Genomic DNA, 84118 nt, shown 5'->3' with positions numbered 1-84118 from the left:
GCGCTGCCCGGCACAGGTGTCTGTCTCACGCGCTGTCGACCTGATGGCGTCAACGAATCGGCCGACCGCGCGTCCGCCCCCGACTCAGCGGCTCAGGGCGGTCTCCCGCTCCATGTGCGACAGCTTCTCGGGATTGCGCACCGCGTAGAGGCCGGTGATGAGGCCGTCGTCGATGCGCACGGCCAGGACGGTGTCGAGCTCTCCGTTGAGCCGGACGATCAGCGCCGGGTAGCCATTGACCTGCGCCGGCCGCAGCGACGAGATGTCGACGATCCTGCCCCAGCCGCCAGCCAGCAGGCGGGCGACCTTGTCGGCGCCGACGATGGGCCGCGGGACGGCCTGCTTGACTCCGCCACCGTCGCCGAGCAGGACGACATCCGGGGCGAGGATGTCGAGCAGGCTCTGCAGATCGCCGGTCTCGACCGCCCGCTGGAACGCGTCGAGCGCGTACCGCGTCTCGGCCGCCGACACGACGTGGCGCGGTCGGCGCGCCGCGACGTGCGCCCGGGCCCGGTGGGCGATCTGACGGACCGCGGCGGGGCTCTTGTCGACGGCTTCGGCGATCTCGTCGTACCCGATGTCGAACACCTCGCGCAGCACGAACACCGCCCGTTCGGTCGGCCCGAGCGTCTCCAGCACCAACAGCATCGCCATCGAGACGCTGTCGGCCAGCGCGACGTCCTCGGCCACGTCGGGCGCGGTGAGCAGCGGCTCGGGCAGCCAGGGGCCGACGTAGGACTCTTTGCGGCGGCCGAGCGTACGCAGCCGGGTGAGCGCCTGGCGGGTGGTGATCCGGACCAGGTAGGCACGCTGATCCCGCACCGTGCCGAGGTCGACGCCCGCCCACCGCAGCCAGGTTTCCTGGAGTACGTCCTCCGCGTCGGCGGCGGAGCCGAGCATCTCGTACGCGACGGTGAAGAGCAGGTTGCGGTGGGCGAGGAACGCCTCGGTGGCCAGGTCCGGGCGGTCGTCCGGTGCGGCCTGTGGCGTGCCCACCATGGGTGACTCCTGTTCGCTCTCGACTGCGTCACCCACCAGATGCCAGACCAGGCCGCCCTGTGACACGTGCGGCCTGTGGCGGTCGTCACCCGGCCGCGCCGTCACAGACCCAGGCAGGCCGGCATCTCATGGTCGTCCGATCGAACAACGCGAGTGGAGGACGGAACCATGGACGCCCGATTCAACATGTTCGACAACGAGACTGCCATGAAGTTCGCCAAGCGGTTCGCGAACGCCGGCCAGGTGATCCAGCGATCGTCGCTGCCGACGTCCACGCAGGAGCTGGTGTCGCTGCGGGCCAGCCAGATCAACGGCTGCGGCTGGTGCATCGACATGCACACCAAGGAGGCCGTGGCGGCCGGTGAGAGCGCGGTACGGCTCAACCTGGTGGCCGCCTGGCGTGAGTCGACCGTCTTCACCGAGGCCGAGCAGGCCGCGCTGGCGCTCGCCGAGGAGGGCACCCGGCTCGCCGACGCCCATCAGGGCGTGTCCGACGAGACCTGGGCCCAGGTGCGCAAGCACTACGACGACGACCAGATCGCCGCGCTGGTCGCGCTGGTCGCCCTGATCAACGCAGCCAACCGGCTCGCCGTGATCGTGCACCAAAAGGGCGGTTCCTACCAGCCGGGCATGTTCGCCGCCGCGTTCGACTGAGTCGGAACCAGCCCCGGCCCCCGATCCAGGGGTGGACGGGCCGCTGAGCGCGGCCCGTCCACCCGGCAATGCTCAGTTACCCGGCGCCGCCGGCCCGGAACGCCACCCAGGCGTCGCTCATCCGGTCGGCCTGTCCTGCGGTGAACATGTTCATGCAGGAGTCCTGCGTGTAGTCCATGAAGTTGTGGATCGGGTCGAGCCCGGGTGCGGTGCAGGTGTCCGCGCCCAGCGGGCAGTCGAACTGGGGCATTGCCTCGCGGGGAGTGTCCGCGACGAAGTCGCCGGAGGCGGAGCATCCGTGCGCGAAGGTGTGCTCCAGCATCAGCCAGTGCCCGACCTCGTGCGTCAGCGTGTCGCCGAGGGCGTACTTGCCGGCCGTGCCACCGGGCATCGACTCGTCGAGCATCACGACGCCGTCGATGTAGTCACGGCCGTTGTTGTAACCCTTCGGGAAGTACGCCCAGCCGAGGAGCCCGCCGCCGATGTTGGCCGCGTACACGTTCAGGGTGCGGGAGTCACCGGTGTACAGCGCCTTCTTCATGTCCCGCTCGTTCTTGCCCGGCTCGACGGTGTACCAGGCGCTGTTCACCGTCCACGTGGTGTCGACGAGCGAGAACCGGAACGGCGTGTTGGAGGCGTTCGCCGCCGTGCGGCCCGCGAACGAGTCGTTCAGCACCGTCATCTGCGCCGCGATGAGGCTCTTCCACCTGGCCGTCTCGGCTGCGCTGAGGGCGTGGTCGGAGACCATGTGGAAGACGGTCGGCACGGTGACGCTGCCGTCGGCGAGGCGCGGGGCGTCCTTGATCACGCCGTAGGCGTTCGCCTCGTTCTTGGAATACAGCTCCGGCTCCTGCGCGGTGGCGCCCTCGGCGACGCGGGCCGCGCTGTGCTCGTCGGCACCCGGCTCACAGGCCGCGACACCCGGGGAGACGGTCGCGGGCGCTGCCGTGCCCACCGCACCGTAGGCGCCCCCGGACGCCAGGAACGTCGCAGCGGTGGCGGTGAGAACCGCCAGTCGGAAAGTCGATCTCCTGTGCATCGTTGCACCTTTCAGGGAGGCGGTGCGGGTCGACGCATGGTTGTCATGACCGGGTCGATGACGTCGTCGTTTGGGTATGAGACCACGTCGATGACATCGACAAAAGACCCTCTGAGCAGGGCTGATGTCGATGTAACAGAAGGAGGACGCCGAGCGCTGTTTGGTTTCGCGGGCCGAAATGACGGGACTTCAGAGGACCCGGGTGACCTGCTCGGCGGCGATCAGTGCCTCGCGCCCCGCCGGGTCGAGGTTGGCGCTGATCACCACGGACGCGCCAGCGGAGAGCGGAGCCAGCAACCACTTCAACGGCTGCTCGTGCTCGGCGGCGTCCACCAGCAGCCGGTCCCCGGCACGCAGGTCCAACATCGTTGCGATTTCCTGGGCGAGCGCGCCCCACTGGCCGTAGGTGGTGCCGTCCGCGCTCGCCGGGTCCGACGGGTGGATTGCGGTGTGGTCGGGCGTGACGTCCGGGTGCCGGAGCACCTCGGCGGACCAGTCGAGCCAGCCCAACGGCACGTCGGCCAGCGACCCGGGCCCGGTGCCGACGAGGTAGCGGTGCGGTGCGTCGGGCACGTCCTCCAGCCAGTCGTCCTGCCGCTCGGGGGTCACGAAGACGGCGTCGAAAGGCCGGTCACCGCCCGGTTCGAGCACCGGCAGGCCCGCGGTGGCGCGAGGCCGGAACGACACCGCCAGGCCGGAGGCCCAGGCCCCCAGCAACACCGCGGCGGTACGCCAGTGCGGCGGCAGGAGCACCGCGACGCGGCTGCCGGGGCCGAGCCCGCAGCCGTCCCGCAGCAGACCCGCGCTGCGTGCCGCCCAGGATCCGACCTGGTGGGCGGTCAGGTCGACGCGCTCGCCGGTCGCCTCGTCGCGGTAGCTGAGCAGCGGGCGCTCGACGTCGGCGGGCCGGGCCGCCAGGTCGGCCGTGACGGTTCGCTGCATCTCCACGCTCCCAGGTGACGACGTCGGAACCACCCTACTCAACGACTTTGGTCGTGCTCGTCGTCGGCCGATGGCCGTAGCGGCCGTCCGGGTGGCCGGCGCACGGTGCGGATGACCCCGAAGGAGCATCCATGTCGACCGAGCCCCGCCGACCCCTCACCGACCCCGTGCGTCGCCGGCTCGTACCCGTGGTCGCGTTGCTCCTGCTCGCGCCCTGGGCCGCGGAGTGCTCGTGGGGTGGGTTCACCCTCGACGACTTCCTCCCGGTGCTGATCTTCCTCGGACCGATGTACGGAGGGGCGGCGATCCTGATCCGGGAGACCGCCCGGCACCTCGGCGCGGGTTGGCCGACGATCGTGCTGCTCGCCGCCGCGTTCGGCGTGCTCCAGGCCGGCCTGGTCGACCAGTCGCTGTTCAATCCCGGCTACCTCGACGACACGGAGTACGCCGACACCCGCGCCGCCGCCGAGGCGACGCTGGTGCCGGGGCTCGGGTTCAGCCTCCGGCAGGCCTTCGACTACGTGGGCAACCACATCGTGCTGACCATCTGCGCCCCCATCGTGCTCGTCGAGTCGTTCCTCGGGTCGGACCGCCGGCTGCGGCCGTGGCTGGGCCGGACCGGGCTTGCCGTGGTCGCCGTGCTCTACCTGCTGGGCAGTCTGCTCATCTTCTCGGACAGCGGCCGGAAGGGGTTCCTGGCCAGCCCGCTCCAGTTGACCTTCGCCGCCGCGCTGGTCCTCGCACTCGTCGCGGTGGCCCTGCTGCCCCGCTGGCGTCGCCCCCGTCCGCGACGCGCCCGCCGGGCACCGCATCCGCTCTGGGTGGGCCTGGTGGTCGTCCTCGTCCACCTCGGCACCGATCTGACACCCGGCTGGCCGGGGGTGGGCATCGCGCTGGCGCTCGCCGCCACCGTCGGGGGCCTGGTGGCGTACTGGTCGTCCCGCGCCGACTGGGGGCAGCGGCACGTGCTCGTCGCCGGCTCGGCGAGCCTGGTCACCGCCGCCGCGTTCGCGTACCTGGTGCCGCCGTACTCCCCGGCGTCCCCGGCGGCGGCCCTGGCCGGCGACGTCGCGGTCACCGTGGTCACCGTGGCCCTGACAGGTGGTGCCTGGTGGCGACTGCGCCGCACGTCGTCCGCTGTTCACGTCGCCCCGAGCTGATGCTGCCCAGCGGATGACCGGCGAATCAGCCCGGCAGCTCCGGGCCGCCTTCGAGCAGTGGGGCCAGGAGGTCGCCGTACTCCTCGACCCGATCCAGGGCCTCGGCGGCGGTGAACTGGCGGACGGCCGGCTTCCGGCCGCGAGCGCCGGCCTCGACCTCGTCCCAGGTCAGCGGGGTGGAGGCGGACGGCACTCGCTGCGCCCGCAGCGAGTACGGCGCCACGGTGGTCTTCGCCGCGTTGTTCTGGCTCCAGTCGATGAAGACCTTCCCGGGGCGCAGGTTCTTCGCCATCTTCGACACGATCAGCTTCGGGTGCGCCTTCTCCAGCTCCTGGGCGATGCGCTTGGCGTAGTCGGAGACGACATCAGCGGACTGGGTGCCCGCGATCGGGCAGCAGAGCTGCATGCCCTTCTTGCCGGAGGTCTTCGGGTAGCTGTCGATGCCGTCGTCGGCGAGCCGGTCGCGCATCAGCACCGCCACCGGGCAGCACTCGGCGAGCCCCGCCGGCGGCCCCGGGTCCAGGTCGACGACCATCATGTCCGGGTGCGTGCCGACCCTCCACTGCGGCGTGTGCAGCTCCAGCGCGGCCAGGTTGGCCAGCCAGACCAGGGTGGGCAGGTCGTCGGCGACGACGTAGTCGATGGTCTCCCGGCCCTTCGTCGACCCGGGTGCCGGCAGCGTCTCCACCCGCACCCAGTCCGGCGTCGCCGCCGGCTTGTTCTTCTCGAAGAAGGACTTGTCGTCCACGCCGTTGGGAAACCGGATCCTGGTCAGCGCCCGGTCCCGCAGGTGCGGCAGCAGCACCGGGGAGACGCGGGTGTAGTAGTCGATCACTTCGCCCTTGGTGAAGCCGGCCGCCGGATAGAGCACCTTGTCCAGGTTGGACAGCTCCAGCGCGCGACCCTCGACGTCCACCCGCAGCCGGTCAGCCGGCATCGTCGACCTCCTCCGGCGGCTTGTCCGGGCGCAACCGCAGCACCCGGGGGAAGCGCAGCCGGCCGTCCGGGGTGCGCTGGCCGTACTTCACCTCCACCACCACCCGGGGAGTTACCCAGATGGCGCCCCGGGCATCCTCGCGCGGCACACCCGGCGCGAACGGTGACACGCCGGAGCGTAGCGGCTCCAGCTCGGCGAGGAGTTGCCGTTCGATGGCGGCACCGATGCCGCCGCCGACCCGACCCCGGTAGATGAGCCGGCCGTCCGGGCCGGGCACGCCGACCAGCAGGCCGCCGATCCGGCGGGCACCCGGCCGCCAGCCGCCGATGACGAAGTCGCCGGTGACCTCCAGCTTGACCTTCAACCAGTCCGGCGAGCGCACGCCGGGGCGGTAGACCGCGCCGATCCGCTTGGCCATCACCCCCTCCAGACCGTGCTCACCGGCCGCCTCGTAGGTGGCCGGGCCGTCGGCGAACATCGGGGGCACCGCCCACCGGGCACCGCCGAGGGCGAGCCCGTCCAGGGCCTCCCGGCGGCGCTCGTACGGCCAGCCGGTCAGGTCGTCACCGTTCAGGCGGAGCAGGTCGAAGATCATGTACGTCACCGGTATGACCGCCGCCAGCCGTGCCGCCTTGGCCCGGTCCCGCACGTGCATGCGTTCGGCCAGTGCGGTGAACGAGGGCTGCCCGCCCTCGCCGAGCAGCACCACCTCGCCGTCGAGCAGTGCGTCGTCGACCTGCTCGTGCAGGGTGGCCAGTTCGGGGTACGCGGTGGTGATCTCCACGCCGGAACGGGCATACAGGTGCTGAACACCGCCGGAGATGTCGGCCAGGGCGCGTACGCCGTCCCACTTGAACTCGTACGCCCAGCCGTCACCCGCCGGGAGCGGCCCGGTCATCGCGAGCATCGGCTTGAGCGGCGCGCCGGGCACGACCCGACTGTAGTAGCAGCGCGAACACCTCGCGTCCGGTTCCTCGGGATGCGAGCATGGTCGATACCGGCGAAGGGAGCGCAGGATGCGGGCAATCTGGAAGGGAGCCGTGTCGTTCGGGCTCGTCTCGATCGGGGTGAAGCTCTACTCCGCGACCGAGGAGAAGGACATCCGGTTCCACCAGGTGCACCGCGAGGACGGTGGCCGGATCCGCTACAAGCGCACCTGCTCGGTCTGCGGCGAGGAGGTCACCTACGACGACATCGCCAAGGGCTACGACATCGGCGGTGGCGAGATGGTCATCCTCACCGACGAGGACTTCGCCGACCTGCCGCTGACCAGCTCCCGCGCGATCGACGTGCTGGAGTTCGTCCCGGCCGAGCAGGTCGACCCGATCCTCTACAACAAGGCCTACTTCCTGGAGCCCGACGGCGCGGCGACCAAGCCGTACGTGCTGCTGCGCGACGCGCTGATCGAATCGGAGCGGGTGGCCATCGTCAAGGTGGCGCTGCGCCAGCGGGAGCAGCTCGCCACGCTGCGGGTCCGCGAGGGCGTGCTGCTGCTCAACACCATGCTCTGGCCGGACGAGATCCGGACGGCGGACTTCGGCTTCCTCGACGAGGACCTGAAGGTGCGCCCGCCGGAGCTGGCGATGGCCAGCTCCCTGATCGACTCGATGACCGGCGAGTTCGAGCCGGACGTCTTCACCGACGACTACCGGGCGGCGTTGCAGGAGGTCATCGACGCCAAGGTGGAGGGTCGCGAGGTCGTCCAGCCGGAGGAGGTCGAGGAGGCCCCGGCCGCGGCGGTGGACCTGATGGCCGCTCTGAAGGCGTCGGTGGAGCGCGCGAAGGCGGCCCGCGGCGAACCGGCTCGCGGCGGCGGTGGAGGCGGCGAACCGACGCCCATCTCGTCGGCCCGCTCGGCGAAGAAGGCAGCCGAGAAGAAGGCGGCCAAGGCACCGGCCAAGAAGACGGCCGCGAAGAAGACCGCCGAGAAGAAGGCGGCCGAACCGGCGAAGAAGACCGCCGCGAAGAAGACTCCGGCCAAGAAGGCCGAACCGGCGAAGAAGACGGCGGCCAGGAAGGCCGCACCCCGCAAGACCGCCTGACCGTACGGCAGCGCCGACGGCGTCCGCCGGACCGGGTACGCTCCGCCGGCCGTTGGCCACCGGAGGAGCCCGCCATGCCGTACACCCCTGACCTGGACCGGTTGTTGACGCCGGGAGCCCGCTTCACCGACGAGCACGGGGCGTACCTGATGGAGGCCCACCCGGTGGGCGACATCGTGCTGCCGACCGGCCGGGTCGTGGGGTGTGACCCGCTGGTCTGCCCGGAGGCCGAGCCGTACACGGTCGGCGTGCCGCCGGGGCGGCATCCCGCCCGGGCGTGGGTGGCGGTGGTGCTCCGGGAGGACGCCGAGGTGGACAGGCGGGTGGCCGCACTGGAGCTGGTCATCGAGGAGGAGCCGACGGTCCGCTGGGAGCTGGCCGTCGCCGGCGACCAGGACGTCGCGACCCTCGGCGCGGACGACTACTTCGGGTACGGGGTGGACGCGGGCGCCGGCACCCTCGCCGACCCGACGGCCCTCACCGCGCTGGAAGGCTGGGACGAGGACCGGGTGGAGGAAACGTTCATCCCGGCCGAACCGCCCGCCTCGCCGGTCCCGGGGTTGATCACCGCGGTCCTGGACGAGGCCACCGGCGCCAACGTCGTCACCGTCGCCACGGGCTGGGGTGACGGTTGTTACGGCACCTGGATCGGGCGGGCCGCCGACGGTCGGGTGACCTCGTTCGTGACGGACTTCATGGTGGTCCCGGATTAGTCGCCCCGAAGGGTCCGGAACGACGCCGGAGGGCGATTCGACCGGTCCGGGGCGGGCACAGCGGGCCGCCGGGCGGGTACCGTGTGCGTCGGCTTTCCCCCCGGCACCGCGTGCCGGCCACACCTTCGCAGCAGGGAGTCGACGACGTGAGCGAGCGCACGCAGCAGAACCGGTCGGAGGGCCAGGGCCCGGCAACCAAGGCGGGTCGCCGCCTGGCCGCCCAGCTGGCGGCGCAGAAGGCGGCCGAGGCGAAGCGGCGTCGCCAGGCGTGGGCCGGCGGGCTCGCCGGTGTCGCCGTGGTGGCGCTGCTGATCACCGTCTTCGTGATCGTCGGGAACAACGACGACAAGCCCACCAACCAGGCCGGCGCGACCCCGTCCGCGTCCGCCCCGGCCCCGGACGCGGCCGGCGCGCCCCCCGCCCCGCAGCTGCCGGAGGGTGCCGACCCGGCGCTGGGCAGCAAGCCGACCGTGACGGCCGGCAAGGGTGAGCTGAAGAAGCTCACGGTCACCCCACTGATCAAGGGCACCGGCCCGGCGGTCGCGAAGGGTCAGACCATCACCACCAACTACGTGGGCGTGTTCTTCAAGGACGGCAAGGAGTTCGACTCGTCCTGGACGGGCGGCCAGCCGGCTTCCTTCCCGATCGGCGTGGGTCAGGTCATCCCGGGCTGGGACCAGGGTCTGGTCGGGGTGACCGTGGGCAGCCGCGTGCAGCTCGACATCCCGGGCGAGCTGGCGTACGGCAACGACGAGGCCGCAGCCGGCGGGCGGCCGACCGGTCCGCTGCGCTTCGTGGTGGACGTGCTCGCCGCCCAGTGACCCGTCCGGATCGCCCCGGTTGTCGCCCGGCCGCGATGCAGTTGTTCACATGGGGCTTCCGGCCCGTCACCCACCGGCAGTAGGTTCGGCGTCACCCCGGGCGGTTCGCCGCCCGGGGTGACCATCCGGACGGGGACGCGGAGGTGCACGTGACGGCGCTGGACGAGCCTGGGCGTACGGCCCGGTTGATGTGGACGCACTTCGAGCCGGTGCACGCGGTCACCTACTTCCACCCCCGGGCCCGCGCCGCGTACGAGGCCGTGGGGCTGCGCGGCTACTGGCGGGGCTACTTCGCCGGCCGTGCCGCACCGCTGGGCGCCACCGAGGCGCCCCCGGTGATCGCCGCCTTCTTCAACTTCGCACCGCCGATGGTGAGCCGGGCGCTGCCGGCGGTGTGGCGGCTGGCCACGCCGCAGGAGGCGCTGCGCGCCCGCCTGACCGGTGCCGTGCAGGCCCTGGCGGAGCTGACCTACGAGCTGCCCGAGACGCGCCTCGCGGAGGCCGCCGACCTGCTGGAGCGGGCCGCCTCGGCGGTGCAGGCCGCCGGCCGCGTGCTCGGCGCGGTCAACGCGGCGCTGCCGGTCGGGGAGTACCCGCTGGCCCGGCTCTGGCAGGCCGCGACCACGCTGCGCGAGCACCGGGGCGACGGGCACGTGGCGGCGCTGGTGGCCGCCGGCCTGGACCCGGTCGAGACGCTGGCCTGGCGCGTCGCCGTCGACATGTCGCCGCAGAACCTGCTCGGCCGGGGCTGGTCCGAGGAGCAGTGGCGGGCCGCTCGTGAGCGGCTGGCACAGCGGGGCTGGCTGACCCCCGACGGCGCGGCCACCGACCACGGCCGGGCCGGGTTCCAGGCCGTCGAGGACGCCACCGACCGGGCCGCCGCGCACCCGTGGGAGGCGCTCGGCCGGGACGGCACGGACCGGCTGCGGGAGCTGCTGGAGCCGATCGCCCGGTCCTGCCACACGGTGATCCCGGAGGGCAGCCCGATCGGGCTGCCCGCGCTGCCCGGCTGACCGGAGGGCCACCCGTCGGGCAGGATGGGCCCGTGGTGGATGCGGTGGTCTTCGACCTGGACGGCGTGATCGTGGATTCCGAACCGGTGTGGGAGGAGGTCCGCCGGGCGTACGTGGCGGCGCACGGCGGAACCTGGCAGCCGGACACCCAGCGCCGGCTGATGGGCATGAGCACCGGCGAGTGGGCCCACTACCTCAGTGGCGAGTTGGGCGTGGACCGTACCGCCCGGCAGGTCGCCGACGAGGTGGTCGAGGAGATGACCCGGCGCTACCGGGAACACGTACCGCTGATCGACCACGCCGACCGGGTGGTACGCCGGCTCGCCGGTCGGTGGCCGCTGGGTTTGGCCAGCTCGTCGCCGACCCGGCTGATCGCGGCGGCGCTCGCGGCCACCGGGCTGACCGACGCGTTCGCCACGACCCTGTCGACCGAGGAGACCGAGCGGGGCAAGCCCGCACCGGACGTGTACCTGGCCGTCGCGCGCCACCTGGGCCTCGACCCGGCCCGCTGCGCGGCGGTGGAGGACTCGTCCAACGGCGTGCGGTCGGCGGCCGCAGCGGGGATGCGGGTGGTGGCGGTGCCGCACGGCGCGTACCCGCTGGACCCGGACGCAGCCGGCCTGGCTGCGGTGACGCTGGGCCGGATCGGTGAGCTGACCCCGGAGACGATCGACGCGCTCGCCGGCTGACCCGCCGGGTGCGCGGCGTCACGTCCGTCCGGTCCCTGCCGCCCTGTCCACGGTTATACGGTTTTCGGAGGGCCGGAGGGATCGGCATGACGGGGACTGAGCGGGGTACCGCAGCCGGCGGTGCTCGATCCGGGTGCCGGGCGCCGGACGGGTGAGGAGACCACGGATGAAAGCCATCGTGTACGAGCGCACCGGCGACCCTTCGGTGCTGGAGCTGGTCGACCGGGCGGTGCCGGAGCCGGGCGCGGGCGAGGTCCTGGTCCGGGTGGCGGTGTCGGGGGTGAACCCGACGGACTGGAAGTTTCGCCGATCCTCGCCGCCGCCGGCGGGATGGCAGATCCCCGGGCAGGACGGCGCGGGCGTGGTGGAGGCCGTCGGCGCGGGGGTGGACCCGGATCGGATCGGCGAGCGGGTCTGGATCTGGGAGGCCGCCTGGCAGCGGCCGTGGGGCACCTCGGCGGAGTACACGCTGGTGCCGGTCCGGCAGGCGGTCCGCCTCGGTGACGCCTCGTTCGACCTGGGGGCCAGCCTGGGCATCCCGTTCCTCACCGCGCACCGGTGTCTGACGGCCGGCGAGTTCATGCCGGACTCGCTGCGCCCCGGCGCGCTCGCCGATCACACCGTGCTGGTGCAGGGCGGGGCGGGCGCGGTCGGCAACGCCGCGATCCAGCTCGCCCGGTGGGCCGACGCCACGGTGATCGCCACGGTGAGCAGTGCGGAGAAGGCGCAGCTCGCGGCGGCGGCCGGCGCGTCCTTCGTGATCAACTATCGCGATCAGGACGTGGTCGAGGAGGTCCACAAGATCGCTCCCGACGGTGTGCACACCATCGTCGAGGTCTCCCCGTCCCGGAACGCCGCGACGGACGTGCAGGTGATCCGGAACGCTGGCGCGGTCTGCGTCTACGCCGACGGCGACGGGCCGGAGGTGAGCCTCCCGACCCGACCGTTGATGATGCGCAACGCCCGGTGGCAGTTCGTGCTGGTCTACACGGAGCCGAAGGCGGCCAAGGCACACGCGGTGCGGGACGTTGCCGCGGCGGCCGACCAGGGCGGCATCCGGGTCGGGGCGGACGCCGGCCTACCGCTGCACTACCACCCGCTGGCCGAGACGGCTGCGGCACACCAGGCGGTGGAGAACGCGGCGGTGGGCAAGGTGTTGATCACCACGAGCGACGCCTGATCGGGTCGCCGACCCACGCGATTTCCCCATCATCAGGACAGAGGCGAACAACTTTCGCAACAATGACGGTGCGGGTCGCCCCGCATGTAAAGGGCGGCCCCGGCGCGGTGCGAACGCCGGGGCCGCCCCCCTGGGGAGGAATGTTCAGGAGACTCCTCTGCCCAACAGGCGACGGTGCCCGGAAAAACGTTACGGGGCTGTCAGCTCCCGGACAGTCAGCTCGCCCCCGGCGTACCGCGAACGGACGACCTTCTTGTCGAACTTGCCCACGCTGGTCTTCGGCACCGCGTCGATGAACGCCCACCGCTCGGGCAACTGCCAGCGGGCCACCGAGCCGGCCAGGAAGTCGCGCAGCTCCTCCGCCGTCACTGAGGCACCCTCCCGGACGACCACGGTGGCCAGCGGCCGCTCGTCCCACCGCTCGTCCGGCACACCCACCACGCACGCCTCCAGCACCGCCGGGTGGGCCATCAGCGCGTTCTCCAGCTCCACCGACGAGATCCACTCACCGCCGGACTTGATGACGTCCTTGGCCCGGTCCGTCAGGGTCAGGTACCCGTCCGCCGACAGGGTGCCCACGTCGCCCGTCCGCAGCCAGCCGTCGCGGAACTTCTCCTCGTCGGGGGCGTCGTCGCCCACGTACCGGGCGGTCACCCACGGCCCACGGACCTCCAGCTCACCCACGGCCGTGCCGTCGGCGGGCATCGGCTCGCCCAGCGGGCCGACGATCCTCGCCTGCACCCCCGCCGGCACCCGGCCCTGCGTGTAGCGGTAGCGCCACGCCTCCTCACCGGTCACGCCGGCCGGCGGGCGGGAGACCGAACCCAGCGGGGACATCTCCGTCATGCCCCAGGCGTGGATGACGTCGATCCCGTGCCGCTCGTCGAACGCGTGCATCAGCGCCGGCGGGCAGGCCGAGCCGCCGACGATCACCTCCTTGAGCGAGGAGGTGTCCACGTCGTGGCTGTCCAGGTAGGCCAGCAGGTCCGTCCAGATGGTCGGCACCGCGCCGGCCAGGGTGGGCCGCTCGGCGGCGATCATCTCGGCGATCGGCGCGGCCTGGAGGAACCGGTCCGGCATGATCAGCGACGCGCCGGAGAGGAACGCGGCATACGGCAGACCCCACGACATCGCGTGGAACATCGGCACGATGGCCAGCTCCCGGTCGGTCGGCGCGAGCCCGAAACCCTCCGGCGTGCAGACCTGCAACGAGTGCAGGTAGATCGACCGGTGCGAGTAGGCGACACCCTTCGGGTTGCCGGTCGTGCCGGAGGTGTAGCAGAGCGCCGCCGCGTCCCGCTCGTCCACCTCGGGCCACTCGAACACCTCGGGCCGGTCGGCGAGCAGCGCGTCCCAGTGGTGCACGGCGATCCGGTCGCCGGCCGCCTCCACCAACGGTGCCGGGTCGCCGCCACCGACGACCACCACGTGCCGCACCGTGGTCAGCTCGCCGATCACCCGGGCCAGCAGCGGGATGAGCGTGCTGTCGACCAGCACCACCCGGTCCTCGGCGTGGTTGGCGATGTAGGTGACCTGGTCGGGAAAGAGCCGGATGTTGAGGGTGTGCAGCACCGCGCCCATGCTCGGCACCGCGAAGTAGGCCACCAGGTGCTCGTTGTTGTTCCACATGAAGGTGGCGACCCGTTCGTCGCCGGTCACCCCGCACTCGTCGCGCAGCGCGTGTGCCAGCCGGGCGGCCGACCGCCCCACCTCGGCGTACGTCATCCGGCGGGGTTCCGCGCCGGTCCAGGTCACCACCTCGGCCGTGCCGTGCACGGTGGCGCCGTGGTCGAGGATCCGGGAGATCTGCAGGGGGGCGTCCATCATCGTGCTACGCATGGGTAACAAGCTAGTGTCGGCGGTCACACGTTGGGAACCCCCGTAAATTGTCGCAGGTGAGCATCTCCTGGGCCGACTCGTACGTGGGACAGCTGCGCGCGCTCGCCGGGGACCGGACGCTGATGTTCGTCGGCGCCCGCGCCGTGGTCCGCGACAACGCCGGACGCATCCTGCTGATCCAACGCTCGGACAACGGCCAGTGGGCCATGCCGGCCGGGGCGATGGAGCTGGGTGAGTCGATCGCGGACTGCGCGGTGCGGGAGGTCCGTGAGGAGACCGGGCTGCGGGCGCTCCGGGTCTCCGCGTTCGCCCTCTACACCGGCCCGGACCGGACCAGCACCAACATGTACGGGCACACGTACCAGGTCTTCACCACGGCGTTCCGGGTGGACGAGTGGGACGGGCAGCTCTCCCGGGTCACCGACGAGACCACCGACGCCGGCTTCTTCCCCCCGGACCGGTTGCCGGCCCCGCTCTCCGTCTCGGTCACCGAGACCCTGGCCGACCTGGACGTCTTCGAGCAGACGAACCGGCTGATCCTCAAGTAGGGCGGCCCCGGGGTCACCGACCCCGGGGCCGTGCCTCACTGCGGGTGGCGGATCCCGGCGAAGAACCCCTCCTGGATCCAGTTCGGGTACGCGACCGGCAGCTTGGTGGCCTCGTCCAGCTCGGTGAGGTCCTGCTCGGTCAGCGTGAGGTCCGAGGCGGCGATGTTGTCCACCAACTGCTCGTGCTTGCGCGCACCGACGATCACGCTGGTCACGGCCGGTCGGGACAGCAGCCAGGCGACCGCCACCCGGGCCGGGCTCACCTCGTGCCGCTCGGCGACACCCTTGAGCACGTCGACCACGGCGAAGGCGTGCTCCGGGTCGAACGGGGTGAAGCTGGCGTAACCGGGCTGGGCGCTGCGCGCGCCACTGTCGGCGACGGCACCGTCCCGGCTGACCTTGCCGGAGAGGAAACCACCGGCGAGCGGGCTCCACACGGTCAGCCCGACGCCCTCGTCGAGCGCCATCGGCACCACGTCGCGCTCCACGTCGCGGCCCAGCAGGGAGTAGTACTCCTGCACCGAGACGAAGCCGGCGAGCTTCTCCCGGGCGGAGATGCCCAGCGCCTTGGACATCTGCCAGGCGGCGAAGTTGGCGGCGCCGATGTAGCGGACCTTGCCCTGCCGGACCGCGTCGTCCAGGGCCCGCAGCATCTCCTCCATCGGGGTGACCTGGTCGAAGTTGTGGATCTGGTACAGGTCGATGTGATCGGTGCCCAGCCGGCGCAGGCTGTCCTCCAGGTTCTGCATGATGTGCAGCCGGGAGGTGCCCACGTCGTTCGGGCCGGGGCCGGTCCGCGAGTGCACCTTGGTGGCGAGCACGACGTCGCGGCGCCGCTTGCCGAGCGCCTGGCCGAGCAACTCCTCGCTCTCGCCGTCGCTGTAGCCGTCGGCGGTGTCGATGAAGTTGACCCCCGCGTCCAGCGCGGTGTCCACCATCCGCTGCACGTCGGGCAGCGCCAGCCCGCCGAGGGTCCCCCAGAGCGGGTGCCCGCTGCCACCGAAGGTCATCGCGCCGAGCGAGATCTCCGAGACGTACACCCCGGTGGTGCCCAACAGTCGGTACTTCACGTGTTGCTCTCCTCATGGTGCGGGGGTCGGAGGCCGAGGTCAGGGCTCCGTGGTCACAATGTCGGACACTGTGTCCGGCAATGAGCGTACGTCGCCCGCCCCACCCCCGGCCACCTAGGATTCCGGCTATGCCCTCGATCACCCGCCGCCGCCCCCGCAACCCCGACGGCCGAGCCGCCGTCGAAGCGCGGGTGCTCGCGGCCACCGAGCGGCTGCTGAAGGAGGGGATCCGCTTCACCGACCTCGGCGTGCAGCGCATCGCCGCCGAGGCCGGCGTGGCGCGGTCGACCTTCTACACCCACTTTCGGGACAAGAGCGAGCTGCTCATGCGCCTCGCGGGCACCATGCGGGAGACGTCCTTCGACCGGATCCGCGACTGGGATCCGGGCGCGCCCGGCGACCAACTCGAGGTGCTCAGTGAGGTCTTCGTCGACGTGATCCGCATCTACCGCACATACGCCCCGGTGCTTGCGGCGGTCACCGAGGTCGCCGCGTACGACGAGACGGTCCGGGACTACTGGGCCGCCGGGCTGCAACAGTTCGTGGCGCGCACCGTGGAGGCGCTCCGCGCCGAGCAGGAGGCCGGGCGCACCCCCGCGAGCATCGACGTGGAGACAGCCAGTCGGCTGATCGTGATCGGTGGCGACCGCTTCCTCGCCGATCACGTCAGCGCCACCTCGGCCGACCCCGACACCGACGCGGCGGCCGCCCGAGAGTTGGCCGCGACCTGGTGGTACGGCGTCTACCGCCGCCCCGCCTGACCCCGCGATGATCGCCGGCCTTCAGCCGGCGTTCGGGCCGAACTGTTCGGTGAAGCGGCCGGTGAACAGGTCGGTGCCCTTGTACTCGGAGACCGTCGCGGCAGGGACGACGGCCGGGCCGTCGGGCGTGGGCATCTGGCCGACACCGTGACGCGACCCGAGTGGGACCAGGATCATGGGGTGGGGCATGGGCTGGTAGGTGGCCGTGAGCTGCTCGCCTCGCAGTTGGGCGGTGATGTTCCGCACCACGACCTCGGCGTGCTGCAACGCGTACGCCGCCATCTTGTCCTCGGCGACATCGGTGAGGTCGCCGACCGCGTAGACGTGGCCGAGGATGTGGTCGGGCCCGCGGACGTTGAGAGTCTCGGTGACGGATACCTGCCCGTCCGGAGTGAGCGTGGTCAGCCGGCCGTCGGCGAGGTAGTCGCTGTTGATGCGCACGCCAAAGGCGCGAAACCAGATGTCGGCAGTGATCTCGTCGCCATCGGTGGTGGTGGCCGTGAAGGTCGCGGCCCGATTGGACTCGGTCGCCAACGGCGCGACCAGCCCGGTACCCAGCCGCAACTGGATGCCAAGCTCGTCGAGCTGCCGGTGGAGGTCGTCGCGCATCTCCGACCTGAAGCCGGGCAGCAGTTGATCGGCCGGATCGACGATGGTCACGTGCTTGTCCGGCCACACGTCCTTGATCTCACCGGCCAACTCCAACCCGACCGGCCCGGCGCCGAGGATCAGTACCCGCTCGGCGCTGGCCAGCTCCTTGTTGGTCTGGCGCAGGTCGTCGAGCGCCTCGTCGATGGAGTCGGCGTCGAGCCTGGCCGGGTAGGCGTAACTGGAGCCGGTGGCCAGGACCAAATAGTCTGCCGCGACACGCTCACCTGAGGCCAGGGTGACGCCGCCAGGATCCACCGAGACCACTCGACCGCGGATGACCGTGCCCCGCGTGAGCAACGTGTCGAAGGGAAAGAACATGTTGCCGGCCCAGTCGGGCCGGGTGAGCGCTCGCAGCGATCCCGCAACGTTGACGAACGCGTCCCGAGGATCGATGAGGACGACATCGACCTGCGACTCCAGCGCCTTGGCAACCGCCGTGCCCCCATAACCGCCGCCGACGACCACAACCGTACGACTCATGATTCAGCTCCTGACAACCAGGGATCTACGCTCGACCGCTGTCGAGCGCCTTCCCCAACGGTCGTCAGCTGGCCGGAAGCCAGGGAGGCCGGACTGAGGCTGGTAGTGGCAGGGACACCATCCGAACGGCCTCCGTTGTTACGTTCGGATGGTGAGCGACAACGAGCTCGGGTTGTTCCTGCGCGTCCGCCGTGAAGCGGTGACTCCCGCCGAGGTGGGTCTCCCCACCGGGCCGCGCCGCCGCGCCGCCGGGCTGCGCCGCTCGGAGGTGGCGGCCCTCGCCGACGTGAGCGTGGAGTACGTCACGAGACTCGAACAGGGCCGCGACCGCCGACCGTCCCCGCAGGTGCTCGCCGCGCTCGCCAACGCACTTCGGTTGACCCGCAACGAACGCGTCCACCTGCACCGCCTCACCAAGGCGGCCGATGCCGGCTTCAACTGCCGGGGCCACAGCACGCCGGCGCGCACCGTACGTCCGACCGTTCAGGCCCTTCTCGACCGTCTCGAACCCACGCCGGCGGTGCTGCTCAACCAGCTCAGCGACATCCTCGCCCACACCGCCGGTTACGAACGGCTGGCTGGACCGACCGGGTTGCTGGACGCGACAGAGCCCAACCTCGCCCGGTTCGTCCTCACCGACAGCCGCGCACGCAGCACCTACCCCGACTGGGACCACATCGCCGACGAGCAGGTCGCCGCCCTCAAGCAGGGCCCGTTCCGGGCGTATCCGCCCACGGCCGCCCTGGCGGACGAGCTGACCGTCACCGCCGGGGACGCCTTCACTCATCGCGTCGACACCGTTCCCGGCCTGCCGAAGGCCAGCGGCGTCTTCCGTCTGGCCCATCCCGAGGTGGGGATGCTCCGGCTCGCGTACGAGACCCTCGAACTCCCCGCGGACGACGACCAGCGCCTGATCGTCCACCTTCCTGCCGACGCGGCGACCTCCGACGCGCTCGACCGCCTCAACAGCCGACCCGCGCAGCCGCTACGCCTCGTGGCCGGATGACACCGACCGTCCCGGAGGGGTCCGGGGCGGTCGGTGTCGACGCCGTCAGATCATCGTCTGGGACTTGGCCTCCATGTCGGCGGCCGCCTCATCCTTGGATTCGCGGGTCAGCGGCTTGCCGCCGGGTGCCGGAGCCTCACCGCCGAGCGGGTCGGCACCGCCCTTGGCGCCCTCCGGCCCGGCGCCCCGGAGCTGTTCGTTCGGCAGCGCCACGGTCACCAGCACGGCCAGGATCGCGATCAGTCCGGCGGTCAGGAAGACCATGTCCAGCGCGTCGACGAACGCGTTCTGGATCGCCGCCCGCACCGGCCCGGGCAGGGCCATGATGGTCGCCGGATCGTTGATCGAGATGTTCGTGCCGCCGCTCGCCGCCACCTCTGCCTGCTGCTGCGGTGGAAGCTGGGCGATCGCGCCGGGCAGCCGGTCGGCCAGCCCTCCGGCGAGCCGGGAGGACAGCACCGCGCCGAGGATCGCCACCCCGAACGAACCGCCCAGCGACCGGAAGAAGGTCGCCGACGAGGTGCCCGCGCCCAGGTCGCGCACGGAGACCGCGTTCTGCACCGCGAGGACCAGCGACTGCATGCACAGACCCAGGCCGACGCCGATCACCACCATGAAGCCGAAGGCGATCCAGAGCGAGGTGCCCACCGACAGCTGGGTGAACAGGAACATGCCGACCAGCAGGGTCACCGACCCGGCCACCGGGAACCACTTGTAGCGGCCGATCCGGCTCATCGCCCGCCCCGTGAGGATCGAGGTGACGATGATGCCCGTCATCATCGGCAGCATCAGCAGACCGCTGCGGGTCGGCGAGGCGCCCTTGACGATCTGCAGGTACAGCGGGATGAAGATGATCGACCCGAACATCACCAGACCGAGCACGAAGCCGGCCGAGTTGGCGAGCGCGAAGGTGGCGCTGCGGAACAGCCGCAGCGGCAGGATGGGCTCGGCGACGCGGGCCTCCTGGAGCACGAAGAGGACGGCGAGCACCGCGCCCGCCACGAAGAGACCGATGATCACTCCGGAGCCCCAGGCGTACTCGTTGCCGCCCCAGCTCAGCGCCAGCAGCAGGGAGCTCACCCCGGCGACGAGCAGGCCGGCGCCGAGCCAGTCGATCGCGTGGTTCCGGCGCTCGAACGGGATCAGCCGCATCACGTGGTAGCAGACCACGATGGCGAGGATCGCCAGCGGCACGTTGATGTAGAAGATCCACCGCCAGTCGGTCTCCGCGAAGTAACCACCGACCAGCGGGCCGGCCACCGACGAGATCCCGAAGACGGCTCCGAAGAGCCCCTGGTAGCGGCCCCGCTCCCGCGGTGAGACGACGTCCGAGATGATCGTGAACGCCAGCGTCAACAGACCACCCGCGCCGACGCCCTGGATGCCCCGGGTGACGATCAGCTGGGTCATGTTCTGCGAGAGCCCGGCGAGCAACGACCCGACCAGGAACGTGCCGATCGAGAAGAGGAAGACCGGACGGCGCCCGTACAGGTCGGCCATCTTGCCGTACAGCGGCGTCGACGCGGTCGAGGCCAGCAGGTACGCGGTGACGACCCACGAGTAGTGGTTGATCCCGCCCAGCTCACCGACGATGGTCGGCAGGGCCGTACCGACGATGGTCTGGTCGAGGGCGGCCAGCAGCATGCCGGTCATCAGACCGATCATGAGCAGCCGGATCTGCTGACGGTTCAGCACCGGCGCGGCGGAGGCTTCGGTCATCTCGCCTTCTTTCCCGGCCGACACGGAACATGCGCCGGGTCGGGAAAAACCTCCCACCGCACCCGGCGTTGATCATGAGGTCCAGCGACCCACGACCAAGGCGCCGGGTGTGGAACGGGGATCAGCCGGCGAAGGTCTCGGTGATCCGCTGGCAGAAGGCGGGAAGGTCGTCGGGCTTGCGACTGCTGGTCAGGTTGCCGTCGGTGACGCACTCCTCGTCGACCCAGGTCGCACCGGCGTTGGTCAGGTCGGTGCGCAGGCTCGGCCAGGACGTGATCCGCCGGCCGCGCACCACGTCCGCCTCGATCAGCGTCCACGGACCGTGGCAGATCACCCCGACCGGCTTGCCCGCATCGAAGAACGCCCGCACGAACCCGACCGCATCGTCATCCGTACGCAGGAAATCCGGGTTCGCCACCCCGCCCGGCAACACCAGCGCGTCGTAGCCGCCGGCGTCCGCCTTGTCCGCGGTGACGTCCACGTCGTACGTCCTGGACTGGTCCAGGTGGTTGAAGGACTGGATGGAGCCGGGCTTGAGCGACACCAGCTCGACCGTCGCGCCGGCGTTCTCCACCGCCTCGCGGGGCTGGACGTACTCGACCTCCTCGACGCCGTCTGCGGCCAGGAAGGCGATCCGCTTGCCCTGCAGTGTCGTCGTTGCCATCTCGATGCATCTCCTCTCCGGGTACCCCAATTTCCTTCCCGGGCCCGAACACCCGAAACGCCCCCAGGCGGGCACCGTGGGCGGTTCGGGCACCGCTGCGAGCGGGCGAGCCCGAGAAGCCCGGCGGCCCGCCCTGGGGTCGATCACCGCCAAGGTTTGACCCCGGAGGCACTGGGGACCCCGGGAGGCATGGCAGGAGCAGCAGCGGAACAGCGCCGGCTCGCCACCGTCGTGGAGAGCTGGCTCGGGCGCCCGGTCCTGATCATCGGCGACGCCATGTTGGACGAGTGGCGGTTCGCCGACTCCGACCGGCTGTGCCGTGAGGCACCCGCCCCCGTCCTCACCCTGCGGCGGCGGATCTCCGCCGCCGGTGGGGCCGCCAACACCGCCGTCAACGTCGCCGCCCTCGGCGGTCGGGCCGTGCTGGTGGCGCCGGTGGGCGCGGACGTCGCCGGCGACGAGCTACACGACTGCCTGGACCGCGCCGGAGTGTGGGACCGCACGGTCAACCAGCCCGGCCGGCCCACCCCGGTCAAGCGGCGGATGCTGGCCGGCAACCAGATCCTGCTCCGGGAGGACTCCGGTGACCCGGACGACGCACTCGACCCGGACGGGGTGACCCGGCTGCTCACCGCCCTGGACTGCGCCACCGAGGAGCTGCGCGCCGCCGCCGGCGGGGAGGCGCCGACCCTGGTGGTCTGCGACTACGGCCTGGGCGCGCTGCCCGCGCCGGTCCGCGCGTGGCTGGTCGAGCAGCGGGAGCGGTACGCCACGGTCGCGCTCGACGCCCACGACCTGGCCGACTGGCGGGGCCTCGCGCCGACCGTGGTCACCCCCAGCTTCGCGGAGGCGACCCGACTGCTGGCCCGGGCCGGCGGTGCGACCCGCCCACCCGCCGGCGTCGAACTGCATCTGGAACACCCCGACAGCGACCCGGCTGACGGACCGTCCGAACTGACCGTCGGCACCGCCCCGGGCGGTTCCCACGTGGACGACGTCCCGGCCGCGACCGCCCCGGACCCGACGCGGGCCGACCGCCCCGGGCCCGTCGGGGAACCCACCCGCGGCGAAGGCCGGGTCGCCCTCACCGGCGACGGGCTCAGCGTCACGGGCACCGGCGTGACCGTGAACTCCGAGGCCGGCGAGGGCGTCGACCGCGCTGGGCTGGCCGAGTCACGACTGGCCGAGCTGCGCGCACACACCGGCGCCGACGTGGTCGCCGTGACCCTGGACACCGAGGGCGCCGTGGTCGGCGGCGCCGACGGGGAGCCCCGACGTAGCCACAGCACACCGGTCCCGGCGAGCCACGCCGTGGGCGCCGGCGACGCGTACCTGGCGGCGATGACGCTGGCCCTGGCCGCCGACGCGCCGCTGCCGACCGCCGCCCAGCTCGCCCAACTGGCGGCCACCATCACCGTTTCCGACACCGGCACCTGCGTGTGCCGGCGCGAGGACCTGCTCGCCGTGCTCGACCAGCCGTCGGCGAGCAGCGGGCATCCGGCACTTGTCGGCACCGACGAACTCGACGCGATCGTCGCCGAGCACCGCGACGCCGGGCGGTCGGTGGTGTTCACCAACGGCTGCTTCGACGTGCTGCACCGTGGGCACGTGCGCTACCTGGAGCAGGCCCGCGCCCTGGGCGACCTGCTCATCGTGGCGGTCAACTCCGACGGCAGCGTACGCCGGCTGAAGGGGCCGGACCGCCCGGTGAACCCGGTGGAGGACCGGGGCGCCCTGCTCGCGGCGCTGTCCTGTGTGGACCACGTCGTCGTCTTCGAGGAGGACTCGCCCGCCGCGCTGATCGAGGCCGTCCGGCCAGACGTCTACGTCAAGGGCGGCGACTACCCGCCGGAGCTGGTGCCGGAGGCGCCACTGGTGCGCCGGCTGGGCGGCCAGGTGCGCACCCTCGGGTACGTGCCGGACCGGTCCACCTCGGCCATCATCGAGCGGATCCGGTCGCACAGCCAGGACCGCGAACCCGATGCGGCGCCGCACGGCCAGGACCGGCAGCCGGACCCGTCGCTGCGCACCCGCACCCGAGCGTCGTGAACCGACCCCTCGACCTCGGCACCGCGGTGGCGTTCCGCGACGACCGGCAGGTCGACGTGCTGATCCCGACCCGCAACCGGCCCGCCGAGCTGGCCGTCACCCTGGCCGGGCTCGCCGCGCAGGAGGGGGTGCCCGGTTTCGGGGTGGTGGTGAGCGACCAGTCCGACGGCGATCCGGCGTACGCCCATCCTGCGGCGGCCACCATGGTCCGGGCGTTGCGCCACCGGGGTCACCCGGTGCTGCTGACCCGCCGGCTGCCCCGGCGCGGGCTGGCCGAGCACCGGGCGTACCTGCTCGCCGCCTCGGCGGCCCGGTACGTGCTCACCCTCGACGACGACGTCTGGCTGGAGCCGGGGGCGCTACACCGGCTGGTCACGGCGCTCGGGGAGCTGGGCTGTGGTTTCGTCGGCAACGCCGTGCACGGTCTCTCGTACACCGACGACGTGCGACCGGAGACGCACGGGCACTACGAGGAGTGGATCGGCACACCGACACCGGAGCGGATCCAGCCGGACACCCCGCAGTGGCACCGGGCCCAGATCCACTCGGCGGCCAACCTGCTGCACGTCACCGAGCAGTTGGCGCTGCCGCCCGGCGCGTGGAGGGCGTACAAGATCTCCTGGATCGGCGGATGCGTGCTCTACGACCGGGCCAAGCTCGTCGACTCCGGCGGCTTCGACTTCTGGCGCCGGTTGCCGGAGAAGCACCAGGGCGAGGACGTCGCCGCCCAACTCGCGGTGCTGGCCCGGTACGGCGGCGCCGGCATCCTGCCCAGCGGCGCCTACCACCTGGAATCCCCCACCACCGTCACCGAACGGGACGTCGAGGCGTGGGAGGTCGTGCTCGCCGACGAGGACAGCCCGCAGCCGGCCTGAACCACCGGCGGGTCGGTGCGGGTCAGGGCGCTCCGGGCTCCGGGTTGAGCAACTCCCTGGCGGCCTCCAGCACCTCGGCCACCGGCACGTCCGTCACGAAGGAATCCCGGTGCGGGCACTCGCCGTCACCCGGCCGGTGCGGGTAGATGCCGGGCGTGCAGTCCACCCCGCAGACCGGGCAGTGCACCATCCACGAGCTGATCGGCCGGTGCCGGCCGCGCAGCGGATTGCCCGTGTTGATGAGGTTGCCGACCCAGTAGACGCCGACCGTCGAGACGCCCACCGCGGCGGCCAGGTGCAGGGGGCCGGTGTCGTTGGAGACGACCAGCGCGCAGTCGGCGTAGCAGCCGGCCAAGCCGCCGAGGCTGAGCGTGCCCACCTGAGGCAGGACCGGCACCCCCGCCGCCGCGACCACCCGGTCCACCACCTCCCGCTCGGCGGGAGTACCGGTCACCAGCACCTCGTACCCGTCCCGGTGCAGCTCACGGGCCACCTCGGCGAAGCGCTCGGCGGGCCAGCGGCGGCGCGTGTCGGTGGCGCCAGGATGCAGCGCCACCCGAGGCCGGCCCGCCGGGCCGAGCACCTGCGCCGCTTCGGCCCGGTCGGCGTCGGTGACCGTCAGCGCCGGCACGATGGTGGTCGCGGGCGCGCCCACCAGGGCCACCACCTCCAGGAAGCGGATCACCTCGTGCTGGTAGTAGACGTAGCGGATCCACCGGTCCAGCGGCGGCGCGTCCTCGCTTCGCAGCCCCACCGTGACCCGGGCGCCGAGGCGGCTGATCAGCGGGTTGGAGTTGGCGCCGCCGCCGTGGATCTGCACCGCCAGGTCGAATCCCTCGCCGGCTGCCGCAGCCAGGAAGTCGTCCATCGACGACTCCGGCTCACCCGGTTCCGGCTCGCGGATGCCCGGTCCCGGCGGCACCACCAGGACCCGGTCCACCGGGCCGGGCCGGTCGCGCCAGAGCTTCGCGTGCCACGGCGCTCCGAGCAGCACGATCTCCGCCCCGGGGTACGCGGCGCGCAGCGCCTCCAGCGCCGGTAGGGCGAAGATGAAGTCCCCCAGCGCGTTGGCGCGCAGCACGGCGATCCGTCGCACGTCGGGTACGCGCCCGGCCGTGGGGCCGAGCAGGGGCGAGGTGACCACGCGGTTCCGCTACGGTCGGTCGATCTCACCGGCGGTGTCCGGGCGGTGCAGCTCCCGGTCCGCCGCGGGATCGGCCGGCATCGGCGTACCACCGGAGACGCCGGTGGAGCGCGGCCCGGTGCGGCCGACGGTGATGGTGCGTGGCGTGGGTCGCGCCGCCCGGGGCAGCCGGACCCGGAGCAGGCCGTGGTCCATCACCGCGTCGATACCCTCGGGGTCGACGCGGGAGGGCAGGTCGACGCGGTACTCGAAGCCGCGGGTCTCGAAGCCGCCCGGGATGCCCTGGTCGGCGTTGACCTCCGCCTCGGATCGGGCCCGTACGCACAACTCCCGGTCGTCCAGCTCGACCGCCACCTCTTCCGGCGCCACCCCGGGCAGCCGGACGACGACCTCCCAGCCGTCCGAGGTCTCGGTCAACTCGACGTCGGACGTGCCGGCCCGGCCGCCGACCAGCCGGCTCAGCTCGGCGCGCAGCGACTGCAACTCGCCCATCGGGTCCCAGCCCTGCTGCCGGCCGCGCCAACCCCGGCCGAAACCGCCGGGCTGCTGCTGCTCGCTCATCGCGCCTCTCCGATCCGGTGGGTGGCCGCGGGCGGCCGCAGTGAGCTGGGCGCGTCCAGACCGGCCTCGCGGTCGACGCCCACGCCGAGCCGATCGACCAGCTCGCCGCCGAGCCAGGCGCTGATGCCGAGGATGGCCACCGCGACCACCTCGATGGCGATCAGCGCGCCACCGGCGGCCCGGGAGTCCGCGTTGAGCCGGACCGCCCAGACGGCGGCGAAGAGCAGGATCACGGCGACGTTGGCGCCGGCGTGCAGCAGACCCACCCGCTTGGCGCGGGTGCCGGTCGGGATCGCCAGCAGGTCGAACGAGCCGGCCACCGCGGCGAGCAGACCGCCGATCAGGCCGACGGTGATGTTCCAGTACGCGACCTCGCCGAGGAAGTCGGGCCCGCCGACGGTATCGATCACGTCGAACAGCGCCGCGGTGACCAGCAGCGCGACCGGGAACATGACCAGCATCGGATGGACTGGGTGACCCAGTACCTTGAGTCGGCTCTCCATTACCCGGCCTCCACTGGTCGGCGTTTCGCGTGACGGGGTCCTGCGGCGGCGCGCGGTGAGGCCGTACCCCCGACAACCAGGCGCAAACCTCGCGCTGGTCCCAGGGGCCTAGGCTGGCGGGCGAGGCCGTCGGACGGTGGCACCTGCCACCCCGGTTCAACGGCCGCGGGAGGGAACACGTGACGGTGGAGATCACCTCGCACGAGGAACTGCGCGATCTGCTCGGCGTGCCCAGCGCGCGGGCCGTCGACAAGGAACGCGTCCGCCTGCACGAACGGGACCGCGAGTGGCTCGCCGCCGCGCCGTTCTGCCTGGTGGCGACGGCCGGCGCCGACGGCACCTGCGACGTCTCACCCAAGGGCGACCCGGCCGGGTTCACCCTGGTGCTGGACGACACGACCATCGCGCTGCCCGAGCGGCCGGGCAACAGGCGGGCCGACGGCTACCGCAACATCCTGGACAACCCGCACGTCGGGCTGCTCTTCATGATCCCGGGGCGGACCGACACGCTGCGGATCAACGGCCGGGCCCGACTGGTACGCGACGCACCCTGGTTCGACGACATGGTGGTCAAGGGGCACCGGCCCGTGCTCGCGGTGGTGGTGGAGATCGAGCAGATCTTCTACCACTGCGCCAAGGCGTTCCTGCGGTCCGCGCTGTGGCAACCGGAGACCTGGCAGCCGGAGGTGCTGCCGTCCCGCGCCCGCCTGGTCAAGGAGGTCGAGGCGCCGACGGAGAACCTGGAGGACCTGGAACGGCACTACGGCCCGGAGTACGCCAAGAACATCTACGTCTGACCCCGCCGGCTCGCGGTCAGCTCGACCAGCCGGCGGGGTTGCCGAACGACTCCCGGGAGATGCCGGAGCCGGTGTCCGGCCAGGCACCGAACCGGTCGTTGTGCAGGTGGGCGAAGAAGTAGCAGAACTGCTCACAGTCGGCGTCGAGCAGGGCGAGGGCCGGGTTGGCTCGGACCGCCTCGTAGTACTCCCGGCCGAGCGCGACGATGAAGCCCCGGCAGTAGAGGAAGCCGTCGTCCGAGCCGTCGGTCACCTCGTGGATGTCCTCCCGGTCGATGTCGTGCAGTTTGCGCTCCACCACCCGGTCCAGGTCGGTCAACTCCTGCGCGGACAGCTCGGCGCTGAGCTGCCCCAGGCGCTCCAGGAACGGGTCCAACCAGGCGTCGATCGCGCGAATCTCGCCGTCGTCATCCTCGCCCGCGTCGGGGTCACGCTCCAGGAGGGCCCGGCGCAGCGCCAGGGCCTCCGCGCCGAGCCCGGCCCACGCCGACTCGACGAGCTCCCACAGCCGGGCCTCCTCGGCGGGGGTCGGCAGCGTACCGGTGGCATCCATGATCACGGTCACGACCGGACCGTAACCGCCCCCACCGACGGTTTCAGGACGCCGGTTCGACGCTCACCATCCACAGGTGACCGTCCGGGTCCGCGAAGGTGCCGGCGTACCCCCAGGGTTGCGCCTCCGGCTCGGTGACCACCTCGGCACCGGCGGCACGCGCCCGCTCGACGATCGCGTCCGCGTCGGCGGGTGCGGTGACGCCGAGGCTGAGCAGGCACTCACTCTGGCCCCGCGCGGCGACCTCGTGCCCGCCGACCACCCAGCCGAAACCGCCGGCCGGAATGAGCATCAGCCGCAGCCCGTCGTTGACCACGAACTGCAACGGCTCCGGGATGCCGTCGTCGGCCAACTCCCCCACCGCCTCCAGACCGAGCGCATCACGGTAGAAGCGATGCGAGGTGGCACGGTCGGCGATGGGAAGACTGACGATCACGGGCGCGAAGGTCATGGCGGGACGCCTCCAGAGTGTCGGATGGGCAGGTTCACCAGGATGGACCGCCCGGACCGCGGAATCCATCGGACCCGCGTGCGGATCGCGCCGCACCGCTGACTCGATGACGGTCAGCCGGTTGCTGGATACCACCCCTCGCGTACGGCTGCTTGACTCGGCGCACAGGGTCACACCCCCTGACGGAGCGAGCCGAAGGGACGCGATGTCACCACAACCGGATCCAGACGCTCGGGAGAAGCGGCGGCTTTGGTTACTGGCGGCTCGGCTCAGGCACTGGTGGGGTCTGCAGGTCACGGGCATGCGTGGACGGCTGACGTACTACGGTGCGCTGGCCGGATTACTGCTGGGCGTCGTGGGGACGGTTGCCGGCGCGGCCAGTTGGAGTTGGGCATATCTGGCCGGGTTGCTCGGCTTCGCGCTCTCCCTTGCGCTGTTTCTTCCCGAATGGGTGAAGCTGCGGCGTCCAGAAATCGCACTCGTCCCGGGAAACCCTCCGCCACGCAACCCGGGCGGGATAACGGACGGGACCGTCGTTCGGCTGCCGGGCGCCAACGAGATCGCCGTCGCCTGGGATGATCTGGATGTCGCGCTGATGCGCTCGGCCGCCACCTACGGATTCACGCCCGTCAGGCGGCGGCTTCCCCGACGGGTGGGGCGGTTCGCGTACGCCATCCTCATTGCCATCTCAAGTTCGAAGCACATATACAACGGCAAGCTCGTCCGACAGGACGAGGACCTGACCCTCGACATAGTGGTCAACGGCGGAAGCCTCAGCCTCAGCCTGACCGACTACTTCAGCACGGTGTGCTCGAACTACCTGACCGGGCGGCGAGTCATCGACCGGAGGACCGGAGCGACCCTCGTCGAAGGAACCGACCTGTTCATTCGGGACGGTGACCTCCTGCCGCTGGACGAGAACAACCAAGCCAACGTCATCGGGGTGTCGACCCTCGCCCTGACCACCGACGGCAAGCTGGTGCTGACGACGCAGGGCTCGCAGACCCCCTCGTCCGCCGGCCTCTCCGCACCCGGAGGCTCGGGATCGGTGGACCTGAACGACATCCGGGGACCCGGATCCAAGGGCCAGTCATTGGTCCATTTCATCGCCTGTGCGATGCAGCGGGAGCTCGTCGAAGAGGCGAGTGTCTCGTACCGCGAGATCGAATGGACCGAGGTGCTCGGTTACTTCCGTTGGCTGAACATGGGCGGAAAGCCGGAGTACGTCGGCGTCACGAAACTCACGCTCAGTTCGGACGAGCTGATCGGGCGTGACGTCCGCGTTGTCGAGACGCCCTTCGTTCAAAGGATCGTGTTCGACTGCACACTCGACCTGGCACACCTACGGAGCGACCCGGAGAGCCTTCACGCTCTGGGGCGCGCGTTCCGTCAGAACGTGTCGATGCCACTGTTCATGAGCTTGAGAGCACTCGGTATGGCACTTCGCCGTGACGACGCCCTGATGCAGAAGCTGACCGCACCGACCGAGTCACGCGAACACCTTTGACGGGGGGTCAGGGCGTGGGATGCGGAACGCCCTCTTCGGACCCCGGACGCGTCTCCGCCCAGGTACCGGGCGGGTGCGGCGGAAGGCGCAGGTCCGCGAGCACTCCGAAGTGGTCACTCGCCCACACACCGCCGACCGGATCGGCGAACACCCGCCGGCAGTCCACGACGTCGAGGGTCGGCCCGTGCGGACCGCACCGGACCAGGGCGTAGTCGATCCGCCGCCCCCGATCCAACGGCATGAGCCCTGCCCGGATCAGCGGATTGCCCGGCGAGAAGGTGTGGCCCGGCGCCGCACCACGAACCGCCGTCCAGCAGTCCTGATAGCAGACGCTGACGCCCGCGAGCGACTGCCGACCGGTCCAGAACCGGACGCTCGCGGCGTCGGGCGCCGCGTCGAAGTCACCCAGCATCACCACGTGCGGCTCGGTGTCCGGACCATCCGGGTCGAGCGCACCGGTCCGCCGCTCGGCGACGATCTCCTCGATGTACCGGGCCGTCCGCACCGCCTGCAGTTCCCGCTCGTACTCGGCGTCGTACTGCCAGGTCGGCTTGTGGTGCGCGACGAGTACCGGTCCGAGCGGCGGCGGCACCGCGACCTCCACCACGACGGCGGCACTCCACGGCAGCGCCGCGGTGCGTGGGGTGACATGCAGGTCGACGACCCCGACGGTACGCATCGGCCACCGGCTGCCGAGGACGGCTCCGACCCCGTCCTCCGACCGCCCGGGATGCGGTACGAGGTGATAGTCCGGCCCCAGCAGGCCACCGGCCTCGTCCATGTCCCCGCCGCCGGCCACCTCCTGTAGGGCCACCACGTCCGGCCGCAGCTCGCGCAGCCCGTCGACGAGCACCGCCCGACGGCGCGGCCAGTCGGCGAAGAACGGCGCAAGGGCGTTCAGGGTGAGCACCCGCAGGGTCGCCGACTTCTCGGACATCCCGTCATCCTGTGCCCGATGCCCCGCCTCGGCAACCGGAGGCGGAAAGCCACGACCTGGCACAGGGTCTCCCACGATGCGCGCATGCGGCGAAGACGATATCGCGGGGACACCGCGGTGCCTGAAGGGTCATGCACCGTGCAGTCGGCGTTCGGGTGAATGCCTAATACGTCGGAGCTGCTCCGTCGGCAGGCTAGGCCGGGAAGACGGCGCCGTGGGCACCAAGGTACGGGGCAGGTTTCATCTGGCCGCCCAGTGCGGCAGCTGCGGCACGAGCAGCAGCCAGCTCGACGTCGCCGTCGCAGGTGTCGGCCCGGGAATGGGGACTGGCACGCGCGGCGGTGGACCTCGGGAAAAGCAGAAGCCCAGGTCTCTGACCTGGGCTTCTGTACCGAGCCGCCTGACGGAATCGAACCGTCGACCTACGCATTACGAGATCAAGTTGCCTACCTCGACCTACCTGCCCTTACCCCGCCCAGCCTGCGGAAATTCCTCTCGGCATCTCTCAGTATCGGTGGGTGCGGGCCGGCCTCTTGAGGACTAAATGAGGACTGATGCAGTGCGGTGCTGCCGTCTGACCCGTAGATTTTCAAGATCCCCTCCGGCGCCGTTCGGCAACGTTCGCATCGGCCTGGTCGCCGCGCTATGGAGGTCCTGGATCGGGGCGTGGTTGTCTGTCTACAGAGCCACGGCTTGTGGATTGCTCGGGAAGCACCAACTTGAGTCGAGGCTCTTTTACCGGGTTCCCATCCTCTGCTTCCTCTTCCCACCACCCGATTTCCGTTACCTGAACAATCTCTCCGAAGCCGAACTTATCTGCATCACCGACGGCGAAGCCCTTCGGCCACCCATGGCTGCCAGATGCATTCACATACACTCTGGAACCGCGAAACTCCCACACAAATGCGTGAGCCACCTTGAAGGACACCGCCCCCTTAAAGGTCACCTCAACGAAATGGCCTAGGTAAAGTTTCGCCTTGCTAAAGTCGGCCGATCCGGCGAATTCCGCTTCAGCACAAAGAAAGCCACCCACAAAGGTGGCACCAGAGAAGCGAGCGTTATCACCGAAGGATGTTTTGCTGAACTGCCCGTACCCGCTACAGAGGAAGTCATCGAAGTAGGACCTTCCGCGAATAATAGTGCGGTCGAGATTGATGGACTCCACGGCGCACTTCCGAAAATTAACATGCGTCAAGACTGCTCCGCTGAGATCCACCTGAATCTCAGGCCAGAATTTGTCTGAACCAACAGGGCAGTGCAAGCGGCCATCTTGGACGATGATTTTGGAATAGGTGAGGTGCTTTGTCAGAATCTTTTGCGCCGCTAGCCTCACCTGAAGTTCATGATGGCGCTCTTCATCCTCCACATCGCGCCGCCCGCCCACATACCCAATGTCGTCACTTTCGGGAAGCTCGTAGGGCATCCGAAGATAGGCGCATACCAGGTCAACAATCGTCTGCCTATGTTCATCATTGTCCTGCCCAACCCGCTCCAAGGCGTACAGAGCAGCCAAGCGCACCGCCGCCTTATCAGATCCCAACTGCTCAGCAGCCTTCGCATAAAGGTCGGTCACCCGTCGCTCAGTCGCGTCATGCTTCGAATCTTCGGCCGTTCGGTTCTTATATTCTTGGTCGGCATGATCGACGCGCTCTTTGACATACTGCCGACGGAGCGCCAAGAAGAGGGCAATCAGACCGCCTGCGCCAGCGCCCACGGCGAGAATGTTGCGGATAACATCAACGCGCAATTGCGCTTCACGCACTGCCAGGTCCGGCGATTTAGGCACACTCGCCGGAACCTTCGCGGCGTCCCACATGAACCAGGCGGCTACGCCTGTCACGAGTAGCGCGATAACTGCCAGAACTACAAGCGCGGCTAGGTGGATCGGCCGGTACGTCCTGGGTTTCGGCAACTTTGGCGGCTTATTATTACGCCAAGCCTGTAGCGCATCCCATCGCCGGACCAAAGCCGCGCGAAGGTGTTGGCGATTCAGCCGTAGCCGTTTGAGCATCCCCACATCATGTCGCAACGTGGCAAGTTGAGCAGATCTCCTCGTCGGGCAGTTGTAGACCTTCCAGCCTCCCTGGACGGGGACAAGGTGGAGCGCCCTACTGGACGAACGACCTTGTTCCCGTCCAGGGAGGCTGGTAGCCCTTGTGGTGCCCGGCGAGGTGATCTGCGGCGGCATCTCTGAGGAGGGCCGGGGTTCGGGGCGGAGCCCCGAGGTCTTTAAGAGCTTGGCCATCCAACGTGGCCGGCCGGGCCGGCGCGGCCCGCTTGCGGGCCGCCTTGATCTGCTGCGGCGGCGGGTGACCGTGGAGGTGGCCTTCGCGGAGGTCGGCGGCGAGCTGGTGGAGGGCACGCCAAAGAACCACCAGCGCCGGTCGGTGCCGGTTCCGCGGTTCCTCGTCGGCGAGCTGGCCGCCCACGTCGCCGGAAAGCGGCGAGAGGATCTGCTGTTCACCGCCCCGAACGGCGGGCCGCTACGCAACACCAACTTCCGTTCGCGGGTCTTCGCGCCGGCTGCTGCGTCGGTCGGGTTGGCGGGCCTGACTCCGCATGACCTGCGGCACACGGCGGCGAGTCTGGCCGTGGCTGCGGGCGCCAACGTGAAGGCGGTGCAGCGGATGCTCGGGCACGCCTCGGCGTCGATGACGCTGGACGTGTATGCCGGCCTGTTCGGTGACGACCTGGACGCGGTCGCCAACCGCTTGGACGAGGCGGTCAGTGCACGGGACAAGGACTATCTAAGGACCGGGACCACAGACGGCGGCGTGATCGACCTCGGGAAACGGCGAAGCCCAGGTCTCTGACCTGGGCTTCTGTACCGAGCCGCCTGACGGAATCGAACCGTCGACCTACGCATTACGAGTGCGTCGCTCTAGCCGACTGAGCTAAGGCGGCAACGATCGTCAAGTGTACGGCACCCCCTGGTCACCGACCGACCGGGATACCCCCTGCCGGCGCGCTGCCGCCAACCGGACATCGGCCGCCATCTAGCCGTTTACCGGACAGCGGATCATCGAGGTCGGGACTACGCTGCGGCGGGTGAGCGACGATCACGCCCCCCTCGACGACCCCAACCAGGACCCGCCGGCCGGGGAGCGGGCAGCCCACCGCCCCCGCACCACGGACCCGCTGGAGCTGGGTTTCACCCCGCGCAAGCCGGTGCCGTGGCTGGCCCCGTTCCTGCTGATCAGCACCGGTATCCGCACGCTGCTGGCGGTGCTCTTCGGGGCGTACCTGGACAAGCGGGAGCTGCAGAACGCGTTCGGCGACGACGCCTTCCGCCAGGTCGGGCCGGACGGCGGGCTCTGGCTCGACTACGTGGCGGACCTGGGTGACGGCTTCAACGCCACCTACTCGGTGGCGTACCTGCTGGCGCAGCCGGAGCTGACCGTGGACGGGCACCGGCTGCCCCGGGCCCAGACCCTGGTGATGGGCGGCGACCAGGTCTACCCGTCGGCGGCCTACGCGTCGTACGAGGACCGGTGCAAGGGGCCGTACCAGGCCGCGCTGCCGGCCACCCCGCCGGAGAGACCCACCCTCTACGCGGTGCCCGGCAACCACGACTGGTACGACGGCCTGACGGCTTTCCTGCGGCTGTTCGTCCGCTCTCGGGACCGGCACTTCGGCGGCTGGGGCACCGGGCAGTCACGGTCGTACTTCGCCGTGGAACTGCCGGCGGGCTGGTGGCTGCTCGGCGTGGACGACCAGTCCGGCTCGTACCTGGACGATCCGCAGCTGGCCTACTTCGACGAGGTGGCCCGGCAGCTCGGCCCCGAGTCGAAGGTGATCATCGCGGCGCCGGCGCCGACCTGGGTCAAGGCCGCCGACCACCCGACGGCGTACGACTCGATCGACTACTTCATCCGGACGATCATCGACCCGACCGGGGCGCAGGTCCGGCTGCTGCTCTCCGGCGATCTGCACCACTACGCGCGCTACGCCGGGCCGGACCGGCAGTTGATCACGTGTGGCGGCGGTGGGGCGTACCTCTACCCCACCCACAAGCTGCCGGAGCGACTCGAGGTGCCGCCCCGGGACACCCTGGCCCGCCGGGCCAGCCACACCCAGCCGTACGACCTGGTGGCCCGCTATCCGGACGCGGCCCGCTCCCGCCGCTACGGCTGGGGCATCTTCGCCCGGCTGCCGTTCCGCAATCCCGGTTTCACCACGCTGCTCGGCACCCTGCACACGCTGCTGATGCTGGCCATGGCGGGTGCGACGGCGAACTGGGCGGACACCAGCGACCAACGACTGTTCAGCGTTCCGCTGGTGATGATGCTGCTCGTGACGGTGCTGGCGGCGGCCCTGTTCGCCAAGCCGCCCAACGCGAGCGGCAAGCGGCACGCGCGGCACTGGATCCTTGGTGTCAGCCACGGCCTGGCGCACATCGGGCTGGCCGCCGCCGGCACGTGGGCGTGGCTGGCGCTGCCGTTCTACGACTGGCCGTGGCCGCTGCCGGTGGTCGCCGCAGCGGTGCTCTACGGCCCGGTGATCGGCCTGGTCTCCAGCCAACTGGTGGCGGCGTACCTGCTGGTGGCGGGGTCGTTCGGGGTGAACGTCAACGAGCTCTTCGCCGGTCAGGGCATCGAGGACTCCAAGTCGTTCCTCCGGCTGCGCATCGACCCGGACGGCACGCTGACCATCTACCCGATCGGGGTGGACCGGGTCGCCCGCGACTGGCAGCCCAACCCCGACCAGACCCCCACAGCCAGCTGGCTCACCCCGAAGACCACCCTGACGGCCCGCCTGGCCGAACCCCCCATCACCCTCCCCTGACCAACCCACCACCCACCCGGCCCCGCGCCCGCGCCCCCACCGTTGACCATGAAGTTGTTGCGGCGACACGCCGGGACAGCGGGCGGTAACTTCATGATCACCGGGGCGGGGGGTCAGGGGGTCACGGGGTCAGGGGGTGTAGTGCTGGTCGTGGGCCTGGCGGGGGGCGCAGACGGAGGCGCGTGAGCAGGAGCAGCGGGAGCCGTCGGCGTCGAGCCGGACGGTCACCGCGTCACGGGGGACGCTGTGGCCGACCACCCGGCCGTCGCCCTCCGCAGTGGAGACCCGGCTGCCGACGGCCGGGGCCGTCTCCTGGAACCGTTGATAGAGAGGGTGCTCGTACTTCAGACAGCACATCAGCCGGCCGCAGGCGCCGGAGATGCGCAGCGGGTTGAGCGGCAGGTCCTGGTCCTTGGCCATCCGGATGGTCACCGGCTCGAAGTCGGTGAGGAACGTGGCGCAGCACAGGTCCCTGCCGCACGAGCCGATGCCGCCCTGCACCCGCGCCGAGTCCCGTGCGGAGAGCTGCCGCAGCTCGACCCGGCAGTGCAGGGTGGCGCCCAGGTCGCGGACCAGGGAACGGAAGTCCACCCGGTGCGGGGCGGTGAAGTAGACGGTGCTGCGCTCACCCCCGCCGTCGGCGGAGCCGAGCACGTGGTCGACAGCCACGACCTTCATCGGCAGGCCGTGCGCGCGGATCAGCCGCTTCGCGGCCACCTTGGCCTCAGCTTTGCGCCGGCGCAACGCCTCGTCCCGGCGCAGGTCGTCGTCGCCGGCCAGTGCCACCAGCCGGGGGAAGCCGTCGGTCTCCTCGGTCACCCACTGGGCGGCCCAGACGCACTCCGCCACCTCGGGCCCATCGTCGGTGGGCACCAGCACCTTGTCGCCAACCTGCGGGCGCAACTCACCGGGGTCGAGGTAGTAGAGGCGCCCGTACCGGTTGAAGCTGACCGCGCAGAGCATGCCCATGCCCCCACCCTACGACGGCTCACCGCGGCGGGCGCGGCGGCCGTCGCCAGACGACTACACCCCGCTTCCATCCATGACCGTCGACTTGACCGATTGCCCGGCCAACCCGTCGTGCCGTTGCGCCTCGCCCGGACGGTTGAATCCGGGTCGCGACAGGGGACAAACGCGGCCGGGCGGCGTTGAGTGGAGGCAGACCTGCGGGGGGTGCAGGGGGAAGACCACGGCGTCGCCGCCGGTGCCGGCTCCGGCCGGGTGCCCGCGAGCGACGCCGTGGCCTGTCCGGGGCTCGGTGGCCGGGCTACCAGCCGACGCGGGTCGGCTGGTCGTAGCGGGGCCGACCGTCGGCCGACGGCCGCCAGGCGGACTCGGCCAGGCTCGGCGCCCACTGGCGCAGCAGCGTCTCCGCACCGTCGTAGGCCACGCAGAGCACCGCCAGCACCCGAGCGGCGATCTCGGCCGCGTCGGCAACCCCCGGCCCGACCGGCCCGGGTCGGTGCGGAGCGCCGGCCACGGTGGCGGCGACCACGCTGACCGCCTCGGCCGAGCGCAGCACGTCGGCCAGCGTCCGGGCCAGGGCGAGGCGGCTGCCCTCGACCCAGTCGGCGAGCGCGTCCGCGTATCCGGCGGTGGATTCCAGTCGCCCGACCAGGCTCTCCGGCCCCTCGTCGAGGTGGCGCAACAGCGCCGCACGCTCCTGCCCGTACGCCGAGGCGGCCGAGCCGGACCAGAGGACCGGGTCGGTGAGCGTGGCGGAGACGTCGTCGTACCCGCGGATCAGTCGGCGCACCGCGTGCCCGGCGCCGGCGAGCGGTGCCGGGTGGAGGTCGAGGAAGCCACGGACAGCGTCGCCCGGGAGGACCTGCATGCGGCGCAGCAGCGGCCAGACCCGGTGGCCCTCGGGGACACCGGCGGCGAGCAGGGTGTCCACCCGGCGCAGCAGGTCGAGGCCGGGCTCGGCGAGCCGGTCCAGCGGATCCATCACGGCTCTCCGGTGATCCGGCGGCGGGCGGCCCGGTCGACCTCGCCGTAACGGTCGGCGGCCTCACGCACCGCCGAGGCGGCGGCTGCCAGCCGGCCGGCGGCGGCCCGCGCCTCGCGGGCCCGGTCGTCGGTGGCGGCGGCCCACTGCCGGTGCAGCGCGCGGCCGATCTCGCCGGGCCGACCGGGGGCGTCGGCGCCGAACGCCGCCTGGGCCGGATCGCTGGCGGCGACCGTGCGGGACAGGGAGGTGAGCGTCGCGCTCGCCTCGTCCAGCCGGGCGGCGAGCGCGCGCAGTGTCTCCATCTCAGGCCCCCGCGAGCGGTCGGTAGGCGGCGAACGTCTCGTTGTGCAGCTTCTCCCGGGCCCACTCGGCGGCATCGGCGGCCGCGGTGACCGCGGCCTGCACGGAGCCGGCCACGTCGCGTGGGCTGCGGCTGTGCAGCGGCCCGAGGAACCGGACGTCGGTGATCCGCCCACCTGCGGTGACCACCACCTCGACCAGCCCGTCCGGCGACCGCACGGTGACCTCGACGGTCGACACCGCCTGGTCGAACTCGGCCTGGAGTGACTCGATCCGGCGGTAGCGCCGCACCGCCTCCTCGATCCAGGCTTCGTCGATCTCCCCCCGTGGCATCGGCCGACTCCTCCCCCGGGTGATCCCTCACTCAGTGTGCTGTCACCGTCACCACGGCACACCGGACCGTACCGCACAGCAATCGCGCGTGTCGATGCCTGTGGATGACCGGTCCCCGGGGGTGGGACCACGGGTCGAAGGCTGCGGGTCAGCCCTTCCAGAGGGCGAGCATCATCGCCTCGACCGCGATCCGCGGCTTGACGTTCGCCTCGATCGCGGCCCGGCAGGCGAGCACGGCTTCCAGCCGGCGCAGCGACCCCTCCGCGTCCCACTTCTGCGCCCCGGCACCGGCCAGCGCCGCGGTGTCGGTGTGCACCGGGGCGACCGGGGCCCGCAGCGCCATGGTGAGCGCGTCCCGGTAGAAGCCGGCGAGGTCGACCAGCGCGCGGTCCAGCGCGTCCCGCTGGGCCCGGGTGGCCCGCGACTTCTGCCGCTTCTCCAGCTCCTTGAGCTGCCCGGCGGCGCCACGGATCGCGCCGGCCGCGCCCCGGCCGGTGCCGCCCGCACCGAGCGCGGTCTCCAGCGCCGCCCGCTCGGCCGTGTCGGCCTCGGCGACCGACGCCTCGGCCTCCGCCTCGGCCGCCTCGATCAGCGCGGACGCCGCGTCGAACGCCGCGCCGACGCCGGTCAGCCGGCGCGGCACGGCGAGCACCGCCTCGCGTCGCGTGCGGGCCTCCGGGTCGCGGGCGAGCCGGCGGGCCCGACCCACGTGCCCCTGCGCGGCCGCCGCCGCCCACTGGGCGACGTCGGGCGCGACACCGTCCCGACGGACCAGCACCTCGGCCACCGCCGTGGCCGGCGGCTGCCGCAGTGGTACGACCCGGCAGCGCGACCGGATGGTCACCGAGACGTCGTCGGGGTGGGTGGACGGGGCGCAGAGCAGGAAGACGGTACGCGGAGGAGGCTCCTCGATCGCCTTGAGCAGCGCGTTGCCGGCCGCCTCGGTCAGCCGGTCGGCGTCCTCGATGACCACCACCTGCCAGCGGCCGCCCGACGGGGTGCTGGCCGCGCGGAGCACCAGCGCGCGCATCTCGCCGACGCCGATGGAGAGCCCTTCGGGCACGACCATCCGGACGTCGGCGTGGGTGCCGCCCATCGTGGTGTGGCAGCCGGGGCACTCGCCGCAGCCGGTGCCGTGCACGCACTGCAGGGCCGCGGCGAAGGCCCGCGCGGCGACCGAGCGACCGGAACCGGGTGGCCCGGTGAAGATCCAGGCGTGGGTCATCCCGGCGGACGGATCGACCCCGTCGGGTGCGGCACCGCCGGCCGGGCCGGCGGCGATCAGCGCGGGTGCCCGATCGGCCGCGCCGGCGCGCAGCACGGCCGCCGCGGCGGCGGCTGCCCGACGCAGCTCGTCCACCGCCTCGTCCTGGCCGACCAGGTCGGCGAAGACGTCCGGCATCAGGTCCGATGCTCCATCGTCACCAGCTCCGCGTCGGATAACTCGGGCTGGACCGAGGTGTCCGGGCCCTGGGCCGGACGGGGGTGCACGATGCCACCCGGCTTGCCGAGCATCTCCTCGACCCGACGGACCACCTGACCGGTGATCTCCTCGACCGGTCGGGACGCGTCGAGCACCAGGTAGCGCTTCGGGTCGGCGGCGGCGAGGTCGAGGAAGGCGTACCGGACGCGCTCGTGGAAGGCGACCGACTCGGCCTCCAGCCGGTCGGCACCCTCGCTGCGCGACGCGACCCGGGACAGGCCGGTCTGCGGCTCGACGTCCAGCAGCACCACCAGGTCGGGCTTGAGCCCGCCGGTGGCCCAGGAGGAGAGCCAGGAGACCTCGTCGACCGGGAGTGTCCGCCCCGCGCCCTGGTACGCCAGCGACGAGTCGACGTACCGGTCGCTGATCACCACTCCGCCACGGGTCAGCGCGGGCCGGACCACGGCGGCCACGTGGTGCGCCCGGTCGGCGGCGTACAGCAGCGCCTCGGCACGGGGGGAGGGCGCCTCGTCGCCGGAGGTGTCCAGCACCAGCGACCGGATCCGCTGGCCGACGGCGGTGGCCCCCGGCTCGCGGGTGACCACGACGTCGCGCCCCTGACCGCGCAGCCTCTCGGCGAGCGCGGTGAGCTGGGTGGACTTGCCGGCGCCCTCGCCGCCCTCGAAGACCACGAAGAGCCCGTTGGAGACGAACGGTTCGGCCGGCATCAGCGGACGACCCCGGATGGAGCCCCAGAGGTCGGCGAGGACCGGGACGCCCTTCTTGTCGTCCATCTGGCCGAAGGCGCTGATCCCGGCGAAGATGCCGGCGGCTCCGGCGGCCAACAGCAGCAACCGGGTCGACGAGATGGACAGACCCAGGTCGGCGATCTCCAGCTTGCGGGAGCCTCCGACGCCGGCGAGCAGGCTGCTCAGCGCGATGGCGAGGATCAGCACCAGCCGGGTGCCGATCTGCACCACGGCGAAGACCCGGCCGCGCACCTCGTCCCTGATCTCGCCGCCGAGCAGGGTGGTGCCGGCCAGGAAGGCCATCCCGGCGCCGGCGCCGACCAGCACCGCGCCGACGATCGCCATGGACAGGTGGATGGCGAAGGCGAGGGTCATCACGGCGGCGCTGGCCAGCACGATGCTCATGCCGAACCAGCGGCGCCGGGACATGTCCTTGACGATCATCGGACCGAGGCCGATGCCGAGCGCCAAGCCAACGAAGATCGCGCCGAAGAGCAGCGAGAACGCCGCGTCACCGGCGCCCAGCGAGCTGGCGAAGAACTTCGCCGTGCCGATCACGATGCCGCCGCCGGCGAACGCACCCAGGATGCCGAGCACCAGCCCGCGCACCAGCGGGGTCTGGCCGATGAACTGCCAGCCCTCCTTGAACTGGCGCAGCATGCTCTGCTCGTGCCGGTCGCCCTCGGCGGTCTGCCCCTGGCTGATCTCCTTGATGCCGAACGCGACGACCAGGGCGGTGGCCAGCCGGGAGAAGGAGTTGAACCAGAGCGCCAGCTGGGCCGGTTCGGCCCAGTTCGGGAAGTTGCCGCCGGTCACGCCCCGGACGCTGCGGTCCAGGACGGCGCTGACCAGCGCGGCGAGCACCGGGGTCAGGCCGTAGGTGGTGATCAGCGTGAGCTGGTTGGCCGCCTCCAGCCGGGCGCGCGGGATCAGGTTGGGGACGGCCGCTTCCTTGGCCGGAATCCAGATCAGCGTGATCGACTCGATCAGGAACGTGGCGAGGGTCGCCCACCCGACCACGACCGCACCGCTGGCGCCGGCCAGCGCCACCATCGGGATCGAGGCGAACAGGACGAACCGGAGCAGATCGCAGATGACCATCGTCCAGCGGCGGTCGAACCGGTCGGCGAGCACGCCGGCGACCGGGCCGAGCACCAGGGCGGGGAGCAGCCGGATGGCGATGACGCCACCGAAGGCCGCGCCCTTGGCGGTGTTGCCCTGCACCTGTGAGGCCGCGAAGACCGAGGTCGCCAGCAGGCCGAGCCAGTCGCCGAAGGAAGCGGCGCCGAGCACGATCCAGAGCCGCCGGAACGGCCGGATCCGCAGGACCGAGCGGATCGCGGCGTAGCCGGACGGATCGACCTGGGCACCGCTGGGCTGGGTGGCGGCGTTGCCGGGCTGATCGCCCGAGCGCGACACGCCGCGCGACTCGCCGCTGTTCTGGCTTTCGATGGCCGTACCTCCACGTGCCGGCCCATCGCTGGGCACCCCCGGTGGAACACTCTAGACCCGGTGGGGGGCCGCCCCACCGGCGACATTCTCCTGCTCGCTGAGCCTAGGCCGCCGGAGGCACCGGCCGCAGCCCGGAGGTACGCGAGGGTATTTCGCATTCATCGTCGGACAGTTAGCGTGCACACGTGGCTATCGAAAGCGACAAACTTCGCGAGCGCCTGGATCGGGCGACCGCCCACCTCGACCCGCCGTACGCGGTGGTTGATCTCACCGCCTTCGACGCCAACGCGGCCGCCCTGGCCGACCGCGCCGCCGGCAAACCGGTCCGGCTGGCCAGCAAGTCGGTCCGCAGCCGGGAGCTGATCAGCCGGGCGCTCGCCCGACCCGGGTGGCACGGCGTGATGGCGTTCACCCTGCCCGAGGCGATCTGGCTGGTCCGCGCCGGCGTGAGCGACGACGTGCTGGTCGCGTACCCGAGCGCGGACCGGGCCGCCGTCGCCGAACTGGCCGCCGACCCCACACTGGCCGCCGCGATCACCCTCATGATCGACGGCACCGGGCAGCTCGACCTGATCGACGCCGTACGGCCCGCCGGGCAGCGCGCCGAGCTGCGCGTCTGCCTGGACCTGGACGCCTCCTGGCGGCCACTGCGTGGGCGGGTGCACGTCGGCGTCCGCCGCTCGCCGGTGCACAGCGCGCGGGCGGCCGGCGCTCTCGCCGCCACCGTCGCCGGTCGGGCCGGCTTCCGGCTGGTCGGCCTCATGTCGTACGAGGCGCAGATCGCCGGCCTGGGCGACGCGCCTCCGGGGCAGACGTTGCTGGCCGGCGCGATCCGGCTGGCCCAGCGCGGGTCGTACCGTGAGCTGCTGGCCCGCCGGGGCGCGGCGGTCGCCGCGGTCCGCGAGCACGCCGACCTGGAGTTCGTCAACGGCGGCGGTACCGGCAGCGTGGCCGCGACCAGCGCCGATCCCGCGGTCACCGAGGTCACCGCGGGATCGGGCCTGTACGGGCCGACGCTGTTCGACGCCTACCGCGCCTGGCGCCCCACCCCGGCGGCGTTCTTCGCCTGCACGGTGGTCCGCCGGCCGACCCCGGAGCTGGCAACCGTGCTCGGCGGGGGCTGGATCGCCTCCGGCCCGGCGGCCGACAGCCGACTCCCCCGCCCCTGGCTGCCGGCCGGCCTGAAGCTGGTCGGCACCGAGGGGGCCGGCGAGGTGCAGACCCCGCTCTCCGGCGCGGCGGCGGCCACCCTGCGCATCGGCGACCGGGTGTGGTTCCGGCACGCGAAGGCCGGTGAGCTGTGCGAGCGGGTCAACGAGCTGCACCTGGTCGAGGGGGACGCGGTCGTGGCGACCACGCCCACCTACCGCGGGGAGGGCCGGGCCTTCCTCTGACGCCACCCCGCCGCGCCGTGCCGACCCCCGGCCGGGCCCGGCGCGGGCGGGTCAGGCCGGCTGCGTCGCCGGCTGCTCGGCGGTGTACCGGTCGCTCTCCGGGCCGTCGACCTGGCGGTGCAGGTACTCCCGGATCAGTGCCTTCGCCTCGAGCAGCACCCGCTCGTCGCCGTCGGACCTCCGGCGGAACGCGAGCTTGATCAGCGCGTCGGCCGCCTCCACGGCGATCTCCAGGACGAAGCGCAGCTTCGGCACGTCGGTCAGCCCGAAACGCTCGGTGAGCACCCGGGCCAACTGGTCGGCGATCACGCCGTTGTTGTCGCGCTGCTCGTCCAACAGGTGCAGGTCGACCACGTCGCCGAAGTGCAAGGTACGGAAACCGGGGACGGTGCGGTGCATCGTGATGTACTCATCGATACCCGCGTCGACGCCGTCCCACCAGTGGGTCATCTCGTCGGAGGCGAACCGCTCGTCGAGCCGCTGGAGGTAGGACTCCATTGTGCGCAGAGTCAACGCCTGCACGATCGCCCGCTTGTCCGGGAAGAACTGGTAGACCGACCCGATCGCCACCTCGGCACGCTCGGCGAGCAGGGTTGTGGTCAGCCCCTCGTACCCCACCTCGTCGACGAGTTCGGCGCAGGCGTCCAACATGCGCTGTACCCGCGCGACACTTCGACCCTGCACCGGTACGCGGCGCAGCGGCCCGGTCGTGGCGGCTGGTGTGGACACTCGGTGCCACCCCCCTTCGACGGATGAACATATCTGCACGTCACGAGTCCGTGACTACCGGTACAACGAGCGGGCCGGGATTGCGGTATTTACCAGGTACAACGTTCCTGATATGAAGTCAGTTCATATTCATCTCTGAGGAGCGCGCATGGTCGGCACCGCACCGGTCACCGCCCGCTGGTCCAACTGGGCCGGCAACCAGCGTGGCAGCGCCACCACCATCCTGCGCCCCGGCTCGCCAGCCGACGTCGCCGAGGCCGTCAACGCCGCCACGACCGAGGGCGGTCGGATCCGGGTGACCGGCAGCGGCCACTCCTTCACCGCCGTCGCGCTCGCCGACGACCGGCGGATGGACCTGTCGGAGTTGACCACCACCGTCAGCGTCGACGTCGAGAACCGGCTCGTCACCGTACCGGCGGGAATGACCCTACGGGCGCTCAACGGCCTGCTCGCCCGGCACCGCCTCGCCCTGCCCAACCTCGGCGACATCGACGCCCAGACGGTGGCCGGGGCGATCTCCACGGGCACCCACGGCACCGGCGTCGCCTACGGCTGCCTGTCCACCTTCGTCGAAGCGATCACCCTGGTCACCGGCACCGGAGAGGTGCTGCGCTGCTCCGCCGACGAGCACCCCGACGTCTTCGCCGCCGCCCGGGTGTCGCTCGGCGCGCTCGGCGTGCTGGTCGAGGTGACCCTGCGCTGCGTCGACGCCTTCGTGCTGCACGCCCACGAACGCCCGGCCGCGCTGGCCGACGTGCTCGCCGACCTGCCCACCCTGATCGGCGGCCACGACCACGCCGAGTTCTACTGGTTCCCCTACACGGCGCGCGTGCAGGTCAAGACCAACGACCGGGTACCCGCCAACGACCGGCCACTGCCCCGGTGGCGCGGCTGGCTCGACGACGACTTCCTCGCCAACACCGTCTTCGCGAGCGCCTGCCGGCTCGGTCGGGCCGTACCGACACTGGCCCCGGGAATCAGCGCGATCTCCGCCCGCGCGCTCACCGAACGCCGCTACACCGGGCGCTCCGACCGGGTGTTCTGCACCCCACGCCGGGTCCGCTTCGTCGAAATGGAGTACGGCCTGCCCCGCGAGGCGCTACCCGAGGCACTGGCCGCGCTCCAACGGATCGTCGGCGGGCTGCCGTTCAAGGTGCTCTTCCCGGTCGAGGTGCGGTTCACCGCCGCCGACGACATCTGGCTGTCCCACGGCTACGGCCGGGACTCCGCGTACATCGCGGTGCACCAGTACGTCGGCATGCCGTACGAGCCGTACTTCCGGGCCTTCGAAGAGGTCGCCGCCGGGCTGGGTGGCCGCCCGCACTGGGGCAAGCTGCACTACCGCGACGCCGCCTCGCTGGCCGCGGCGTACCCGCGCTTCGCCAACTTCCAGGCCGTCCGCGACCGCCTGGACCCGAACCGTGTCTTCACCAGCCCTCACCTGACCCACGTCCTCGGCGCCTGACGGCACCCATCGGTGCTAGAGCGCGAGGTCGTCCAGGTTGACTGCGTCGGCCAAGGCCTCGGCGCCCTTGTCGTTCAGGTGCATACCGTCGCCGCTGTCCAGCGCGGGGTGGATGTAGTCGGGGGCCTGAGGATCGGCGACAGTTCGGGCCACATCGACGACAGAGTCGAAGGCGTCGGTCGTGCGGATCCAGTCGTTCACCTCACGTCGGATGGCGAGGCCCTCCGGCGTGCTGATCCCGGGGCCGGCGCCCGCGAAGGGACCAATGGTGGCGGCGAGGATCTTCAGCCCGGCGCGGTGGGCGCGGCCAGCCAGAGCGCTGAAGCCTTCGATGAGGGCGCCGGCGGTGGTGGGCGGTTCGCCGAGCATGCCGGGAAGACCGAGGTCGTTGATGCCGAAGTGGACCAGAACGTGGGTCAGGGCGGGTATCGAGAGAACATCGCGGTCGAATCGCGCCAGTGCGTGTTCGCCGACCCCGTCACGCAGGAGGCGGTTTCCAGCGATGCCCTGGTTGACGACCCATCCTCGCTTCAGGCGCCGGTTGAGAAAGTCGACGGAGCGATGGTTCGCGCTGGTCGTGGTGCCGACTCCTTCGAACCAGGAGTCGCCGAAGGCCGCTGCGATCACGGTGTCCTGCGGGGCGGGCACGTCGACACCCGAGATGTAGTACCTGGCTTCGACCTGCTCCGTCCACGGGAGTACGGGAGACATGACGTGATTGCCGCCGGCGATCCGGGCGACTTCCGCTGGCCGGTGGGAATGGGTGGCCAGACCGGTCCTCTCCGGGAGGTAGAGGCTCACGACCAGGTCCGTTCCGGCGGCGACCGGGACGTCGACCGGGTCGGTGAGGCACTCTTCGCCCGCAGGGATGACGCAGTGCTCGGCGCCATCGAAGAAGAGGACGGCCTGCCGGTGACCGACGGCGACCGTCGCGGCCTGGACGGCCAACGGGGTGCGGCCGTAGCGGTTCGTCAGGCGCAGGCGGAAGGCTTCCCCACCGCCGGCCATGTGCAGCACCTGACGAACGGTCTGGTCGACGAAGCCACGGGGTTCGCTGAACTGGAACTGCTCGTACGGGCTGATCACTGCGGTACGGAAACCGGCTGTCCAGATCATGTTCCAGGCCCCTCAGATGTCCAGGACGATCCGGCCGCTGGCTGAGCCCTGCTCGACCAGTTCGTGTGCCCGTGCGATCTCCGCCAACGGCAACCGGGCGGCGATTGGGTAGCGCAGGTCACCGCCGACCAGCGCGGCTGTCAGTTCGGTCGCGGCGGTCTCGTTCGCCTGCTCCGGGAAGTCGTCGTTGCTGAGGAACCGGACGGTGATGTTCTTGAAACCGAGCGGCCAGTACGGGATGCGTGGCTCAGCCGCACCGGTCGCGTAGGTGGCGATCACACCACCGGTGCGGAGGATTTCCAGATTGGTCGCCACGTTGACGTCGAAGGCCAGCTCGGCCACCCGGTCGATCGGTTCCCCACCGGTGTATTCGAGGATCCGGGCGGCCACATCGCCACCGGCGGTGTCTACCGCGTGGTGCGCGCCCGCGGCCAGCGCGTCTGCGATCTGGTCTGCCTTGCGTACCGTCGCGATCACGATGGCGTCGCCCCGGCGGGCCACCGCCAACGCGGCCCGGCCGACCGCACCGAGGGCTCCGGTGACGACAACCCGCTGGCCGGTCACCGGTCCGTCGGCGAAGATCGCCCGGTGGGCGGTGATGCCCGGGATGCCGAGTCCGGCCGCCTGCTCGTACGGCACGCCGGCGGGCAGCGTCACGGCGTGCCGGGCGGGCACCACGGTGTATTCGGCGGCCGTGCCGAACGGGCGGTACGACTGGGCGAGGTAGACCCAGACCCTTTCGCCGATCCGGGACGGATCGACGCCCAGCCCGACCGCGTCGATCACCCCGGCACCGTCACCGTGCGGGACGACCCGGGGAAACATCATGGTGGAGCCCCACCAGCCCTGCCGTTTACCCAGGTCGCCGACGTGAATCCCGGAGACCGACACCCGGACCCGGACCTCGCCCTCACCCGGCCACGGATCGGGCAACTCACCGACCTGGAGCACCTCGCGCGCCGGGCCCTGCCGGTCGTACCACGCCGCGCGCATCAGGCACCTACCGGTTCGGTCGTGGTGCCCTCCTCGACGCTGACCACCTCATCGATCAGGGAGAAGAACGCCTGGATCCCGGGCCGGTCCGCGCCCCGTCGCCGGGATTCGGCGAAGTCCTCGGACGAGCCCCAGAAGACGATGTCCAGCCATTCGTCGGCCGTCAGCCGGACCAGACGCGCGCCGAGGAAGCCGGCGCGATCGGTCTGGAAGTCGCGCAGCATCTCCGGCCGCGCGGCCAGCAGGGCGTCGGCGCGTGCCGGGAGCACGCGGAAACGAGTGATTTCGACGGTGGTCATCGTTCCTCAATCCGTTCGGGTAATAGGCCCTGAGCCCTTGACGCCCAGCATCAGCCTGAGCTGGGTCAGCAGGACCTCGCGGAACTCCGCGGGCGACGGCGTGGGATGGCGCTGGACGCGAGAGACGATCAGACCGGCCAGCGCCGAAAGCAGGAGATCCGTCACGGCTTCGGCGTCGTGGACCAGCTTGAACTCGCCCCGCTCAGCGCCTTCCCGTACGGCGGCCAGAAAAGGCGCCCGGTAACGCATCTGCACCTCCGCGCTGTAGTCGCGGAGTTCGTCGTCGCGCATGGCGGATCGCCAGAATTCGACGAGGACCTGCCGCGTGCTCTCCGAGTTGTGCAGACTCCGGTCCACCAGCGCGACCAGCCGTCGCCACGGATCGGCTTCGGCGGCGGACGCCGCTTGCAGGGCATCCACCTCCTGGTCGGTGAAGACCTGCATGGCCTCGATGATCATGTCCTCGCGGGAGCCAAAGTAGGTCTGCAGGGTGCTGATCGCGACACCGCCGGCCGCAGACACGTCCGTGAACCGTGTGTTCTCGTATCCGCGGGCAGCGAGCACACCTGCCACCGCTTCGAGAACCGCCGTCCGTTTCGCCCCACCCGCACGCCTTTTCCGAATCACCATGGCGTCATACGCGGGGGCCGGACGTTGTCGTTCCAGCGGTACATGTCTCGCGAGTCCCACACGTGGTTCGCCGGCATGACCATACGGTACGACCGTACCGATCCGGCCGAAAGATTTTCACCTGCACTGTGATGGGAGACACCAGACACGAAAACGGCCCCCGCAGGGGGCCGTTTTCCAAGATCTCGTAGCGCAGGGGTTACTCGGTGCTGGTGGCGGCCTTGCGGGGGGCCGCCTTCTTGGCCGGGGTCTTCTTGGCCGCGGTGGTGGCCTTGGCGGTGGTGGTCTTCTTCGCGGCGGTGGACTTGCTGGCAGCGGCCGTCTTCTTGGTGGCCGCTGCCTTCTTCGCCGGAGCCTTCTTCGCCGCCGCCTTCTTCTTCGGCGCCGGACCCTTGGCCCGCTTCTCGGCCAGCATCTCCGAGGCTTCCTCGATGCTCAGCGCCTCCGGGGTCTGCCCGCGCCGCAGAGACGCGTTGAACTCCCCGTCGGTGACGTACGGGCCGAACCGGCCGTCCTTGATCACCAGCGGCTTCTCGGTCGCCGGGTCGACGCCCATCTCCCGCAGCGGGGGCGCCGCCGCCCGCCGTCCGCGGGTCTTCGGGGCGGCCAGCAGAGCCAGCGCCTCGTCGAGGCCGACGGTGAACATCTGCTCCTCGGACTCCAGCGAACGGAACTCCTCGCCGCGCTTGACGTACGGACCGTAGCGGCCGTTGTTGGCGAACACCTCGACGCCGTCAGGCGCGACGCCGACCAGCCGGGGCAGGCTGAGCAGCCGGAGCGCCTCCTCGAGGGTCAGCGAGTCCGGTGTCTGCGAGCGCAGCAGGGAGGACTTCCGCTCGCCGCTGGACACGTACGGGCCGAACCGGCCGGACTTGAGCACGATCGGCTCGCCGGTGGCGGGGTCGTCGCCGAGCTTGCGCTCGCCGCTGCCGCCGAGGAACAGCTCGTGCACCTTCTCCGGGGTCAGCTCGTCCGGGGCCAGGCCCTCGGGGATCGGCGCGCGGTCGCCCTGGGCACCGCCCTCCTCGCCCTCGCCCGAGGGAGCCGGCGTGGGCTGCTCGCCACCGGGCAGCTCGCGCTGGAGGTACGGCCCGTACCGGCCGACCCGGACGACGACCTCGCGGCCGTCCTCGTCGGTGAAGAGCGGGATGGAGTTGACGCTGCGCGCGTCGATCTCGCTGAGGTTCTCGGTGACCAGCTTCTTGAGCCCACCGGAGCGGGCGATGTCCTGGTCGCCGGCGCCGTTGGCGCTGCCGAAGTAGAACGCCGTGAGGAAGTCGACCGCGGCGTGGTCCCCGCCGGCGATCTCGTCCAGCTCGTTCTCCATGGTGGCGGTGAAGTCGTAGTCGATCAGGCGTGGGTAGTGCCGCTCCATCAGCCCGATCACCGCGAAGGCCAGGAAGGTGGGGATCATCGCCTGGCCGCGCTTGGTGACGTACCCCCGGTCCTGGATCGTCTGCATGATCGACGCGTAGGTGGACGGTCGGCCGATGCCCAGCTCCTCCAGGGCCTTGACCAGCGACGCTTCGGTGTATCGCGACGGCGGCTGGGTGTGGTGACCCTGGGCGGCCAGCTCGTCGGCGGTCAGCGGCTGGTCCTTGACCAGGGTGGGCAGCCGGCGCTCGGCGTCCTCGGCCTCGGCGTTCTCGTCGTCGCTGGACTCGACGTAGGCGCGCAGGAAGCCCGGGTCGGTGATGGTCTTGCCGGTGGCGCCGAAGTCGGCTTCCTCCTGGGAGGTGGAGACCGCGCGGATGCGCACCGAGACGCTGGAGCCGACCGCGTCGGTCATCTGCGAGGCGATGGTCCGGCGCCAGATCAGCTCGTAGAGCTTGAACTCCTCGGCGGACAGCTCCTTGGCGACCTCGCCGGGGGTACGGAAGTTGTCGCCCGCCGGACGGATCGCCTCGTGCGCCTCCTGCGCGTTCTTCACCTTGCCGGTGTAGCGGCGCGGCTCCGGCGGCACGCTGCGCTCGCCGTACAGCTCGACGATCTGCCGGCGGGCCGCCGAGATGGCGGTCTCCGACAGGTTGACCGAGTCGGTACGCATGTAGGTGATGTAGCCGTTCTCGTACAGCCGCTGCGCGGTGCGCATCGTCTGCTGCGACGACAGGCGCAGCTTGCGGGCCGCCTCCTGCTGGAGCGTCGAGGTGATGAACGGCGCGTACGGGCGGCGACGGTAGGGCTTCTCCTCGACGCGGGTGACGGTGAACGGCCGCCCGTCGAGGCGGGCCGCCAGGCCACGGGCGCCACTCTCGTCGAGGTGCACGACGCCGGCCCCGGGCCTCACCTTGCCGGTGGTCGGCTCGAAGTCCTTGCCGGTGGCGATGCGGTCGCCGTTCAGCGCGATGAGGGTGGCGTTGAACGCGCGCGGCCCCTCGCCGGCGTTCGCCACGGCGAGGGTGGCAAGGATGTCCCAGTACTCGGCGGTGCGGAAGGCCATCCGCTGCCGCTCCCGCTCGACCACGATCCGGGTCGCCACGGACTGCACCCGGCCCGCCGAGAGCCTCGGCATGACCTTCTTCCACAGCACCGGAGAGACCTCGTAGCCGTAGAGCCGGTCGAGGATCCGTCGGGCCTCCTGGGCGTCGACGAGGTCGCGGTCGATCTCCCGGGGGTTGGCCACCGCCGCCTGGATCGCCGGCTTGGTGATCTCGTGGAACACCATCCGCTTGACCGGCACCTTGGGCTTGAGGGTCTCCACCAGGTGCCAGGCGATCGCCTCGCCCTCGCGGTCCTCATCCGTCGCCAGGAAGATCTCGTCGACCTCCTTGGCCAGCTTCACCAGCTTGCTGATCTGCTGCTTCCGGTCGGCGGAGACGACGTAGAGCGCGTGGAAGCCGTTGTCCACGTCCACCCCGAGCCGGGCCCAGGGCTCCTTCTTGTACTTGGCCGGCACGTCGGCGGCGTTGCGCGGCAGGTCGCGGACGTGACCGAAGCTGGCCTCCACGACGTACCCCGGGCCGAGGTAGCCCGAGATCGTCTTGGCCTTCGCCGGTGACTCGACGATGACCAGACGGGTGGTTCCAGCTTCGCTCGGCACGTCTCTCCCCGACCTCACTCCTGCTCGTGGCCTTCCGGCGCCCGGACAGCGACCGCTTTCGACCCCGCCGTCGCACCGGCGGTCCGGATGTCCAACGTAACGCGCCGCCCGCGTTTCGGGTTTCGCGGGCCGCAAACCGCTCCGGCGAGGCGGTCAACTCCCGCCCCGCCGCGCTCGGCACTGCCGGACGGCGCCACCGTACACCGTGTGTAGGGCTCGAAGCGGGTCACTGTGACGATGGCGGACTCTCGGCCGAGGTCCGACCCGCCCGTTTTCCGCCGGTATCGCCTCGCCGGCTGTCCGGCACCGGACACGCGGCGCCCGCTCCGGCTCGCGCCGCATTCTGGGCGGAATGACCGGTTCACGCCTCGGTCAGGGTCGGGTCGGCCAGGCGTCGGCCGGCGCCGCTCGCGGCGGCTCCCCGACCAGCTCGGCGAGCCGACCCAACCGGCGCCGGCCGCTGATCAGGTAGCCCGGGCCGCCGTCGTCCGGGCCGGTCATCGCGCCTTCCAGGCCGGCGGCGGCGAGTGCCGCACCGATCGGTTCCCAGCACTCCCGGTCGCCCTCGCCGAGCCTGAGCAGGAAGCCGCCGGAGGGCTCCGGCGTCCCCGCGGCGGCGAGCCAGAGCCGCAGCCGCCGGCCGGTGAGGTGGAAGGTGGCCGGCGGGCGCTTCGCCGTGCCGTGCAGCCAGGCGACCGCGAGCGGCTTCAGAACCCGGGTGTACGAGGTACGGACGGCGTGTCGCTCGTCCCCGGTCGGCTCCCAGCTCGCCGCGAGCCCGCGCAGCGCCAGCTCGGCGACGAGCACGTGCACCCGCCAGGCGGCGTCCACCCGCACCGAGAGGCGGGCGGTGCCACCCATCCGCACCACCTCGCCCGGACCGGCGAGCAGCCCGGTCAGGTCGGCGACCGTGGGTTCGGCCGCCTCCGCGCCGAAAAAGACCAGTTGCCGCCCCGCGTCGTCGGTCTGCGGGGGCGGGGAGGACGGCACGCCCGCTCCGGATCGCCGTCGTGCCGAGCCGGGTGCCGGCGCCTCGGGCTCGGGGGCCGGGAACAGCGCCGGCGGCGGCTGAGCCGCTCCGGTGTCGCCGAACCCGCTCAGCGACACTCCGGCACCTCGTCGAAGGCTTGTTTCAGCTCCTCGGAGTTGAGCTGGCTGGTGTCCAGGGCGCTGGCGTCGTACTCCTTCTTGAGGGTCTCCACCGCGGCGCGCACCCCGTCGTAGAAGGCGGTCGGCTCGCTGGTGCCCAACCCGTCGATGGTGTCCCGGGCCCGGCCGTACGCGTCCCGCATCTTTCCCAGAGAGCTGCGGAAACCGGCGGAGATAGCTTCGCCGTTGTCCGTCTCCGGGATGCCGGCCTGCTCCACCTTGCGGCGCGCGGTCTCGCTGGCCTGCTCCGCCCCACCGAAGAGCCGCACCAGGTTCTCCTTGGCCTGCGCCGGGGTGGTCTGCGCGGTCATCTGCTCGTCGGTGCTGCTGGTCAACTTGCTGATCTCCGACCGCCACGGAGTGAGCGCACCGCAGACCGAGGCCGCCCAGGCTCGCGGGCTGGGACCGCCACCGCAGCCGGAGAGCACGACGACGAACGTGGCCAGGACCACCGTGAACTTTCCGGCGGCTGACGCCCGGCACGTACGCATGCGTTGCAGCGTACGACCTCCGGCCGGGTGTGGCATCGGTCAGGACGGCCCGGAGAAGGACCCGAGAGTCCCCGGTCGGCGCGACACGCCGACCGGGGACCCGGTGCCGGGAACGATCAGGCGTTGACCGTCTCCGGCCGGTGGTCCGTGCTGCCCGCACCGGTGTCGGAGTCGTCCATCGCGATGCCCTTGCGCTTGCTGAACACCACGGACGCCGCGATGATCAGCGTGGCCACCACCGCGATGGCCACCCGCACGGGGGTGTTCCGGTCGTCGCCGATGCTGAACGCCACCACAGCGGGCGCGATCAGCAGCGAGACCAGGTTCATCACCTTGAGCAGCGGGTTGATGGCCGGGCCTGCGGTGTCCTTGAACGGGTCGCCGACCGTGTCGCCGATGACCGTCGCGGCGTGCGCCTCGGAGCCCTTGCCCCCGTACGCGCCGTCCTCCACCAGCTTCTTGGCGTTGTCCCAGGCACCACCGGAGTTGGCCAGGAAGACCGCCATCAGCGTGCCGGCCCCGATCGCACCGGCCAGGTACGCCGCGAGCGCGCCCGGCCCGAGGCCGAAACCGACCGCGATCGGCGCCAGGATGGCGAGCAGGCCGGGGGTCATCAGCTCGCGCTGCGCGTCCCGGGTGCAGATGTCCACAACCTTGCCGTACTCAGGGCGCTGGGTGCGGTCCATGATGCCGGGCAGCTCACGGAACTGCCGGCGGACCTCCATCACCACGGCGCCGGCCGAGCGGGACACCGCGTTGATGGCCAGCCCGGAGAAGAGGAAGACCACCGCCGCACCGATGATCAGGCCGACCAGGTTGCGCGGGTTGGCCACGTTCAGCGAGTTGAGGATCTCGCTCCCGACGTCGCCCACCCCCGCGTCCGCGTACGCGGTGCGGAGCGAGTCGGTGTACGACCCGAACAGCGCGGTCGCGGCGAGCACCGCCGTGGCGATCGCGATGCCCTTGGTGATCGCCTTGGTGGTGTTGCCGACCGCGTCCAACTCGGTGAGCGTCCGGGCGCCGTGCTCGTCGATGTCACCGGACATCTCGGCGATGCCCTGGGCGTTGTCGGAGATGGGCCCGAAGGTGTCCATCGCGACGATCACGCCGACCGTGGTGAGCAGGCCGGTACCGGCCAGCGCCACCGCGAACAGCGACAGCGTGATGCTGCTGCCGCCGAGCAGGAACGCGCCGAAGACACCGGCGCCGATCAGCAGCGCCGAGTAGACGGCGGACTCCAGGCCGATGCTGATGCCGGCCAGGATGACCGTGGCCGCACCGGTCTGCGAACTCTTGCCGATGTCCTGCACCGGGCGCCGGTTGGTCTCGGTGAAGTAGCCGGTCAGTGCCTGGATCGCGGCGGCCAGCACGATGCCGATCACCACCGCGCCGATGGCCACGAGCCGCGGGTTGCGGTCGACGTCGGTGAGCCCACCCTCCAACTCGGCGAAGGTCGCCGGCAGGTAGGCGTAGGCGGCGATCGCCACCAGCACCGCGGAGAGCACCGCCGAGATGTAGAAGGCCCGGTTGATCGCGGTCAGGGCGTTGCGGTCGGACGCGCGGAGCCGGGTGATGAAGACTCCGAAGATCGCGACCAGCACGCCGATGGTGGAGATGATCAGCGGGAAGACCAGGCCGTCCTCGCCGAACGCGGCGCGACCGAGGATCAGGGCGGCGACAAGCGTGACCGCGTACGACTCGAACAGGTCGGCCGCCATGCCGGCGCAGTCACCGACGTTGTCGCCCACGTTGTCGGCGATGGTGGCGGCGTTGCGCGGGTCGTCCTCGGGGATGCCCTGCTCGACCTTGCCGACCAGGTCGGCGCCGACGTCGGCGGCCTTGGTGAAGATGCCGCCGCCGACCCGCATGAACATCGCGAGCAGCGCGGCACCGAAGCCGAAGCCCTCCAGCACGGTCGGCGCGTCGCCCCGGTAGACCAGGACGACGAGCGCGGCGCCGAAGAGGCCGAGGCCCACGGTGAGGAAGCCGACCACGCCGCCGGTCCGGAAGGCGATCTTCATGGCTGCCTCGCGGCCGCCAACGCGCTCCCGTGCGGCGGCGGCCACCCGCAGGTTGGCCCGGGTGGCCAGCCACATGCCGGCGCCGCCGATGAACGCGCTGAACAGCGCACCCACCACGAAGAACGCCGACCGGCCGAGCTTCACCGCGGTCTCGCTGCCGTCGGTGTCATGCACCGGCAGCAGGAAGAGCAGGATCACCGCGATCACCACGAAGATCGCCAGGGTGCGGAACTGCCGCAGCAGGTACGCCGAGGCGCCCTCCTGGACCGCGCCGGAGATCTCCTGCATGTTGGTGGTGCCCTTACCGGCCGCCAGCACCGCCTTCGTCAGGGCGGCGGCGAAGGCGAGCGCCACCAGCGCGATGACCGCGGCGATGATGACGTACCTGGCATTGGCCCCGGTTAGGGATAGCCCGCCGCTGTCGGCGGCCAAGGTCTCGGACATCTGTGTCCTCCTGTACCGAACACGCGCGCCGGTCAGTGGAGACGCACCCACCGGCGCCTGAAATGCGGACTCGCAAGCGCGCGCCAACCCACTCCAGCGGACCAGCGATGACCACCCATACCCGCTGGCTGCGGGATGGATCACTTGCTGACAACCCGGGTACTGTAGCCCTCCACAGTGTCGGAGGTCACACCGAGGGGGCACCGTGTCTCGATGATCTTCGTCGCTGTGTTATGAAACGAAATCTGATATAGGGCCCGGTCCATGACAAGAAGGCCGCATCCCGGTGGGATGCGGCCTGTGGAACGGGAACGGGTCAGCGGCCGACGGGCCACACCATCCGCACCTCGGTGCCGATGCCCTCGTCGACCGGACGCACCTGAAGGTCCTCGACGAAACCGGCGAGCAGCGCGAAGCCGACACCCGTGGTCAGCGCCTCGTCGGTGAGCGACTCGTTGGCCAGCTCGTCCGGCGGCAGGGCCGCCAGCCCGATGCCCGCCTCGATCGGCGCGCGATCCACCACCCGCACCGAGTACGACCCCGAGTCGGACATCTCCACCAGCACCGGGTCGGCCAGGCCGTACTGGCGGTGCAGTGCCACCGCCCGGGTGCACGCCTCGCCGATGGCCAGGCGAACCTCGTCCAGCAGGTCCTCCCGGACCCCGGCGCGCCGGGCGACGGCGACACCGACCAGCCTGGCGGTGCGCACGTGCACCGGCGCCGGGGAGAAGGAGAGCCGGACCGTCGCCATCACGCGCTGGCGCCGCTCGGCTCCGCGCCGACGGCAGCATCGACCGTGGGGTGCAGCGGGAACACCTGGTCCAAGGCGGTGATCCGGAAGATCTTCAGCAGGGGCTCCTTGTCGCAGACCAGGGCGAACGAGCCGCCGGCCGTACGCAGCCGCTTGAGCGCGCCGACCAGCACGCCCAGCCCGGTGGAGTCGAGGAAGTCCACCCGACCGAGGTCGACCACCACGTGTCGGGCGCCACCATCGATCAGTTCGAGGAGCCGTTCGCGGAGCCGGGGCGCGGTGTAGACGTCCACCTCACCGCCGACCTCGAGCACCGTGTGCTCGCCCACGGTGCGGGTCGCCAGCGACAGCTCCATCGGTCCTCCTCGCCAGAGCCGTAAACTCTCCTGGGCATCTAACCACTACCGCCGGGACACCCTGCGGTCACCGGCGGAGCCTTCCCTTTACCCCCGGGCCCGACTTTTCATCTCCGAACACCAGTGCGAGAGTGCAGGACGTGACTGACGACAGCTTCAGCTCGGCGCGCCTGTCGCCGGGCCACGACCTGAAGCCGTCGTCCCTGGCCACCGTATCCGCAGGCCCAGGCACCGGGCCAACGCCGGTCGACCTGCTGCGCCGACTGCGCGCCCGGGGCGCCGGCGACCCGGTCACCCACGTCGAGCGGGTGCCGGCCCGCGCCGGGGTGCCCGCGCCCTGGCCGACGTGGGCACCGGCGGAGCTTCGCACGGCGTTCGCCCGCCGCGGCGTGGTCGCGCCCTGGCAGCACCAAGCCGAGGCGGCCAACCTGGCGTACGACGGCGGGCACGTGGTGGTCGCCACCGGCACCGCGTCGGGCAAGTCGCTCGCGTACCAGCTCCCGGCGCTGGCCACCCTGCTCGCCGACCCCCGTGCCACGGTGCTCTACCTGGCGCCGACCAAGGCGCTCGCCGCCGACCAGCTGCGGGCCGTCGCCGCACTGGAGCTGGAGGGGGTACGCCCGGCCTGCTACGACGGGGACACTCCGCGCGCCGAGCGGGAGTGGATCCGCCGGCACTCCCGGTTCGTGCTGACCAATCCGGACATGCTGCACCACGGCATCCTGCCCGGGCACGCCCAGTGGTCCGGGTTCCTGCGCCGCCTGGCGTACGTGGTCATCGACGAGTGCCACACCTACCGGGGGGTCTTCGGCTCGCACGTGGCGCACGTGCTGCGCCGGCTACGCCGCCAGTGCGCCCGGTTCGGGGCCTCCCCGGTGTTCGTGCTCGCCTCGGCGACCTCCGGCGACCCGGCGACCGCGGCCGGCCGCCTGACCGGCCTGCCGGTGACCGCGGTCACCGAGGACGCCTCACCGCGCGGCGGGGTGACCTTCGCTCTCTGGGAACCACCGCTGCTTCCGCCCGACTCGGGGGCGGCTTCCTCGTTCCCCCCACCGCAGCCGACGGGCGGGCACGACGAGACGGCGGACCTCGTCCAGGTCCGCCGGTCGGCCCTGCGGGAGACCGCGGACCTGCTCGCCGACACGGTCGCCGAGGGGGTACGCACGCTCGCGTTCGTCCGCTCCCGCAAGGGCGCCGAGGTGGTGGCGGCCAACGCACGCCGGGCGCTGGACGACGCGGTGCCCGGGCTCGGCGACCGGGTCGCCGCGTACCGGGGCGGCTACCTGCGCGAGGAGCGCCGCGAGCTGGAGCGCGCTCTGCTGCACGGCGATCTGCTCGGCCTGGCCTCCACCAACGCCCTGGAGCTGGGCGTCGACCTCATCGGGCTCGACGCGGTGCTGATCTGCGGCTACCCGGGTACGCGGGCGTCGCTCTGGCAGCAGGCGGGCCGCGCCGGGCGCTCCGGACAGGAGGCCCTCGCGGTGCTGGTGGCCCGGGACGATCCGCTGGACACCTACCTGGTGCACCACCCGGAGGCCATCTTCGGGGCGCCGGTGGAGGCGACGGTGCTCGACCCGGCCAACCCGTACGTGCTGGCCCCGCAGCTCGCCTGCGCCGCGGTCGAGGCCCCGCTCACCCCGGCCGACCTGGCACTCTTCGGTGACGGGGCCAAGGAGGCTGTCGACGAGCTGGTGGCGGCCGGTGCGCTGCGGCAGCGGCCCACCGGCTGGTACTGGCGGCACCGGGAGCGCCCCGAGGTCGACCTGCGCGGCGAGGGCGGCGCCCCGGTCTGCGTGGTGGAAGCCTCCACCGGCCGGCTGCTCGGCACCGTGGACGGCGGCTCCTCGCACTTCCTCCTCCACGCCGGCGCGGTCTACCTGCACCAGGGCGTCTCGTACGTGGTCGACGAGCTCGACCTCGCCGACGGGTGCGCGCTGGTGCACGTCGAGGAGCCGGACTGGTCCACCCACGCCCGGGACGTCACCGACCTGTCCGTGGTGTCGGTGCGCTCCTACGTCGACGCCGGGCCCGTCGGCATGTTCCTCGGCGAGGTCGACGTGACCAGTCAGGTGGTGTCCTACCAGCGGCGCCGCATCGCCACCGGCGAGGTGATCGACACCCGGCCGCTCGACCTGCCCACCCGGGAGCTGCGCACCGTCGCGGTCTGGTTCACCCTGTCACCACAGTCGCTGACCGCCGCCGGCGTGCAGGCCGCGGACGTACCGGGTGCGCTGCACGCCGCCGAGCACGCCGCGATCGGCCTGCTGCCGCTGATGGCCACCTGCGACCGGTGGGACATCGGTGGGCTCTCCACCGCGGTACACCCGGACACCGAGGCGCCGACCGTCTTCGTCTACGACGGGCACCCGGGGGGCGCCGGCTTCGCCGAGCGGGCGTACGGGACGGCGTCGGCGTGGCTGCGGGCCACCCGGGACGCCATCGCGGAGTGCGGCTGCGAGACCGGCTGCCCGTCCTGCGTGCAGTCGCCGAAGTGCGGCAACGGCAACAACCCGCTCTCCAAGCCGGACGCGATCCGGGCGCTCGACGTGGTGCTGGCGAACCTGCCCGCCTGAGCCTGGTTGCATGATCCGACGCCACACGGGGAATAGCGTGGGAGCGCTTCCATTGATGCATGTCTCGCCGTTCACTCACGCACCGAGGAGGAGCCGTGGCCGACACCATCGCCGAGACCGTCGACCTGCTCTACACCATCGACCAGGAGAAACTCACCCTCGACCAGCAGATCGCGCTCGGTTCCGCGCTGGCCGCCCTGGCCCAGGCGGAACGGCTGGAGCAGATCAACGAACGGCTGCGCGGGATCCATCAGGTCCTCAACGGCTGGGCGCTGCGCGCCACCGTCGACGGTCGCTGACCTCCACGGGCACCGATCAAACCGGGTGGATCTTTCGCTGGTGGGAGCGCCGGGGGACGCGGGCCGGCGGTGGTCGCAAGGCTGTGCGAGACTCCGGCGCATCATTCCCCTGAGGAGACCAGATGCAGCTCGACAACTTGCAGACCCTGCGGCAGTTCCACATCCGCCAGCGACTCCGGATGATGGTCAACCAGTACGAGGTCCGGGCGGTCGCCCCGGACGGCACCGAGGGTGAGCTGCTGGCTTTCGCGCAGCAGAAGCGGCTCGCCTTCAAGGAGCAGGTGACGATCTACACCGACGACTCCAAGCAGCAGGCCCTGCTCGGCTTCAAGGCCCGCCAGCGCATCGACCTCGGCGCCACGTACGACGTCACCGACGCGGCCGGCAACCCGATCGGCCTGTTCCGCAAGGACTTCGCCCAGTCGCTGCTCCGCTCCACCTGGCACGTCGAGCAGGCCGGCCTGCCGCAGGTGACGGGCCAGGAGCGCAGCCTGCCGGTGGCGCTGCTGCGCCGGTTCGTCGACTCGCTGTCCTGGCTGCCGTACCACTTCGACTTCGTCGCCGACGGCCAGACCGTCTTCTCCGTGGTGAAGAAGTGGGGCCTGCGCGACAAGTACGTCGTCGAGGTGCACAACCCGCAGATCGACCGCCGCCTGGTCATCGCGATGGCCGTCGCCCTCGACGCGCTCCAGGCCCGCTGACGCACCCGGCCCACCGGGCCACTCTGCGCTCGGCCGCTGGCCGGGACACGGGCCCACCGGTCCGTGTCCCGGCCAGCCGGCTGCCAGCCACCGGATCGGCTGCCGACCGGATCGGCTGATCGCCCGGCAGTGGTCGAACCAGTCAGGCCCGCACCGGTCCGGCGCGGGCCGTGGACGCCGCGACACGGGTCAGACCGGGTAGGGGCGTGACTGTCACCTCGACGGTCACCAGCACGTCGAGCCCGTCGAGGCGACAGTCCGCGAGACGTCCACCGTTGCGACCGGCGATGTCGGCGGCGAACGCGCAGGCGGCCGTGCCGCCGTCGAACACCCTGCCTGCGCCGGCCAGCGCACCAAGGTCCGCTGCCACCGCCGCCCGCTGAGCCGCCATCGCGGTCGCGGTGACGGCAGCGCCGAACGTGCCCACCAGCACGAAGACCAGCCCCAGCGCCAGCAGAAGAACGCTTGCACCACCCCGATCGAGGGACAACTGCTCGACTCCGGGCCGCTCGGCGTCCAGCCTCTCCTCGTCCGACCGGTCGATCTCCAGGTGGTCCGCGTGTTGTCGCTGTTGGCGGAGGTGCGGCGAGCCGGGCGGGGTCTGGTGCGCCGGAACGACCGGGCATTGGTTCACCGGTTCACCTCCCCGGCCCCGGGTTCGACGGCCGCGACGGCGGTGGCCTCCACGGTCATGCGCGGTAGCCGACCGCCGAGCGCACGCACCGGCGCCCGTACGGTCGCCCGCACCCGGTCGCCCTCGATCGACACCGACACCTCCGCCCCCGGCGGCGCCGCGCCCGGGCCGCCGGTGCTGCCGTCCGCGCCCCGCGCGGCGGCCAGCGCCGCCTCCCGCGCGACGTGCAGGCAACTCGCCTGGGTGCTGACGGCCGTGACGGTGGTCAGGCCGGCGAGCAGGAGCAGGAGCAGCGCCGGCAGGCCGGCCGCCAGTTCGGCGGTGAAGGACCCCCGGTCACCGTCGCCCGGCCGGTCGACGACGACGACGCGGACCATCCGCCCGCCACCGGTCGGCCACCCGGCGGTGCCGGTCCCCCGATCGCGGCCGGCCTGCCGGCGCCGGATCACTTGAGCGCCCGGTCGATGACGGCGGTCAGAGCTGACTGGACGTTGCCGGAGGTCAACACCTTCAGCAGGATCCCGGCGAAGGCGACGGCGGCGAGAGTGCCGACGGCGTACTCCGCCGTGTTCATTCCGGCGTCACCGCGCAGGCGGGCGATGAGTTTACGCATGGCTTTCCCTTCTCGATGGGTCAGAGCACGTCGCCGAGGACGGCGACGATCACCGGCACCAGGCCGGCGAGAATGAACGCCGGGAGGAAGCAGAGCCCCAGCGGCAGGACGATGAGCACGCCCGCCCGGCGGGCCGACGCCTCGGCGGCGGTGGCCCGGTCGGCACGCAGGTCGTCGGCGAGCCGGGTCAGCGCACCGGCCAGAGCCGCCCCGCTGTTCGCCGAGCGGAATGCGGCTGCGGTCAACCGCTCCGCCCCCGGCACCCCGTCCAGCGCGGACCACGCCTCGGCCGGGCCGCCGCCGAGCAGCAGGGTGCGGCCGACCCGGGCCAACCGCTCGGCGAGCGGGCCGTCGAGCGCCTCGGCGACAGCCAGCACCGAGCGGTCCACCGGGGCGCCCGCCCGCAGCGCCGCAGCCAGCAGGTCGGCGGCGAGCGGCAGGTCGCCGGCCTCCCGGAGCCGCCGGTTGCGCGCGGCCGGCGACTCGATCCGCCGCAGAAGCCGGTCCAGCAGTAACGCGGTCGGGACCGCGCCGAGCAGCCCGAACCAACCGCCGATGACCACGGCCACGGCGAGCCCGCCCAGACCCGCTGCGAGCCGGATCGCGTCCGGCCGCCGGCCGACCACTGCGCTCGGACCCGCGACGGAAACCGTCCGGGACATCAACCGGCCCGCCCCGGCGTCGCGCCCAGGCGTTCGGCCCAGAACAGACCAAGGACCTGCAGGGCGACCGCGAGCACCGCGCAGACCCCGCCGACCGTGCTGTGCAGGAGGACCGCCACGGGATCCACGCCGATGCCGTACCCGAGCCCGATCCCGCCGATCGGCAGGGCCGCCAGTAGCCAGGCCGTGGCCCGGGCCCCGGCCGCCTGCGCTGCCGCAGCGGCCAGCCCTCGGTCGGTCGCCCGGGCGTCCGCCTCGATCCGCTCGACGAGATCCGCCAGCGGCGCACCCGTCCGGTCCGCCAGCCGCACCGCCGCCGAGGTGAGCTGGCGAAGCCGGTCCGGCCCACCCGCGGAGGCGATCTCGACGACCGGCGGGACGGGCAGACCCGCCCGGAGATCCGCCGCGAGACCGCAGAGCTGGTCCAACCCGCGCCGTCGGATCCGCTCGACGTGTCGATTCGTCCGCCACCGCAGCAGAGCGCGCACGGCCAGCGTGCCGTAGGCGGCAACCGCGACGGCGGCCACCGGCCCGGCCAGCACGGCGCCGACACCGGCTCCCAGCAGGCCGACAAGCAGCAGCATGCGTGCCGGCGAACGTGGGGCACGCGGTGGGATCGGCTGCCCACCAGCCCCGGCGGCGGTCCTGGTCGTCGAGTCGACGGCCCGAAGTCCGCCGCCGTCGACTGCTGCCACGGTGAACGGATCGTCCCGAACCGACAGGTCCGCTTCGATCACTGGCACGGAGGCTGGCGTTACCGGCGGCCGCTCGGTGTCCGGTGCGAGGGCCACCGGCCGGGCGGTACCGGCCGGACCACGGGGGTCGCGCCGGGTCGGCGGACGTTGCGGACCTGCCGGTCGCGTGGATCCCACTGCGCCGCCCGCCGCTCTCGGCCAGGGCTGGTCGCCGCTGACGTCCCTGGTGGACCAGCCGGTCAGCGTCCGCCGGCCGCCGAAGTTCCGGGCTACGGGCGGCTGGTGACCGGAGGAGGGTGGAGTGCCGAACCCATCGACAGGGACGTCCAACCCGTGACCGAGTTCTCTGACCCATTCCACCAACGCTTCGTCCGGGTCGGCACCGCCGTTTCCACGGCCGGCCGTCGTCAACACGCGGCGGCGACGGCCCCGGATGCTGTGCACAGGCCAGGCCACGAGTGCCGCGGCGGCCAGCAGCAGTGCCACCACCAGCAGCGCCCCGCCCGTCATGCCGGACCCGCCGATCCGGGCCACGGCTCGCCGAGGATCGGCGGCACCGCCACGCCACGGTCCCGCAACAGCGCGCCGAACGCCCGGGCGGCCAGCCCGAGCCCTCGACCGCGTACCCAGGCGGGCACCACGGTGACCACCCGGTCGGGGCCTTCCGGGAGCAGCAGGCAGATCGATTCCAGGACCCGTCCCCGATCGCCGCGGCGGACCTGGAACAGGACCTGCAACGCGGCGATCACCTGAGCGTGCAGCGCGGCGCGCGGCAGCCCACCCAGCATGCCGAGCGCCTCCAGCCGGGCCGGCACGTCGGATGGTGTGTTGGCGTGCAGCGTTCCGGCGCCCCCGTCGTGGCCCGTGTTCAGCGCGGCCAGCAGGTCGACCACCTCGCCACCCCGGCACTCGCCGACCACCAGCCGGTCCGGACGCATCCGCAACGCCTGCCGGACCAGGTCGCCGAGGCTCACCACGCCCGATCCCTCCACGTTGGCGGTACGCGCCTGCAGCCCCACCACGTGCGGGTGCCCCGGTTGCAGTTCGGCGGCGTCCTCGACGAGCACGATCCGCTCGGTGGCCGGCACCAGCCCGAGCAGCGTGTTGAGCAGGGTGGTCTTGCCCGACCCCGTGCCGCCGGTGACCAGGTAGGCCAACCGGGCTGCGACGACGGCGGCGAGCACGGGTGCCACCGGTCGTGGCACGGTCCCCTGGCTCACCAGCTCGTCCAGCGTGAACGGTCGGTGCCGGAAGGTTCGCAGGGACAGGTACGGGCCTTCGGTCGCCACCGGCGGCAGTACGGCGTGCAGCCGGGTGCCGTCGGGAAGCCGGGCGTCGGCGTACGGGGAGCCGTCGTCGAGCCGCCGCCCGGCGCTGGCGATCAGTCGCTGCGCCAACCGTCGAACGTCCTCGACCGTGCCCACCGGGACCGCCACCTGGTGCAGCCCCGCTCCCCGGTCGACCCAGACGCGCGTCCCGTTGACGAGTACGTCGGTCACGTCCGGGTCGGTCAGCAGCGGGGCCAGCGGCCCGGCGCCCACGAGGTCGTCGTGGACCCGGTCGGCGATCCGCAGCACGGCGGTGTCGCCGAGCACCGCCGCGGTGGGTTCGGCCCGTACCGCGGAGACGATCGCCGCCGGGGTGACCGGGGTGGTGGCCGCGGCGATGCGCTGCCGTACCCGGCCGGCGAGGGTGGCGTCCTCCGGCCGGCCGCTCATGCCGCACCCGTGGCCGGTACGCCGGTGAGCTCGGTGACGATCCGCTGGCAGAGGGCGGCCAGCGGGCCCTTGCCGGCGGCGGCCGGAGCCTCGCCCCGTTCCAGCCCGCGGCAGAGCCCTGGCTCGGGGCGCAGCGTGCCGGCGAGGGGAAGCCCGAGGGCGCGTGCCACCTCCGTCGCGCGCAATCGACCCGGCGCGGGACCGCGTACGACCACCGAGAGTGCGGCGCAGTGCGGGACGGCGGCGGCCACCACGCGCGCGGCCGCGGCGGTGGCGCGCAGCTCGGCCGGGACGACGACGAACGCCTGGTCGGCCGCCTGCAACGCGATCACGGCGGCGTCGTCCAGCTGTCGAGGCAGGTCGATCACCACGAAGTCCCGGCCACGCCGAGCCGCGTCCACGGTGGCCGCCATCGCCGCTGCGGGCAGCGGCAGCAGGTCGCCGCGGTCCCAGGAGAGCACCACCAGGTCACCGCGGCTGGGCAGTGCCCGGACCAGCGCCGGGGCGTCGACCCGCCCGTCCGCACCGGTCAGCGACGGCCAGCGCAGCCCTTCCAGCTGCTCCCAGCCGAGCACGAGGTCGAGACCGCCGCCGAGTGGATCGGCGTCGACCAGCAGCGTGCGAAGTCGGGCCCGCGCGGCCGTCACGGCGAGCCCGCCGGCGAGCACGCTCGCCCCAGCGCCACCCCGCCCGCCGAACACCGCGACGATCCGCGCGCCGGAACCGTCCGGCCGGTCCGGGTCCTGCTCGGCGAACCGGTCCACCAGCCACGGCTCGGCGGCGGGCAGCGCGGCGACGTGCTCGGCACCGATCAGCTCGGCGATCTGCCAGCCGGGGTCGATCTCGCCGGCTCGGCCGACCAGCACCAGCCGGGGTCGGTGCGGCAGCCGCGCGCGAAGGCACGACTGCGCCTGGTCGGCGCCGAGCAGCACCAGCGGCGCGGGCAGCCAGCGGGTGCGGGCGGCCGCCGGGTCGGCGGCGAGCTCGACCTCGGTCCCGCCTGCGGCGGCGAGCCGGAGCAGGTCGTCGAGCAGGTCGCCGTCCTCCGTGACGATCAGGGGGAGTCGTCGGATCGGCGGAACGGAGGTACGGGGTGCCATCGCGGCCTCCAGCGGGTCGGGCTCGGGTGTGCCGCCGACCCTGCTCGGAATCCGCCCCGCGAACCGTCCCGACCGCACTGCCTGTGGACAACGCGGCGGCCTGTGGACAACGCCCGCCGACCCACTTGATCTGCTACGCGCGCCAGGTCAAACCGGCCCGAACACAGACGCAGCGGGGCCGCTCCCGAAGGAGCGACCCCGCTGTCGGCCGGTCAGCCGATCCGGTCGGTCCAGGCGGTATCGAGGATCACCTGGTACGAGCTGATCCGCACGGGTGCGAGCGTCAGCCGCTCGTGGGCGAGCAGTTCACCCGTTTTCGGGTCGAAGATCAGCAGGGACTGGGCGTCGTGCTCGCGGTCGTCGAAGGTCACCGCCACGCCCTTCCGTCCGGCGCGGTCGGTCACCTGCCCTCGCCACCGGAAGCCGGGAACGTCGGCGAGGACCCGGAGGATCTCCGCGCGGGTCTGACGCGGTACGACGTACCGCCCGTACACCGTGCTGACCTCCTTGCTCACCGCACCCGCTCCGTGGACGACCTTGAGCAGGTCGCGCAGCTGCGACCTGTCGGTCGGCAGCGGCGTGAGGTCCCTGGGTGGCAGCGGAACGCTGGCGGGTGCGGGCGTGCCGGCGACGCCGGGACGCGTCCAGGGGTTCCGCTGCCAGTAGTCCCGGGACTCCTGATCCGGGTACTGCGGTTCCAGTTGGACGGTGACCTGGTTGCCGGTCCCGTCGGCGGCCTGCCAGACCTTGGTCTCGTCGGCGAAGGCAACGTGGTGGCGGCCGTCGGAAGAGGTCATCACCGGATCGCCCCACAGTTTCGTGTGGTGGTACATGTAGCGCCCGCCCCGGTTGTCGTACCCCGTGCCGACCAGCTTCCCGGCCAGGGCCCGCAGCTGCGGGCCGGCCGGCGGCGCTTCCGAGGCGAACTGGTACGCGACCGGCACGAGCACCGAACCCGGTGCGGCAGCCGGCACGTCCGCGGTGTCCGGGGTGGCCCCGCCGAAGGGCTGGAGGACCGCCACGGCGCCGGCCGCGACCGCCATGGTCCCGGCCGTCAGGACCAGCCGCCGGGTCGGGCGTACCCGGCGGTGATTGGTTGTCGGCTCGGCCTCGCCGGCCCGGTCGATCAGGTCGCGCGCCGAGACCGGGGGTCGCGTGACGGCGGCGGCCCGGGCCGGGTCGGCCGGGCCGAGGAGGCTACGGGTTCGCTCTGCTCCGAACATCACAGGTCCTCTCGAATGCTGGCCAGCACCGGACGTCGGGGCCGGACGGGGCGGTCTGACATCGCTTCGGTGAGGCGTCGGCGGGCACGGTGCAGACGCACCGCCACGGTGGTGCGGGCACAGCCGAGTACCTGGGCGGCCTCGGAGACCGTCAGCTCCTCCCAACCGATCAGCCGGAGGATCTCCTGATCGAGGTCGTTGAGAGTCGCCAGGGCCGCGCGGATGTCGGCGACTCCCACGGTGGCGTCAGCGCCGGACGGGTGCGCCACCCGCGCCAGGTCGGCGTCGCTGATCGGCAGGACGTCCGGGGCGGCGCGCCGGGACCGCCACTGGTTCGCCAGGAGGCGCCGGGCCACCCCGTACAGCCAGGGCAGGCTGCGGTCCGGCACCTCGCCGCGGCGCCGCCAGGCGACGACGAAGACCTCCTGGGCGAGCTCCGCCGACGCGTCCGCGTCGGCGAGTCGACGCAGGCCGTACCTGACGATGTGCGCGTACTCGGCGGCGTAGAGGCTGGTGAACCAGTCCTCGTCGCGTTTCCTCGGTGGACCCACCCGAACCCCCATTGCCTCGGCGACTCTCACCTTGGCTTGTGTCGCGGCCGGCCCGACGATTACCGGAAGGGGCATGATCGGGTCGGGACGGCTACGTGGTGGCGCCCGGGGCGAGGACGGTCACCGACTCGGGGAACGTCGTCACGAGGCGCCGGACATTGCGGCGAGGGTCGACGACCAGCAGCTCGGTGCCGGCCCCGGTCTCGCGCTGCACCACGGCGCCGTCGGCCACCACCCCTCGACACAACTGCCGGCCACCTGCGCCGGAAGGAGCTATCTCGATCCGGCCGGCGGCGACGCCGGAGGCCACATCGACGCCCAACAGCGCGACCGAGGGCGCCACCAGCATGCCCTCCGGAGCGCTGGCCGGCACCAGATCGGGTCGGCCGACCTCCACCCAGATGCTCGGTGGGCTCCCACCCCCGTGGATCAGCGCGAAGGGACCAGCCACCTCACCCGGCACGAGCTGACCCGGTACGACCACCGGCAGTGCCCGGCCCTCACCCGTCAGGATGTCCTTGAGCGTGACAGCCACCTCGTGCGGTGCGGACCCGACGAGCAGTGGTTTCGGATCGAACACCGCCAACTCCCGGCCGGCGATGAAGGCCACCACCGCGGCGGCTGGAGGGAGGGCCACGGTGAGCTGTCGTACCGTGCCGCCTGGCAACGCCATGGTCGCGAAGGTCCAGGCCGTGCCCGGCTTGCCCAGCAGGGCCGAGCGGCCGTCCGTGGACCACCGCAACAGCTCATGCTCCTCGGGAACCTCGTACTCCGTCACGGCCGACAGGTCCCTCAACCACCACCGGCCGTCCCGTTTCCCGCCCAGCCACCGCCCGTCCGGCGACAGGGACAGGTTGAGCGGTCCCGTGTCCGGGGGCGTACGGCCGACGCGGAAGTGCTCGCCGGACCGGGTCACCAGGTAGACGTCGTTCTGCTCGAACGTACGGCTGACGGGATTGAAGCTGTCGGCGTCGACGGCCCGGTGGTACATCAGCGCTGCCGGCCCCACCCCGTGGTCAGCCGGCAGGTCCGTGACCCGGGCAGGCACGGCGTAGATCGAATCGAGATTCGGTCGCGCCTGCGAAAGGCGCGCGGTGCATGACGCCTCGCTGCCTCAAGCGCTACATCGCCCGTGAAACCCACTCACTGCTAGCCACCGGCCCAGCAGCTGAGAATCATGGGCCCGCACAGCAACACTCCGGCACCGGCATGCGGTTCGACCCCGAGACGACGGAGACAACGTGAAGGCCCTCTTCTACCCGGCATTCGGCTACACCGACCTCTCCGGAACCGCAGACGAGTACCACGCCCTAGCCGCACTCATCTCGGCCGGAGGTGGAACCCGTGCGGCGGAGCACGATGCCATCGACCCCTTCGGCGGCACCGCCCTCAGCTGCGTCCGGATCTCAACCGCGGCCAACAGCATGGTCCTGATCTCGGTCGACCACGCCGACGGCGTACTCCAGATTGTCGGCGCCCCCGCCCCGCTGGCCATCTTCGCGTCGAACCTCGAATCCATGGCGACTGACGAGCACGGCGGCCACCTACACATCGAGTACTACCCAGATCACCCCTACCTGGCGCCAGCATCAGCCGATCTGGTCGTCAACAGCCCGCGCGGCGGTATGCCGACGCGGTAGCCCGACAGACAGTCCGTGATGGCGTCTACAGCGCGAGCATCGCTGCGGCGACCTCGTCGGCAGCCTCGTCGGGGATCGCGGTCGCGGCCTGTTCGAGCACGAGCAGCCGCGCGCCGGGGATCGCGCGCGCGAGTGCCTCGCCGTTGCCGACCGGGAAGAACGGGTCGCGACGACCGTGCACAACGAGCGCCGGTATCGCGAGTTCGGGCAGACGCTCCCGCCAGCGCGGCGTGCAGTCCAGCTTGGAGAACACCATGCCCATCTGGTTGGCCATCTGGACCGCGGGCTCCCTGCCGGGGGTGCGGTCGAAGATGCGCCCGGCGGTCGCGTGCGCTGCGGCGGGATCGTCGCCGAGGATCTCCGCGCCGGCAGCGGCGAATTCCGCCACGGCAGCGCGGTCGGACCAGTCGGGCATCGGGAGCGCGAACAGCCGGTTCATCGTCGCCGCGTCGTGGTCGGGCAGGTCGTCGTCGACCGGGCCCGGTGCGACGGGCCGCGTCCCGGCGAGGGTGAGTGCCGAGAACGCCTCCGGGTGGTCGAGCGCGGCGACCTGGGCGACCATGCCGCCGACGCCGATGCCCGCCAGGTGCGCCGGTCGGTCGTCGAGACCGCGGGCGAGCGCGGCCGCGTCGGCGGCGAGGTCGCGCAGCGTGTACGCCGGCGCCTCGGGGTCGACGGTCGTGGACGCGCCGGAGTCACGCAGGTCGTAGCGCACGACGTGACGTCCGCCGCGAGCGAGCGTCTCGCAGAGCGCGTCGGGCCAGGAGAGCATGGTCGTGCCGCCCGCGAGCAGCACGAGGGGCGCCGCCGCGTCGCCGAAGTGCTCGACCCCGAGCGTCACGCCCTCGGGCGTGCGGAACGAGTGGACCGTCGAGTGCATCGTCAACCTCCAGGACAGCCGCGTGACTGCGGCACACGCTACGCGCGCAACGTCGACCGCAGCCTCGCTGTCAGCACCAGCACCGACTCAGGAATCCGGCCAGAGCGCAGCTCGGAACCGTCGTGGACGAGCCGCGGACAGTGCCCACGCGACTCTGCCAAACCAACCTCGTCCGACTCATCAGGGCATGCCCGCGTATCGGAGCGGGATTGGAGGGCGGGGGCGACGCCACGAAACATGGGCCAGGATGGCGAAGGCGATCAGAAGTACCACCGCGATGAGGAGGATGAACCATCCGGAATGATCGCCCACCTCGCGCACTCTCAGGCAGGGGTCGCTCTTGGCGTAGTGAACACGAATGCGCTGACCGGTGCTCACAGCTTGGTTTGCGTCGACCGTGGCGCGCAGGCTTGATTCACACACCTCGCCACGGTTTGTAGTGAACCGGACCGTCAGGAAGGTTCTCGCACCGCGATGCTCGACCTCCAGCACGTCAGCCACTGCCTCTGATCCCCGACGTTCGTCTGTGATTGACCATGCGCCGATCACCGTTATCGAAGTCGCAAAGACGAGACTGAACATCGAGAACACCCGCAGGAAGGTTCGGCTTGGCCGTCGCCGGTTCATGGCCGGACTCTAGAACGGGCCAGCAACGAGGCTGGTGCGGTCAACAGAGTCACAACCGCCTACCCCCAAGGGCTCCGGATCTGGACCCGGCAAGCACGAACGGACAGCCAAGCCCTCGCCTGTTGCCGCCCTCCCATCTGCCGTCGACCCGCTCTCGGGGAGCGGGCGGCCACCAACCGCGCCCTCTGGCGCATCACCCCTCGTCCGCATGCGCTGCCACCAGCCCACGAAGGACTACGTCACCCGCCGCACGGCAGAGGGCAAGACCCAGACGGAGATCATGGGATGCCTCATGCGCTACATCGCCCGAGACGCCTACCGACTGCTCACAGCTGACCACCTAATTGAGTGTGCTTGAAGGCTCCGCAAGGATGATCATGTCCGAGTGAACTACCTGCTCTGGAACGATGTCGCCGAATGGTTCGCGTCCGACTGCTCGTCACTTGAGGCCTACATCCTCGACGCCGGTGAGACCGACTGGCAACGGGCGATCGACCTCGTGAGATCCCAGGGATGGCGGTTCGACTACACGGTCGAAGACCACTCCCTGCCACTACCGCAGCAGGTCGCTGAGATCTTCGCCCGCACCTCCGAGGCGTTCGTCAACCTGCGCATCTGGCCAGCGCCCGACCTGCGGGTCAATACCCACTTCTTCAGCGAAGACGAGGTCGTGTTCGACTTCGACCGCGACGATCTACAGGGCCAGCACCAACTGGACCTCCTGTGCTGCTTCATGCGCAGCCTCGGACGGCACCTCGGAAAGCCAGTGCGCCTCACACCGGAGGACAACCCGCAGCACCCTTTGATCATCTACTCAGCCACGGATGATCGGATCTCCCTGACCGCTTGACGGAAATAGGAGCGTCCACCTCGCCGGCAGCCGGCTGTCCGGCCTCGCCCGTCGCCCGTCCGCGTAACGCGGGTCGCTTGACCCTGTCACGGCAGCACGTCCGCGGTCACCGCCGCTACCGCATGTCAGAATGCACCCAAACCTGGAGCAGAGCTGGCAGAACGGGCGAGCCGATGACGACGAGCAGGGCGGCCGGGCTGGTGCGGAAAGCCGGGGACCCGGAGCGGGCCACGTTCCTGGAACTCTTCTTCGACCTGGTGTTTGTCCTCGCGCTCGCTCAGCTCTCGCGCGGCCTGGCCGAGGATCTCGGGTGGAGCGGTGCCTTCCGGACGCTGGTGCTGTTGGGTGCCATGTGGTGGGTCTGGTCCAGCACCGCGTGGCTGACCGACCGGACGGACCCGCAACGACCGGTAATCCAGGCGCTCGTCATCGCGACCATGGTCGGCAGCCTGGTGATGGCGGCCGCGGTGCCCGAGGCATTCGGCGACACGGGCCTGATCTTCGCGGGCGCCTACGTCGCCATCCAGCTCGGCCGCGGGCTCGTCCTCGTGGCCGTTCTGCGTAACCACGAACTGCAGCGCCACGCCATGCGCGGGCTGTTCTGGTACGGCCTGTCGGCGCTGCCGTGGATCGCGGGGGCGCTCGTGGACGGCACGGCGCGTGGGGCGTTGTGGGCACTCGCGGTGGTCCTTGACCACACCGCAGGCAGAATCGGCTTCCCCACCCCGGGGGCGGGCCGTACGCCCAGCCGAGACCTTGTGATCTCGGGCGAGCACCTGTCCGAGCGCTACCGGCAGTTCTTCATCATCGCGCTCGGCGAGCTGATCCTGGTGACCGGACTGGCGCTGAGCAGCAGCGGCTTCGCGCCGTACGGGGCCGCCGCGTTCGCGGTGTCGATCGCGACCACCGTGCTGCTGTGGCGGATCTACATCTACCGCGCCGGACAGGTCCTGGCGGGAGCGATCGCCGTGTCCGCCGACCCGGTCCGCCTCGCCCGATCGGCGTCATACGCCCACCTGGTGATGGTGGCCGGCGTGGTCGCTGTAGCCGTCGGCGACGAACTTGTCATCGCCCATCCACTCGGGCACACCCCACCGGCCTGGATCGCCGTCATCCTCGGCGGACCCGCGCTGTACCTGGCCGGGCGCGCCCGCTTCGAGCACACGGTATTCGGCCGCGTGTCCCGGTCCCGACCGATCGGCGTCCTTGCGCTGGCCGCACTGACGCCAGCGATGCTCCCCCTGCCGCCAGTCGTGGTCGCCGCCGCCGCAGCCCTCGTCCTGACCGGGATCGCCATGTCCGACGCAGCCCGCGCCCGCGGACGCCCGCCTGAGCCGCCGTCACCACCCGGCTAGCCGGAAGTGTCACCCATGTCTTGAGGCTGTTCTGTCACGCAGGTCCTGAGACCCGACATCGCCGGCAGCCGGCCGACTCACCTCGAGGGCTGCGGACCTGCTGTGGCGCGCTTACCCCGGAAAGGGACGACCCCCGTCGGGGGATCCGGGTCCGTTGTACCGACTAGGGTCGGACGGTCTCGTCGGACGGGTCGACACAGGGCCGCTTCTCGTCGATTGGCGTCGCTGGCCGACCCTGGCCGTAGGTGTTGCTGCCTTCAGGCTGCCTCGCGGTACCGCTGGATCGCCTGCGCGGCTCGCGGTCCAGATGATCCGTCAGCGTTACGGAGCTGAGGGCAGCGGCTCTGGCGGCGTGCGCGAGGATGAATACATGCCGAATGCGAACGAGTTGCAGGCTCGACAGGATCGGGCACTGGCACGCTGGGAGTACCTCCAGAGCAATTGGCGCCGACGCGCCAGGGTCAACAAAGGCACCTCGATGCTCCTGGTCTACCTCAGCGTGTCCCTGGCAATCTCCGCCACCGTGTTGGCGACGGCGCCGGCCGTTCCGAAGTGGTTGATCGCTGCCGTCAGTGGCGGTACTGCCCTCGCGACGACCCTGCTGGCTGCTACCAAGGCTCAGGAGCACTGGGCGCTCGCTCGGTCGATACAGAACCAGCTACATGCCGAGCGCTTTCTCTACGAGCAACAGGCTGGCCGTTACGCCCTCGCGAGCGCTTCGACTGACGAAGCGCGAACTCGGCTCTTCTCGGAACGCATCACCGAAATTGCATTGGCGGCTCATGACTCCTGGGCAACCCGGATAGTCACCACGCCCGCTCCCGTCGCGGCTGCACCTGCCTCGGCACCACCCGTAACCTGATCCACTGAGCCGATGGTCGACGGGATAATCGAGAGCCGGTCCGGCATCTGGCGGGTTCTCACGGAGGCGGTCCGGCGGGAGTCCAACCGCCGGCAGCGGTATCAGCGCTGATCGTGGCACTGCTGGCCCTTCAGGGTCGCTGACCTGTGGCTGAGTGAGCCCCGCCAGAGACTCGAACCCTGAACCCCTCTCGCCTGGCGTCGACCACGAGCCCTGCCACGCCCGCCGTCTGCTGGGCCCGCCACGAGTCCGGGGACCAGTGCTACCAACTGCTGTCGATGATCCTCCGGACGGTCGGTTTAGGCCCGACTGATCGCCACCAACCCCGCCGAAGGCGGTAAAGCTGCCACGCGACTGGTCCCGCGACGTCAAACCGGTCACGATCAGCCGGGAAGACTCCTTCGGCCGGCTGCTACCCGCCGTCCCACCTCGACACCGGGGCATCATCTCCGCCGCCGCCGGGGCGGGGCTCCGCTGGGGCGAGTGCGCCGGGCTGACGTGGTCCTCGGACCTCGACCGGGCATCGCTGCGGGTGGTCCAGGTGGCCGAGGAGACCCACGGCGGGATCGTCCTGTGCCCGTACCCGAAGAGCCGCGCGCCGGGGTCCGAACCGTGCCGCTGCCCACCCTCCTTCTGGCCGTGCTCCGTGAGCTGCACGCCGCCGCCGACGAACCGGACCCGCGCACGCTCGTCTTCCGCGACCGGGTCGGTCGCCCACTGCGGCGGTCGAACTCCCGGCGTCGGATCTGGCTGCCCTCGCTCGTGCGCGCCGACTGCTCGGCCAAGTCGTCAACACCGGCCCACACCGGTACCGCGCGACCTGGCCGGACCGGGAGGGGCATCGAGTGGTCGGCGGAGTTCCCACCGAACGGGAAGCGGTCGCCTGCGTGGCGGCCAAGGCCGTCGGCGGGATGCGGTTCCACGACCTGCGGCACGCCTACGCCACCTGGCTGGTCACCGACGGCGTGCCGATCAACCTGGTGCAGCGGGTCATGGGCCACGAACAGGCCTCCACGACCCTCAACCGGTACACCCATACCCCGGACGACTGCGCCGCCCGCGTCCTGGAGGCGTTCGACCGCTCTGCTGCCTCCGGCCGGAAAAACGCCCTCGAACACCGCTTCGACGGGAACGGAGACGACTTGTGGCCTGCTGTGGCGCGCTTACCCCGGAAAGGGACGACCCCCGTCGGGGGGAGACGGGGGTCGTCGAAAGGTTCGGCTCCGGGGGGGTCGAGCCGAACCACTCAGCGGTCACGGGGGGTGCAACCGCCGAGGGTCTGTCTGTTTTCGGAGATATGAAAACTCGTCGTGCGAACAAGTCTGCCTGAGCGGGCCCGTCACGTCGAGTGGTGTCGACCCCACTCACTGCGAAAATCTCCTTGCGGAGTGTGAGCGCGGTCACGCCGAGTGGAGGTGGTGGCGCCGGCCCGCAGGTCCGAGGGGTGGCCTGACCCCGGGCACCCGCCGACGATAGACCATCCGGCTAGACTTTCGCGCCGTGGGCCGAAGTGCCGCTTTCTTCGATCTGGACAAGACCGTCATCGCCAAGTCGAGCGCCCTGGCGTTCGGTCGGCCGTTCTACCGGGACGGGCTGATCACCCGGCGTGACGTGGTCAAGTCGGCGTACGCGCAGCTGATGTTCCGGCTGGGCGGCACCGACGAGCAGACCATGGCCCGAACACGGGACTACCTGGCTGCGCTCTGCAAGGGCTGGCAGGTGGAGCAGGTCCGCCAGATCGTCGCGGAGACACTGCACGAGCTGATCAACCCCTACGTGTACGCCGAGGCCGCCGCGCTGATCGAGGAGCACCAGGCGGCCGGGCGGGACGTGGTGCTGGTCTCCGCTTCCGGTGAGGAGATGGTCCGGCCGATCGGCGAGTTGCTCGGGGTGACGGACGTGATCGCCACCCGGATGACGGTGCGGGACGGCCGGTACAGCGGTGAGGTCGAGTTCTACGCGGCCGGCCCGAGCAAGGTCGAGGCGGTCGGTGAGTTGGCCGCCGCGCGCGGCTACGACCTGGCCGAGTCGTACGCCTACTCCGACTCGTACAGCGACCGTCCCCTCCTGGAGTGCGTCGGGCATCCGAGCGTGGTCAACCCGGACCGTCAGTTGCGCAAGCTGGCTTCTGAGAACGCCTGGCCGGTGCTGGAGTTCCGGCACCCGATCCCGCTGGGGCGTCGGCTGCGGGAGCGGCCCGCCGTCCCGGTCGCCGCGGCGGCACTGGGGGTGGGTGTGGGCGTGGCCATCGGCATCGCCTGGTACGGGCGGCACCGTCGCACCCGCGCCGCCGCCACCGCCTGACCTCCGCACCCGGATCGAGGGGGCGGGACAGCGGGGCTCAGGCGGCGGCGAGGATCTCGTCGCCGATGACGGTGAGCTGGTCGGCGCCAACCTCCACGGCTGACATGTAGTGGCGCAGCCAGGAGCGCAGCCCGTCCGGGGTGCCGGTGGCGAAGGCGCCGGCCGAGCCGACGTACTCCGGTTCGCGCTCGCGGTGGCCGACGTCGACGGCGAGCAGGCCGCGCGGGTCGAGGCCGCTGGCGAGCAGCACGAGGCGCGCGGCGCCCCGGGCCACCACGCCGGACGGACCGGCGAACGGGCGCAGGTTCAGCAGTTCCCCGTGGACCACGGCGGCGAGCACCAGCGGGGAGACCTTCGTGCCGCCGGCGACCAGGCCGGCGAGCCCGTCAAGCCGGGCGGCGACCACCGGGTCGGCGACGGGCCGGCCCAGCTCGTTCTCCGGCACCATGTCGCGGGCGGCGAGCACGTGCAGCTTCGCGAGGGCCTGGCGGGGGGCCTTCGGCCAGAGTTCGCTGAGCCCGGGCAGCGCCCCGGCGACCCGCAGCGCCCCCTGGAGCACCGGGTCGGTGACCGTGCCGGCGCGGACGGCCTCACGATCGTGGGTGGCCCCTTCGAGGGCGGCGCTCGCCACGGCGGACCGGAGGCTGACCTCGGCCGCGACCTGGCCGCCGTGCCGGCGCAGCGCGCGGTGGCCGAGCGCCTGGTCGAACCGCTCGCGGGCCCGCTCGACGGCGGGGGTGATGTCGGCGAGCGCGAGCAGCGGGGCGAGCGGGTCGGTGGTCACCCCGCCACGCTAGCGACCCGGCCTGGCCTGCCGGGTCGCACCCGGCCGTAACGCGACCCCGGCCACCGTCGGGCGCGCGGCGGGGGCCGCTCGGCGCGACGGACCGGGCAGCCGTGGCCGGCGGGGGGCCCCACGACTACCCTCGTGCCCAGCGAGACGCAGGTCACCCGAGGACGAGGAGTCACGGCATGAGCGAGGCATTGGCCAATCTGCTGAACGAGACGCGCCAGTTCCCCCCGCCGGCCGAACTCGCCGCGCACGCCAACGTCACCGCCGACGCGTACGCCGAGGCCGACGCCGACCGGCTCGCGTTCTGGGCGAAGCAGGCCGACCGGCTGGCCTGGTCGAAGAAGTGGGACGAGGTGCTCGACTGGTCGAACCCGCCGTTCGCGAAGTGGTTCGTCGGTGGGCAGCTCAACGTGGCGTACAACTGCCTGGACCGGCACGTCGAGGCGGGCCGCGGCGACAAGGTCGCCATCCACTGGGAGGGCGAGCCCGGCGACACCCGCACCATCACCTACGCCGAGCTGCACGAGCTGACCTGCCGTGCGGCCAACGCGTTGACCGACCTCGGCGTGGCGGCCGGCGACCGGGTGGCCATCTACCTGCCGATGATCCCGGAGGCGGCGGTCGCGATGCTGGCCTGCGCCCGGATCGGCGCGGCGCACAGCGTGGTCTTCGGCGGCTTCTCCGCCGACTCGCTGAGCAACCGCATCCAGGACGCCAGCGCCAAGGTGGTGATCACCGCCGACGGCGGCTACCGGCGGGGCAAGCCGTCGGCGCTGAAGCCGACCGTGGACGAGGCCGTGGCGAACTGCCCGTCGATCGAGCACGTCCTGGTGGTCCGCCGTACCGGCGAGGACGTGGCGTGGTCGGAGAAGGACCTCTGGTGGCACGAGGCGGTGGAGACCGCGTCGGCCGAGCACACCGCACAGCCGTTCGACGCCGAGCACCCGCTGTTCATCCTCTACACCAGCGGCACGACGGCCCGCCCGAAGGGCATCCTGCACACCACGGGCGGCTACCTCACGCAGGCGTCGTACACGACGCACGCGGTCTTCGACCTGAAGCCCGAGACGGACGTCTACTGGTGCACCGCCGACATCGGCTGGGTCACCGGCCACTCCTACATCGTGTACGGCCCGCTCTCCAACGGCGCCACCCAGGTGATGTACGAGGGCACCCCGGACACCCCGCACAAGGGCCGGTTCTGGGAGATCGTCGACAGGTACGGCGTCACCATCCTCTACACCGCCCCGACCCTGATCCGGACGATGATGAAGTGGGGCGACGACATCCCCGCCGGCTTCGACCTGTCCTCGCTGCGGTTGCTGGGCAGCGTCGGTGAGCCGATCAACCCGGAGGCGTGGATCTGGTACCGGCAGCACGTCGGCCGGGGCGAGCTGCCCGTCGTGGACACCTGGTGGCAGACCGAGACGGGCGCCATCATGATCTCGCCCCTGCCCGGGGTGACGGCGGCCAAGCCGGGCTCGGCGATGACCCCGCTGCCGGGCATCGTGGCCGACGTGGTGGACGACCAGGGCCAGTCGGTGCCCAACGGCGGTGGCGGCTACCTGGTGCTGCGTGAGCCGTGGCCGTCGATGCTGCGCACCATCTGGGGTGACGACAACCGGTTCCTGGAGACGTACTGGAGCCGGTTCCAGGGCATGTACTTCGCCGGCGACGGGGCGAAGAAGGACGACGACGGGCACATCTGGCTGCTCGGCCGGGTGGACGACGTGATGCTGGTGTCCGGGCACAACATCTCCACGACGGAGGTGGAGTCGGCGCTGGTGTCGCACCCGTCGGTGGCCGAGGCGGCCGTGGTGGGCGCGACCGACCCGACCACCGGTCAGGCGATCGTCGCGTTCGCCATTCCGCGCGGCAGCGCGGACGTCGCGGGCGAGGCGGGCGAGGCGCTGATCGCGGAGCTGCGCAACCACGTGGCGAAGGCGCTGGGCCCGATCGCCAAGCCCAGGCAGATCATGCTTGTGCCGGAGCTGCCGAAGACCCGCTCGGGCAAGATCATGCGCCGGTTGCTGCGGGACGTCGCGGAGAACCGGTCGCTGGGCGACGTGACCACGCTGCAGGACTCGTCGGTGATGGAGCTGATCTCCTCAGGGATGAGCGGCACCAAGTCCGACGAGGACTGACGGCAGGCGTACACCCCGGTGGGTGGCGGTCCGGACGGACCGTCACCCACCGTCGTCTTATGTGGAGAGTACGGCCGGCAGCACCTGCTCAGCTGGCCGGTCGGTCGGTGAACCGCGCCGATCATCCGGATAACGCATCCATCACGTTCCTGCCCATCGACGCGTTTCTCATTTAGTTTCACGAACGTCGGCAGGTCTCGATGCGCCCCGTCGCGCCCGTGGCCGGCCGACTCCCTCCGCCCATGCCCGAGAAACGGAGCGGCATGAACAGAAACTCCCATCCGGGGTCGCGCCGACGACTACTCGTCGCGCTACCCGCCATCGCCCTCGCAGCCACGTCACTGACCGTGACCGGCAGCGCGGCGGCCCAGTCGTCGTCCCCCACCCCCCGGGCGGTGATCGGGGCCGATGAGCACTACATCAACTACGCCGAGCCCGAGGTGCAGCCGGACACCACCGGCCGCGAGGTCAAGGGCAAGGGTGGCGTCTACGCCCCCGCCGTCGACGACGCGCGCGCGTTCGACCAGAAGCACGCCCGGGGCAACCCGGTGACCGCCAGGCAACTGGCGAAGATCGAAGCCAAGTCGATCAAGACCGGCAAGAACCCCCGGCAGATCAAGCAGGCGCCGACCACGCAGACGGCGAAGCTGCTGACGCTGCTGGTGGAGTTCAACGACCAGGCGAACGACGACTTCACCGGCGTGATGGTGCCGAAGACGGTGTTCGAGGACCGCACCTGCGTCCCCGGCACCGTGCAGAACGGCCCGAAGCACAACAACATCCCGAACCCGGCGACCCTGCCGCACGAGGACAACAACTCGATGTGGGTGCCGGACTTCTCGCCGGCCCACTACGACAAGATGCTCTACAGCAAGAAGGGCATCACCGAGCGGGTCCGCAAGGATCTGCGGGGCCCGGACGGCAAGCGCGGCATCGACATCTCCGGCCGCACGATGCACAACATGTACCTGGAGATGTCCAAGAACGCGTACACGGTCGACGGGCAGGCCAGCCCGTGGATCACCGTGCCGCACTCGGAGGGCTGGTACGCCGCCAACCGCTGCACCCAGGACGAGAACGGCAACTGGGTTCCCGGCCGGGAGCAGTCGATGAACGGCCACCCGGACAACCCGGCCGGCGCGGGGCGGCTGGCGACCGACGCCATCGACGCGCTCGCCGCGAAGGACCCGAGCTTCCCGTGGGCCGACTACGACATCGAGGACCAGGCCGACCGCGACGGTGACGGCAACGTCTTCGAGCCGGACGGCGTGATCGACCACCTCGTCCTGGTGCACGCCGGGCAGGGCAAGTCCCGTGGCGGCGGCGACCAGGGTGTGTACGCCGTCTGGGCGCACTCCTCCTCGGTCGCCGGTGGCTACGACATCCCGGGCACCAACCTCCAGGTGTCGAACTACATCGTGCAGCCGGAGGACGCCGGCGTCGGCGTCTTCGCGCACGAGTTCGGTCACGACCTGGGTCTGCCGGACCTCTACGACACCTCCGGCAACGCCGACTCCGACGTGGACTTCTGGGACCTGATGGCCTCCGGTTCGCACTCGGGTGAGATCTTCCAGGCGCTGCCGACGCACATGGGCATCTGGGACAAGTGGGTGCTCGGCTGGGCCGACCCGCTCACCATCCGTCCCGGGTCGAACTCGCGCGAGGTGAAGCTCGGGCAGACCAGCCGTACGCCGATCGACTCCGAGGACGGCATCAAGGTCGACCTGCCGGACAAGGTGACCACGCTGGCCACGCCGCACAGCGGCACGAAGATGTGGCACAGCAACAACGACCAGGAGTGGGCCGACGTCAAGCTGGGCCGCGCGGTCGACGTGCCGGCGGCGGCGGACGCCAAGTTCTGGATGTGGAACAACTACATCATCGAGGAGGACTGGGACTACGGGTTCGTCGAGATCTCGACGAACGGCGGGACGTCCTGGACCGAGGCGAAGGTGTACGACGAGGCCGGCAACGTGGTCACCACGCCCGACGGCTACCCGGACCCGAACGGCCGGATGAACGACTTCGGCGGCAAGAAGTACGGCCTGACCGGCAGCACCGACGGCTGGCGTCACGACTACGTCGACCTGTCGGCGTACGCCGGGACGACGATCCAGCTGCGGCTCCGGCTGGCCACCGACGAGGCGTTCGAGGAGCGCAACTGGTTCGCCGACGACTTCTCGGTCACCGGCGGCGGTGCCACCACGTGGAGTGACGACGTCGAGGGTGGCGCCAACGGCTGGACGGCCACCGGCGGCACCTGGGTGGACACCACCGGCGCGGGCTGGAAGGTCAGCAGCGGCACCGAGAATCACGCCCACTACTACCTGGCCGAGTGGCGCAACTTCGACGGCTTCGACAAGGGCCTGAAGTACGCATACGACACGATCTACTCGCACGACGCGTGGAAGGTCGACCGGATCTCGTACAACGCGCCGGGCATGCTGGTCTGGTACCGGGACACCGCGCTCGGCGACGTCAACCACGTCACCGGGCAGATGACCGCCCTGCCCAGCTACGGCGCGAAGGGCGGCCTGCTCATCGTCGACTCGCACTTCGACCCGTACCGGCGTACGGGCGAGGCGGCCGTGAAGGACCCGTCGGTGACGGACAACCTGCCCAGCCGTCCGCAGTCGGCGAACGCGGCGTTCTCGCTGAAGCCGACGTACCCCTTCACCGAGTGCCTGGAGGCGGCGGACGAGCCGTACAGCGAGTACTGCACCAAGTTCCGGTCCCAGCCGTCGGTGAAGAGCTTCACCGACGCCAAGACCTGGTACCCCGGCATCGAGATGCGGGACGGTGCCGCGTACGCGCGGGACAACGACGCCTCGGTGGTGCTCCCGTCGCGGAACAACGCGCCGTACACCACCCGGGTCACCCACCCGGACGGCAGCCCGGCGCCGGAGTTCTACGGCGTGACCCTGGGCGGCGGCGCCATCGTGCTTGGCACCGGTAACCCCGGTGACCAGGGCGTCAACTACGGGGTCTCGCTCACCGTCAAGAAGGCGGCACGGGACAACTCGTCCGCCACGGTGTACGTGACCTCGGCGAGGAACTGAAGCAACTGGTCCGTCGTCCGACGGACCAGCGGGCGGCCCGCTCGGAGCACGACGCTCCGGGCGGGCCGTTCCGCGTTCGGGCCCGGCGCGCCGCGTGACGTTACCGCCGGGTTCGGCGCTCCACTTCCAGGGACCTCATAATCCCGACCGGAAATGGATGATCTTGATAGAACCGTAATGTAAATAGTCGCCTGAGGCTACGACTATTTGGTCGTGTTTTGTCCCCTCAAATCTCTCCAAAACCCGCCAGTGGCCCACCTGATCGACTCGTGACAACCGCCCGAACCGTCTGCAAGGGTGAGTGGCGCATCTCATGACAGTGATCGCTTCGGTGACCCCTGCCATGTAACACAGGTCCACAAAGGAGGAGACCTTTGAGGAGACGAGTCACAGCCGGTCTGGCCACTGCCACGGCCGCGCTGCTGGCGGCGGGAGTCGTGGCGACGCCGGCCTCCGGCGCCCCGGCGGCGGGCCCGACCCCCGGTTCCGACAAGGCTAAGCAGGGCAGGGACAACCTCCCGGATCCGATGGCGGATCAGCAGCGGGAGGTCCGGAAGCAGGCCATCGCCGACCTGCTCGCCGGCAAGGCCAAGCTCCAGACGCGCAACGGCTCGAAGGTCATCCAGGTCAAGGACGACCTGTTCGTCGAGTACCAGCAGCCGCCGAAGACCGACCCCATCTTCACGATGCTGGTCAACTTCGGCACGCAGACCGACCCCCGCACCGGCGGCACCCCCGGCCCCGTGGTCAACCAGATCCCGGAGCCGGACCGCAACTGGGACGGCAACGCCACCGACGACAACAGCACCCTCTGGCGGCCCGACTTCCACCGGGAGCACTACCAGGAGATGTTCTACGGTGACGGCGAGTCGATGCGGGACTTCTACCTGAAGCAGTCCGGCGGCCGGTACACCGTCAGCGGCGATGTCACCGACTGGGTGACCGTGCCGTTCAACGAGGCGCGGTACGGCAGCAACGCCATCCCGGAGAGCGACGGCTCCTGGAACTTCGTCAAGGACAGCGCCACCTCCTGGTACGAGTCGCAGGTCGAGGCGGGCAAGACCCCGGAGCAGATCAAGCAGTACCTGGCCCAGTTCGACATCTGGGACCGGTACGACTTCGACGGCGACGGGGACTTCAACGAGGCCGACGGCTACATCGACCACTTCCAGGCGGTGCACGCGGGCGAGGGCGAGGAGGCCGGCGGCGGCGCCCAGGGCGAGGACGCCATCTGGTCGCACCGCTGGGCGGCGTACCCCAACCTGGCCGGCACCGCCGGCCCGACCGGCAACAAGGCCGGCGGTGTGCAGATCGGTGACACGGGGATGTGGATCCGCGACTACACCACCGAGCCGGAGAACGGCGGGTTGGGCGTCTTCGCCCACGAGTACGGCCACGACCTGGGCCTGCCGGACCTCTACGACACCGCAGGCGGCGACAACGGCGTCGGCTTCTGGAGCCTGATGTCCTCCGGTTCGTGGCTGAGCCACGGCACCGACGACATCGGCTCGACCCCGGGCTACATGGACCCGTGGTCGAAGCTCTTCCTCGGCTGGCTCAACCACTCCACCGTCGAGTACGGCAAGGGCACCACCCAGGTGACCCTCGGCCCGGCCGGTGACAGTGACGGGCCGAAGGCCCAGGCGGTGGTCGTCAACCTGCCGTCGCAGACCCAGACGACCAGCTACAACACGCCGTACGGCGGGTCGAACGAGTGGTGGGGCGGCAGCGCCGACGACCTGAACACCACGCTGACCCGTCAGCTGGACCTGACCGGTACGACCACCGCGTCGATCACCGCGAAGGCCTGGTACGACATCGAGGAGGACTACGACTACCTCTACGCAGAGGTGTCGACCGACGGTGGCGCGAGCTGGACGGCGCTCACCAACTCGCTGGTGGACGCCGGCGAGACCGGGGTGGACGGCTCCACCAGCGGCAGCTGGGTGGACCTGGGCTACGACCTGTCGGCGTACGCCGGGCAGACGGTGCAGTTCCGCTACCGCTACCAGTCCGACGGCGGGGTGCACCTCGCCGGCGCGTTCCTGGACAACGTCTCGCTGGTCAAGGGCGGTGCCACCGCCTGGACCGACGACGCGGAGACCCTGGCTGCGGAGTGGACCGCCAAGGGCTTCACCCGGATGGGTGGCGCGGTGACCGCCACGTACCCCCGCTTCTACATCGCGGAGAACCGCAGCTACGTCGGCTACGACGACACCCTGCGGACCGGTGGGTACAACTACGGCTTCACCAACACCCGGCCGAACTGGGTGGAGCGGTTCGCGAACCAGCCCGGCATGCTGGTCTGGTACGTGAACTACGCCTACGGCGACAACAACACCTCGGAGCACCCGGGCTTCGGCCTGAACCTCCCGGTGGACGTCCGTCCGGGAGCGATCACGGTCAAGGGCCAGGGCACGATCACCAACCGACGCAACGGCTTCGACGGCACCTTCAGCCGATTCGCCAAGCCCGCGCAGACCTTCCACCTCAACGGGGTGGCGGCCACGCTGCCGACGCTGAAGGCCAACCCGGTCTTCGACGACAGCGCGGTGAACCGCTACTGGACGCCGGGCAACGAGCAGAACTCGGTCAAGGTGGCGGGAAGCGGCACCCGGATCGAGATCGTCAAGCAGGGCACGCAGCCCACCGATGAGATG

At 71.3% G+C, this 84118-nt stretch carries 78 protein-coding genes and 1 tRNA gene; 31 read left to right on the top strand and 48 right to left on the bottom strand.

Translation table 11 applies throughout. The features are described 5' to 3' along the window. Positions 1-84: 84 nt before the first annotated feature. Complete coding sequence (locus tag ACTWLT_RS27240) at positions 85-999, bottom strand: RNA polymerase sigma-70 factor (RefSeq protein WP_445320784.1); 915 nt, start codon at positions 997-999, stop codon at positions 85-87. A gap of 168 nt (positions 1000-1167) precedes the next feature. Here ACTWLT_RS27240 and ACTWLT_RS27235 point away from each other — a divergent pair, with 168 nt between their 5' ends. Continuing rightward, positions 1168-1653, top strand: a complete 486-nt coding sequence (locus ACTWLT_RS27235) for a carboxymuconolactone decarboxylase family protein (protein ID WP_445320783.1) — start codon at positions 1168-1170, stop codon at positions 1651-1653. A gap of 76 nt (positions 1654-1729) precedes the next feature. On the opposite strand, the gene ACTWLT_RS27230 is transcribed toward ACTWLT_RS27235, so the two are convergent. Continuing rightward, complete coding sequence (locus ACTWLT_RS27230; protein WP_445320782.1) at positions 1730-2692, bottom strand: zinc metalloprotease; 963 nt, start codon at positions 2690-2692, stop codon at positions 1730-1732. A 189-nt stretch (positions 2693-2881) separates the two neighbouring features. Further along, positions 2882-3634 (bottom strand): TIGR03089 family protein, encoded by a 753-nt coding sequence (locus ACTWLT_RS27225; protein ID WP_445320781.1) that lies wholly within the window; start codon positions 3632-3634, stop codon positions 2882-2884. A gap of 131 nt (positions 3635-3765) precedes the next feature. Here ACTWLT_RS27225 and ACTWLT_RS27220 point away from each other — a divergent pair, with 131 nt between their 5' ends. Next, positions 3766-4794 carry a hypothetical protein gene (locus ACTWLT_RS27220; protein ID WP_445320780.1) on the top strand — a complete coding sequence of 343 codons (1029 nt, stop codon included), beginning with the start codon at positions 3766-3768 and terminating at the stop codon, positions 4792-4794. Positions 4795-4819: 25 nt separating this feature from the next. Here the strand turns inward: ACTWLT_RS27220 and ligD (ACTWLT_RS27215) are convergent, their stop codons facing one another. After that, a complete protein-coding gene (gene ligD, locus ACTWLT_RS27215; RefSeq protein ID WP_252416107.1) occupies positions 4820-5731 on the bottom strand; it encodes a non-homologous end-joining DNA ligase in 912 nt (303 codons plus the stop codon). After that, a complete protein-coding gene (gene ligD, locus ACTWLT_RS27210; RefSeq protein ID WP_445320779.1) occupies positions 5721-6662 on the bottom strand; it encodes a non-homologous end-joining DNA ligase in 942 nt (313 codons plus the stop codon). The genes ligD (ACTWLT_RS27215) and ligD (ACTWLT_RS27210) overlap by 11 nt, the downstream gene beginning before the upstream one ends. An 85-nt stretch (positions 6663-6747) precedes the next feature. Between ligD (ACTWLT_RS27210) and ku the strand changes: the two genes are divergently transcribed. From ku to ACTWLT_RS27180, 6 genes are all read left to right on the top strand, one after another. Continuing rightward, a complete protein-coding gene (gene ku / locus ACTWLT_RS27205) occupies positions 6748-7773 on the top strand; it encodes a non-homologous end joining protein Ku (RefSeq protein ID WP_445320778.1) in 1026 nt (341 codons plus the stop codon). Between the two features lie 74 nt (positions 7774-7847). Next, positions 7848-8486 carry a DUF4241 domain-containing protein gene (locus ACTWLT_RS27200; RefSeq protein ID WP_445320777.1) on the top strand — a complete coding sequence of 213 codons (639 nt, stop codon included), beginning with the start codon at positions 7848-7850 and terminating at the stop codon, positions 8484-8486. 110 nt (positions 8487-8596) lie between these two features. Further along, positions 8597-9307, top strand: coding sequence for an FKBP-type peptidyl-prolyl cis-trans isomerase (locus tag ACTWLT_RS27195; RefSeq protein ID WP_445320776.1), 711 nt, complete (start codon positions 8597-8599; stop codon positions 9305-9307). Between the two features lie 188 nt (positions 9308-9495). After that, a complete protein-coding gene (locus ACTWLT_RS27190; protein ID WP_445320789.1) occupies positions 9496-10320 on the top strand; it encodes an SCO6745 family protein in 825 nt (274 codons plus the stop codon). 32 nt (positions 10321-10352) lie between these two features. Further along, on the top strand, positions 10353-11009 hold the full coding sequence (locus ACTWLT_RS27185) for an HAD family hydrolase (RefSeq protein WP_445320775.1): 657 nt from the start codon (positions 10353-10355) through the stop codon (positions 11007-11009). Positions 11010-11175: 166 nt separating this feature from the next. Next, positions 11176-12189 (top strand): NADPH:quinone reductase, encoded by a 1014-nt coding sequence (locus ACTWLT_RS27180; RefSeq protein ID WP_445320774.1) that lies wholly within the window; start codon positions 11176-11178, stop codon positions 12187-12189. A 189-nt stretch (positions 12190-12378) separates the two neighbouring features. Here ACTWLT_RS27180 and ACTWLT_RS27175 read toward each other — a convergent pair whose 3' ends face one another. After that, entirely contained in the window at positions 12379-14013 is a 1635-nt protein-coding gene (locus tag ACTWLT_RS27175) for a fatty acid--CoA ligase (RefSeq protein WP_445320788.1), read from the bottom strand. Positions 14014-14084: 71 nt separating this feature from the next. On the opposite strand from ACTWLT_RS27175, the gene ACTWLT_RS27170 reads away from it, so the two are divergent. Beyond that, positions 14085-14576 carry an NUDIX domain-containing protein gene (locus tag ACTWLT_RS27170; RefSeq protein ID WP_252416114.1) on the top strand — a complete coding sequence of 164 codons (492 nt, stop codon included), beginning with the start codon at positions 14085-14087 and terminating at the stop codon, positions 14574-14576. Between the two features lie 35 nt (positions 14577-14611). Here the strand turns inward: ACTWLT_RS27170 and ACTWLT_RS27165 are convergent, their stop codons facing one another. Then, positions 14612-15646, bottom strand: coding sequence for an aldo/keto reductase (locus tag ACTWLT_RS27165; RefSeq protein WP_445320773.1), 1035 nt, complete (start codon positions 15644-15646; stop codon positions 14612-14614). Positions 15647-15774: 128 nt separating this feature from the next. Here ACTWLT_RS27165 and ACTWLT_RS27160 point away from each other — a divergent pair, with 128 nt between their 5' ends. Further along, positions 15775-16407, top strand: coding sequence for a TetR/AcrR family transcriptional regulator (locus ACTWLT_RS27160; RefSeq protein WP_445320772.1), 633 nt, complete (start codon positions 15775-15777; stop codon positions 16405-16407). Positions 16408-16428: 21 nt separating this feature from the next. Here ACTWLT_RS27160 and ACTWLT_RS27155 read toward each other — a convergent pair whose 3' ends face one another. Continuing rightward, positions 16429-17538: an NAD(P)/FAD-dependent oxidoreductase gene (locus tag ACTWLT_RS27155; protein WP_445320771.1), complete on the bottom strand. Its 1110-nt coding sequence runs from the start codon at positions 17536-17538 to the stop codon at positions 16429-16431. Between the two features lie 148 nt (positions 17539-17686). On the opposite strand from ACTWLT_RS27155, the gene ACTWLT_RS27150 reads away from it, so the two are divergent. Next, the gene (locus ACTWLT_RS27150) at positions 17687-18544 is read left to right on the top strand and encodes a helix-turn-helix transcriptional regulator (protein ID WP_445320770.1); all 858 of its coding nucleotides are present in this window, start codon (positions 17687-17689) and stop codon (positions 18542-18544) included. A gap of 45 nt (positions 18545-18589) precedes the next feature. Here ACTWLT_RS27150 and ACTWLT_RS27145 read toward each other — a convergent pair whose 3' ends face one another. Together ACTWLT_RS27145 and ACTWLT_RS27140 are read right to left on the bottom strand one after the other, a co-directional pair. Continuing rightward, the gene (locus tag ACTWLT_RS27145) at positions 18590-20263 is read right to left on the bottom strand and encodes an MDR family MFS transporter (protein ID WP_445320769.1); all 1674 of its coding nucleotides are present in this window, start codon (positions 20261-20263) and stop codon (positions 18590-18592) included. A 121-nt stretch (positions 20264-20384) separates the two neighbouring features. Beyond that, positions 20385-20927 (bottom strand): type 1 glutamine amidotransferase domain-containing protein, encoded by a 543-nt coding sequence (locus ACTWLT_RS27140; RefSeq protein WP_445320768.1) that lies wholly within the window; start codon positions 20925-20927, stop codon positions 20385-20387. A gap of 189 nt (positions 20928-21116) precedes the next feature. On the opposite strand from ACTWLT_RS27140, the gene rfaE2 reads away from it, so the two are divergent. Then, positions 21117-22976: a D-glycero-beta-D-manno-heptose 1-phosphate adenylyltransferase gene (gene rfaE2 / locus ACTWLT_RS27135; RefSeq protein ID WP_445320767.1), complete on the top strand. Its 1860-nt coding sequence runs from the start codon at positions 21117-21119 to the stop codon at positions 22974-22976. Next, entirely contained in the window at positions 22973-23851 is an 879-nt protein-coding gene (locus ACTWLT_RS27130; RefSeq protein ID WP_445320766.1) for a glycosyltransferase family 2 protein, read from the top strand. Before rfaE2 ends, ACTWLT_RS27130 begins: the two co-directional genes overlap by 4 nt. A gap of 22 nt (positions 23852-23873) precedes the next feature. Here the strand turns inward: ACTWLT_RS27130 and ACTWLT_RS27125 are convergent, their stop codons facing one another. Genes ACTWLT_RS27125 through ACTWLT_RS27115 form a run of 3 tightly spaced genes read right to left on the bottom strand, consistent with a single transcriptional unit; the run spans position 23874 to position 26059 of the window. Continuing rightward, positions 23874-24995 (bottom strand): glycosyltransferase family 9 protein, encoded by a 1122-nt coding sequence (locus ACTWLT_RS27125; protein WP_445320765.1) that lies wholly within the window; start codon positions 24993-24995, stop codon positions 23874-23876. Positions 24996-25004: 9 nt separating this feature from the next. After that, a complete protein-coding gene (locus ACTWLT_RS27120; RefSeq protein ID WP_445320764.1) occupies positions 25005-25556 on the bottom strand; it encodes an Hsp20/alpha crystallin family protein in 552 nt (183 codons plus the stop codon). Then, entirely contained in the window at positions 25553-26059 is a 507-nt protein-coding gene (locus tag ACTWLT_RS27115; protein WP_445320763.1) for a DUF2231 domain-containing protein, read from the bottom strand. Before ACTWLT_RS27115 ends, ACTWLT_RS27120 begins: the two co-directional genes overlap by 4 nt. Positions 26060-26238: 179 nt before the next feature. Here ACTWLT_RS27115 and ACTWLT_RS27110 point away from each other — a divergent pair, with 179 nt between their 5' ends. Then, the gene (locus tag ACTWLT_RS27110; RefSeq protein ID WP_445320762.1) at positions 26239-26856 is read left to right on the top strand and encodes a pyridoxamine 5'-phosphate oxidase family protein; all 618 of its coding nucleotides are present in this window, start codon (positions 26239-26241) and stop codon (positions 26854-26856) included. Between the two features lie 16 nt (positions 26857-26872). Here ACTWLT_RS27110 and ACTWLT_RS27105 read toward each other — a convergent pair whose 3' ends face one another. Together ACTWLT_RS27105 and ACTWLT_RS27100 are read right to left on the bottom strand one after the other, a co-directional pair. Beyond that, positions 26873-27421 carry a DUF4240 domain-containing protein gene (locus ACTWLT_RS27105; protein WP_445320761.1) on the bottom strand — a complete coding sequence of 183 codons (549 nt, stop codon included), beginning with the start codon at positions 27419-27421 and terminating at the stop codon, positions 26873-26875. A gap of 31 nt (positions 27422-27452) precedes the next feature. Then, positions 27453-27860 carry a VOC family protein gene (locus tag ACTWLT_RS27100; RefSeq protein ID WP_445320760.1) on the bottom strand — a complete coding sequence of 136 codons (408 nt, stop codon included), beginning with the start codon at positions 27858-27860 and terminating at the stop codon, positions 27453-27455. 301 nt (positions 27861-28161) lie between these two features. Between ACTWLT_RS27100 and ACTWLT_RS27095 the strand changes: the two genes are divergently transcribed. Continuing rightward, a complete protein-coding gene (locus ACTWLT_RS27095) occupies positions 28162-29367 on the top strand; it encodes a hypothetical protein (RefSeq protein WP_445320759.1) in 1206 nt (401 codons plus the stop codon). 7 nt (positions 29368-29374) lie between these two features. Here the strand turns inward: ACTWLT_RS27095 and ACTWLT_RS27090 are convergent, their stop codons facing one another. Together ACTWLT_RS27090 and ACTWLT_RS27085 are read right to left on the bottom strand one after the other, a co-directional pair. Beyond that, on the bottom strand, positions 29375-30304 hold the full coding sequence (locus tag ACTWLT_RS27090; RefSeq protein WP_445320758.1) for an endonuclease/exonuclease/phosphatase family protein: 930 nt from the start codon (positions 30302-30304) through the stop codon (positions 29375-29377). A gap of 643 nt (positions 30305-30947) precedes the next feature. After that, positions 30948-32144 carry a pentapeptide repeat-containing protein gene (locus ACTWLT_RS27085; protein WP_445320757.1) on the bottom strand — a complete coding sequence of 399 codons (1197 nt, stop codon included), beginning with the start codon at positions 32142-32144 and terminating at the stop codon, positions 30948-30950. 469 nt (positions 32145-32613) lie between these two features. On the opposite strand from ACTWLT_RS27085, the gene ACTWLT_RS27080 reads away from it, so the two are divergent. Further along, positions 32614-33117: a tyrosine-type recombinase/integrase gene (locus ACTWLT_RS27080; RefSeq protein ID WP_445320756.1), complete on the top strand. Its 504-nt coding sequence runs from the start codon at positions 32614-32616 to the stop codon at positions 33115-33117. Positions 33118-33134: 17 nt separating this feature from the next. Here the strand turns inward: ACTWLT_RS27080 and ACTWLT_RS27075 are convergent. Beyond that, a tRNA-Thr gene (locus tag ACTWLT_RS27075) sits at positions 33135-33208 on the bottom strand. A 144-nt stretch (positions 33209-33352) separates the two neighbouring features. On the opposite strand from ACTWLT_RS27075, the gene ACTWLT_RS27070 reads away from it, so the two are divergent. Beyond that, on the top strand, positions 33353-35089 hold the full coding sequence (locus tag ACTWLT_RS27070) for a metallophosphoesterase family protein (protein WP_445320755.1): 1737 nt from the start codon (positions 33353-33355) through the stop codon (positions 35087-35089). A gap of 129 nt (positions 35090-35218) precedes the next feature. Here the strand turns inward: ACTWLT_RS27070 and ACTWLT_RS27065 are convergent, their stop codons facing one another. The 6 genes from ACTWLT_RS27065 to tmk all read right to left on the bottom strand — a co-directional run bounded on the left by ACTWLT_RS27065 (position 35219) and on the right by tmk (position 41171). Then, a complete protein-coding gene (locus ACTWLT_RS27065; RefSeq protein WP_252416136.1) occupies positions 35219-36058 on the bottom strand; it encodes a PSP1 domain-containing protein in 840 nt (279 codons plus the stop codon). A gap of 298 nt (positions 36059-36356) precedes the next feature. Further along, positions 36357-37037, bottom strand: coding sequence for a hypothetical protein (locus ACTWLT_RS27060; RefSeq protein ID WP_252416137.1), 681 nt, complete (start codon positions 37035-37037; stop codon positions 36357-36359). Further along, the gene (locus ACTWLT_RS27055) at positions 37037-37342 is read right to left on the bottom strand and encodes a hypothetical protein (protein ID WP_445320754.1); all 306 of its coding nucleotides are present in this window, start codon (positions 37340-37342) and stop codon (positions 37037-37039) included. The genes ACTWLT_RS27060 and ACTWLT_RS27055 overlap by 1 nt, the downstream gene beginning before the upstream one ends. 1 nt (position 37343) lies before the next feature. Next, entirely contained in the window at positions 37344-37673 is a 330-nt protein-coding gene (locus ACTWLT_RS27050) for a YbaB/EbfC family nucleoid-associated protein (protein ID WP_053659404.1), read from the bottom strand. Positions 37674-37821: 148 nt separating this feature from the next. Continuing rightward, complete coding sequence (locus ACTWLT_RS27045) at positions 37822-39075, bottom strand: DNA polymerase III subunit delta' (RefSeq protein WP_445320753.1); 1254 nt, start codon at positions 39073-39075, stop codon at positions 37822-37824. After that, positions 39075-41171 carry a dTMP kinase gene (tmk, locus tag ACTWLT_RS27040; protein WP_445320787.1) on the bottom strand — a complete coding sequence of 699 codons (2097 nt, stop codon included), beginning with the start codon at positions 41169-41171 and terminating at the stop codon, positions 39075-39077. Before tmk ends, ACTWLT_RS27045 begins: the two co-directional genes overlap by 1 nt. Before the next feature lie 311 nt (positions 41172-41482). On the opposite strand from tmk, the gene ACTWLT_RS27035 reads away from it, so the two are divergent. Next, entirely contained in the window at positions 41483-42691 is a 1209-nt protein-coding gene (locus tag ACTWLT_RS27035; protein WP_252416140.1) for an amino acid deaminase/aldolase, read from the top strand. A 51-nt stretch (positions 42692-42742) separates the two neighbouring features. Here the strand turns inward: ACTWLT_RS27035 and ACTWLT_RS27030 are convergent, their stop codons facing one another. Continuing rightward, positions 42743-43342, bottom strand: coding sequence for a TetR/AcrR family transcriptional regulator (locus tag ACTWLT_RS27030; RefSeq protein WP_252416343.1), 600 nt, complete (start codon positions 43340-43342; stop codon positions 42743-42745). 226 nt (positions 43343-43568) lie between these two features. Here ACTWLT_RS27030 and ACTWLT_RS27025 point away from each other — a divergent pair, with 226 nt between their 5' ends. Next, positions 43569-44885 carry a D-arabinono-1,4-lactone oxidase gene (locus tag ACTWLT_RS27025; RefSeq protein ID WP_445320752.1) on the top strand — a complete coding sequence of 439 codons (1317 nt, stop codon included), beginning with the start codon at positions 43569-43571 and terminating at the stop codon, positions 44883-44885. Between the two features lie 15 nt (positions 44886-44900). On the opposite strand, the gene ACTWLT_RS27020 is transcribed toward ACTWLT_RS27025, so the two are convergent. The 10 genes from ACTWLT_RS27020 to ACTWLT_RS26975 form a co-directional block, all read right to left on the bottom strand. Continuing rightward, positions 44901-45971: a GDSL-type esterase/lipase family protein gene (locus ACTWLT_RS27020; protein ID WP_445320751.1), complete on the bottom strand. Its 1071-nt coding sequence runs from the start codon at positions 45969-45971 to the stop codon at positions 44901-44903. Between the two features lie 42 nt (positions 45972-46013). Then, positions 46014-46994: an NADPH:quinone reductase gene (locus tag ACTWLT_RS27015; protein WP_445320750.1), complete on the bottom strand. Its 981-nt coding sequence runs from the start codon at positions 46992-46994 to the stop codon at positions 46014-46016. Next, the gene (locus tag ACTWLT_RS27010; RefSeq protein ID WP_445320749.1) at positions 46994-47293 is read right to left on the bottom strand and encodes an antibiotic biosynthesis monooxygenase; all 300 of its coding nucleotides are present in this window, start codon (positions 47291-47293) and stop codon (positions 46994-46996) included. Before ACTWLT_RS27010 ends, ACTWLT_RS27015 begins: the two co-directional genes overlap by 1 nt. Before the next feature lie 6 nt (positions 47294-47299). Further along, positions 47300-47923, bottom strand: a complete 624-nt coding sequence (locus tag ACTWLT_RS27005) for a TetR/AcrR family transcriptional regulator (protein ID WP_445320748.1) — start codon at positions 47921-47923, stop codon at positions 47300-47302. Between the two features lie 199 nt (positions 47924-48122). Beyond that, the gene (topA, locus tag ACTWLT_RS27000; RefSeq protein ID WP_445320747.1) at positions 48123-50963 is read right to left on the bottom strand and encodes a type I DNA topoisomerase; all 2841 of its coding nucleotides are present in this window, start codon (positions 50961-50963) and stop codon (positions 48123-48125) included. Positions 50964-51335: 372 nt separating this feature from the next. After that, entirely contained in the window at positions 51336-52070 is a 735-nt protein-coding gene (locus tag ACTWLT_RS26995; protein WP_445320746.1) for a hypothetical protein, read from the bottom strand. Beyond that, positions 52061-52603 carry a hypothetical protein gene (locus ACTWLT_RS26990; RefSeq protein ID WP_252416147.1) on the bottom strand — a complete coding sequence of 181 codons (543 nt, stop codon included), beginning with the start codon at positions 52601-52603 and terminating at the stop codon, positions 52061-52063. Before ACTWLT_RS26990 ends, ACTWLT_RS26995 begins: the two co-directional genes overlap by 10 nt. Positions 52604-52719: 116 nt before the next feature. Beyond that, complete coding sequence (locus ACTWLT_RS26985) at positions 52720-55068, bottom strand: sodium-translocating pyrophosphatase (protein ID WP_445320745.1); 2349 nt, start codon at positions 55066-55068, stop codon at positions 52720-52722. A gap of 316 nt (positions 55069-55384) precedes the next feature. Continuing rightward, positions 55385-55822 carry an ATP-binding protein gene (locus ACTWLT_RS26980; RefSeq protein WP_252416149.1) on the bottom strand — a complete coding sequence of 146 codons (438 nt, stop codon included), beginning with the start codon at positions 55820-55822 and terminating at the stop codon, positions 55385-55387. Beyond that, positions 55819-56175, bottom strand: a complete 357-nt coding sequence (locus ACTWLT_RS26975) for an STAS domain-containing protein (RefSeq protein ID WP_252416150.1) — start codon at positions 56173-56175, stop codon at positions 55819-55821. The genes ACTWLT_RS26980 and ACTWLT_RS26975 overlap by 4 nt, the downstream gene beginning before the upstream one ends. 140 nt (positions 56176-56315) lie before the next feature. Between ACTWLT_RS26975 and sftH the strand changes: the two genes are divergently transcribed. From sftH to ACTWLT_RS26960, 3 genes are all read left to right on the top strand, one after another. Next, positions 56316-58748, top strand: coding sequence for a DNA 3'-5' helicase SftH (gene sftH, locus ACTWLT_RS26970; RefSeq protein ID WP_445320744.1), 2433 nt, complete (start codon positions 56316-56318; stop codon positions 58746-58748). A 95-nt stretch (positions 58749-58843) separates the two neighbouring features. Continuing rightward, complete coding sequence (locus tag ACTWLT_RS26965) at positions 58844-59047, top strand: hypothetical protein (RefSeq protein WP_252416152.1); 204 nt, start codon at positions 58844-58846, stop codon at positions 59045-59047. A 122-nt stretch (positions 59048-59169) separates the two neighbouring features. Beyond that, positions 59170-59748 carry an LURP-one-related family protein gene (locus ACTWLT_RS26960; RefSeq protein WP_445320743.1) on the top strand — a complete coding sequence of 193 codons (579 nt, stop codon included), beginning with the start codon at positions 59170-59172 and terminating at the stop codon, positions 59746-59748. A gap of 142 nt (positions 59749-59890) precedes the next feature. Here ACTWLT_RS26960 and ACTWLT_RS26955 read toward each other — a convergent pair whose 3' ends face one another. From ACTWLT_RS26955 to ACTWLT_RS26910, 10 genes are all read right to left on the bottom strand, one after another. Beyond that, positions 59891-60268, bottom strand: a complete 378-nt coding sequence (locus ACTWLT_RS26955; protein WP_445320786.1) for an Rv3654c family TadE-like protein — start codon at positions 60266-60268, stop codon at positions 59891-59893. A gap of 110 nt (positions 60269-60378) precedes the next feature. Continuing rightward, positions 60379-60759 carry a TadE family type IV pilus minor pilin gene (locus tag ACTWLT_RS26950; protein WP_445320742.1) on the bottom strand — a complete coding sequence of 127 codons (381 nt, stop codon included), beginning with the start codon at positions 60757-60759 and terminating at the stop codon, positions 60379-60381. A gap of 68 nt (positions 60760-60827) precedes the next feature. Further along, positions 60828-60995: a DUF4244 domain-containing protein gene (locus tag ACTWLT_RS26945; RefSeq protein WP_081883916.1), complete on the bottom strand. Its 168-nt coding sequence runs from the start codon at positions 60993-60995 to the stop codon at positions 60828-60830. A gap of 20 nt (positions 60996-61015) precedes the next feature. Beyond that, on the bottom strand, positions 61016-61657 hold the full coding sequence (locus ACTWLT_RS26940; RefSeq protein ID WP_445320741.1) for a type II secretion system F family protein: 642 nt from the start codon (positions 61655-61657) through the stop codon (positions 61016-61018). After that, on the bottom strand, positions 61657-62595 hold the full coding sequence (locus ACTWLT_RS26935) for a type II secretion system F family protein (protein ID WP_445320785.1): 939 nt from the start codon (positions 62593-62595) through the stop codon (positions 61657-61659). The genes ACTWLT_RS26940 and ACTWLT_RS26935 overlap by 1 nt, the downstream gene beginning before the upstream one ends. Positions 62596-62858: 263 nt before the next feature. Further along, a complete protein-coding gene (locus ACTWLT_RS26930) occupies positions 62859-64070 on the bottom strand; it encodes a TadA family conjugal transfer-associated ATPase (RefSeq protein WP_445320740.1) in 1212 nt (403 codons plus the stop codon). Then, entirely contained in the window at positions 64067-65170 is a 1104-nt protein-coding gene (gene ssd, locus ACTWLT_RS26925; protein WP_445320739.1) for a septum site-determining protein Ssd, read from the bottom strand. The genes ACTWLT_RS26930 and ssd overlap by 4 nt, the downstream gene beginning before the upstream one ends. 212 nt (positions 65171-65382) lie before the next feature. Then, the gene (locus tag ACTWLT_RS26920; RefSeq protein WP_445320738.1) at positions 65383-66393 is read right to left on the bottom strand and encodes a CU044_5270 family protein; all 1011 of its coding nucleotides are present in this window, start codon (positions 66391-66393) and stop codon (positions 65383-65385) included. Next, positions 66393-66944 (bottom strand): RNA polymerase sigma factor, encoded by a 552-nt coding sequence (locus ACTWLT_RS26915; RefSeq protein ID WP_445320737.1) that lies wholly within the window; start codon positions 66942-66944, stop codon positions 66393-66395. Before ACTWLT_RS26915 ends, ACTWLT_RS26920 begins: the two co-directional genes overlap by 1 nt. A 91-nt stretch (positions 66945-67035) precedes the next feature. Beyond that, positions 67036-67992, bottom strand: a complete 957-nt coding sequence (locus ACTWLT_RS26910; RefSeq protein WP_445320736.1) for a hypothetical protein — start codon at positions 67990-67992, stop codon at positions 67036-67038. A gap of 193 nt (positions 67993-68185) precedes the next feature. Here ACTWLT_RS26910 and ACTWLT_RS26905 point away from each other — a divergent pair, with 193 nt between their 5' ends. After that, the gene (locus ACTWLT_RS26905; RefSeq protein WP_445320735.1) at positions 68186-68584 is read left to right on the top strand and encodes an Imm32 family immunity protein; all 399 of its coding nucleotides are present in this window, start codon (positions 68186-68188) and stop codon (positions 68582-68584) included. Positions 68585-68609: 25 nt separating this feature from the next. Here the strand turns inward: ACTWLT_RS26905 and ACTWLT_RS26900 are convergent, their stop codons facing one another. Beyond that, positions 68610-69464 carry an alpha/beta fold hydrolase gene (locus ACTWLT_RS26900; RefSeq protein ID WP_445320734.1) on the bottom strand — a complete coding sequence of 285 codons (855 nt, stop codon included), beginning with the start codon at positions 69462-69464 and terminating at the stop codon, positions 68610-68612. A 180-nt stretch (positions 69465-69644) separates the two neighbouring features. Further along, complete coding sequence (locus ACTWLT_RS26895) at positions 69645-70091, bottom strand: hypothetical protein (protein ID WP_445320733.1); 447 nt, start codon at positions 70089-70091, stop codon at positions 69645-69647. A 385-nt stretch (positions 70092-70476) separates the two neighbouring features. Here ACTWLT_RS26895 and ACTWLT_RS26890 point away from each other — a divergent pair, with 385 nt between their 5' ends. From ACTWLT_RS26890 to ACTWLT_RS26870, 5 genes are all read left to right on the top strand, one after another. Further along, positions 70477-70941, top strand: a complete 465-nt coding sequence (locus ACTWLT_RS26890; protein WP_445320732.1) for a hypothetical protein — start codon at positions 70477-70479, stop codon at positions 70939-70941. Between the two features lie 173 nt (positions 70942-71114). Further along, positions 71115-72296, top strand: a complete 1182-nt coding sequence (locus tag ACTWLT_RS26885; protein WP_445320731.1) for a low temperature requirement protein A — start codon at positions 71115-71117, stop codon at positions 72294-72296. A gap of 370 nt (positions 72297-72666) precedes the next feature. After that, positions 72667-73158 carry a DUF4231 domain-containing protein gene (locus ACTWLT_RS26880; protein ID WP_445320730.1) on the top strand — a complete coding sequence of 164 codons (492 nt, stop codon included), beginning with the start codon at positions 72667-72669 and terminating at the stop codon, positions 73156-73158. 845 nt (positions 73159-74003) lie between these two features. After that, positions 74004-74459 carry a tyrosine-type recombinase/integrase gene (locus ACTWLT_RS26875; protein WP_445320729.1) on the top strand — a complete coding sequence of 152 codons (456 nt, stop codon included), beginning with the start codon at positions 74004-74006 and terminating at the stop codon, positions 74457-74459. A 199-nt stretch (positions 74460-74658) separates the two neighbouring features. Further along, positions 74659-75462: an HAD family hydrolase gene (locus ACTWLT_RS26870; protein WP_252416168.1), complete on the top strand. Its 804-nt coding sequence runs from the start codon at positions 74659-74661 to the stop codon at positions 75460-75462. Positions 75463-75499: 37 nt separating this feature from the next. On the opposite strand, the gene ACTWLT_RS26865 is transcribed toward ACTWLT_RS26870, so the two are convergent. Beyond that, entirely contained in the window at positions 75500-76246 is a 747-nt protein-coding gene (locus tag ACTWLT_RS26865; RefSeq protein WP_445320728.1) for a Fic family protein, read from the bottom strand. A 188-nt stretch (positions 76247-76434) separates the two neighbouring features. On the opposite strand from ACTWLT_RS26865, the gene acs reads away from it, so the two are divergent. The 3 genes from acs to ACTWLT_RS26850 form a co-directional block, all read left to right on the top strand. After that, positions 76435-78399: an acetate--CoA ligase gene (acs, locus tag ACTWLT_RS26860; RefSeq protein ID WP_445320727.1), complete on the top strand. Its 1965-nt coding sequence runs from the start codon at positions 76435-76437 to the stop codon at positions 78397-78399. 263 nt (positions 78400-78662) lie between these two features. Beyond that, positions 78663-81458 carry an immune inhibitor A domain-containing protein gene (locus ACTWLT_RS26855; RefSeq protein WP_445320726.1) on the top strand — a complete coding sequence of 932 codons (2796 nt, stop codon included), beginning with the start codon at positions 78663-78665 and terminating at the stop codon, positions 81456-81458. A gap of 374 nt (positions 81459-81832) precedes the next feature. After that, on the top strand, positions 81833-84118 hold a 2286-nt coding region (locus ACTWLT_RS26850), incomplete at its 3' end, for an immune inhibitor A domain-containing protein (RefSeq protein ID WP_445320725.1).

The organism is Micromonospora yongxingensis (assembly GCF_052601155.1).
This window is presented reverse-complemented; position numbering and strand designations above follow the sequence as displayed.

What these genes read in the sequence shown, in the direction of transcription:
- ACTWLT_RS27240 (WP_445320784.1), bottom strand. Translation starts at nt 999, where the DNA reads ATGGTGGGCACGCCACAGGCCGCACCGGACGACCGCCCGGACCTGGCC.
- ACTWLT_RS27235 (WP_445320783.1), top strand. Translation starts at nt 1,168, where the DNA reads ATGGACGCCCGATTCAACATGTTCGACAACGAGACTGCCATGAAGTTC.
- ACTWLT_RS27230 (WP_445320782.1), bottom strand. Translation starts at nt 2,692, where the DNA reads ATGCACAGGAGATCGACTTTCCGACTGGCGGTTCTCACCGCCACCGCT.
- ACTWLT_RS27225 (WP_445320781.1), bottom strand. Translation starts at nt 3,634, where the DNA reads ATGCAGCGAACCGTCACGGCCGACCTGGCGGCCCGGCCCGCCGACGTC.
- ACTWLT_RS27220 (WP_445320780.1), top strand. Translation starts at nt 3,766, where the DNA reads ATGTCGACCGAGCCCCGCCGACCCCTCACCGACCCCGTGCGTCGCCGG.
- ligD (WP_252416107.1), bottom strand. Translation starts at nt 5,731, where the DNA reads ATGCCGGCTGACCGGCTGCGGGTGGACGTCGAGGGTCGCGCGCTGGAG.
- ku (WP_445320778.1), top strand. Translation starts at nt 6,748, where the DNA reads ATGCGGGCAATCTGGAAGGGAGCCGTGTCGTTCGGGCTCGTCTCGATC.
- ACTWLT_RS27200 (WP_445320777.1), top strand. Translation starts at nt 7,848, where the DNA reads ATGCCGTACACCCCTGACCTGGACCGGTTGTTGACGCCGGGAGCCCGC.
- ACTWLT_RS27190 (WP_445320789.1), top strand. Translation starts at nt 9,496, where the DNA reads ATGTGGACGCACTTCGAGCCGGTGCACGCGGTCACCTACTTCCACCCC.
- ACTWLT_RS27180 (WP_445320774.1), top strand. Translation starts at nt 11,176, where the DNA reads ATGAAAGCCATCGTGTACGAGCGCACCGGCGACCCTTCGGTGCTGGAG.
- ACTWLT_RS27175 (WP_445320788.1), bottom strand. Translation starts at nt 14,013, where the DNA reads ATGGACGCCCCCCTGCAGATCTCCCGGATCCTCGACCACGGCGCCACC.
- ACTWLT_RS27160 (WP_445320772.1), top strand. Translation starts at nt 15,775, where the DNA reads ATGCCCTCGATCACCCGCCGCCGCCCCCGCAACCCCGACGGCCGAGCC.
- ACTWLT_RS27155 (WP_445320771.1), bottom strand. Translation starts at nt 17,538, where the DNA reads ATGAGTCGTACGGTTGTGGTCGTCGGCGGCGGTTATGGGGGCACGGCG.
- ACTWLT_RS27150 (WP_445320770.1), top strand. Translation starts at nt 17,687, where the DNA reads ATGGTGAGCGACAACGAGCTCGGGTTGTTCCTGCGCGTCCGCCGTGAA.
- ACTWLT_RS27145 (WP_445320769.1), bottom strand. Translation starts at nt 20,263, where the DNA reads ATGACCGAAGCCTCCGCCGCGCCGGTGCTGAACCGTCAGCAGATCCGG.
- ACTWLT_RS27140 (WP_445320768.1), bottom strand. Translation starts at nt 20,927, where the DNA reads ATGGCAACGACGACACTGCAGGGCAAGCGGATCGCCTTCCTGGCCGCA.
- rfaE2 (WP_445320767.1), top strand. Translation starts at nt 21,117, where the DNA reads ATGGCAGGAGCAGCAGCGGAACAGCGCCGGCTCGCCACCGTCGTGGAG.
- ACTWLT_RS27120 (WP_445320764.1), bottom strand. Translation starts at nt 25,556, where the DNA reads ATGAGCGAGCAGCAGCAGCCCGGCGGTTTCGGCCGGGGTTGGCGCGGC.
- ACTWLT_RS27115 (WP_445320763.1), bottom strand. Translation starts at nt 26,059, where the DNA reads ATGGAGAGCCGACTCAAGGTACTGGGTCACCCAGTCCATCCGATGCTG.
- ACTWLT_RS27100 (WP_445320760.1), bottom strand. Translation starts at nt 27,860, where the DNA reads ATGACCTTCGCGCCCGTGATCGTCAGTCTTCCCATCGCCGACCGTGCC.
- ACTWLT_RS27095 (WP_445320759.1), top strand. Translation starts at nt 28,162, where the DNA reads ATGCGTGGACGGCTGACGTACTACGGTGCGCTGGCCGGATTACTGCTG.
- ACTWLT_RS27090 (WP_445320758.1), bottom strand. Translation starts at nt 30,304, where the DNA reads ATGTCCGAGAAGTCGGCGACCCTGCGGGTGCTCACCCTGAACGCCCTT.
- ACTWLT_RS27065 (WP_252416136.1), bottom strand. Translation starts at nt 36,058, where the DNA reads ATGGGCATGCTCTGCGCGGTCAGCTTCAACCGGTACGGGCGCCTCTAC.
- ACTWLT_RS27060 (WP_252416137.1), bottom strand. Translation starts at nt 37,037, where the DNA reads ATGGATCCGCTGGACCGGCTCGCCGAGCCCGGCCTCGACCTGCTGCGC.
- ACTWLT_RS27055 (WP_445320754.1), bottom strand. Translation starts at nt 37,342, where the DNA reads ATGGAGACACTGCGCGCGCTCGCCGCCCGGCTGGACGAGGCGAGCGCG.
- ACTWLT_RS27050 (WP_053659404.1), bottom strand. Translation starts at nt 37,673, where the DNA reads ATGCCACGGGGGGAGATCGACGAAGCCTGGATCGAGGAGGCGGTGCGG.
- ACTWLT_RS27045 (WP_445320753.1), bottom strand. Translation starts at nt 39,075, where the DNA reads ATGCCGGACGTCTTCGCCGACCTGGTCGGCCAGGACGAGGCGGTGGAC.
- ACTWLT_RS27030 (WP_252416343.1), bottom strand. Translation starts at nt 43,342, where the DNA reads ATGTTGGACGCCTGCGCCGAACTCGTCGACGAGGTGGGGTACGAGGGG.
- ACTWLT_RS27025 (WP_445320752.1), top strand. Translation starts at nt 43,569, where the DNA reads ATGGTCGGCACCGCACCGGTCACCGCCCGCTGGTCCAACTGGGCCGGC.
- ACTWLT_RS27015 (WP_445320750.1), bottom strand. Translation starts at nt 46,994, where the DNA reads ATGCGCGCGGCGTGGTACGACCGGCAGGGCCCGGCGCGCGAGGTGCTC.
- ACTWLT_RS27010 (WP_445320749.1), bottom strand. Translation starts at nt 47,293, where the DNA reads ATGACCACCGTCGAAATCACTCGTTTCCGCGTGCTCCCGGCACGCGCC.
- ACTWLT_RS27005 (WP_445320748.1), bottom strand. Translation starts at nt 47,923, where the DNA reads ATGGTGATTCGGAAAAGGCGTGCGGGTGGGGCGAAACGGACGGCGGTT.
- ACTWLT_RS26990 (WP_252416147.1), bottom strand. Translation starts at nt 52,603, where the DNA reads ATGCGTACGTGCCGGGCGTCAGCCGCCGGAAAGTTCACGGTGGTCCTG.
- ACTWLT_RS26985 (WP_445320745.1), bottom strand. Translation starts at nt 55,068, where the DNA reads ATGTCCGAGACCTTGGCCGCCGACAGCGGCGGGCTATCCCTAACCGGG.
- ACTWLT_RS26975 (WP_252416150.1), bottom strand. Translation starts at nt 56,175, where the DNA reads ATGGAGCTGTCGCTGGCGACCCGCACCGTGGGCGAGCACACGGTGCTC.
- ACTWLT_RS26960 (WP_445320743.1), top strand. Translation starts at nt 59,170, where the DNA reads ATGCAGCTCGACAACTTGCAGACCCTGCGGCAGTTCCACATCCGCCAG.
- ACTWLT_RS26950 (WP_445320742.1), bottom strand. Translation starts at nt 60,759, where the DNA reads ATGGTCCGCGTCGTCGTCGTCGACCGGCCGGGCGACGGTGACCGGGGG.
- ACTWLT_RS26945 (WP_081883916.1), bottom strand. Translation starts at nt 60,995, where the DNA reads ATGCGTAAACTCATCGCCCGCCTGCGCGGTGACGCCGGAATGAACACG.
- ACTWLT_RS26940 (WP_445320741.1), bottom strand. Translation starts at nt 61,657, where the DNA reads ATGTCCCGGACGGTTTCCGTCGCGGGTCCGAGCGCAGTGGTCGGCCGG.
- ACTWLT_RS26930 (WP_445320740.1), bottom strand. Translation starts at nt 64,070, where the DNA reads ATGAGCGGCCGGCCGGAGGACGCCACCCTCGCCGGCCGGGTACGGCAG.
- ssd (WP_445320739.1), bottom strand. Translation starts at nt 65,170, where the DNA reads ATGGCACCCCGTACCTCCGTTCCGCCGATCCGACGACTCCCCCTGATC.
- ACTWLT_RS26920 (WP_445320738.1), bottom strand. Translation starts at nt 66,393, where the DNA reads ATGTTCGGAGCAGAGCGAACCCGTAGCCTCCTCGGCCCGGCCGACCCG.
- ACTWLT_RS26900 (WP_445320734.1), bottom strand. Translation starts at nt 69,464, where the DNA reads ATGCACTCGACGGTCCACTCGTTCCGCACGCCCGAGGGCGTGACGCTC.
- ACTWLT_RS26895 (WP_445320733.1), bottom strand. Translation starts at nt 70,091, where the DNA reads ATGAACCGGCGACGGCCAAGCCGAACCTTCCTGCGGGTGTTCTCGATG.
- ACTWLT_RS26885 (WP_445320731.1), top strand. Translation starts at nt 71,115, where the DNA reads ATGACGACGAGCAGGGCGGCCGGGCTGGTGCGGAAAGCCGGGGACCCG.
- ACTWLT_RS26880 (WP_445320730.1), top strand. Translation starts at nt 72,667, where the DNA reads ATGCCGAATGCGAACGAGTTGCAGGCTCGACAGGATCGGGCACTGGCA.
- acs (WP_445320727.1), top strand. Translation starts at nt 76,435, where the DNA reads ATGAGCGAGGCATTGGCCAATCTGCTGAACGAGACGCGCCAGTTCCCC.
- ACTWLT_RS26855 (WP_445320726.1), top strand. Translation starts at nt 78,663, where the DNA reads ATGAACAGAAACTCCCATCCGGGGTCGCGCCGACGACTACTCGTCGCG.